Source organism: Streptomyces griseus (genome assembly GCF_001715295.1).
In the GTDB taxonomy this organism is placed as follows: Bacteria; Actinomycetota; Actinomycetes; order Streptomycetales; family Streptomycetaceae; genus Streptomyces; species Streptomyces griseus_G.
The window spans coordinates 57,672-173,014 of the sequence record NZ_MDKB01000004.1 but is presented as its reverse complement, the minus strand read 5'-3'; the positions used below and the strand labels follow the sequence as shown (position 1 = coordinate 173,014).

The window sequence follows — 115,343 nt, the reverse complement described above, 5'->3', positions numbered from 1 at the left end:
GATCCGGCCGCAGACCCGGGTCATCTCCTCGAACGACGTGCGCGCGGTGTCGAGGTGGGTGACGACGACGGCGCGTGGCATGCCCACGGCCGCGCACTCCTCCCAGACGGCGCGCGTGGTGGCCGCCACGGTGTCGGCCTCCTGCGCCGCCGACACGACGAAGAGGGCCGCGTCCGCCGCCCGCAGACCGGCCCTGAGTTCCCCGACGAAGTCCGCGTACCCCGGGGTGTCCAACAGATTGATCTTGTAGCCGCCCCATGCGACGGGGACGAGCGAGAGCTGTACGGAACGGTGGCGGCGCCGCTCGATCTCCTCGTGGTCCGAGACGGTCGCCCCGTCCTCGACCCGGCCGGCCCGGTTGAGCGCTCCGGCCGTCAGCGCGAGTGCTTCGACCAGGGTGGTCTTGCCCGAGCCGCTGTGGCCGACCAGCGCCACGTTCCGTACGGAAGCGGGCCCGTCGGCCGTCACCGCCCTGCCGGCGGCTCCGCTGTGCGTATGTGTCCTGTCGCCCATGATGCGTGCCTCCCGGTGGGTGGCCCGGTGCCGGGTGGGCACCGGCGCGGTGAGGGGGAGAAGCCGCACGGGCGAGGGGAGCCGTCGCGGCGGCTTCGGCGACGCCCGCGGTACTTCGAGCTTTCCACCGACACCGTGCCGCGTCCATACGGGCCGGGCCCGCCGTCCGCCGGGCCCGGGAGATCGGCCGGGACGGGGTGCCCCGCCGTGGGCCGGCCCGGCTCGTGACTACGATGGGCCCGCCGGCGGCCGAACGGGCCGCACGGCCCGCCGAACCTCGGGAAGGCCATGCTGAACAAGTACGCGCGTGCATTCTTCACGCGTGTCCTCACGCCGTTCGCCGCTCTGCTGCTCCGCCTCGGGGTCAGCCCCGACGCGGTCACACTCGTCGGCACGGCCGGAGTGATGGCGGGTGCGCTGGTCTTCTTCCCGATGGGGGAGTTCTTCTGGGGCACGATCGTCATCACCGCCTTCGTCTTCTCGGACCTGGTCGACGGCAACATGGCCCGCCAGGCCGGGATCTCCAGCCGGTGGGGCGCGTTCCTCGACTCGACCCTGGACCGGGTCGCGGACGGGGCGATCTTCGCCGGGTTCGCGCTCTGGTACGCGGGCAGCGGTGACGACAACACGCTGTGCGCGGTCGCGATCTTCTGTCTGGCCAGCGGCCAGGTGGTCTCGTACACGAAGGCGCGCGGCGAGTCGATCGGCCTTCCGGTCGCCGTGAACGGGCTGGTGGAGCGTGCCGAGCGGCTGGTGATCTCCCTGGTCGCGGCCGGGCTCGCCGGGCTCCACGGCTTCGGCGTACCCGGGATCCAGGTCCTGCTGCCGATCGCGCTGTGGATCGTCGCCGCGGGCAGCCTGGTCACCCTGGTCCAGCGGGTGGTGACCGTGCGCAGGGAGTCCGCCGAGGCCGACGCCGCAGCCGCGGTCGCCGGCGGGTCCTCGGAGCAGGGGAGCGAGGCCGCGCGGTGAGCGGCACGGGACCCGATCTGAGGGGGCGGCTGACCGACGGGCTGTACGGGCTCGGCTGGGGCGCCGTCAAGAAGCTCCCCGAGCCGGTGGCCGCGGCGCTCTTCCGCACCCTCGCCGACCAGGTGTGGAAGCGGCGGGGCACGTCCGTCCTGCGCCTGGAGTCCAACCTCGCCCGCGTGGTGCCCGGAGCGGACGCGGCCCGCCTCGCCGAACTGTCCAGGGCGGGCATGCGCTCGTACATGCGTTACTGGATGGAGTCCTTCCGGCTGCCCACCTGGAGCGACCGGCGGATCAAGGACAGCATCCACGTCCGCGACGCCCGCCGGCTCACGGAGGGGCTGGACGCCGGCCGCGGAGTCGTCCTCGCGCTGCCGCACCTGGGGAACTGGGACCTCGCGGGCGCCTGGGTCACCACGGACCTCAAGGTGCCGTTCACGACCGTGGCCGAGCGGCTCGACCCGGAGAGCCTCTACGACCGGTTCGTCGCCTACCGCCAGGGACTCGGCATGGAGGTGCTGCCGCACAGCGGCGGATCCGCCTTCGGCACCCTGGCACGGCGGCTGCGCAGCGGCGGGCTGGTCTGCCTGGTCGCGGATCGCGACCTGTCGGCCTCCGGCGTCGAGGTCAGCTTCTTCGGCGACACCGCGCGGATGCCCGCGGGACCGGCGTTGCTGGCCCAGCAGACCGGGGCGCTGCTGCTGCCCGTCACCCTCTGGTACGACGGCACGCCCGTGATGCAGGCGCGTGTCCATCCGCCGGTCGCCGAACCGGAGACAGGTACCCGCGCCGAGAAGACGTCCGCCATGACACAGGCGCTGGCCGACGCCTTCGCCACCGGGATCGCCGAGCACCCGGAGGACTGGCACATGCTGCAGCGGCTCTGGCTCTCCGACCTGGAACCCCGGGGAGGGACCGCGTGAAGATCGGCATCGTCTGCCCGTACTCCTGGGACGTCCCGGGCGGGGTGCAGTTCCACATCCGCGACCTGGCCGACCACCTGATCCGCCAGGGCCACCACGTCTCCGTACTGGCTCCCGCCGACGACGAGACGCCGCTGCCCCCGTACGTGGTGTCCGCGGGCCGTGCGGTGCCCGTCCCGTACAACGGCTCCGTCGCCCGTCTGAACTTCGGCTTCCTGTCCGCCGCGCGGGTGCGACGCTGGCTGCACGACGGCACCTTCGACGTCATCCACATCCACGAGCCGACCTCACCGTCGCTGGGGCTGCTCACCTGCTGGGCGGCGCGGGGGCCGATCGTCGCCACCTTCCACACCTCCAACCCGCGCTCCCGGGCCATGATCGCGGCCTACCCCATCCTCCAGCCGGCGCTGGAGAAGATCAGCGCGCGCGTCGCGGTCAGCGAGTACGCGCGCCGCACCCTGGTCGAGCACCTCGGCGGGGACGCCGTGGTCATCCCCAACGGGGTGGACGTCGGCTTCTTCGCCCGGGCCGAGCCGAATGCCGAGTGGCAGGGCGGCACGATCGGGTTCATCGGGCGCATCGACGAACCGCGCAAGGGGCTGCCCGTCCTGATGAAGGCGCTCCCCGCGATCCTCGCGGCCCGTCCGGAGACCCGGCTGCTCGTCGCCGGCCGCGGTGACGAGGAGGAGGCGGTCGCCTCGCTCCCGGAGGGGATGCGCGGACGGGTCGAGTTCCTGGGCATGGTGAGCGACGAGGACAAGGCACGGCTGCTGCGCAGCGTCGACGTGTACATCGCGCCGAACACCGGCGGTGAGAGCTTCGGCATCATCCTGGTCGAGGCGCTGTCGGCGGGCGCGCCCGTCCTCGCCAGCGACCTGGACGCGTTCGCGCAGGTACTCGACCAGGGGGCCGCCGGAGACCTCTTCGCCAACGAGGACGCGGACGCCCTGGCCGCGGCGGCGGTCCGGCTCCTCGCCGACCCGGACCGGCGGGCGGGGCTGCGGGAGCGCGGCAGCGCACACGTACGCCGCTTCGACTGGTCGACCGTCGGGGCGGACATCCTCGCGGTGTACGAGACGGTGACGGACGGGGCGGCGGCCGTGGACGCGGACGAGCGCACGGGGCTGCGCGCACGGTTCGGGCTGGCCGCCCGGGACTGAGGGGCCCCGGCGGCCGGACGGGTGGGGCCCTGCGGCCGCCCCGGACGCCGCCGGTAGCCTCGGGCCGTGATCGAAACCCTCATCTGGATCGCCGTCGCGCTCTTCGCGGTCGGCCTGTACCTCAGCTGGACCGCCGGGCGGCTCGACCGGCTCCACTCCCGTATGGACGCGGCCCGCGCCGCCCTGGACGCCCAGTTGCTGCGCCGGGCCTCGGTCACCCAGGAACTGGCCACCTCCGGTGTCCTGGACCCCGCGGCGTCGATCGTGCTGTACGAGTCGGCGCACGCGGCCCGGCAGGCCGAGGAGGAGCAGCGCGAGGTCGCAGAGAGCGAGCTGAGCGCCGCCCTGCGGGCCGTGTTCGGCGAGACGGCGCAGGTCGAGGCGGTGAAGGAGATCCCCGGCGGGCAGGAGGCCACGCGGGAGCTGGCCGCCGCCGTGCGCCGCGTGCCGATGGCACGGCGCTTCCACAACGACGCTGTGCGGGCCGCCCGTGCCCTGCGCACCCACCGCACGGTGCGGCTCTTCCGGCTCGCCGGGCACGCGCCCTTCCCCCTGGCGTTCGAGATGGACGACGAGCCGCCGGTCGCCCTCGCGGACCGGCCCGGCACCTGAGAGCTCGCCGGGTGACCTCCGACCCGGGGCCACGCCCCGGCACGCACGCTCCGGCGTCGCCGGCCTGCCCCGGCAGCTCCGCCGCAGGGGCACCCCGGCGCCTCGCAACCGCACGCACGTGGCCGCGTCCGCTGTCCGTCCGGCAGCCCTCCGGCAGGCTCCGAGGCACGCGTCGGCGCGGGGAAGAGCCGCAGCGGGCTCGGCGCGGGAAGTGCCGCATCGGGCGAAAACGGTCCACGGGGTGTCCATTGGCCCTTGCAGTGGACTGGTCGCGGGGCGTTTGCTCAGGGCAGCAGTCAGCCCTTTCACCCCAGTGAGGTCGATCCGTGTCCACGCTTCCCCGTACCCCGCAGTCCGCCGAGACCCCGGCCACCGGCACCGCCCGCGTCAAGCGCGGCATGGCCGAGCAGCTCAAGGGCGGCGTGATCATGGACGTCGTCGACGCCGAGCAGGCGAAGATCGCCGAGGACGCGGGCGCCGTGGCCGTCATGGCCCTGGAGCGGGTCCCGGCCGACATCCGCAAGGACGGCGGCGTGGCCCGGATGTCCGACCCCAACATGATCGAAGAGATCATCGAGGCCGTCTCCATCCCCGTCATGGCCAAGTCCCGCATCGGGCACTTCGTCGAGGCCCAGGTGCTGCAGTCCCTCGGTGTCGACTACATCGACGAGTCCGAGGTCCTCACCCCGGCCGACGAGGTCAACCACAGCGACAAGTTCGCCTTCACCACGCCGTTCGTCTGCGGCGCCACCAACCTGGGCGAGGCGCTGCGCCGCATCGCCGAGGGGGCCGCGATGATCCGCTCGAAGGGTGAGGCCGGTACCGGCAACGTGGTCGAGGCCGTCCGCCACCTGCGCCAGATCAAGAACGAGATCGCCCGGCTGCGCGGCTACGACAACAACGAGCTGTACGCCGCCGCCAAGGACCTGCGCGCCCCCTACGAGCTGGTCAAGGAGGTCGCCGAGCTGGGCAAGCTGCCCGTCGTCCTCTTCTCGGCCGGCGGCGTCGCCACGCCGGCGGACGCGGCGCTGATGCGCCAGCTCGGCGCCGAGGGCGTCTTCGTGGGCTCCGGCATCTTCAAGTCCGGCGACCCCGCCAAGCGTGCCGCCGCCATCGTGAAGGCCACCACCTTCTACGACGACCCGAAGATCATCGCGGACGCCTCGCGCAACCTCGGTGAGGCCATGGTCGGCATCAACTGCGACACGCTGCCCGAGGCCGAGCGCTACGCCAACCGCGGCTGGTAAGCACCGATGACCGACACCCCTGTCATCGGCGTCCTGGCGCTCCAGGGCGACGTGCGGGAACACCTGATCGCCCTGGCCTCGGCGGACGCCCTGGCCAGGCCGGTCCGGCGTCCCGAGGAGCTCGCCGAGGTCGACGGACTGGTCATACCCGGCGGCGAGTCCACCACGATGTCCAAGCTGGCCGTCCTCTTCGGCATGATGGAACCGCTGCGCGAGAGGGTCGCCGCCGGCCTGCCCGTCTACGGCACCTGCGCCGGGATGATCCTGCTCGCCGACAAGATCCTGGACCCGCGTGCGGGCCAGGAGACCGTCGGCGGCATCGACATGATCGTGCGGCGCAACGCCTTCGGCCGGCAGAACGAGTCCTTCGAGGCGGCTGTCGACGTCGACGGCGTACCCGGCGGACCCGTGGAGGGCGTCTTCATCCGGGCGCCCTGGGTGGAGTCCGTCGGCGCCCGCGCGGAGGTCCTGGCGGTGCACGGCGGCCATATCGTGGCCGTACGCCAGGGAAACGTCATGGCGACGTCGTTCCACCCGGAACTGACCGGCGATCACCGCGTGCACGCGTTCTTCACCGACATGGTGCGCGCCGTGGGCTGATCCGATCCCGGTAGGATCTCTCGGGTTCGGATCGATTTTGGTGACGCGAAGGAGAAGGCAGATGTCCGGCCACTCTAAATGGGCTACGACGAAGCACAAGAAGGCCGTGATCGACGCCAAGCGCGGCAAGCTCTTCGCGAAGATGATCAAGAACATCGAGGTCGCGGCCCGCACGGGCGGCGCCGACGTGTCCGGTAACCCGACCCTTTTCGACGCCATCCAGAAGGCCAAGAAGAGCTCGGTCCCGAACAAGAACATCGATTCGGCGGTCAAGCGCGGTGCCGGTCTCGAGGCCGGTGGCGCCGACTACGAGACGATCATGTACGAGGGCTACGGCCCGAACGGCGTCGCGGTGCTCATCGAGTGCCTCACCGACAACCGCAACCGCGCCGCGTCCGACGTCCGGGTCGCCATGACCCGTAACGGCGGCTCGATGGCGGACCCGGGCTCGGTCTCGTACCTGTTCAACCGCAAGGGCGTCGTGATCGTGCCCAAGGGTGAGCTGTCCGAGGACGACGTGCTCGGAGCGGTGCTCGACGCGGGCGCCGAGGAGGTCAACGACCTCGGGGACACCTTCGAGGTGCTCAGCGAGGCCACCGACATGGTCGCGGTCCGCACCGCCCTGCAGGAGGCCGGCATCGACTACGACTCGGCCGAGGCGAACTTCGTCCCGACCATGCAGGTCGAGCTCGACGAGGAGGGCGCGCGCAAGATCTTCAAGCTGATCGACGCGCTGGAGGACAGCGACGACGTGCAGAACGTCTTCGCCAACTTCGACGTCTCCGACGAGGTCATGGAGAAGGTCGACGCCTGAGAGCCTGCCGGGTATGACCTGCGGCCGAAAAGCCGACGCGGTCCGGTGCGTGGCCGCTCGGCCGGAGACCGGAGACCACCCGACAGGCTCCGAGGGCGGCAGTCACCTTGCGACGGGCCGACGGGACACACCCGTCGGCCCGTCGCATTGTCAGTGGCAGCCGATAGCCTGCGGGAACAGATGACCGAGCGGCGGAGGGGGCTCCTACATGCGGGTGCTGGGCGTGGACCCGGGGCTGACCCGGTGCGGCGTCGGGGTGGTCGACGGCGTGGCTGGCCGTCCGCTGACGATGACCGGCGTCGGGGTGGTGCGCACCCCGGCGGACGCGGAGCTCGGCCACCGGCTGGTCGCCATCGAACAGGGCATCGAGCAGTGGCTCGACGAGTACCGCCCCCAGTTCGTCGCCGTGGAGCGCGTGTTCAGCCAGCACAACGTCCGTACGGTGATGGGCACCGCCCAGGCGAGCGCCGTCGCCATGCTGTGCGCGTCCCGCCGGGGCATCCCCGTCGCCCTGCACACCCCCAGCGAGGTCAAGGCGGCCGTCACGGGATCGGGCCGCGCGGACAAGGCGCAGGTCGGGGCCATGGTGACCAGGCTGCTGCGGCTCGACGCGCCCCCCAGGCCCGCCGACGCCGCCGACGCACTGGCCCTCGCCATCTGCCATATCTGGCGCGCACCCGCGCAGAACCGACTGCAACAGGCCGTCGCCGCCCACCGCACGCTGAAAGGCCGTACCGCATGATCGCCTTCGTCTCCGGCCCGGTGGCCGCCCTCACCCCCTCGACAGCCGTGGTCGAGGTCGGCGGCATCGGCATGGCCGTCCAGTGCGCGCCCGGCACACTCGCCGGCCTGCGCATCGGCCAGGAGGCCAGGCTGGCCACCTCCCTCGTCGTCCGGGAGGACTCGCTCACCCTCTACGGCTTCGCCGACGACGACGAGCGGCAGGTCTTCGAACTCCTCCAGACCGCCAGCGGCGTCGGCCCCCGGCTCGCCCAGGCCATGCTCGCCACCCACAGCCCGGACGCCCTGCGCACCGCCGTCGCCACGGGCGACGAGAAGGCGCTCACCGCCGTGTCCGGGATCGGCAAGAAGGGCGCCCAGAAGCTCCTGCTGGAGCTGAAGGACCGGCTCGGCGAGCCCGTCGGGACACCTGCCGGACGGCAGGGCGTCGGCGCCGCCGTCAGCTCCTCCTGGCGCGACCAGCTGCAGGCCGCCCTCATCGGCCTGGGCTACGCCACCCGCGAGGCCGACGAGGCCGTGACCGCCGTGGCCCCGCAGGCCGAGGCGGCGATCGCCGGGGGCGGCCAGGCCCCCGTGCCCCAGCTGCTGCGCGCCGCCCTGCAGACGCTCAACCGCGCACGCTGACCGCAGGGGCTCGACGCCCCGCAGGCCGGCCGGGACACCGCACGGCCCGGCACCGAACCACCCGAGGCGGGACTCACGATGAACTGGGACGAGACCGGGCCCGACACCGGCGAGATGACGGACGAGCGGCTGGAGGACCGGCTGGTCGCCGCCGGAGCGGACGGCGAGGACACCGCGGTCGAGGCTGCCCTGCGCCCGAAGGACCTCGACGAGTTCGTCGGCCAGGAGAAGGTGCGCGAACAGCTCGACCTGGTCCTCAAGGCCGCCCGGGCCCGCGGTGCCACGGCCGACCACGTGCTGCTCTCCGGCGCCCCCGGCCTCGGCAAGACCACCCTCTCCATGATCATCGCGGCCGAGATGAACGCCCCGATCAGGATCACCTCCGGCCCCGCCATCCAGCACGCCGGTGACCTCGCGGCGATCCTCTCCTCCCTCCAGGAGGGTGAGGTCCTCTTCCTCGACGAGATCCACCGCATGTCCAGGCCCGCCGAGGAGATGCTGTACATGGCGATGGAGGACTTCCGCGTCGACGTCATCGTCGGCAAGGGCCCCGGCGCCACGGCCATCCCGCTCGAGCTGCCGCCCTTCACCCTCGTGGGCGCCACCACCAGGGCAGGACTCCTGCCTCCGCCGCTGCGCGACCGCTTCGGCTTCACCGGCCACATGGAGTTCTACGAGCCGACGGAACTGGAGCGCGTCCTCCACCGCTCCGCCGGCCTCCTGGACGTGGCCATAGACACCGCGGGGGCCGCGGAGATCGCCGGACGCTCCCGCGGAACGCCCCGCATCGCCAACCGGCTGCTGCGCCGCGTCCGGGACTACGCCCAGGTCAAGGCCGAGGGGCGGATCGACCGCGACATCGCCGCCGCGGCCCTGCGGGTCTACGAGGTAGACGCCCGCGGCCTCGACCGGCTGGACCGCGCCGTGCTCGGCGCCCTGCTGAAACTCTTCGGCGGAGGACCCGTCGGGCTGTCCACCCTCGCGGTCGCGGTGGGGGAGGAGCGCGAGACGGTCGAGGAGGTCGCCGAGCCCTTTCTCGTACGCGAGGGGCTGCTCGCCAGGACGCCGCGCGGCCGGGTCGCCACGCCCGCCGCCTGGGCCCACCTCGGACTCGTACCGCCGCAGCACGGCGCAAAGGGACAACAGGGCCTGTTCGGGGCGTGATGCGTCACAGGTTTTCGCGGAGGGGAACCACGGTGCCATGCTGGGCGTTGTTCCAATGATGCGGACTCGCTTAGACTCCGCCGATGCCGCCCGTACAGGTCGGTGTACCCACCCCCGTAGACCAGGCCGCCTCGCAGCGCGGTCGTGCGAAGGAAGTTCCGTCCCGTGAGTCTCGTGACCCTCCTCCCCTTCATCGTGCTCATCGGGGCCATGTTCCTGATGACCCGGTCCGCCAAGAAGAAGCAGCAGGCGGCTGCGCAGATGCGCGACGACATGCAGCCCGGTACCGGCGTCCGGACGATCGGGGGCATGTACGCCACCGTCAAGGAGATCCTGGACGACACGGTCCTCCTCGAGGTCGCCCCCGGCGTCCACGCCGTCTACGCGAAGAACGCCATCGGCGCCGTCCTGGACGACGCGGAGTACAACCGCATCGTCCACGGTGACGACGACGACCTGAAGGTCGACGGCGCCGTCGTCCCGGACGACGCCTCCTCGCTCACCGCCGGGCAGGCGGACACGGAGGACGAGACGGCCGGCGCGAAGACTGACCTGACCAAGAAGGCCGACGGCGCCACCGCCGCGCCGAAGGGCTCCGACGAGGACTCCGAGGTCAAGGACGCGAAGACCGACGGCGAGGGCGGCGCGAAGTAGCTTCACGATCCCGGGACGCCGGACACCTGCGGGTGTCCGGCGTCCCGCGGGCCGTGGGGCCTTCTGCGGGGCCGGGTCCCCACATCACTCAGTGGCCGCTCGGGCGCGTACCCGGCGCGGGGCGGTTGGACAGGGAGAAACGAAAAGGTGGCAGCACCGAAGAAGGGCCGGGGATCAACCGGTGGACAGGGCAAGCCGGGCCGTGCCCTGGCTCTGATCCTCATCGCCATGGTCGCGCTCACCGGCGGGATGTTCCTGTCCGGTCACACCACGCCCCGGCTTGGTATCGACCTGGCGGGTGGCACCTCGATCACGCTCAAGGCGAAGAGCCAGCCGGGCAAGCCGGACGCGATCAACGAGACCAACATGAACACCGCGGTCAGCATCATCGAACGCCGTGTCAATGGTCTGGGTGTCTCCGAGGCCGAGGTTCAGACCCAGGGCAAGTCGAACATCATCGTCAACATCCCCAAGGGGACGAATTCGAAGCAGGCCCGGGAACAGGTCGGGACGACCGCCCAGCTCTACTTCCGCCCCGTGCTCACCGTCGCCGGGGGCGCGCCGACGCCCACGGGCTCGGCGAGCCCGTCCGGGAGCGGTTCCGGGAAGCCGAGCGCCACGCCCAGTGCGAAGGCGAGCGACCCGGAGACCGCGTCCGACGGCAAGGGCACGCCCTCGGCGACCGCCACCACCCAGGGCCGCGCGGTCACCGGCGCCCTGAAGCAGGACGCGACACCGAACGCCGGCCCCTCGGGCAGCGGCAAGCCCAGTGAGACCCCGGCCGGGACCGAGAAGCCCGACGCGGCCACCGCGGCCCTGCAGAAGAAGTTCACCGAGCTCGACTGCGGCAACGCCGCGGCCCGCGCCAAGGCCGGCGACGGCGTCAAGCCCGAGGACCCCACGGTCGCGTGCAGCTCCGAGGGGGACGCCAAGTACCTCCTCGGCCCGGCCGAGGTCTCCGGTACGGACGTCGACGACGCCAAGGCGCAGTTCGACCAGCAGCGCGGCATCTGGCTCGTCTCGATGGAGTTCACCGACAAGGGCTCCAAGAAGTTCCAGACGATCACCAAGAAGCTCTCCGCCCAGCAGTCCCCGCAGAACCAGTTCGCGATCTCCCTCGACGGCGAGGTCGTCTCGGCGCCCCAGGTGAACGAGACGCTCAGCGGCAGCGCCGAGATCTCCGGCAGCTTCACCCAGCAGTCGGCCGAGGACCTCGCCAACGTCCTGTCCTACGGTGCGCTCCCGCTGTCCTTCAGCGAGGACACGGTCACCACCGTCACCGCCGCCCTCGGCGGCGAACAGCTCGAGGCCGGCCTCATCGCGGGTGCCATCGGGCTCGCCCTGGTCATCATCTATCTGGTGGCCTACTACCGCGGCCTGGCGTTCATCGCGCTCCTCAGCCTCCTGGCCTCCGGCATCCTGACCTACACGATCATGGCGCTGCTCGGCCCGGCCATCGGCTTCGCGCTGAACCTCCCCGCCGTCTGCGGTGCCATCGTGGCGATCGGGATCACGGCGGACTCGTTCATCGTCTACTTCGAACGCATCCGGGACGAGATCCGCGAAGGCCGTACACTCCGTCCGGCCGTCGAGCGCGCCTGGCCCCGGGCCCGGCGCACCATCCTCGTCTCCGACTTCGTGTCGTTCCTCGCCGCCGCGGTGCTCTTCCTCGTCACGGTCGGCAAGGTCCAGGGCTTCGCGTTCACGCTGGGTCTCACGACCCTCCTCGACGTCGTCGTGGTGTTCCTCTTCACCAAGCCGGTCATGACGCTCATGGCCCGCACGAAGTTCTTCGCCGGCGGCAACTCGTGGTCCGGTCTGGACCCGAAGCGGCTGGGCGCCAAGCCGCCGCTACGCCGCACACGCCGTGTCAACGCCCGCACCGACCACCCGAAGGAGGCGTGAGATGTCGCGACTCGGCACTCTCGGCGCCCGGCTCTACCGAGGCGAGGTCGGCTACGACTTCATCGGCAAGCGCAAGATCTGGTACGGCGTCTCGATCCTGATCACCATCACGGCCATCGTCGGCCTGGCGGTCAGCGGCCTGAACATGGGCATCGAGTTCAAGGGCGGCGCGGTCTTCACGACCGACACCAAGGCGAAGGTCTCGGTCAGCCAGGCCCACGAGGACGCGGTGGCGGCCTCCGGTCACGAGGCGATCGTCCAGGAACTCGGCAACGGCGGCCTCCGGATCCAGATCACCGAGGTCGACACCGCCAAGGCCGACCAGATCAAGGCCCAGCTCTCCGACGACCTCGGCATCCCCGAGTCGAAGATCAACGCGGACCTCGTCGGCCCCAGCTGGGGTGAGCAGATCGCCAACAAGGCCTGGACCGGCCTCGGCATCTTCATGGTCCTCGTGGTGGTCTACCTCGCCATCGCCTTCGAGTGGCGGATGGCCATCGCGGCCCTCGTGGCACTGATCCACGACATCACCATCACGGTCGGCGTCTACGCCCTGGTCGGCTTCGAGGTCACCCCGGGCACCGTGATCGGTCTGTTGACCATCCTCGGTTACTCCCTCTACGACACGGTGGTCGTCTTCGACAGCCTCAAGGAGGGCACGCACGGGATCACCAAGCAGACCCGCTGGACCTACAGCGAGATCGCCAACCGTTCGATCAACGGCACGCTCGTGCGCTCCATCAACACCACCGTCGTCGCGCTGCTGCCGGTCGCCGGTCTGCTCTTCATCGGTGGTGGTGTCCTCGGCGCCGGCATGCTGAACGACATCTCCCTGTCGCTCTTCGTCGGCCTCGCCGCCGGCGCGTACTCCTCGATCTTCATCGCCACGCCGCTGGTCGCGGACCTCAAGGAACGCGAGCCGCAGATGAAGGCCCTGAAGAAGCGGATCCTCGCCAAGCGGGCCGCCGCCTTGGCCAAGGGCGAGTCGCCGGAGGACGACGGTGACGACCGGGCGCAGGACCTCGGCCCGGAGACCGAGACCGCGGGGGCCGTCGTCGGTCAGCGCCGCCAGCACGGCGGCCACGGCCGGACGCCGGGGAACCGCCGATGACCAGCACCGCCGCACCCATCCGCGACCTGCTGCTCAGCCGGATCCGTGATGTGCCGGACTACCCGAAGCCGGGAGTGCTGTTCAAGGACATCACCCCGCTCCTGGCGGACCCGGTCGCCTTCACCGCGCTCACCGAGCACCTCGCGGAGCTCTGCGTGCGCCACGGCGCCACCAAGGTCGTGGGCCTGGAGGCACGCGGGTTCATCCTGGCCGCACCGGTCGCCGTCCGGGCCGGGCTCGGCTTCGTCCCCGTGCGCAAGGCAGGGAAGCTGCCCGGGGCGACGCTCACGCGGGCCTACGAGCTCGAGTACGGCACGGCCGAGATCGAGGTCCACGCCGAGGACCTGTCCGTCGACGACCGGATCATGGTCATCGACGACGTCCTGGCCACCGGCGGGACCGCGGAGGCCTCGCTGGAGCTGATTCGGCAGGCCGGCGCCGACGTGGCGGGGGTGTCCGTCCTCATGGAACTCGGCTTCCTCGGCGGCCGCGCCAGGCTCGGGACGGGGCTGCGGGGCGCCCCGGTCGAGGCATTGATCACGCTCTGAGAGCCTGGCGGGTGACCTGGGATCGACAAGCGGGCGCGGTCCGGTGCGTGCGGTTCCAAGGCGCCGGGAGGCCCTCGTGGCGGAGCTACGTGGGCGTTTCGGCAAGACGGGAAGCGTGCGTGCCGGGGCGTGGGCGCTCGGTCGGAGGTCACCCGCCAGGCTCCGGGCCGGGCGCCTGAGGGCGTCGGCACAGCACCGCACAGGACGGGCACCCGGGAACACCCGGGTGCCCGTCCGCGTTGTGAGGGTTCCGCCTCCCCGGGCGAGGTCCGGCCGGGGGGTCGATACCATGGGGTTTCCGGGGAGCCCGGATCCGCACGAGGAGCGCTCTTGCCAGACGAGGTCCGTCCAGTCGCCGCCGCGCAGCCCGACAAGCCCGCGACGGCCCCCGCCACGCCTGCGAAGGCGCAGCCCGCCTCGGCGGGCGACCCCGGGGCGCGCGAACCCGCGGACGGCCGGGACCGGAGCGACGGGGCGGCGGCCGGGCCCGCGAAGCAGGCTCCTGCCACCGGTCCGGAGCCGTCACCGGCGGCCCCCGCCTCCGGCGGCGCGGCACCGAAGCCTCCGGCACCCGACCCCGCCGTGCAGCCCGCGGCCCCCGCCCCCGCCGCCCAGCCCGCGGTGCCGGCGGCCGCGCCTTCCAAGCCGCCCGCCCCGAAGCCCCCGGCTCCCGCGCCGCACGTGCGCTCCGGCGGTTCCTCCAACCGGGTCAGGGCCCGCCTCGCCCGTCTGGGCGTCCAGCGCTCCAGCCCGTACAACCCGGTCCTCGAACCCCTCCTGCGTACCGTCCGCGGCAACGACCCCAAGATCGAGTCCGCGACCCTGCGTCAGATCGAGCGTGCCTATCAGGTCGCCGAACGCTGGCACCGCGGGCAGAAACGCAAGAGCGGCGACCCCTACATCACCCATCCGCTCGCCGTCACCACGATCCTCGCCGAGCTGGGCATGGACCCGGCGACGCTCATGGCCGGGCTGCTGCACGACACGGTCGAGGACACCGAGTACGGCCTGGACACGCTGCGCAAGGACTTCGGCGACCAGGTCGCGCTGCTGGTCGACGGCGTCACCAAGCTCGACAAGGTCAAGTTCGGCGAGGCCGCCCAGGCGGAGACCGTGCGCAAGATGGTCGTCGCCATGGCCAAGGACCCCCGGGTCCTGGTCATCAAGCTGGCCGACCGGCTGCACAACATGCGCACCATGCGCTACCTCAAGCGGGAGAAGCAGGAGAAGAAGGCCCGCGAGACCCTGGAGATCTACGCGCCGCTGGCCCACCGCCTGGGCATGAACACCATCAAGTGGGAGCTGGAGGACCTCGCCTTCGCGATCCTCTACCCCAAGATGTACGACGAGATCGTCCGCCTCGTCGCCGAGCGTGCCCCCAAGCGCGACGAGTACCTCGCCATAGTGACCGACGAGGTCCAGTCCGACCTGCGTGCGGCCCGCATCAAGGCCACCGTCACCGGGAGGCCCAAGCACTACTACAGCGTCTACCAGAAGATGATCGTGCGGGGCCGGGACTTCGCCGAGATCTACGACCTGGTGGGAATCCGGGTACTTGTCGACACGGTCCGCGACTGCTACGCGGCGCTCGGGACCGTCCACGCCCGGTGGAATCCGGTGCCCGGGCGGTTCAAGGACTACATCGCGATGCCCAAGTTCAACATGTACCAGTCGCTGCACACCACGGTGATCGGCCCCAGCGGCAAGCCCGTCGAGCTGCAGATCCGCACGTTCGACATGCACCGCCGCGCCGAGTACGGCATCGCGGCGCACTGGAAGTACAAGCAGGAGGCCGTGGCGGGCGCCTCCAAGGTGCGCACCGACGTCCCCAAGAACACCGGTGGCCGTGGCCAGGACACGGTCAACGACATGGCGTGGCTGCGCCAGCTCCTGGACTGGCAGAAGGAGACGGAGGACCCCAGCGAGTTCCTGGAGTCGCTGCGCTTCGACCTGTCACGCAACGAGGTCTTCGTCTTCACGCCGAAGGGCGACGTCATAGCGCTGCCCGCCGGGGCCACGCCGGTCGACTTCGCCTACGCCGTCCACACGGAGGTCGGCCACCGGACCATAGGGGCACGGGTCAACGGACGGCTCGTACCGCTGGAGTCGACGCTCGACAACGGCGACCTCGTGGAGGTGTTCACGTCCAAGGCGGCCGGCGCCGGACCCTCCCGGGACTGGCTGCAGTTCGTCAAGTCGCCCCGGGCCCGCAACAAGATCCGTGCCTGGTTCTCCAAGGAGCGGCGCGACGAGGCGATCGAACAGGGCAAGGACGCCATCGCGCGGGCCATGCGCAAGCAGAACCTGCCGATCCAGCGGATCCTGACCGGTGACTCCCTGGTCACCCTCGCCCACGAGATGCGCTACCCCGACATCTCGTCGCTGTACGCGGCGATCGGTGAGGGCCATGTCGCCGCGGCGGGCGTCGTCCAGAAGCTCGTCCAGGCGCTCGGCGGCGAGGACGCCGCCAACGAGGATTTGGCCGAGAGCTCGCCGCCCTCGCACGGCCGCAGCAAGCGCCGGGCCAAGGCGGACCCGGGCGTCGTCGTCAAGGGCGTCGAGGACGTGTGGGTCAAGCTGGCCCGCTGCTGCACGCCCGTTCCCGGCGACCCGATCATCGGCTTCGTGACCCGGGGCAGCGGCGTCTCCGTACACCGCGCCGACTGCGTCAACGTCGACTCGCTCTCGCAGCAGCCGGAGCGGATCCTCGACGTCGAATGGGCGCCCACCCAGTCGTCGGTCTTCCTCGTGGCCATCCAGGTCGAGGCGCTGGACCGCTCCAGGCTGCTCTCCGACGTCACCCGCGTCCTGTCCGACCAGCACGTCAACATCCTGTCGGCGGCCGTACAGACGTCCCGCGACCGGGTGGCCACCTCACGCTTCACCTTCGAGATGGGCGACCCCAAGCACCTGGGCCACGTCCTGAAGGCCGTGCGGGGTGTGGAGGGCGTCTACGACGTCTACCGGGTCACCTCGGCGCGCAGGCCGTAGCCGGCGGACGCACGGAAGGGGCTCCCGTACGCGGCGCGTACGGGAGCCCCTTCCACAGCACGGAAACGCCTCAGCCGCCGAACTCCTCCAGGCCCTTCAGAGCCTGGTCCAGCAGCGCCTGGCGGCCTTCGAGCTCACGCGAGAGCTTGTCGGCCCGCGCGTTGTTGCCCGATGCGCGCGCCGTGTCGATCTGCGTGCGCAGCTTGTCGACGGCGGCCTGGAGCTGACCGGTCAGGCCCTCGGCACGGGCCCGCGCCTCCGGGTTCGTCCGGCGCCACTCGGACTCCTCGGCCTCCTGGAGCGCCCGTTCCACCGCGTGCATCCGCCCCTCGACCTTCGGGCGGGCGTCCCGCGGCACGTGGCCGACGGCTTCCCAGCGCTCGTTCAGGGCGCGGAACGCGGCCCTGGCGGCCTTCAGGTCCGTCACGGGCACCAGCTTCTCGGCCTCGGCCGCGAGCTCCTCCTTGACCTTGAGGTTCTCGCCCTGCTCCGCGTCCCGTTCGGCGAAGACACCGCTGCGGGCCGCGAAGAACACGTCCTGCGCACCGCGGAAGCGGTTCCACAGCTCGTCCTCGGCCTCGCGCTGGGCGCGTCCCGCCGCCTTCCACTCGGTCATCAGGTCGCGGTAGCGGGCGGCCGTGGCACCCCAGTCGGTCGAGCCGGAGAGCGACTCCGCCTCGGCGACCAGCTTCTCCTTGACCTTGCGTGCCTCCTCGCGCTGGGCGTCCAGCGCGGCGAAGTGCGCCTTGCGCCGCTTGGAGAACACGGACCGGGCGTGCGAGAAGCGGTGCCACAGCTCGTCGTCGGACTTGCGGTCGAGCCGCGGCAGCCCCTTCCACGTGTCCACGAGCGCCCGCAGCCGCTCACCGGCGGACCGCCACTGCTCGCTCTGCGCCAGCTCCTCGGCCTCGACGACGAGCGCCTCCTTGGCGCCGCGCGCCTCGTCGGTCTGCTTCGCCTTCTGGACCCTGCGCTCCTCGCGCCGGGAGTCGACCGTCGCGACGAGCGCGTCCAGCCGCTTGCCCAGCGCGGCGAGGTCACCGACGGCGTGGTGCTCGTCGACCTGCTGACGCAGGTGCTCGATCGCAGCGGTAGCGTCCTTCGCCGACAGGTCGGTGGTCTTCACCCGCCGCTCGAGGAGGCCGATCTCGACCACCAGGCCCTCGTACTTGCGCTCGAAATAGGCCAGGGCCTCCTCGGGGGAACCGGCCTGCCACGATCCGACGACCTGCTCGCCGTCGGCTGTACGCACGTACACGGTGCCCGTCTCGTCGACACGGCCCCACGGGTCGCTGCTCACAGCGCCTCCTCCACCTGATGCCAGCGAGGGGGTTCGCCCCCCGTGCATCGTCCACAGTTTCCTGGGGCGGGCCGCGCCCGCCCTGCACAACGCCAATCTAGGCGACGGGCCGCCCGGCTGTCCGCACTCCGCGCGGCCGAGATTATCCCGTCCGCGCCGGTCCGCCGGGGCCGCCCGGCCGCCCGGCCGTTCAGGCCTTCTCGACAGCCGCCTTCTCGACCGTGACGGTCTTCTTCGGAGCGCCGTCGGCCGCCCCACCGGTGACTCCGGCCTCGGCGATCTTCTTGACGGCCTTCAGGCCGGCTTCGTCCATCGTGCCGAACGGCGTGTAGGTGGGCGGCAGTTGGGTGTCCTTGTAGACCAGGAAGAACTGGCTGCCGCCGGTGCCCGGCTGGCCGGTGTTCGCCATCGCGACCGTGCCCGCCGGATACGTCACCGAGCCGTCGCCGCCGGGCTTGCCCAGCGCCGTGAGGTTCTCGTCGGGGATCGTGTAGCCGGGACCGCCCGTCCCGTCGCCCTTCGGGTCGCCGCACTGCAGGACGTAGATGCCCTGCGTGGTGAGCCGGTGGCACTTCGTGCCGTCGAAGTACCCCTTGTCCGCGAGCGACTTGAACGAGTTCGTGGTGTGCGGGGTCTTCGCCGCGTCCATCTCGATCGCGATGTCGCCCTGGCTGGTCTTCAGCGACATCGCGTACGCCGCCTTCTTGTCGATCTTCATCGCCGGCTCGGGCACCTCGCTCTCGCTCGGCGACGGCGACGCGGAGGGGCTCGCCGCCGCGTCGGCGGTCTTCTTGTCGCCGCCGTCGTCACCGTCGAGGGAGACGTACGCGCCCGCGCCGATGACCGCCACCACGGCCACCGAGGACGCGATGATCACCGCGAGGCGCCTGGTCCTCCGGCGCGCCTCCTCCCGGCGCTGCTGCTGCCGCTCGAACTTCTCCCGGGCGAGCTGCCGCCGCCGCTGATCGCTGCTGACCACCGGTTGTTCTCCTTGTACGTCGTGTGATCGGGCCTCGGTTGCCCCGTACGGTATATGGGTTAGCTGTGGAATGAGGAGCGCCGGTAGGCTCTGATCTGCCGCATTCCTCTCCGCGGCCCTCCCGCTACGGACGAACACTAAGGACGAACGTGCTCATTGCCGGGTTCCCCGCCGGGGCCTGGGGGACCAACTGCTACCTGGTCGCCCCCGCCGCAGGCGAGGAGTGCGTGATCATCGATCCCGGCCACCAGGCCGCCCAGGGCGTCGAGGAAGCGCTGAAGAAGCATCGGCTCAAGCCCGTCGCCGTCGTGCTCACCCACGGCCACATCGACCATGTCGCCTCGGTCGTCCCCGTCTGCGGCGCCCACGACGTCCCCGCGTGGATCCACCCCGAGGACCGGTACATGATGAGCGACCCGGAGAAGGCCCTCGGCCGCTCCATCGGGATGCCGCTCATGGGAGAGCTGACCGTGGGCGAGCCCGACGACGTCAGGGAACTGGCCGACGGGTCCCGGCTGAAGCTGGCCGGCATGGACTTCGGCGTCGCGCACGCACCCGGGCATACCAAGGGGTCGGTGACGTTCAGGATGCCCGAGGCCGCGGACGTGCCGCAGGTCCTCTTCTCGGGCGACCTGCTCTTCGCCGGCTCCGTCGGACGCACCGACCTGCCCGGCGGCGACCACGCCGAGCTGCTCGAGTCGCTGGCCCGCGTGTGCCTTCCGCTCGACGACTCGACCGTGGTGCTGTCCGGCCACGGACCCCAGACGACCATCGGCCGCGAGCGCGCCTCCAATCCGTATCTGCACGGCCTGGACGCGCCCCGCCGAGGAATGTGACGAGAGAAACGACGTGAGCACCTTCCAGGCCCCCAAGGGCACGTACGACCTGATCCCGCCGGACTCCGCGACATACCTGGCGGTGCGGGACGCCATCGCAGCCCCCCTGCGCACCTCCGGCTACGGCTACATCGAGACGCCGGGCTTCGAGGACGTGAACCTCTTCGCCCGCGGGGTCGGCGAGTCCACCGACATCGTCACCAAGGAGATGTACACCCTCACCACCAAGGGCGGCTCCGAGCTCGCCCTGCGGCCCGAGGGCACCGCCTCGGTGCTGCGCGCCGCGCTGGAGGCCAACCTGCACAAGGCGGGCAACCTCCCCGTCAAACTCTGGTACTCCGGCTCCTACTACCGCTACGAGCGCCCGCAGAAGGGCCGTTACCGCCACTTCTCGCAGGTCGGTGCCGAGGCCATCGGCACCGAGGACCCGGCGCTCGACGCCGAGTTGATCATCCTCGCCGACCAGGCCTACCGTTCGCTGGGCCTCGCGCGGTTCCGCATCCTGCTGAACTCGCTGGGCGACAAGGAGTGCCGCCCCGTCTACCGCGAGGCGCTCCAGGCCTTCCTGCGCGATCTCGACCTCGACGAGGAGACCCGCCGCCGCATCGAGATCAACCCGCTGCGGGTGCTCGACGACAAGCGGGCGGAGGTCCAGAAGCAGCTGACGGGCGCGCCGCTGCTGCGCGACTTCCTCTGCGACGCCTGCAAGGCGTACCACGAGGAGGTCCGCGAGCTGCTGACGGAGGCCGGAGTGGTGTACGAGGACGACGAGAAGCTGGTCCGGGGCCTCGACTACTACACCCGCACCACCTTCGAGTTCGTCCACGACGGTCTGGGCTCGCAGTCCGCGGTGGGCGGCGGCGGCCGCTACGACGGCCTCTCCGAGATGATCGGCGGGCCCGCGCTGCCGTCCGTCGGCTGGGCGCTCGGGGTGGACCGCACCGTGCTCGCGCTGGAGGCCGAGGGCATCGGACTCGACGTCCCCGCCCCCACCAGCGTCTACGCGGTCCCGCTCGGCGAGGAGGCCCGGCGGGTGCTCTTCGGACTGGTCACGGAGTTGCGGAAGGCCGGGGTCGCCACGGACTTCGCCTTCGGCGGCCGTGGGCTCAAGGGCGCGATGAAGAGCGCCAACCGCTCCGGGGCCCGCTACACCGTGGTGGCCGGCGAGCGTGACCTCGCCGAGGGCGGCGTCCAGCTCAAGGACATGGAGTCCGGGGAGCAGGAGGCGGTCGCGCTCGGCGACCTGGTGGCCGTCGTCCAGGCCCGGCTCGCCTGACGCCGGGCGCCGTCCGTCCGGCGCCCGCGCACGACCGCCTGTGCCCGTCCGGTCCGTCCGGGCGGGCACAGCGCGTTGCGGCCCGGACCGTCGTGTGCGTGAAGGACCCCGGGAAAAGGCCCGGGCTCCGGCCGGACGCCGTCAATGCGGTGCCCGATCCGTTCACCCTGGGGGAGGGTTTCCGGGGAAGCGGCCGCCCGCACCGACGGCGCGTGGCCCGGACGAATCCCGGCTCCGGCCCTTCCCGTGCGTACGCCTTTATCTCCATCGAACGGATGGGCGCATCGGTGGTGCGGCAGAATGACCCTGCCCGGCCGGCTACTCAGTGATGGAACGGCGATATGACGATGGCAGCGGTAGACCACTCCTCCTCCGAGCGTGACCCGGAGCAGGGTGAGGACAGCGGGAAGAGGACCATCGGGGGCAGCCGCGCGCTCGCGCTGCTGCTGGTGATCACGGGAGCGGCCGGACTCCTCGCCGCCTGGGTGATCACCATCGACAAGTTCAAGCTGCTCGAGGACCCGAGCTTCACCCCCGGGTGCAGCCTCAACCCCGTGGTCGCGTGCGGCAACATCATGAAGAGCGAGCAGGCGTCCGCCTTCGGGTTCCCCAATCCGATGCTCGGCATCGCGACCTACTCGGTGGTCATCGGCATCGGCATGGCGCTCCTGGCGGGAGCGCGCTTCCGCTCCTGGTACTGGCTCGGCCTCAACGCGGGCACGCTGTTCGGCGTCGGCTTCTGCACCTGGCTCCAGTACCAGTCGCTGTACAACATCAACTCGCTCTGCCTGTGGTGCTGCCTGGCCTGGGTCGCCACGATCGTCATGTTCTGCTACGTCACCACGCACAACATCAAGCACCGCATCCTCCCCGCCCCCGCCTGGCTCAGGAACGGCCTCACCGAGTTCCACTGGGTGCCGCCCGTGCTCTGGATCGGCATCATCGGCATGCTGATCCTCACGCGCTGGTGGGACTTCTGGACCAGCTGACGCCGGTGGTCCTGTCGGTGGGGTGACATAGGCTTCCAGGCGTGGAGCCCGACCTCTTTACCGCAGCCGCCGAAGACCGCCAGGAGAAGGACCCGTCCAGCAGCCCCCTGGCTGTCCGGATGCGTCCTCGCACGCTGGACGAGGTCGTCGGCCAGCAGCATCTGCTCAAGCCGGGCTCGCCGCTGCGCCGGCTCGTCGGTGAGGCCGGCGGAGGCCCTGCGGGGCCCTCGTCCGTCATCCTCTGGGGACCGCCCGGCACCGGCAAGACGACTCTGGCGTACGTGGTCAGCAAGGCCACCAACAAGCGCTTCGTGGAACTCTCCGCGATCACCGCGGGTGTCAAGGAGGTCCGGGCCGTCATCGAGGGCGCACGCCGCGCCACCGGGGGCTTCGGCAAGGAGACGGTCCTCTTCCTCGACGAGATCCACCGCTTCTCCAAGGCGCAGCAGGACTCCCTGCTGCCCGCCGTGGAGAACCGCTGGGTGACCCTCATCGCGGCGACCACGGAGAATCCGTACTTCTCCATCATCTCGCCGCTGCTCTCGCGCTCCCTGCTCCTCACGCTGGAGCCCCTCACCGACGAGGACCTGAGGGCCCTGCTGCGCCGCGCCCTGACCGACGAGCGCGGCCTGGGCGGCGCGGTCACGCTGCCCGAGGCCGCCGAGGCGCACCTGCTGCGGATCGCGGGCGGCGACGCCCGGCGTGCGCTGACCGCGCTGGAGGCGGCGGCCGGAGCGGCCCTCGCCAAGCGCGAGCCGGAGATCACGCTGGAGACGCTCGAGGAGACCGTCGACCGTGCCGCGGTGAAGTACGACCGTGACGGCGACCAGCACTACGACGTGGCGAGCGCCCTCATCAAGTCGATCCGCGGATCGGACGTGGACGCCGCCCTGCACTATCTGGCCCGGATGATCGAGGCGGGGGAGGACCCGCGCTTCATCGCCCGGCGGCTGATGATCTCCGCCAGCGAGGACATCGGCCTCGCCGACCCGACGGCGCTGCCCACGGCGGTGGCGGCGGCCCAGGCCGTGGCCATGATCGGCTTCCCGGAGGCGGCGCTCACCCTCAGCCACGCCACCATCGCGCTGGCCCTGGCCCCGAAGTCCAACGCCGCGACCCTGGCCATCTCGGCCGCGCTGGACGATGTGCGCAGAGGGCTCGCGGGCCCGGTCCCGGCGCATCTGCGCGACGGCCACTACAAGGGCGCCGCCAAGCTGGGTCACGCCCAGGGCTACATCTACCCGCACGACGTGCCCGGCGGCATCGCGGCCCAGGAGTACGCCCCGGAGACGGTCCGCGGCAGGCGTTACTACGAACCCACGCGCTACGGCGCGGAGGCGCGGTACGCCGATGTGGCGGACCGGGTGCGTGAGCGGCTCGGCCGCGGCGAGGCGAGCGGCACGGCTCCCTCCTGACCGTCCGCGCTCAGCGTGACGCGGTTCCGCCGGGCGGGTCCACGGCAGGGCGCGGGTCGCCGAACAGCCCGCCCCGGGGCCCGCACTCCGGGTGTCCGGCACCGGCCGGTGCCCGGGTGACCAGGCCCGGGTACGAGCAGTACGGCGGAGCAGGTACTCTGTACGAGAGTTCGTGTGCGTTCGGCTGCTGACGGCAACCGGATGTTTTCAAGCCCGCTGGGACGCGGCTGACCACGATCAGATCGGCCTTCCGTCGTAGCGGCGCTTCCAAGACGCGCCGCCGCTGTCTGTGCTGTCCGTGACGTGTGTGGTGTTCCCAGGGCGAGACATGCGATCTCCTTGAGTAAGGTAAACCTAACCTACAACGGAGGTCTGGAGAACGTGCCTAACCAGTCGCGTCCCAAGGTCAAGAAGTCGCGTGCCCTCGGCATCGCCCTGACGCCGAAGGCTGTCAAGTACTTCGAAGCCCGCCCCTACCCGCCGGGCGAGCACGGCCGTGGCCGCAAGCAGAACTCGGACTACAAGGTCCGTCTGCTCGAGAAGCAGCGTCTGCGTGCGCAGTACGACATCAGCGAGCGCCAGATGGCGCGCGCCTACGACCGCGCCCGCAAGGCCGAGGGCAAGACGGGCGAGGCGCTGGTCGTCGAGCTCGAGCGCCGTCTCGACGCCCTGGTCCTGCGTTCGGGCATCGCCCGGACCATCTACCAGGCCCGCCAGATGGTCGTCCACGGCCACATCGAGGTCAACGGTGGCAAGGTCGACAAGCCGTCCTTCCGCGTGCGCCCCGACGACATCGTCCAGGTCCGCGAGCGCAGCCGCTCCAAGGTCCCCTTCCAGGTGGCCCGCGAGGGTGGTTACGACACCGACGGTGAGACCCCGCGCTACCTCCAGGTGAACCTGAAGGCCCTGGCCTTCCGCCTGGACCGGGACCCGAACCGCAAGGAAATCCCCGTCATCTGCGACGAGCAGCTCGTCGTCGAGTACTACGCCCGCTGATCCAGGCGTAGCGGCTCTCCGAGCTCGGGCCCGCCCCTCCCTGTCATCCGGGAGGCGGCGGGCCTTCGTCCGTCCCCGCCCGTCCGGCCGCGTACACCCTTCGGGGCCGGTCCGCCGGGCTCCCGGCCGCCCTCGCGGCCCGCACGTCCGGCCGGGCGCCCCTCCGCTCCGTCGTTCGCCCTCGATCCCGCCCGGGCGCGCCGGTCGGCGCCGCATCCGGGAGCCCGCCGGAGTGGGGGTCCCGGGTGGGCCCGCCGCGGGCCGCACCCCTCCGCCGCCCCCAGGACCCGGTCCCCGCCGGGTCCTTCGCATCCGAGGGTGCCGGCGCCGGCAGCCTCCGCGTGCTCGGCAGGTCGGGGAAGGTGTACGCGCGGGGCACGGCCTCGCCGGGCCTCCGGCGTGCCCGGCCGGTCCGCGCGTGCCCCGGCGCCGCGTGCGCCAGGATGTGCGTCCGGCTCCGCGCCGCCCCGGCGGGGCAGAATGCGGTACGGCGGGTGACGCCCGGCGCGATAGGCTCGAGGGACGACGATCGGCCCGGTCGGCAGGACGCGGACGGCCGGTCGGGCAGGCCGGGACAGGCCCCGGCCGGAGCGGGCGACGAGAAGAGAGCGGTGCACTGTGTCCGGTGGAGAGGTGGCCGGGATCCTGGTGGCCGTCTTCTGGGCGATCCTGGTCTCCTTCCTGGCCGTGGTGCTGGTGAGGCTGGCCCAGACGCTCAGGGCGACCACCGCGCTGGTGGCGGACGTGACCGAGCAGGCCGTGCCGCTGCTCGCCGACGCCTCCGCGACCCTGCGGTCCGCGCAGACGCAGCTCGACAAGGTCGACGCCATCGCGAGTGACGTGCAGGAGGTCACCTCCAACGCCTCCGCGCTCTCGACCACCGTCGCCTCCACCTTCGGCGGCCCCCTCGTGAAGGTCGCCGCGTTCGGCTACGGAGTGCGCCAGGCGCTCGGCCGCCGGACCGCGCCCGAGCCGGAGCCGGACCCCCGCCCCCGCCGCACGGTGATCGTCGGCCGTACCGTGCCGTCCGCCCGCAGGAAGCGGAACGGCCGTAGCTCCCGCGGACAGAAGGACTGACGCAGCGATGTTCCGCCGTACGTTCTGGTTCACCGCCGGCGCCGCCGCCGGTGTCTGGGCCACCACCAAGGTCAACCGCAAGATCAGGCAGCTGACCCCCGAGAGCCTCGCCGCGCAGGCCGCCGACAAGGCACTCGAAGCGGGCCACCGGCTCAAGGACTTCGCGCTCGACGTGCGCGAGGGCATGGTCAGGCGGGAGGCCGAACTGGGCGGCGCGCTGGGCCTGCAGGCTCCGGTCGATCCCGAACTCCCGGCCCCCTCACGGGCGGCCGTCGAAGCGGCCGAGGCGCGCCGCGCCCCCACCTACCGCACACTTCCCTACAACTCGGACAACCGGAATGAGGACCACTAATGGAGTCGGCTGAAATTCGCCGCCGCTGGCTGAGCTTCTTCGAGGAGCGCGGCCACACCGTCGTGCCTTCGGCGTCGCTCATCGCGGACGACCCGACTCTGCTGCTGGTCCCCGCGGGCATGGTGCCCTTCAAGCCGTACTTCCTCGGCGAGGTCAAGCCGCCCGCCCCGCGCGTCACCAGCGTGCAGAAGTGCGTGCGCACGCCGGACATCGAAGAGGTCGGCAAGACCACCCGGCACGGCACGTTCTTCCAGATGTGCGGCAACTTCTCCTTCGGCGACTACTTCAAGGAAGGCGCCATCCGCTACGCCTGGGAGGCTCTCACGGCTCCCGTGGCGGAGGGCGGCTTCGGCCTCGACCCCGAGCGCCTGTGGATCACCGTCTACCTCGACGACGACGAAGCCGAGACCATCTGGCGCGAGAAGATCGGCGTGCCGGCCGAGCGCATCCAGCGCCTGGGCAAGAAGGACAACTTCTGGTCCATGGGCGTTCCCGGCCCGTGCGGCCCGTGCTCGGAGATCAACTACGACCGCGGCCCCGAGTTCGGCGTCGAGGGCGGCCCCGCCGTCAACGACGAGCGGTACGTGGAGATCTGGAACCTGGTCTTCATGCAGTACGAGCGCGGCGCCGGCGACGGCAAGGAGGACTTCCCGATCCTGGGGGACCTCCCGTCGAAGAACATCGACACCGGTCTCGGCCTCGAACGCCTCGCCATGATCCTGCAGGACGTACAGAACATGTACGAGACCGACACCCTGCGCGTCGTGATGGACAAGGCCACCGAGCTCACCGGGGTGCGCTACGGCGCCGAGCACGGTTCCGACGTCTCCCTGCGCGTCGTCGCCGACCACATCCGTACGTCGGTGATGCTCATCGGCGACGGCGTCACCCCCGGCAACGAGGGCCGCGGCTACGTCCTGCGCCGCATCATGCGCCGTGCCATCCGCAACATGCGGCTGCTGGGCGCCACCGGACCGGTCGTCCGGGACCTGGTCGAGGTCGTCGTCGAGACGATGGGGCAGCAGTACCCCGAGCTGATCACCGACCGCAAGCGCATCGAGACCGTCGCCCTCGCCGAGGAAGCCGCCTTCCTGAAGGCACTCAAGGGCGGCACGAACATCCTCGACACCGCCGTGAGCGAGACCAAGGCCGCCGGTGGCAAGGTCCTGGCCGGCGACAAGGCGTTCCTGCTCCACGACACCTGGGGCTTCCCGATCGACCTCACGCTGGAGATGGCCGCCGAACAGGGCCTCTCGGTCGACGAGGACGGCTTCCGCCGTCTGATGAAGGAGCAGCGGGAGCGCGCCAAGGCCGACGCCAAGGCCAAGAAGACCGGTCACGCCGACCTGTCCGCCTACCGCGAGGTCGCCGACAGCTCGGGCGTCACCGAATTCACCGGCTACACCAGCAACGAGGGCGAGTCGAAGATCGTCGGCCTGCTCGTCGACGGCGTCCCCTCACCCGCCGCCACCGAGGGCGACGAGGTCGAGGTCGTCCTGGACCGCACCCCGTTCTACGCCGAGGGCGGCGGTCAGCTCGCCGACCAGGGCCGGATCAAGCTCGACACCGGCGCCGTCATCCAGGTCCGCGACGTCCAGCAGCCGGTCCCCGGCGTCTCGGTCCACAAGGGTTCGGTGCAGGTCGGCGAGGTGACCGTCGGCGCCTCGGCCTACGCCGCCATCGACGGCACCCGTCGCCGTGCCATCGCCCGCGCCCACAGCGCCACCCACCTCACCCACCAGGCACTGCGCGACGCGCTCGGCCCGACGGCCGCCCAGGCCGGCTCGGAGAACTCGCCCGGCCGCTTCCGCTTCGACTTCGGCTCGCCCGCCGCCGTACCCGGCACGGTCCTCACCGACGTCGAGCAGAAGATCAACGAGGTCCTCGCCCGGGAGCTCGACGTCCAGGCCGAGGTCATGTCCATCGACGAGGCCAAGAAGCAGGGCGCCATCGCCGAGTTCGGCGAGAAGTACGGCGAGCGCGTCCGGGTCGTGACCATCGGTGACTTCTCCAAGGAGCTGTGCGGCGGTACGCACGTCCACAACACCGCTCAGCTGGGTCTGGTGAAACTGCTCGGCGAGTCGTCCATCGGGTCGGGTGTACGCCGTATCGAGGCCCTGGTCGGTGTCGACGCGTACAACTTCCTCGCCAAGGAGCACACGGTCGTCGCCCAGCTCCAGGAACTGCTCAAGGGCCGTCCCGAGGAGCTCCCCGAGAAGATCTCCGGCATGCTCGGCAAGCTGAAGGACGCCGAGAAGGAGATCGAGAAGTTCCGCGCGGAGAAGGTCCTGCAGGCCGCCGGAGGGCTGGTGGAGTCCGCCAAGGACGTCCGGGGCGTCGCCCTGGTCACCGGTCAGGTGCCCGACGGCACGTCGGCCGACGACCTGCGCAAGCTGGTTCTCGACGTGCGCGGACGCATCCAGGGCGGCCGGCCGGCCGTCGTGGCCCTGTTCACCACGGCCAACGGACGCCCGCTGACCGTCATCGCCACCAACGAGGCCGCCCGCGAGCGCGGCCTCAAGGCCGGCGACCTGGTCCGCACGGCCGCCAAGACCCTCGGCGGCGGTGGCGGCGGCAAGCCGGACGTCGCCCAGGGCGGCGGTCAGAACCCGGACGCCATCGGCGATGCCGTCGCCGCTGTCGAACGCCTCGTCACCGAGACGGCGTGACGCCGCAGATGCGCCGTGGACGCCGACTCGCCATCGACGTCGGGGACGCCCGTATCGGGGTCGCCTCGTGCGACCCCGACGGGATCCTCGCCACGCCGGTGGAGACCGTGCCGGGACGTGACGTCCCGGCCGCCCACCGGCGGCTCGGCATGATCGTCGAGGAGTACGAGCCGATCGAGGTCATCGTCGGCCTGCCCCGCTCCCTCGGCGGCGGCGAAGGTCCCGCCGCCGCCAAGGTCCGGGCCTTCGCCCAGGTCTTCGCACGGGCGATCGCGCCGGTGCCCGTGCGCCTGGTGGACGAGAGGATGACCACAGTGACGGCCACCCACGGGCTGCGGGCCTCGGGCGTGAAGTCCAGGAAGGGCCGTTCTGTCATCGACCAGGCTGCCGCTGTGGTGATCCTCCAGAACGCTCTGGAGTCCGAACGGGCGTCAGGTAGCGCGCCGGGCGAGGGCGTCGAAGTGGTTGTCTGATCGCGATACGGTAACGTTCCGCGCGATGCGCCGGTGTTCGAACAGACACCGCACAGCCAAGCGAAGAGACGGAACGCGTCTCGCGGCTCTAGGGGATCGATGACTGAGTATGGCCGGGGCCCCGGCTCCGAACCGTGGCATCCCGAGGACCCGCTCTACGGGGACCAGGGATGGGCCGCCCACGGCCAGGGCCCGGGCCAGTACGAAGGCCAGCAGCAGCAGTCCTACGCGCAGGACCCGTACGCCCAGCAGGGCTACCAGCAGGACCCGTACGCGCAGCATCAGCAGCAGGACCCGTACGCGCAGCAGCACCAGCAGCAGGACGCCTACGCCCAGCAGTACCAGCAGGACCCGTACACCGTCCAGCAGTCCCAGCACCAGCAGCAGTACGGCACCCCGCACGACCCGTACGCGCAGCAGCCGCCCGAGCAGCCGCAGCAGTACAACGGCGGCTGGGACACGGGCCCGCAGCAGACCGTGCCGTACGATCCGCAGCTCCCCTACGGCGACACCCAGGGCGGCTACGGCGAGCAGGCCGACTACTACGGCACGTCCGAGGCCTACCCCCCGCCCCAGCCCCCCGGCCACCGCGAGCAGGCCCACCGGAGTCAGCAGCACCAGGGCCGGCAGCCGCAAGAGCCGCAGCAGCCCCAAGAGCCGCAGCAGCCCCAGCAGCAGAACCCCGACTGGGATCCGGACGCGCCGCAGGAGGAGACACACCCCTTCTTCACGGGCGCGGACGAACCGGCGGCCGGCCGGGACACGCGCCGCGACACGAGCCGTGACGAAGAGGACGCGTACGACGACGACCCGCGTGCATCCCGCCGGGGCAGCGGCGAGCGCCGGGGCAAGGGCAAGAAGAAGAGCCGGAACGGCTGCGCCTGCCTGGGCGTCGCCGCGGTCCTGGTCGGCGGCCTCGGCGGGGTGGTCTACGTGGGCTACTCCTATTACCAGAACCAGTTCGGCGCGGCGCCCGACTACGCGGGTGACGGCACGGGCTCGGTCGAGGTCGAAATTCCCGAGGGCGCCTTGGGGAACGAGATCGCGAACATCCTGAAGAAGGCCGGCGTCGTGAAGTCCGTCGATGCCTTCGTCTCGGCGCAGAACGGGAACCCCAAGGGAGGTTCCCTGCAGGCCGGTGTCTATCTCCTCAGGGAGAAGATGTCTGCCGACAGTGCCATCGAATTGATGCTGGACCCGAAGAGCCAGAACGCACTGATCATTCCCGAGGGTACGAGTACCACCGGCATCTACGCGGCGATCGACAAACGGCTCAAGCTCAAGTCCGGCACCACGGCCGGCGTCGCGAAGACCAAGGCCGAGAGCCTCGGCCTGCCCGCATGGGCCGACGACGACCCCGAGATCAAGGACCCGCTGGAAGGGTTCCTCTTCCCGGCGGCATACGCGATCCCAGCCGGGTCGAAACCTGAGGACGCGCTCAAGAAGATGGTCGCGCGGGCCAACAAGGAATACGCCAAGCTCGACATCGAGGAAAATGCGAAGAAGCTGCATCTGGCCTCCCCGCTCGACCTGATCACCGTGGCGAGCCTTGTCCAGAAGGAGGGCAAGTACAAGCGCGACTTCGACAAGGTCGCCACGGTCGTCTACAACCGCCTGAAGCCGGACAACCTGGAGACGGTCGGAAGGCTGGAATTCGACTCGACGGTCAACTACATCCGCGACGAGAGCACGCTGGACGTCGGAGCCGTGGACGCTCTGCGGAAGATAGACGATCCGTACAACACGTACCGCGTCAAGGGTCTCCCGGCCGGCCCGATCTCCAACCCGGGCGCGGAAGCGCTGCACTCGGCGATCAGCCCGGCGTCCGGCCCCTGGTACTACTTCGTGTCCGTGACCGAGGACGAGACGCTGTTCGCGGTGACGAACGAGGAGCACGAACGTAACCGTCGGAAGTACGAGGAGCAGAAGGCCGGCCAATGAGTGTCTCCAGACGGGCGGCCGTCCTCGGCTCTCCGATCGCCCACTCCCTCTCACCGGCCCTCCACCGTGCCGCCTACGCGGAGCTCGGTCTGGAGGAGTGGTCGTACGACCGCTTCGAGGTGGACGAGGCGGCGCTCCCCGGCTTCCTCGAGCGGCTGGACTCCTCCTGGGCGGGCCTCTCCCTCACCATGCCGCTCAAGCGGGCGGTCATCCCCCTGCTCGACGGGATCAGCGAGGCGGCGGCCTCCGTCGAGGCCGTCAACACCGTGGTGTTCACGGAGGACGGCCGCCGGACCGGCGACAACACCGACATCCCCGGCATGGTCGCGGCCCTGCGTGAACGCGGGGTCGAGAAGGTCGACTCCGCCGCCGTCCTCGGCGCCGGTGCCACGGCCTCCTCCGCGCTCGCCGCCCTCGCCCAGGTCTGCACCGGGCCCGTGACCGCGTACGTGCGCAGCCAGGAGCGCGCCGACGAGATGCGCGGCTGGGGCGAACGCCTCGGCGTGGACGTCGTGACCGCCGACTGGGCGACGGCGGACCGGGCGCTGCGTGCTCCCCTGGTGATCGCGACGACTCCGGCCGGTGCGACGGACGCCTTGGCGGACGCGGTACCGGGGTCTCCCGGCACACTGTTCGACGTGCTGTACGAGCCCTGGCCGACGGTTCTCGCCTCGCGCTGGTCGGCGACCGGCGCGAGCGTCGTCGGGGGACTCGACCTCCTGGTCCACCAGGCCGTCTTCCAGGTGGAACAGATGACCGGGCGCCACGCACCGCTCGCCGCGATGCGCGCCGCGGGCGAGCGCGCCCTTTCCGCACGGGCCCGCTGAGGCCGTCCACCGGGTCCGGGCGCACGCCGAACCGTCCGTCTGCTGGACCGTCGGCCGATTCGTCCCCCCGGGCGTGGGAGGATCGGAGGTGGCGGGCCAGGGCCGCGCACCCGGTCGCGCCGTTGGATTTTCAGGCGCGAGCATGAGGAGCACCGTTGAGCAGGTTGCGCTGGCTGACCGCGGGGGAGTCGCACGGCCCCGCACTGGTGGCGACGCTGGAGGGTCTTCCCGCCGGTATCCCCGTCACCACGGAGATGGTGGCGGACGCGCTCGCCCGGCGACGGCTCGGTTACGGGCGCGGCGCCCGGATGAAGTTCGAGCGGGACGAGGTCACCTTCCTCGGCGGTGTCCGGCACGGGCGCACCATGGGCTCGCCCGTCGCCGTCATGGTGGGCAACACCGAGTGGCCCAAGTGGGAGCAGGTCATGTCGGCCGACCCGGTCGACCCCGAGGTCCTGGCCGCCCAGGCCCGGAACGCCCCGCTGACCCGCCCCCGGCCCGGTCACGCCGACCTCGCCGGGATGCAGAAGTACGGCTTCGACGAGGCCCGGCCCGTCCTGGAGCGCGCCAGCGCCCGGGAGACCGCGGCCCGCGTCGCCCTCGGTGCCGTCGCCCGCTCCTACCTCAAGGAGACCGCGGGCATCGAGATCGTCTCCCACGTGGTCGAGCTGGCCGCGGCCAAGGCGCCCTACGGCGTCCACCCCAAGCCCTCCGACGTCGAGCGGCTCGACGCCGACCCCGTGCGCTGCCTGGACGCCGACGCGTCCAAGGCGATGGTCGCGGAGATCGACAAGGCCCACAAGGACGGCGACACCCTCGGCGGGGTCGTCGAGGTCCTCGCCTACGGCGTGCCCGTCGGCCTCGGTTCGCACGTGCACTGGGACCGCCGGCTCGACGCCCGCCTCGCCGCCGCCCTGATGGGCATCCAGGCCATCAAGGGCGTCGAGGTCGGGGACGGCTTCGACCTGGCCCGTGTGCCGGGGTCCCGGGCGCACGACGAGATCGTGGCCACCGAGAACGGCATCAGGCGCACCTCGGGCCGTTCCGGCGGCACCGAGGGCGGGCTGACCACCGGTGAACTGCTCCGTGTCCGCGCCGCGATGAAGCCCATCGCCACGGTGCCGCGTGCGCTCGCCACGGTCGACGTCGTCACCGGTGAGGCGGCCAAGGCGCACCACCAGCGCTCCGACGTGTGCGCCGTCCCGGCCGCCGGGATCGTCGCGGAGGCGATGGTCGCCCTGGTGCTGGCCGACGCGGTCGCGGAGAAGTTCGGCGGCGACAGCGTCGCCGAGACCCACCGCAACGTGCAGTCCTACCTCTCCCACCTCCAGATCCGGTGAGCGGCCCGCTGATCGTCCTCGTCGGCCCCATGGGGGTCGGCAAGTCCACCGTGGGCGAGCTGCTCGCCGAGCGGCTCGGCACCACGTACCGCGACACCGACGCGGACGTCGTGGCCGTGGCGGGCAAGCCGATCGCGGACATCTTCTTCGACGAGGGGGAGGACCACTTCCGGGCCCTGGAACGGCAGGCGGTACGGGACGCGGTCGCCCGGCACACCGGCGTCCTCGCGCTCGGGGGCGGCGCCGTGCTCGACGGGGAGACCCGTGCCCTGCTGGCGGGCCGCCCGGTCGTCTATCTGTCCATGGACGTGGACGAGGCCGTCCGCAGGGTCGGCCTGAACACCGCCCGACCGCTGCTCGCCGTCAACCCGCGACGGCAGTGGCGCGAACTCATGGACGCCCGGCGCCCTCTCTACGAAGAAGTGGCCGCCGTCACCGTCGCCACCGACACACGCACTCCCGAAGAGGTCGCCGTCGCGATCACCGAGGCACTGGACCTTCCGGAGCGTACCGACGGGCCCGTACCGTCCGACCAGGAGAACCCACGCATGACCGAGCAGGGCACCACGCGCATCCAGATCGCCGGCACGGCGGGCACCGACCCGTACGAGGTGCTCGTCGGCCGCAGGCTCCTGGGCGAGCTGCCGCACCTCATCGGCGACCGCGCCAAGCGGGTCGCCGTCCTGCACCCGGAGGCGCTCGCCGAGACCGGTGAGGCGGTCCGCCAGGACCTCGCCGACCAGGGGTACGAGGCCATCGCGATCCAGCTACCCAACGCGGAGGAGGCCAAGACCGTCGAGGTCGCCGCCTACTGCTGGAAGGCCCTCGGCCAGACCGGTTTCACCCGCACCGACGTCATCGTCGGTGTGGGCGGTGGCGCCACCACCGACGTCGCCGGCTTCGTCGCCGCGTCCTGGCTGCGTGGGGTGCGCTGGATCGCCGTACCGACGACCGTGCTCGCCATGGTCGACGCGGCGGTCGGCGGCAAGACCGGCATCAACACCGCCGAGGGCAAGAACCTCGTCGGCGCCTTCCACCCGCCCGCCGGGGTGCTCTGCGACCTTGCCGCGCTCGACTCGCTGCCGGTCCACGACTACGTCTCGGGCATGGCGGAGATCATCAAGGCCGGCTTCATCGCCGACCCGGTCATCCTCGACCTCGTCGAGGCCGACCCGCAGGGCGCCCGTACGCCCGACGGACCGCACACCGCGGAGCTGATCGAGCGTTCCATCCGGGTCAAGGCCGAGGTCGTCTCCAGCGACCTCAAGGAGTCCGGACTCCGGGAGATCCTCAACTACGGGCACACCCTGGCCCACGCCATCGAGAAGAACGAGCGCTACAAGTGGCGCCACGGCGCCGCCGTCTCGGTCGGCATGGTCTTCGCCGCCGAGCTCGGCCGGCTCGCCGGACGCCTCGACGACGCCACCGCCGACCGGCACCGCGCCGTCCTGGAGTCCGTCGGCCTGCCGCTCACCTACCGCGGCGACCAGTGGCCCAAGCTGCTGGAGAACATGAAGGTCGACAAGAAGTCCCGCGGCGACCTGCTGCGCTTCATCGTCCTGGACGGCATCGGGAAGCCCACCGTGCTCGAGGGCCCCGACCCGGCCGTCCTGCTCGCGGCCTTCGGGGAGGTCTCCGCGTGAGCACCCGCAGGGTCCTCGTGCTCAACGGGCCCAACCTCGGACGGCTCGGCTCCCGCGAGCCCGACGTGTACGGGGCGACGTCCTACGCAGGTCTCGTCGACACCTGCCGGACCCTCGGCGAGGAACTCGGCTTCGACGTCGACGTCCGGGAGACCAACGACGAGGGGGAGCTGATCCGCTGGCTCCACGAGGCCGCGGACGGCGCGATTCCGGTCGTCCTCAACCCCGGCGCGTTCACCCACTACTCGTACGGCATGCGGGACGCCGCCGCCCAGCGCACCGCCCCGCTGATCGAGGTGCACATCTCGAACCCGCACGCACGGGAGGAATTCCGCCACACTTCCGTCGTCGCCCCCGTGGCCACCGGCACCGTGGCAGGATTCGGCATCGGCTCCTACCGGCTCGCCCTGAGGGCGCTCGCCGGTGAACTGACGGACTGAAACCAGGCACTTCGTGCCCTCCCCGGCCGTTCACCGCACGGCGGCCGGGGAAGGTACGGTTGCCGTCGACCAGCGCCAGTTGCCTGTACGAGACGGAGTGGCACCGGATGCAGCACGCAGTGGGGGCCCCGCTGCCGCCACCCCACGGTCCCGGTAACGGGCCGTGGACGCACCAGGCCCAGCACCCCGGCCACCCCGGTCCGCCGGGGCCGCCGCCCCCGATACCTCCCGCGCCCCAGGACCGGCCCCCGTCCGGCCCGCCGCCGGTCCCGCCCGGACCGCAGGGTCCCGTCCCGGGAGCGCCCCTGCACGCGCCCGTCCCGCCGTCGCGGGAGACGACCGGGCACATCCAGCTCCCGCCCGGCGGTCCCGTACCGCTGCCCGCGCCGCCCGCCGAGGCGGGCACCGGCGCGGCGACCCTCGCCGTGCTCCTGATCGGCCCCGCCGGAGCGGGCAAGACGACGGTCGCCAAGCTCTGGGCGGGCCGCCGCCGCGTCCCCACCGCGCACGTCTCGCTCGACGACGTCCGCGAATGGGTCTGCTCCGGCTTCGCCGACCCGCAGGCCGGGTGGAACGACCACTCCGAGGCCCAGTACCGCCTGGCCCGCCGCACCTGCGGATTCGCCGCCCGCAACTTCCTGGCCAACGGCATCTCCTGCATCCTCGACGACGCGGTCTTCCCGGACCGTCCCGTCGTCGGTCTCGGCGGCTGGAAACGCCATGTGGGCCCCGGCCTGCTGCCCGTCGTCCTGCTGCCCGGCCTGGAGGTCGTCCTGGAGCGCAACGCCGCCCGCAGCGGCAACCGCCGCCTCTCCGACGAGGAGGTCGCCCGGATCCACGGCCGGATGGCCGGCTGGTACGGCTCCGGGCTCCCCATCATCGACAACTCCTCCTTCGACGTGGAGACGACCGCCCGGGTCCTGGACGACGTCCTGGCCCGTTCCCTGGCCAGCCCCCCGGCCTGGTAGCGGCGGGCGCGGGGGTGCGGGCCCCCGGTCGGATGCGCTGACCGGGCAAGCCGCCGCCCCCGCTCGTAGGCTCGAGAACATGTCAGAGGTGTTCGCCGTACGACGCGGGCTGCTGCGTGACCGGTACGCCGCCGCCGGTTCCGCGGCCGCCCTGGTCTCCCGCCCCGCCAATGTCCGCTATCTCGCGGGCGGGGCCCCGCCCGGCGCCGTGCTGCTGCTCGGCCCCGGCGAGGACGTCCTGCTCTGCCCCCGGGTGCCGGGCGGCGACCCCGCCTCCGGGCACCCCGACGAGCGGCTCCGGCTGACGGTCCTGCCTGAACCCGGCGGCGACCCCGTCGTCGCCGCCGCCGGCCTGGCGGCCTCGCTGGACGCGGGCTCCCTCGCCGTCGAGGAGCACGACCTGACGGTCTCCCGCCACCGCGCCATGTGCTCCGTCGCGCCCCACCTGCGCCTGGCCGACCTCGGATCCACGGTGGAGCAGCTGCGGGTCGTCAAGGACGAGGAGGAGATCGCCTGTCTGCGGATCGCCGCCGAGATCACCGACCATGCCCTCGGCGAACTCCTGGAATCGATCCTCGTGGGCCGTACCGAACGCCATCTCGCCCTGGAGCTGGAGCGCCGCCTCGTGGACCACGGTGCCGACGGCCCCGCCTTCCCCACCTCCGTGGGGACCGGCCCGAATTCGGGCCAGGGCCGTCACAGGCCCTCGGACCGGAGGGTGGAGGAGGGGGATTTCCTCTCCGTCTGCCTGGGTGCGAACTACCGCGGCTACCGGTGCGAGATCGGCCGGACGTTCGTCATCGGCACCGCTCCCGCCGACTGGCAGATCGAGCTGTACGACCTCGTTTTCGCCGCTCAGCGGGCCGGACGGGAAGCTCTCGTGCCGGGCGCGGCCTACCGTCAGGTGGACCGCGCGGTCCGTCACCTCCTCGACTCCGCGGGCCACGCGGACGGCCTCCAGCTCTGCACCGGGCACGGTGTCGGACTGGAAATCGACGAGGACCCGCAGTTGGCACCGACAGCCATGGGTAAACTGGACGCTTGCGTGCCGGTCACCGTCGAACCGGGGGTCCACCTCCCGGGCCGGGGCGGTGTCCGGATCGATGACACGCTCGTCGTACGCCCCGAGGCGGACGGCGGCCCCGAGCTACTCACCATTACGACCAAGGAGCTGCTCGCGCTCTAGGAGAACCCCTTCGCGGAGACTCCGGCGCGCATCCTCGGTCGTCCACCAGCTTCAGTCCAGGAGATTCCGCAACCGTGGCTTCCACGAACGACCTCAAGAACGGCCTGGTGCTCAAGCTCGACGGAGGCCAGCTCTGGTCCGTCGTCGAGTTCCAGCACGTCAAGCCCGGCAAGGGCCCCGCCTTCGTGCGCACCAAGCTCAAGAACGTGCTCTCCGGCAAGGTCGTCGACAAGACGTTCAACGCCGGCGTGAAGGTCGAAACGGCCACCATCGACCGCCGGGACATGCAGTTCTCGTACATGGACGGCGAGTACTTCGTCTTCATGGACATGGACACGTACGACCAGCTCATGGTCGACCGCAAGGCCGTCGGCGACGCTGCCAACTTCCTGATCGAGGGCTTCACCGCCTCCGTCGCCCAGCACGAGGGCGAGGTGCTCTACGTCGAGCTGCCCGCGGCTGTCGAGCTGACGGTCCAGCACACGGACCCGGGCGTCCAGGGCGACCGCTCCACCGGTGGCACCAAGCCCGCCACCCTGGAGACCGGCTACGAGATCGGTGTCCCGCTCTTCATCACCACCGGCGAGAAGATCAAGGTCGACACCCGTACGGGCGACTACCTCGGCCGGGTGAACAGCTAACCGTGGCTGCCCGGAACAAGGCCCGCAAACGCGCCTTCCAGATCCTCTTCGAGGCCGACCAGCGCGGTGAGTCCGTGCAGACGGTCCTCGCGGACTGGGTACGGCTCTCGCGGACCGACGACCGCCAGCCCCCGGTCGGCGAATTCACCATGGAGCTCGTCGAGGGGTACGCGCAGTACGCGGACCGCATCGACGACCTCATCGTCACCTACGCCGTGGACTGGGAGATCGACCGCATGCCGGTCGTCGACCGGAGCATCCTGCGGCTCGGGGCCTACGAGCTGATCTGGGTGGACTCCACGCCGGACGCCGTGGTGATCGACGAGGCGGTCCAGCTCGCCAAGGAGTTCTCCACGGACGACTCCCCGTCCTTCGTGAACGGCCTGCTGGCCCGCTTCAAGGACCTCAAGCCGAATCTCCGCCGGGAGCAGTAGCGGCGGCGCGTTCAGCCGAAGGAAGGGCCCACGGTCGCCAGGACCGTGGGCCCTTCGGCGTGCCGGCGCGGACATGGTGCCCGGCGGAGGAAGCGCGGCCGGGCCCGGAGAAGCGAAACGCCGGGTGGGCGGGGTCCCAGGGACCCCGCCCACCCGGCGGTACGTTTCTGCGGGGGCGGATCAGCCCTCGTCGTGGGCCACCGCGCGACGCGCGTCGGCGTCCAGCACGCCCCAGCTGATCAGCTGCTCGGTGAGGACGGACGGCGACTGGTCGTAGATCACGGCCAGGGTGCGCAGGTCGTCCTGGCGGATCGACAGCACCTTGCCGTTGTAGTCACCGCGCTGGCTCTGGATCGTCGCCGCGTAACGCTGCAGCGGTCCGGCCTTCTCCGGCGGGACGTGGGCGAGGCGCTCCAGGTCCAGGACGAGCTTCGGCGGGGGCTCGGCGGCACCGCCGGGCGTCGTGCCGGGCAGGAGCTCCTGCACCGGGACGCCGTAGAAGTCCGCCAGCTCGGCGAGGCGCTGCACGGTCACGGCGCGGTCGCCGCGCTCGTACGAACCGACCACGACGGCCTTCCAGCGGCCCTGGGACTTCTCCTCCACGCCGTGGAGGGAAAGGCCCTGCTGGGTGCGGATGGCGCGGAGCTTGGCCCCGAGCTGCTTTGCGTATTCGCTGGACATAAGGCTCCCCGGACGCTGGAACATTTCTTGCGGCTCAGCCGCGTGGCTGGTAACTCACTGTGAGGTTACGCAGCGTTACCTGTCTGCGTCAAGCGGAAAGGTCCGGACTGCACCTTCCCCGGGGCGCCGCCATGGGTCCGCACACGCCCTGGTACCGTGGATGACGCAAATCCGACGTCCTTTAACGTCCGTCCAGTGAGGCGGAGAAGGAGGTCCGTTTCTTATGGACGCACAGCACGACCGCACCGGCAACGCGGCACGCCCCGTACTCGAGGCTCCCGACATCGCCCGGGTCCTGACCCGTATCGCCCACGAGATCGTCGAACGCGCCAAGGGCGCCGACGACGTGGTGCTGCTCGGCATCCCCACCCGCGGGGTCCACCTCGCCCGCCGGCTGGCCGGGAAGCTCGAGGACATCACCGGCCGCGGCACGCCGGTCGGCTCGCTCGACATCACCATGTACCGCGACGACCTGCGGATGCGCCCGGCGCGTGCCCTGGCCCGCACGGAGATCCCCGGTGAGGGGATCGAAGGCCGGCTCGTCGTCCTGGTCGACGACGTGCTCTTCTCCGGCCGCACGATCCGCGCCGCGCTCGACGCGCTCGGCGACATCGGCCGGCCCCGTGCCGTGCAGCTCGCGGTCCTCGTCGACCGCGGCCACCGCGAACTCCCGATCCGCGCCGACTACGTCGGCAAGAACCTCCCCACGTCGCTGCGCGAGACGGTCAAGGTCCAGCTCGCCGAGGAGGACGGCCGCGACGCCGTGCTGCTCGGGGTCGAGCAGACCGTCCCGGTGGGCGAGCAGTAGCTGCCGCCCCGTACGCCGCACCGGCCGTACGGCGGCTTCCGCACGCCCGTATGCCTGATTCCTCCACCATCCACGGAGACCCCAGATGCTGTGTCCTCCCGGGGGTAACCCCCGGACCCCCCGTCACCTCATCTCGGCCGCAGACCTCACCCGCGACGACGCCGTCCTGATCCTCGACACCGCCGAGGAGATGGCCCGGGTCGCGGACCGGCCGATCAAGAAGCTTCCCACCCTGCGCGGCCGTACCGTCGTCAACCTCTTCTTCGAGGACTCGACCCGGACCCGTATCTCCTTCGAGGCCGCCGCCAAGCGCCTCTCCGCCGACGTCATCAACTTCTCGGCGAAGGGCTCCTCCGTCTCCAAGGGCGAGTCGCTCAAGGACACCGCCCTCACCCTGGAGGCGATGGGCGCCGACGCCGTCGTCATCCGGCACGGCGCTTCCGGAGCCCCCTACCGCCTGGCGACCTCGGGCTGGATCGACAGCGCGGTCGTCAACGCCGGTGACGGCACGCACGAGCACCCGACCCAGGCCCTGCTGGACGCCTTCACCATGCGCCGCAGGCTCGTCGGGGCCGACGCCGGGCTCGGCCGGGACCTCGAGGGCCGCCGCATCACGATCGTCGGCGACATCCTGCACAGCCGGGTGGCCCGCTCCAACGTCCACCTGCTGGCCACGCTCGGCGCGCACGTCACCCTGGTGGCCCCGCCGACCCTCGTGCCCGTCGGCGTCGACCGGTGGCCCTGTGAGGTCAGCTACAGCCTGGACGCCGTGCTGCCGAAGTCCGACGCCGTGATGATGCTCCGGGTGCAGCGCGAACGGATGAACGCCGCCTACTTCCCGACCGAGCGCGAGTACTCCCGCCGCTACGGGCTGGACGGCGAGCGCATGGCGAAGATGCCCGGGCACGCCATCGTGATGCACCCCGGGCCCATGGTCCGCGGCATGGAGATCACCGCCCAGGTCGCCGACTCCGACCGCTGCACCGCCGTCGAGCAGGTGGCGAACGGCGTCTCCACCCGCATGGCCGTCCTGTACCTGCTGCTGGGCGGCTCCGAGACCGCCCTGCCGTCCGCCGCCGCCCGTACCGAGGAGAACAACGCATGAGCAAGACCCTGATCCGCGGCGCGAAGGTCCTCGGCGGCGAGCCGCAGGACGTCCTCATCGACGGGGAGACCATCGCGCGCGTCGCGCCGTCCCTCGACGCCGGCGACGCCACCGTGATCGAGGCGGAGGGCCGGATCCTGCTGCCCGGTCTCGTCGACCTCCACACCCACCTGCGCGAGCCCGGCCGCGAGGACTCCGAGACCGTCCTCACCGGCACCAGGGCCGCGGCGGTCGGCGGCTTCACCGCCGTGCACGCCATGGCCAACACCTTCCCCGTCGCCGACACCGCCGGCGTCGTCGAGCAGGTCTGGCGGCTCGGCAGGGAGTCCGGCTACTGCGACGTGCAGCCCGTCGGCGCCGTGACCGTCGGTCTGGAGGGCAAGCAGCTCGCCGAGCTCGGCGCCATGCACGACTCCGCCGCCGGGGTGAAGGTCTTCTCCGACGACGGCAAGTGCGTCGACGACGCCGTGATCATGCGCCGGGCGCTGGAGTACGTGAAGGCCTTCGACGGCGTCGTCGCCCAGCACGCCCAGGAGCCCCGGCTCACCGAGGGCGCCCAGATGAACGAGGGCGTCGTCTCGGCCGAACTCGGTCTCGGAGGCTGGCCCGCCGTCGCCGAGGAGTCGATCATCGCCCGCGATGTGCTGCTCGCCGCCCACGTGGGCTCGCGGGTGCACATCTGCCACCTGTCGACCGCCGGCTCCGTGGAGATCGTCCGCTGGGCGAAGTCCAAGGGCTGGAACGTCACCGCCGAGGTCACCCCGCACCACCTGCTGCTCACGGACGAGCTCGTGCGGTCCTACAACCCCGTCTACAAGGTGAACCCGCCGCTGCGCACCGAGGCCGACGTCATGGCCCTGCGCGAGGCGCTCGCCGACGGCACGATCGACTGCGTCGCCACCGACCACGCCCCGCACCCGCACGAGGACAAGGACTGCGAGTGGGCCGCCGCCGCCATGGGCATGGTGGGCCTGGAGACCGCGCTCTCCGTGGTCCAGCAGACGATGGTGGACACCGGTCTCCTCGACTGGGCCGGGGTCGCCGACCGGATGTCGGCACGCCCCGCGGCCATCGGCAGGCTCGACGGACACGGCCGGCCCGTCTCGGCGGGCGAGCCCGCCAACCTCACCCTGGTCGATCCGGCATACCGTGGGACGGTGGACCCCGCGGGCTTCGCCTCGCGCAGCCGCAACTCTCCCTACGAGGGCCGCGAGCTGCCGGGCCGAGTGACCCACACCTTCCTGCGGGGCCGTGCCACGGTCGTCGACGGGAAGCTCGCGTGACAACACTCATCCCCAGCCATCAGCTGTACCAGCTGGCCGCCGAACAGAAGTCGGCCGACGTGACCGACTGGTCGGCCCGCATCAGCTGGGTCGTCGGACTGCTCGTTCTCATCGCCTTCGTCTACTGGCTGATGCGCCAGGGATGGAAGTGGCGGGCGCGTCTCCAGTCCGATCTGCCGGAGCTCGCAGCCACTCCGCCCGGCTACGCGGACGGCACGCCGCTGCTGACCCTCACCGGCCGCTACCACGCCTCGACCACCGCGGGGCAGTGGCTCGACCGCATCGTCGCCCACGGCCTCGGCACCCGCAGCCGGGTCGAGCTGACCCTCACCGAGCAGGGCCTGGACGTCGTACGCCCCGGAGCCGCCGACTTCTTCGTGCCGGCCGCCGCCCTGCGCGAGGCCCGGCTCGACACCGCGCTCGCCGGGAAGGTCCTCCCCGAGGGCGGCCTTTTGGTCATCACCTGGGCCCACGGCGACCAGCTGATCGACTCCGGTTTCCGCTCCGACCACGCGGCCGAGCACCCGGCCTGGGTCGACGCCGTCAACCACCTCACCAGCACTACGGAAGGCACCGCACGATGACGATCTCCACCCGGGGAGCCGGCAAAGCTCCCGCCGTACTCGTCCTGGAGGACGGCCGCTCCTTCCGCGGCCGCGCCTACGGGGCCGTGGGGGAGACCTTCGGCGAGGCGGTGTTCTCCACCGGCATGACCGGCTACCAGGAGACGCTGACCGATCCCTCCTACCACCGCCAGGTCGTCGTGATGACCGCCCCGCACGTCGGCAACACCGGCGTGAACGACGAGGACCCCGAGTCGAAGCGCATCTGGGTCTCCGGATACGTCGTACGCGACCCCGCCCGCACCCCTTCCAACTGGCGCTCCCGGCGCTCGCTGGACGAGGAGCTCACCGCACAGGGCGTCGTCGGCATCAGCGGCATCGACACCCGCGCGCTCACCCGGCACCTGCGCGAGCGCGGCGCCATGCGCGTCGGCATCTTCTCCGGCGACGCCGTCCAGGACGAGGGTGTGCTGCTCGCCAAGGTGCGCCAGGCCCCCGAGATGAGCGGCGCCGACCTGGCGGCCGAGGTAGCCACCGAGGAGGCGTACGTCGTCCCCGCGGCCGGCACCAAGAAGTTCACCGTCGCCGCGATCGACCTCGGCATCAAGGGCATGACCCCGCACCGCATGGCCGAGCGCGGCATCGAGGTACACGTCCTGCCCGCCACCGCCACACTCGACGAGGTGTACGCGGTCGCGCCCGACGGGGTCTTCTTCTCCAACGGCCCCGGCGACCCCTCCACCGCCGACCACCCGGTCTCCCTGATGCGCGGAGTCCTGGAGCGCGGAACGCCGCTCTTCGGCATCTGCTTCGGCAACCAGATCCTCGGCCGGGCCCTCGGATTCGGCACGTACAAGCTGAAGTACGGCCACCGCGGCATCAACCAGCCCGTGCAGGACCGCACGACCGGCAAGGTCGAGATCACCGCGCACAACCACGGCTTCGCCGTCGACGCCCCCCTCGACCGGATCTCCGACACCGAGTACGGCCGCGCCGAGGTCTCCCACGTCTGCCTGAACGACCAGGTCGTCGAGGGCCTCCAGCTCCTCGACCGGCCCGCCTTCAGTGTCCAGTACCACCCCGAAGCGGCCGCCGGCCCGCACGACGCCGCCTACCTCTTCGACCGCTTCGTTTCCCTGATGGAGGGCCCGCGTGCCTAAGCGCTCCGATATCCAGTCCGTCCTGGTCATCGGCTCCGGCCCGATCGTCATCGGGCAGGCCGCCGAGTTCGACTACTCCGGCACCCAGGCCTGCCGCGTGCTCAAGGCCGAGGGCCTGCGCGTCATCCTGGTGAACTCCAACCCGGCGACGATCATGACCGACCCGGAGATCGCCGACGCCACGTACGTCGAGCCGATCACCCCCGAGTTCGTCGAGAAGATCATCGCCAAGGAGCGCCCCGACGCGCTGCTGCCCACCCTGGGCGGCCAGACCGCGCTCAACACGGCGATCTCCATGCACGAGAACGGTGTGCTGGAGAAGTACGGCGTCGAGCTCATCGGCGCCAACGTCGAGGCCATCAACAAGGGTGAGGACCGCGACCTCTTCAAGGGTGTCGTCGAGGCCGTCAAGGCGAAGATCGGGTACGGCGAGTCCGCCCGCTCGGTCATCTGCCACACCATGGACGACGTCATCAAGGGCGTCGACACGCTCGGCGGCTACCCCGTCGTCGTCCGCCCCTCCTTCACCATGGGCGGCGCCGGCTCCGGCTTCGCGCACGACGAGGAGGAGCTGCGCCGCATCGCCGGACAGGGGCTCACCCTCTCGCCGACCACCGAGGTGCTCCTGGAGGAGTCCATCCTCGGCTGGAAGGAGTACGAGCTGGAGCTGATGCGCGACCGCAACGACAACGTCGTGGTCGTCTGCTCCATCGAGAACTTCGACCCGATGGGCGTCCACACCGGTGACTCCATCACCGTCGCCCCGGCGATGACGCTCACCGACCGCGAGTACCAGCGGCTGCGCGACATCGGCATCGCCATCATCCGCGAGGTCGGCGTCGACACCGGCGGCTGCAACATCCAGTTCGCCATCGACCCCGCCGACGGCCGGATCATCGTCATCGAGATGAACCCGCGCGTCTCGCGCTCCTCGGCGCTGGCCTCCAAGGCGACCGGCTTCCCGATCGCCAAGATCGCCGCCAAGCTGGCCGTCGGGTACACGCTCGACGAGATCCCCAACGACATCACCGAGAAGACCCCGGCCTCCTTCGAGCCGACCCTCGACTACGTCGTCGTCAAGGCCCCGCGCTTCGCCTTCGAGAAGTTCCCGTCCGCCGACTCCACCCTCACCACCACCATGAAGTCGGTGGGCGAGGCCATGGCGATCGGCCGCAACTTCACCGAGGCGCTGCAGAAGGCCCTGCGCTCCCTCGAGAAGAAGGGCTCGCAGTTCGCCTTCACCGGCGAGCCCGGCGACAAGGCGGCCCTGCTGGCCGAGGCGGTCCGTCCGACCGACGGCCGGATCAACACCGTGATGCAGGCGATCCGGGCCGGCGCCACCCAGGAAGAGGTCTTCGACGCCACGAAGATCGACCCCTGGTTCGTCGACCAGCTCTTCCTGATCAAGGAGATCGCCGACGACCTCGCCGCCGCCGAGCGCCTGGACACCGAGCTGCTCGCCGAGGCCAAGCGGCACGGCTTCTCCGACGCCCAGATCGGCGAGATCCGCGGTCTGCGCGAGGACGTGGTCCGCGAGGTCCGGCACGCCCTCGGCATCCGCCCGGTCTACAAGACGGTCGACACCTGCGCCGCGGAGTTCGCCGCGAAGACGCCGTACTTCTACTCCAGTTACGACGAGGAGAGCGAGGTCGCGCCCCGCACCAGGCCCGCGGTGATCATCCTCGGGTCGGGCCCGAACCGCATCGGCCAGGGCATCGAGTTCGACTACTCCTGCGTCCACGCCTCCTTCGCCCTGCACGACGCGGGCTACGAGACCGTGATGGTCAACTGCAACCCGGAGACCGTCTCCACGGACTACGACACCTCCGACCGCCTGTACTTCGAGCCGCTCACGCTCGAGGACGTGCTGGAGATCGTGCACGCCGAGTCGCTGGCCGGCCCGATCGCCGGTGTCATCGTCCAGCTCGGCGGCCAGACCCCGCTCGGCCTCTCGCAGGCGCTCAAGGACAACGGCGTGCCGGTCGTCGGCACCTCGCCGGAGGCCATCCACGCCGCCGAGGACCGCGGCGCCTTCGGCCGGGTCCTCGCCGAGGCCGGCCTGCCGGCCCCGAAGCACGGCACCGCCACCACCTTCTCCGAGGCCAAGGCCATCGCCGACGAGATCGGTTACCCCGTCCTCGTCCGCCCGTCCTACGTGCTCGGCGGCCGCGGCATGGAGATCGTCTACGACGAGACCCGCCTCTCCTCGTACATCGCGGAGTCCACCGAGATCAGCCCCACCCGGCCGGTCCTGGTCGACCGCTTCCTCGACGACGCGATCGAGATCGACGTCGACGCGCTCTACGACGGTACCGAGCTCTACCTCGGCGGCGTCATGGAGCACATCGAGGAGGCCGGTATCCACTCCGGCGACTCCGCCTGCGCACTGCCCCCCATCACGCTGGGCGGCTTCGACGTCAAGCGGCTGCGGGCCTCCACCGAGGGCATCGCCAAGGGCGTCGGCGTACGCGGGCTGATCAACATCCAGTTCGCGCTCTCCGGCGACATCCTCTACGTCCTGGAGGCCAACCCGCGCGCCTCGCGGACCGTCCCCTTCACCTCCAAGGCGACCGCCGTCCCGCTCGCCAAGGCCGCGGCCCGCATCTCGCTGGGCGCGACCATCGCCGAGCTGCGCGCCGAGGGACTGCTGCCGAAGCACGGCGACGGCGGGACCCTGCCGCTCGACGCGCCGATCTCCGTCAAGGAGGCCGTCATGCCGTGGTCGCGCTTCCGCGACATCCACGGCCGCGGCGTCGACACGGTCCTCGGCCCGGAGATGCGCTCCACCGGCGAGGTCATGGGCATCGACTCGGTCTTCGGCACGGCGTACGCCAAGTCGCAGGCCGGTGCCTACGGCCCGCTGCCCACCAAGGGCCGCGCCTTCATCTCCGTCGCCAACCGCGACAAGCGCTCGATGATCTTCCCGGCCCGTGAGCTCGTGGCCCACGGCTTCGACCTCCTCGCCACCTCCGGCACGGCCGAGGTGCTCAAGCGCAACGGCATCAACGCCACCGTCGTGCGCAAGCAGTCCGAGGGCGAGGGCCCCGACGGCGAGAAGACGATCGTCCAGCTGATCCACGAGGGCGGGGTCGACCTCATCGTCAACACCCCCTACGGGACGGGCGGCCGGCTCGACGGCTACGAGATCCGCACCGCGGCCGTGGCCCGGTCCGTGCCCTGCCTCACCACGGTCCAGGCGCTCGCCGCCGCCGTCCAGGGCATCGACGCGCTCAACCACGGGGACGTCGGCGTGCGTTCCCTCCAGGAACACGCGGAACACCTGACCGCGGCCCGCGACTGAGGGCCTCCCGTCCGGATCAGCGCCGCCCCCAGGGGGACACCCGAAACGGTGTCCCCCTCTCCATGAGGACACCTGTGATGTACAAACTCTTCTTCCGGCTGGTCTTCACGCGGATGGACCCGGAGCAGGCCCACCACCTGGCCTTCCGCTGGATCCGGCTCGCCGCCCGGATCCCGGTCCTGCGCACCTTCGCCGCCGCCGCGCTCGCCCCCCGCTTCGAGGAACTGCGCACCGAGGCCCTCGGCCTGCGGATGCACGGGCCCTTCGGGCTCGCCGCCGGCTTCGACAAGAACGCCGTCGCCATCGACGGCATGGCCATGCTCGGCTTCGACCACGTCGAGATCGGCACGGTCACCGGTGAGCCCCAGCCCGGTAACCCGAAGAAGCGGCTGTTCCGCCTCGTCGCGGACCGGGCGCTGATCAACCGCATGGGCTTCAACAACGAGGGCTCCGCGGCCGTCGCCGAGCGCCTGGCCGCCCGGACCCCGGTCTTCCGCACGACCGTCGGCGTCAACATCGGCAAGACCAAGGCCGTGCCCGAGGCCGAGGCGGTGGGGGACTACGTGAAGTCCACCGAGCGGCTCGCCGCCCACGCCGACTACCTGGTGGTGAACGTCTCCTCGCCCAACACACCGGGGCTGCGCGACCTCCAGGCCACCGAGGCGCTCCGCCCGCTGCTCACCGCGGTACGCGAGGCCGCCGACCGCACCGTGACGGACCGGCGGGTCCCGCTGCTCGTCAAGATCGCCCCGGACCTCGCGGACGAGGACGTCGACGCCGTCGCCGACCTCGCCGTCGAGCTCGGTCTGGACGGCATCATCGCCACCAACACCACCATCGCCCGCGACGCCCTGGGCCTGAAGTCGGCGGAGTCCCTGGTGAAGGAGGGCGGCGGGCTCTCCGGCGCCCCCCTCAAGGAACGCTCCCTGGAGGTCCTGAGCCGCCTGTACGCCCGCGTGGGCACCCGGATGACCCTGGTGGGTGTCGGAGGCGTCGAGAACGCCGAGGACGCCTGGCAGCGCATCCTGGCGGGTGCCACCCTCGTCCAGGGCTACAGCGCCTTCGTCTACGAGGGCCCGTTCTACGCCCGGGCGATCCACAAGGGTCTGGCCGCCCGCCTGGCCGCCTCCCCGTACGCCACCCTCGCCGAGGCCGTCGGCGCCGAGACCCGGAAGGCCATGCCGTGACCCCCGCACCCTTCGGCGCCCGCCTGCGCCACGCCATGGACACCCGGGGACCGCTCTGCGTCGGCATCGATCCCCACGCCTCCCTGCTCACGTCCTGGGGCCTGGGCGACGACATCGCGGGCCTGGAGCGCTTCACCCGTACCGTCGTCGAGGCGCTGGCCGACCGGGTCGCCGTGCTCAAGCCGCAGTCCGCCTTCTTCGAGCGGTTCGGCTCGCGCGGTGTCGCGGTCCTGGAGAAGGCGGTCGAGGAGGCCCGCGCGGCCGGGGCGCTGGTGCTCATGGACGCGAAGCGCGGAGACATCGGCTCCACGATGGGCGCGTACGCCGCCACGTACCTCGACCAGGACTCGCCGCTCTTCTCCGACGCGGTCACCCTCTCGCCGTACCTCGGCTTCGGCTCGCTGCGTCCCGCGCTCGACGCGGCCGCGGCCTCCGGCGCGGGGGTCTTCGTGCTCGCCCTCACCTCGAATCCGGAGGGCGCCGAGGTCCAGCGGGCCACGGCCGCCGACGGCCGGTCGCTGGCCCAGGTGATGCTCGACCACATGGCGGCCGAGAACGCGGGGGCCACGCCGCTCGGCTCCGTGGGCGCGGTGGTCGGTGCCACGCTCGGGGACGCCGGCGTGGACCTGGCCGTCAACGGGCCGCTCCTGGCGCCGGGCATCGGTGCCCAGGGAGCGACGGCGGCGGACCTGCCGCGCGTGTTCGGCGCCTCGGTCCGCAACGTCGTACCGAGCGTGAGCCGGGGTGTCCTGCGTCACGGACCCGGCGTTTCCGGGCTGCGCCAAGCCGCCGGACGGCTCGCGGAGGAGATCCGCGCGGCCGTCCCGGGAAGCTGACGATGCCACGTAACAGCGTGTTCACGGAATCCTGACCGGAAAACAGGGTTCTTTTGTCCGGAATGTCCTGGTCGGCTCATGCTGACCAGGACTTTTCGTCTGTTCTCGCTGACTCAGGCGGCCATGGCCGCTAGTCTCCGTCGAGAGCCAACGAGTACACCGTGTTCGTTGCTCACCAGGTGTGGGGCTACCAGTTCCTCACCGGTCCGTATCCGACAGATCGACATCCGAGGTGACGTAGGCGTGGCTCTTCCGCCCCTTACCCCTGAACAGCGCGCAGCCGCGCTCGAAAAGGCCGCCGCGGCTCGCCGGGAGCGGGCCGAGGTCAAGAATCGACTCAAGCACTCCGGCGCCTCGCTCCATGAGGTCATCAAGCAGGGCCAGGAGAACGACGTCATCGGCAAGATGAAGGTCTCCGCTCTTCTCGAGTCCCTGCCGGGCGTGGGCAAGGTCCGCGCCAAGCAGATCATGGAGCGGCTCGGCATTTCCGAGAGCCGCCGGGTCCGGGGTCTCGGCTCCAACCAGATCGCATCCCTGGAGCGTGAGTTCGGCGGCAGCGCCGCCTGACGTTCCCAGGCACTCCTGGGAACCTGGATAATCGCCCCATGGCTGCAACATCCCGGGGGACGTCCCCCGTACCCCCGGACGTACGTCCGCGGCTGACCGTGCTCTCCGGCCCCTCAGGGGTCGGCAAGAGCACGGTCGTCGCTCATATGCGCAAGGTCCACCCCGAGGTGTGGCTGTCGGTGTCGGCCACGACCCGCAAGCCGCGCCCCGGTGAACGCAACGGTGTCCACTACTTCTTCGTGGACGACGAGGAGTTCGACAAGCTGATCGCCAACGGCGAGCTGCTGGAGTGGGCCGAGTTCGCGGGCAACCGGTACGGCACCCCGCGCCGGGCCGTGCTCGACCGCCTGGAGGCGGGCGAGCCGGTGCTGCTGGAGATCGATCTGCAGGGTGCCCGGCTGGTCCGCCAGTCGATGCCCGAGGCGCAGCTGGTCTTCCTGGCGCCGCCCAGCTGGGACGAGCTCGTGCGCAGGCTCACCGGCCGAGGGACGGAGTCGGCGGAGGTGATCGAGCGCAGGCTCGCCGCGGCGAGGACGGAACTGGCCGCCGAGGCCGAGTTCGACACGACGCTCGTCAACACCTCCGTCGAGGACGTCGCCCGTGAGCTGCTAACGTTGATGCTGCAGGCTTCCGGCCTCCACGGCTCCGACTGACCTCAGGTCCGGTCACCGCCCGCGGACGCAGCGCAGCACCACTGCGGAACCAGCACGGTCAAAGATCTCTTTGATCTCTATCCCCTTCGGAAGGCAGAGAGTGTCCTCTTCCATCACCACGCCCGAGGGCATCATCAACCCGCCGATTGATGAGCTCCTCGAGGCCACCGACTCGAAGTACAGCCTCGTGATCTACGCCGCCAAGCGCGCGCGCCAGATCAACGCGTACTACTCGCAGCTCGGTGAAGGCCTCCTCGAGTACGTCGGTCCGCTCGTCGACACCCACGTGCACGAGAAGCCGCTCTCGATCGCGCTCCGCGAGATCAACGCGGGCCTGCTGACCTCCGAGGCCATCGAGGGCCCCGCGCAGTAAGCAGGAGAACGCATCTTCACCACAGGCCCGGCGGTCCGTACCGCCGGGCCTGTGGTGTGCCCGGCACCTGAGGGCTGTCCGGTGAGCCCCGGTGGACCGGCCCGCGGCTTCGGAGCGGTGCAGCGCACGGCGAGGCACGCAACCGCGTACGGGCGGTGTCCGGGCGTTCCGGCAACGCGGCGAGGTGCCGTAGCCGGCCTCGTGCGGCCGCCGGGGACCACCGGACGGGCTCTGACCCGCCGGAGCCCGCGCCGCGCGGTGAGGCAGCATGGAGTCCGTACGTCGCGAGGCCGTACGGGGCCGAGTGCGCAGAGACACGAGTGCGGGGAGACGCAGTGGACAAGCCCAAGGTCGTCCTGGGGGTCAGCGGCGGCATCGCCGCCTACAAGGCCTGCGAGCTGCTGCGCCGGCTGACCGAGTCGGGCCACGACGTGCGGGTCGTCCCGACCGAGGCGTCGCTGAACTTCGTCGGCGCGGCCACCTGGTCCGCGCTCTCCGGGAACCCCGTCCAGACCGAGGTCTGGGAGAGCGTCCACGAGGTGCCGCACGTCCGGATCGGCCAGTCGGCCGACCTCGTCGTCGTCGCGCCGGCCACCGCGGACATGCTGGCCAAGGCCGCCCACGGGCTGGCCGACGACCTCCTCACCAACACCCTGCTGACCGCCCGCTGCCCGGTCGTCTTCGCGCCGGCGATGCACACCGAGATGTGGGAGCACCCCGCCACCCAGGAGAACGTCGCCACGCTGCGCCGCCGCGGCGCCGTCGTCATCGAACCCGCCGTCGGCCGGCTCACCGGGGTGGACACCGGCAAGGGGCGGCTCCCCGATCCGGGGGAGATCTTCGAGGTCTGCCGCCGTGTCCTGACCCGCGGACCCGCCGTGCCCGACCTGGCCGGCCGCCATGTGGTGATCAGCGCCGGCGGCACCCGCGAACCCCTCGACCCCGTCCGCTACCTGGGCAACCGCTCCTCCGGCAAGCAGGGCTACGCGCTGGCCCGCACCGCCGTCGCCCGCGGCGCCCGGGTCACGCTGATCGAGGCGAACACCGGGCTGCCCGACCCGGCGGGCGCCGACGTCCTGCGCGCCGGGAGCGCCGTGCAGCTGCGGGAGGCCGTGCTGAAGGCGGCCGCCGACGCCGATGTGGTGGTGATGGCGGCGGCCGTCGCCGACTTCCGTCCCGCCCGGTACGTCACGGGGAAGATCAAGAAGAAGGACGGGCAGGAACCTGCACCCCTGACCCTGGTCCGCAACCCCGACATCCTCGCCGAGGTCGCCGCGGACCGCGCCCGGCCCGGGCAGATCGTCGTCGGCTTCGCCGCCGAGACCGACGACGTCCTCGCCAACGGCCGGGAGAAGCTGCGCCGCAAGGCCTGTGACCTCCTTGTCGTCAACGAGGTCGGGGAGCGCAAGACCTTCGGCTCCGAGGAGAACGAAGCGGTCGTGCTCGGCGCCGACGGCAGCGAGACCGCTGTGCCGTTCGGGCCCAAGGAAGTACTCGCCGACACCGTTTGGGACCTCGTGGCGGCACGGTTCCGCTAGATTGCGTAATTACCGCTCCGGCGGGAAAGAAATGCCAGAACGGTCCGCCGCGCACTCCGGAGGAGGGATTGTCGTACCGCAGCCAACCGTGCCGCAGCTCACAGGCCTCCCAAGGGGCGAGACGCGGCGCCCAACCGCCGGAAGCGACCGATAAACTGGTCGACGGAATGTTCCGGGCGCAGCTCCCGGACGTCCACCCATGATCAGCCAGCAGCCGCTGCAACCCCAGGGAGCGATGTGTCCCGCCGTCTCTTCACCTCGGAGTCCGTCACCGAGGGTCACCCCGACAAGATCGCTGACCAGATCAGCGACACGATTCTCGACGCCCTCCTGCGTGAGGACCCCTCCTCCCGCGTCGCCGTCGAGACCCTGATCACCACCGGTCTGGTGCATGTCGCGGGTGAGGTCACGACCAAGGCCTACGCCGACATCCCCAACCTCGTGCGCAACAAGGTGCTGGAGATCGGCTACGACTCGTCCAAGAAGGGCTTCGACGGCGCTTCCTGCGGCGTTTCGGTCTCCATCGGCGCGCAGTCCCCGGACATCGCCCAGGGTGTCGACACGGCGTACGAGCAGCGTGTCGAGGGTGACGAGGACGAGCTCGACAAGCAGGGCGCCGGCGACCAGGGGCTGATGTTCGGCTACGCCTGCGACGAGACGCCCGAGCTGATGCCGCTCCCGATCTACCTGGCGCACCGGCTCTCGCGCCGGCTGTCCGAGGTCCGCAAGAACGGCACCATCCCGTACCTGCGCCCGGACGGCAAGACCCAGGTCACCATCGAGTACGACAGTGACAAGGCCGTCCGCCTCGACACCGTCGTCGTCTCCTCGCAGCACGCCTCCGACATCGACCTGGACTCGCTGCTCGCTCCCGACATCCGTGAGTTCGTCGTCGAGCACGTCCTCGGCCAGCTCGTCGAGGACGGCATCAAGCTCGACACCGAGGGCTACCGCCTCCTGGTCAACCCGACCGGACGCTTCGAGATCGGCGGCCCCATGGGTGACGCCGGTCTCACCGGCCGCAAGATCATCATCGACACCTACGGCGGCATGGCCCGTCACGGTGGTGGTGCCTTCTCCGGCAAGGACCCGTCCAAGGTCGACCGCTCGGCCGCGTACGCGATGCGCTGGGTGGCCAAGAACGTCGTCGCGGCCGGACTCGCGACGCGCTGCGAGGTCCAGGTCGCCTACGCGATCGGCAAGGCCGAGCCGGTGGGCCTGTTCGTCGAGACCTTCGGCACCGCCGCGGTCGAGACGGAGAAGATCGAGCACGCCATCGGCGAGGTCTTCGACCTCCGCCCGGCCGCGATCATCCGCGACCTCGACCTGCTCCGTCCGATCTACGCCCAGACCGCGGCGTACGGCCACTTCGGCCGTGAGCTCCCCGACTTCACCTGGGAGCGCACCGACCGCGTGGACGCGCTGCGCACCGCCGCAGGTCTCTGAGGGCTGTCCCGCACTTCACGGCGGGCGCGCGAGACGGCTACGGCACCTCGCCGCGTTGGCGGGACGTCCGCATACATCCCGTATGCGGACGTCCCGCCGCCGTGCGATGCACCGCATCCGACGCCGCACGCTGATCCACCGGGAAGTGCGGGAACCCCTGAGGGCGTAGTTTCGAACGTCCCGTCTGCCCGGCGGCGCCTGGTACGCACACGCGCCGCATTGTCGGGTTCGTCCGGGTGTATCTAATATCGGGACGCCCCTCCGCCGTGCGATCGCACGCACCGGACGCCCCTGGACCTGCCCTTGGGGCAGACGACGCTCCTTTCGGAACAGGGCCCAGCACGCTTCCGGCGGTGTGGCCCGCCACGCACACCGCCGCTCGCGTACGGGAGTCGTACGCCGGCCCAGGGATCGCCGGGCCGCCCCTCGCTCCGCACCGGGGCCCGGACACCGCACGAGGTGTCCGGGCCCCGGTGCGTGGGGCGGGGCCTCCGGCCGGGGGGCCCGCCGGGAGCCGCCCGGCGCCGCTGTCGGTGCCGTCTGGTAGGTATGAGGCTGTGAGCGGCGACGACGAGCGGCACGACGAGCCCGGGGCAGGGGCTCCGGAGCAGCTTGCGCTCATCCGGGAGACCGTGCGCAGGGCCAAGGTGCCGCGCGCCAAGCCCCGGACCTGGCGGGGCGCCGCACTGGCTCCGGAGCTGCCCGTCGCCCGGGTCCTGGTCAACAAGGGCGCACTCCACCTCGATCAGTACTTCGACTACGCGGTCCCCGAGGAGCTCGACGCCCAGGCGCAGCCGGGCGTGCGGGTGCGGGTGCGGTTCGGCGCGGGGGGACGGCAGGTCCGTGGCGGCCGGCGCGAGGGCGGCGGGCTGATCGACGGGTTCCTCATCGAGCGCCGGGCCGATTCGGACTACCAGGGCGCCCTGGCGGCCCTCGCCTACGTCGTCTCACCCGAGCCGGTGCTCGGGCCCGAACTGCTCGCGCTGTCCCGTGCCGTCGCCGACCGCTACGCGGGCAGCCTCGCCGACGTCCTGCAGCTCGCCGTGCCGCCCAGGAACGGCCGGGCCGAGTCCAAGCCGTCCCCCGCGCCCCTGCCGCCGCCCGCAGCCCCGCCGGCCGGGACGTGGGAGCGGTACGCCCAGGGGCCGGCCTTCCTGAAGGCGCTCGCCGAGGGTGGTGCGCCCAGAGCCGTCTGGACGGCGCTGCCCGGACCGCACTGGCCCGCCGAACTGGCGGCGGCCGTCGTCGCGACCCTGGCCTCCGGGCGGGGCGCCCTCGTCGTCCTGCCGGACGGGCGCAGCGCGGCGAGGGTCGACGCCGCGCTCACCGCGCTCGTCGGCTCCGGCCACCACGCCCTGCTGACCGCCGAATCCGGGCCCGAGAAGCGTTACCGGCAGTGGCTCGCCGTTCGCCGTGGTTCCGTGCGGGCGGTGGTCGGCACCAGGGCGGCGATGTTCGCGCCCGTCGCCGATCCGGGTCTGGTGGCCGTCTGGGACGACGGGGACTCCAGCCACAGCGACGACAACGCTCCGTTCCCGCACGTCCGCGAGGTGCTGGAGCTGCGCGCGGCCCACGGCCGGTGCGCCTTCCTGCTCGGCGGGACGAGCTGCACGGTGGAGGCGGCCCAGCTGGTCGAGAGCGGCTGGGCGCTGCCCCTGCGGGCCGATCGCGAGCAGCTGCGCGCCGCGGCGCCCCTGGTGCGCACGGTGGGTGACAGCGAGCTCGCCCGGGACGGCGCGGCCCGCTCGGCGCGGCTGCCCAGCCTGGCCTGGCAGACCGTGCGGGACGGGCTGCGCGCCGGCCCGGTCCTGGTCCAGGTGCCACGCCGTGGGTACGCGCCCCGGCTGTCCTGCGAGCGGTGCCGCGAGCCCGCCCGGTGCCGGCACTGCGCGGGCCCCCTGCAGGCCCCGGACCAGCAGGACCTCGACTGCGCGTGGTGCGGGCGGGCCGAGACCGCCTGGCACTGCCTCGCCTGCGGCGGACGGCGGCTGCGCGCGCGGGTCGTGGGCGCGCGCCGGACCGCCGAGGAGCTGGGGAGGGCGTTCCCCGCCGTCCCGGTGCGTACCTCCGGCCGGGACCACGTGCTCGATTCCGTACCGGACCAGCCCGCACTGGTGGTCAGCACCCCCGGGGCGGAGCCCGTCGCCGAGGGGGGCTACGCGGCCGCGCTGCTGCTGGACGGCTGGGCGATGGTGGGCCGGCCCGACCTGCGGGCGGGCGAGGAGGCGCTGCGGCGCTGGACGGCGGCGGCGGCACTGGTGCGCGGGCAGCCGGAGGGCGGCACGGTCGTGGTCGTGGCCGAGCCGACACTGCGTCCCGTCCAGGCGCTGGTGCGCTGGGACCCGGTGGGCCATGCCCGGCGCGAGCTGGCGGAACGGGCCGAGCTCGGCTTCCCCCCGGTGTCCCGGATGGCCTCGGTGACGGGGCCGCCGGAGGCGGTCGCCGCGTATCTCGCCGCCGCCGGGCTGCCGCCCGAGGCGGAGGTACTCGGACCCGTCCCGGTAGGGGGAGCGGTGGCGGGCAGACCCAGGCGCCCGGGGGACCCCCCGCCGGGGGAGACCTGGGACCGGGCCCTGGTCAGGGTGCCGCCGGGTCGCGGCGCGGCGCTCGCCGCCGCCCTGAAGACGGCGCAGGCGGCGCGGACGGCGCGGGGGACCGGCGAGCCGGTGCGGATCAGGATCGATCCACCGGACATCGGCTGACGGGTCCCGGACCTCGGCTGCCGCCGCCCGGGCCGCCGGGACCGGCGGCCCGGACCGCATGCGCCCGCGCAGGGCCGGTGCAGCAGGTCAGCCGTTGCGCGGGCCGGGGAAGGCGCTGGGGCGCAGCTCCTCGCGGGCCTGGGCGGGGCGGTCCGCCGACGGCTGCGGAGGCATGGAGCGGGCCGCGGGCACGGTCGGCGCGGGGGAGGCGGGTGCGGCCGGCGGGCGGGCCGCCGTCTCGCCGGTGGCGTCGGCCGTTCCCGGCTGCGGGGTGGTGCGCCGGGCGCCGTAACGGCGGTGCACCGCCTGCTTGGTGACCCCGAGGGCCGAGCCCACGGCGTCCCACGAGAATCCCAGCGAGCGGTCGAAATCCACCGCCGCGGTGACCAGCGTCTCGACGCTGTCCCGGAGTTCCTGCGCCAGCCGGACCGTGGGGGCCGGCGCCCTGCCGTAGACGACGAAGCCGGCGGAAGGCCCGGAGCGGCGCGGACGGTAGACGTTGCCCAGCTGCGCGGTGAGGGTGCGCAGCGCGTCCACCTGCCGCCGGACCCGCTCGATGTCCCGCACCAACAGGTGCAGGCTGGCACGCGCTTGGGCGTCGTGGGTTGCGTGGTCGGCCATGAAGAAGCCTCTCGAACCGGCGTTGAAAGGGATCGGGACCGCACGGCGGCGGCCCACTTCGGTCAATCTCACTTGACCAACGCCTCACCCGCCGAAGTGGTCACGCTGTCGGGGCGTATGTGTCGATGTGCGGGGCGCGCGGACGTGCGCACGCCCCCGGGGGCCGGCTCCCGTCGGCACCAGAGGAACCGTTTGTCCTGATCAGCCCGGATGCCGCGGCGTCGGGGGCGCGGGCCCGGCACCGTCCCGACGAGCGCCTCGAGGAGAGGCCCGAGGGCTGTTCCGCGCTCCCCGGTGGCCGGCGCGCGGCGTCGGACGCGGCCTCTCACCGCACGGGTGTCCGGGTGCCGCACGGGTGCGGGCGTGCCGGGAGCGCGGCGAGGAGCCGTAGCCGTCGTCGCGGGCCCGCAGGGAGGTGCGGGACAGCCTCTACACTGGTGTGCTGCTCGACACGTACGTTCCGGCCCGAGAGGCAGTCCGCCACCCATGAAGCTCGTCTTCGCAGGCACCCCCGAGGTCGCCGTCCCCGCCCTGGACGCCCTGATCGCCTCCGGCCGCCATGAGGTGGCAGCCGTGGTGACCCGTCCCGACGCCCCGGCCGGGCGAGGGCGCAGGCTGGTCGCCAGCCCGGTGGCCGAGCGTGCCGAGGAGGCGGGCATCGAGGTGCTGAAGCCGGCGAGGCCGCGGGACGAGGGGTTCCTGGCCCGGCTGCGCGAGATCGGGCCGGACTGCTGCCCCGTCGTCGCCTACGGCGCGCTGCTGCCCAAGGTCGCGCTCGACGTACCCCGCCGGGGCTGGGTCAACCTGCACTTCTCCCTGCTGCCCGCCTGGCGCGGCGCCGCCCCCGTCCAGCACGCGGTGATGGCCGGGGACGAGGTCACCGGTGCCTCGACCTTCCTCATCGAGGAGGGCCTGGACTCCGGCCCGGTCTACGGCGTCCTGACGGAGGAGGTGCGGCCCACCGACACCAGCGGCGACCTGCTCACGCGGCTGGCCTTCGCCGGCGCCGGGCTGCTCGCCGCCACCATGGACGGCATCGAGGACGGCACCCTGCACGCCGTCCCGCAGCCCGCCGAGGGCGTCACCCTCGCCCCCAAGATCACCGTCGAGGACGCCCAGGTGCGGTGGGCGGAGCCCGCGCTGCGGGTCGACCGCGTGGTGCGCGGCTGCACCCCCGCACCCGGGGCGTGGACCGTGTTCCGCGGGGAGCGCCTCAAGCTGGTCCAGGCCGCACCCGTCGTCGACCGTACGGATCTGGCGCCGGGCGAACTGTCCGCCGGGAAGAACCACGTGCACGTGGGCACCGGCTCGCACGCCGTGGAACTCCTCTGGGTCCAGCCGCAGGGCAAGAAGCCGATGCGGGCCGCCGACTGGGCCCGTGGTGTCCGCATCGCCCCCGGTGAGGTGCTGGGCTGAGCCGTCCCCGGGGACGGCCGGGCGGCCGGCACGGGACGCCCGCTTCGCCGACGTACGCTGGAGAGGTTCGCCCTCTCACCATCAGCGGAGCACCTTTCACGTGAACGACCAGCAGCGCCGCCGTCCCGCCAAGCAGCACCGCCGCCCGCAGAAGGACCCCGTCCGGTTCCTCGCCTTCGAGGCCCTCAGGGCGGTCGACGAACGGGACGCCTACGCCAACCTCGTCCTGCCGCCGCTGCTGAAGAAGGCACGCGCGAAGGGGGACTTCGACGGCCGGGACGCGGCACTGGCGACCGAGCTGGTCTACGGGACCCTGCGCCGCCAGGGCACCTACGACGCCATCGTCGCCTCCTGCATCGACCGGCCGCTGCGCGAGGTCGACCCGCCCGTGCTCGACGTGCTGAACATGGGCGTGCACCAGCTGCTCGGCACCCGCATCCCCACCCACGCGGCCGTCTCCGCCAGCGTGGAGCTGGCCCGCGTCGTCCTCGGCGAGGGCCGTGCCAAGTTCGTCAACGCGGTGCTGCGCAAGGTCGCCGCCCACGACCTGGACAGCTGGCTGGAGCGCGTCGCCCCGCCCTACGACGAGGACGCCGAGGAACACCTCTCCCTCGTCCACTCCCACCCGCGGTGGGTCGTCTCGGCCCTCTGGGACGCCCTCGGCGGCGGCCGCGCCGGCATCGAGGACCTGCTGGAGGCCGACAACGAACGGCCCGAGGTGACGCTGGTCGCCCGCCCCGGCCGCTCCACCACCGAGGAGCTGCTGGACGCCCTCGGCGAGGAGAGCGGCCTGCCGGGCCGCTGGTCGCCCTACGCCGTGCGGATGGCCGAGGGCGGCGAGCCCGGAGCCCTGGCCGCCGTCCGGGACGGCAGGGCCGGGGTGCAGGACGAGGGCAGTCAGCTCGTCGCCGCCGCCCTCGCGGCCGCGCCCGTCGACGGCCGCGACACCCGCTGGCTCGACGGCTGCGCCGGACCGGGCGGCAAGGCCGCACTGCTCGCCGCCCTCGCCGCCGGACGCGGCGCGACCCTCCTCGCCGCCGAGAAGCAGCCGCACCGGGCCCGGCTCGTCGAGCGCGCCCTGGCCGGCAACCCCGGCCCGTACCAGGTGATCACCGCGGACGGCACCCGGCCGCCGTGGCAGCCCGGCTCCTTCGACCGGGTCCTGATGGACGTGCCCTGCTCGGGCCTCGGCGCGCTGCGCCGGCGGCCCGAGTCCCGCTGGCGGCGCCGACCCGAAGACCTGGAGGGCTTCGCCCCTCTGCAACGCGGCCTGCTCCGCGAGGCGTTGAAGGCCGTACGGATCGGCGGGGTGGTCGGCTACGCCACCTGTTCGCCCCATCTCGCGGAGACCCGGGTCGTCGTCGAGGACGTGCTGAAGGGGCGCGGGGGAGCGCCCGCGGAGGCGGAGTGGGTCGACGCCCGCCCGCTGCTCCCCGGAGTGCCCGCCCTGGGCGACGGGCCCGACATCCAGCTGTGGCCGCACCTGCACGGCACGGACGCGATGTACCTGGCCCTGCTGCGCCGCACGGCCTGACCCGCCGGGGCGGCGGCACGCGGCCGCCACGGGGGACACCTCCGTGGACCTATGACAGCGGCCGGTGCGGCGCCTACCGCCCGGGCTGCGCCGCCCGGGCGGGCGAAAAGCCGGGAATGCGCGAACCGTAATGATCCCGTGAGGCTTTGGGGCGCACCGAGGCGGGGAAGTGGCGCGGAACATGGCAGGCTTGGTGCATGGCCCAGATCAACCCCAGCATCCTGTCCGCCGACTTCGCGCGCCTCGCCGAGGAGGCGAAGGCCGTCGAAGGCGCCGACTGGCTCCACGTCGATGTCATGGACAACCACTTCGTGCCCAACCTGACGCTGGGTGTGCCCATCGTGGAGGCGCTGAGCAAGGCCACGGCCACCCCGCTGGACTGCCACCTGATGATCGAGGACGCCGACCGCTGGGCCCCCCTGTACGTCGAGGCCGGTGCCGGCTCCGTCACCTTCCACGCCGAGGCGGCGGCGGCGCCCGTACGCCTGGCGCGGGAGATCAGGGCCAAGGGCGCCCGGGCGTCCATGGCGCTCAAGCCCGCGACGCCCATCGAGCCGTACGAGGACCTGCTCCCGGAGCTCGACATGCTGCTGATCATGACGGTGGAGCCCGGCTTCGGCGGTCAGGCCTTCCTGGACATCATGCTGCCGAAGATCCGCCGCACCCGGGAGCTGATCTCCAAGCACGGTCTCGAACTGTGGCTCCAGGTCGACGGCGGAGTCTCGGCCACCACCATCGAGCGGTGCGCGGAGGCGGGCGCGGACGTGTTCGTCGCGGGTTCGGCGGTGTACGGGGCGAAGGACCCGGCCGAGGCGGTGCGGGCGCTGCGTGACCAGGCGGTCACGGCCACCGAGACGGCGCCCTGGGCATGCGGACACTGAACGAAGGGCAGATGAACGCGGCCCGTCGGGACGGACCGAAGATCGCAGGATCTGACAGGATGAACGGCGTATCGAGCGCGTGAACAGCAGTGAGGAGATCGCGGTGTCTGGCATCTCGGCGGGTCGGTCAGCCATGCGGATGGGACCCGCGGAGCTGGTGCAGGCGGCGGCCATGGCCCGCCGGTTCTACCTCGAGGGAAAGTCGAAGATCCAGATCGCCGAGGAGTTCGGCGTGAGCCGCTTCAAGGTGGCCCGGGTCCTGGAGACGGCTCTCGAACGTGATCTCGTACGGATCGAGATCCGGGTTCCGGCGGAGCTGGACGCGGAGCGTTCCGACGCACTCCGCGCGCGTTACGGCCTGCGGCACGCGGTCGTGGTGGAGTCTCCCGCGGAGGAGCAGGACGACGCCGCCGATCCGGAGAACCTCGGTGAGGTGGCGGCCGAGCTCCTGGGTGAACTGGTGAACGAGGGCGACGTCCTGGGCCTCGCCTGGGGCCGCTCCACCATCCACATGGCGGCGGCCCTCGACCGGCTGCCGCCGTGCACGGTGGTCCAGCTCACGGGCGTCTACGACGCCGGGACGGCCGAGCGCGGCTCGGTCGAGGCGGTCCGCCGCGCGGCCCAGGTCTCGGGCGGCGAGGCCCACCCCATCTACGCCCCCATGCTGCTGCCCGACCCGGCCACGGCGGCCGCCCTGCGCCACCAGACGGGGATCGCCCGCGCCTTCGAGTACTTCGACAAGGTGACGGTCGCGGCGGTCTCCATCGGCTCCTGGGAGCCCGGCATCTCCACCGTCCACGACATGCTCTCGGACGAGGAGCGCGCGCACTACGCCTCGCTGGGCGTGGCCGCGGAGATGTCCGCGCACCTCTTCGACTCCGAGGGCCGCCGGGTGGGCCGGGACCTGGGGGAGCGGTGCATCACCGTGGAGGCGGACCGGCTGCGCCGGATCCCCGAGGTGGTCGCCATCGCGGGCGGGCAGCGCAAGGCGGCGGCGATCGGCGCCGTGCTGCGCTCCGGTCTGGTCACCAGCCTCGTCACGGACACGGCGGCCGCCGACTACCTGCTGACGGAGTCCGCGGCCGGTCAGCGCCCCGCGCTGGAGCGCGCCGACCCCGACGACTGACACCCGGCACCGGTCCGGCGGGCGCGGGACGACACCTGCGGTGTCCCACCGTGTCCGTCGGGCGGCGCCGAACGGTCCCCGGGGGTGACGGACGTGCCGGGTACGGCAGAGGCCGGGCACCGCGGGGGTGCCCGGCCCCGCACGAACCGCCGTGCTCAGCTCCGGGCACCGCCGTGACCCGCGCGGTCCACGGCCACGCCGAGGACGGTCTCCTCCAGATACGCGCCGGGCTCCTCGTACTGGCTGACGTCCGCCGGGTTGTAGCGGGGGGTCTGCCGGGACCAGTCGAGATTGCCGCGCATCCAGCTCCGCATCCCGTCGAGGTACGGGACGAGCATGTCCGACAGCTGCGGGTACATCTCGATGAGCTCGTCCTCGGCCGTGAAGAAGCGCTCGGTCTCGGCCGCTATCTCCGCGCACACGTGGTCCAGTGCCTGCTGCTCGCCGTAGCCGCGGTGGTGGCGTACCAGGTGCACGAGGTTGTGGATCTCCCCGAGCACCTGCTCCTTCTCGTAGGAGTAGACGTCGTTGGCCCAGCACACGACGTTGCAGGAGGCCTCGAGGGCCGTGATGAACCGGGGGTCGTTGTGGATCGACTCGGGTGCCTCTATGCCCGCCACGATCTCGATCAGATCCATGCACACGTGGATCGCGCCGGTGTGCCGGCGGTTGGTTATGTACGCCGCCTCGGACGGCACCACGCCGTCGGCCCGGTTTCCGGCCTCCCACGTCGTGGCCGTCGTCAGGTAGGTCATCAGGTGCCAGGCGAAGCGGGTGCGCCAGTGCGGGGCGGCCCGTACGACCGTACGTTCCCACAGGTCCAGGAGGGCGACGACGGCGGCGGGGAGCTCCTCGCCCGGGAGGGGGGTGGGGGCGCCACCCTCGACCACCGCCCGCATCCGGGCCACCACGTCGCGTACCCGTTCCGGACTGCGGCCGAGGTGCCCGTCGTCCAGCTGGTCGTCGACGAGGAAGAGCCAGACGAACCAGTCGGCGACCAGGTCCAGGTCCTCACTGTCCGCCGTCGGGTAGACCATGCCGACGAACGCGCCGAAGTCCGCTTCCTCGAAGCGCTTCCTGGCGGACTCGCGGTGTACGAGGCCGGTGCGGCGCGTCCAGGCCGCGAGATGCTCACGGGTGTGCCCCACGTGCGGATTGCTCCGCTGGGGGAAAGGGCAGTAGATGTCCGGCAGTTCGCTCTCCACGGGCGGATCCGAGTCCTTTCCGGTCATGCGCGGTGCAGGGGCGTCCGGGCACTCCCGCACAGCGCTGCGGTCACCCGGGACCTGCGGATGCGAAGCTACCTGACCCCTCGTCACCCGGTCCAGGGATCGTGATCACGAAGGGGCGAATCCTGTTCGGGTAAGGTCCCCGGGTAAGGCAGGTTCCACTTGCCCGGCGCCCCCGGGGCCCTCTTCGGAGGAATCTATGAACACGGGGGTGCGTTGCTGTGTCTTCGTGGAAACGACCTGCACCGTTTCATATGAAAAAATGAGTGTTATGCGTTTTCTTGAGCCCGGCACCGGTCGCCACGCGGCCGCCCCCTCGGTCCCCTACGACCTGACGTACGACGACGTCTTCATGGTCCCCGGCCGTTCCGCGGTCGGTTCCCGGCAGGCCGTGGACCTCTCCTCGCCCGACGGGACCGGTACGACCATCCCCCTCGTCGTCGCCAACATGACCGCGATCGCGGGTCGCCGGATGGCCGAGACCGTCGCCCGCCGCGGTGGTCTCGTCGTCATCCCGCAGGACATCCCCATCGAGGTCGTCACCGAGGTCATCGGCTGGGTCAAGACGCGCCACCTCGTCCTCGACACGCCGATCGTGCTGGCCCCGGGCCAGACCGTCGCCGACGCCCTCTCCCTGCTGCACAAGCGGGCCCACGGCGCGGGTGTCGTCGTCGACGCCGACCACCGCCCCGTGGGTGTCGTCACCGACCACGACCTCGCCGGCGTGGACCGCTTCACCCAGCTCTCCGAGGTCATGTCCCGGGACCTGGTCGTCCTGGACGCCGGAATCGACCCCCGTGACGCCTTCAACACGCTCGACGGCGCCAACCGCAAGCTCGCCCCCGCGGTCGACGCGGACGGCAGGCTCGTCGGCATCCTGACCCGCAAGGCGGCGCTGCGCGCGACGCTCTACACCCCGGCCACCGACGCGGAGGGCAAGCTGCGCATCGCCGCTGCCGTCGGCATCAACGGCGACGTCGCCGGCAAGGCCCGTCAGCTCCTGGATGCGGGGGTCGACACCCTTGTCGTCGACACCGCGCACGGCCACCAGGAATCCATGATCAGCGCGGTCGCCGCGGTCCGGGCGCTCGACCCGCGCGTACCGGTCGTCGCGGGCAACGTCGTCGCCGCCGAGGGTGTCCGCGACCTGATCGAGGCGGGCGCCGACATCGTCAAGGTGGGTGTCGGGCCGGGCGCGATGTGCACCACCCGGATGATGACCGGCGTGGGCAGGCCGCAGTTCTCCGCCGTGCTGGAGTGCGCCGCCGAGGCGCGCAAGCACGGCAAGCACGTCTGGGCCGACGGCGGCGTCCGGCACCCGCGGGACGTCGCCATGGCGCTCGCCGCCGGGGCGTCCAACGTCATGATCGGCTCCTGGTTCGCGGGGACGTACGAGTCGCCCGGCGACCTCCAGCAGTCCGCCGACGGCCGTTACTACAAGGAGTCCTTCGGCATGGCCTCGGCGCGCGCGGTGAAGAACCGCACCTCCGAGGAGTCCGCCTACGACCGGGCCCGCAAGGGCCTGTTCGAGGAGGGCATCTCCACGTCGCGGATGTTCCTCGACCCGGCCCGCCCCGGTGTGGAGGACCTGATCGACTCGATCATCGCCGGGGTCCGCTCCTCCTGCACGTACGCGGGCGCCGCCTCGCTCGAGGAGTTCAGCGAGAAGGCGATCGTCGGGGTGCAGAGCGCCGCCGGCTACGCGGAGGGCAAGCCGCTGCACGCCAGCTGGAGCTGACCCTTCCGCGCCCCGGTCATCGGTGCCCCTCCCGGACGTCCGCTCCGGGAGGGGCACCGGCATGTGTGTCCGGACGACCGGCCCGTGGTCGTCCGCTTTCGACCACCGGTCTTTTCCGTTCGCTTCAACTCAGTTGCCGTGTCAGTAATATGAGTAGCAGTCAGCTGCCCGCCCCTCTGCGGTAAGGGATCTCATGTCCTCGTTCTTCACCGACCTGGCCCAGCAGTACATCGACGGCGAGTGGAGGCCGGGGAAGGGGTCCTGGGACATCATCGACTTCAACCCGTACGACGGGGAGAAGCTGGCGTCGATCACCGTGGCCACGGCCGGCGAGGTCGACCAGGCCTACCGGGCGGCCGAGCGCGCGCAGCAGGAGTGGGCGGACACCAACCCCTACGCCCGCCGCGCCGTACTGGAGAAGGCCCTGCGGATCGTGGAGGAGCGCGAGCCCGAGATCGGCGAGGCGATCGTCGCGGAGCTCGGCGGCACCCGGTTGAAGGCCGGCTTCGAACTGCACCTGGCCAAGGAGTTCCTGCGTGAGGCGGTCCACCTCGCGCTGCGGCCGGCCGGTCAGATCCTCCCGTCGCCGACCGAGGGCAAGGAGAACCGGGTCTACCGGGTCCCCGTCGGCGTCGTCGGCGTCATCAGCCCCTTCAACTTCCCCTTCCTGCTGTCCCTCAAGTCGGTCGCACCTGCGCTCGCCCTCGGCAACGCCGTGGTCCTCAAGCCGCACCAGAACACGCCGGTCTGCGGCGGCACGCTGCTGGCGAAGGTGTTCGAGGAGGCCGGGCTGCCCGCCGGGCTGCTGAACGTCGTGGTCACCGACATCGCGGAGATCGGCGACATGCTGCTGGAGCACCCGGTCCCGCAGGTCATCTCCTTCACCGGGTCCGACAAGGTGGGCCGCCACGTCGCGACCGTCTGCGCGGCCAACTTCAAGCACGCCGTCCTCGAACTGGGCGGCAACAGCGCGCTGATCGTCCTCGACGACGCCGACGTCGACTACGCAGTCGACGCCGCCGTCTTCAGCCGTTACATCCACCAGGGCCAGGTCTGCATGGCGGCCAACCGGATTCTGGTCGACCGGGCGGTGGAGCGGGAGTTCACCGACAAGTTCGTCGCCAAGGTGGCCTCCCTGCGGGTCGGGGACCCGGCCGACCCCGCGACGCACATCGGCCCGCTGATCAACTCCTCGCAGGCCGAGGCCGTGTCCGCCCTCGTGGACCGGACCGTGGAGGCCGGCGCCACGGCGCTGCTGCACGGCACGGCCGAGGGCAATCTCGTCAGCCCGTCCGTCCTGACCGGCATCGCCGCCGGCTCGCCCGTCCTGCACCAGGAGATCTTCGGACCCGTCGCCCTCCTCGTGCCCTTCGACGGCGAGGACGAGGCCGTCCGCATCGCCAACGACACCCCGTACGGGCTGAGCGGCGCGGTCCACACCGCCGACATCGAGCGCGGTGTACGGGTGGGCAAGCGCATCCGCACCGGCATGATCCACATCAACGACGGCACGGTCCACGACGAGCCGGTCGTCCCCTTCGGCGGGGAGAAGAACTCCGGTCTCGGGCGATTGAACGGCGACGCGATGATCGAGGCCTTCACCACCCGGAAGTGGATATCGGTCCAGCACGGACGCTCGCGCTTCCCCTTCTGACCGGGCGTCCTCCGCGAGGCGCCCTGCCGTACCTCGCGGCAGGCGCGTCCGGCGTTCTGTGCGGCGGGCACGCTCCTGGGAGCGCTCGTGGTCTACTTCGGGGGCGGCCCGTGCCGCCCCCGACCGGCCTCCCGCAGAGAAGTGATCCACCTGACGTGCGCCTGAACGACCTCGACGAACGCATCGTCCACGCCCTCGCCGAAGACGCCCGCCGCTCCTACGCCGACATCGGCGCGCTCATCGGCCTGTCCGCTCCCGCCGTGAAACGCCGGGTGGACCGGCTGCGCGCCGAGGGCGCCATCACGGGATTCACCGTGCGCGTGGACCCGGCGGCGCTCGGCTGGGAGACCGAGGGGTACATCGAGATCTACTGCAGCCGCAACACCGCCCCCGAGGCCATCCGGAAGGGCCTGTCCCACTACCCGGAGATCGCGTCCGCGTCCACCGTCACGGGTGACGCCGACGCCATCGTGCAGGTCTTCGCCGCGGACATGCGCCACTTCGAGCAGGTGCTGGAGCGGATCGCGGGCGAACCGTACGTCGAGCGGACCAAGTCGGTGCTCGTCCTGTCCCCCCTGCTGCGGCGGTACACCTCGGGCCCGCCCGCCTGAGACCCAGATCACGCGCCTGACCTGCGTGAAGAGGGTGCGCAACGAATCGCCGATCCGCCCGGGAAAGGCGCAACGGATCGACGGTGCACGCGCAACGGTCGAGCCTTGCCGCGCCTGATCGCCGCCCCGTACCGTCGATACGTCTCCCCACCCCGCCCGCACCGCCCGAGGTCAGCCATGCCGCCGTTGCGTACCGCCCTGCTCCAGAGCTCCGGACGACCCGGCTCCGTGGCGCGTAACACCGCGGTGCTCGACGAGGCCGCGGGACGGGCGGCCGAGGCCGGTGCCCGGCTCCTGGTCTGCCCGGAGCTGTTCCTCACCGGATACGCCATCGGCGACGCCCTCCCCGAACTCGCCGAACCCTGTGACGGCCCCGGCGCCCGCGCGGTCGCCGACATCTGCGCGCGGCACGGGCTGGCCGTCCTGTACGGCTACCCGGAGCGCGCGGACGGCCTGCTCTTCAACTCGGCCCAGCTCATCGGCCCGGACGGCACCGCGCTCGCCCACTACCGCAAGACCCACCTTTTCGGTGACTTCGAACAGAAGTGGTTCACCCCCGGGGAGCAGCCCGTGGTCCAGGCCGAACTGGACGGCGTCCGGATCGGGTTGCTGATCTGCTACGACGTCGAGTTCCCGGAGAACGTCCGGGCGCACGCCCTGGCCGGGACCGACCTGCTGGTGGTGCCGACCGCGCTGATGCACCCCTTCGGCTTCGTCGCCGAATCCGTCGTCCCCGTACGCGCCTTCGAGAGCCAGATGTACGTCGCCTACGTCAACAGGACCGGCCCCGAGGGGGAGTTCGACTTCACCGGGCTCAGCTGCCTGGCCGGCCCCGACGGCACCGTCCGGGCCCGCGCCGGGCGCGAGGAGGAACTCGTCGTCGGCGCCGTCGACCCCGACCTCCTCCGAGGGTCCCGCGCGGCCAACCCCTATCTCGACGGCCGCCGCCCCGCGCTGTACCGCTCCCTCGTCTGATCCTCCCGGCCCGCCCCGCGCCGGATCCGCCCTCCCGCTCCGCCCTTCTGTGCCCCCGCGTTCCCCGCGTTCCCCCGCAAGGAGTCCGTACCCCATGACGTCCACGGTCCCCAACGCCGTCCAGCACACCGACGCGCAGCCGCCGATCACCATGTTCGGGCCGGACTTCCCCTACGCCTACGACGACTTCCTCGCCCACCCGGCGGGCATCGGTCAGATACCGGCGACCGAACACGGGACCGAGGTCGCCGTCATCGGCGGCGGGCTCTCGGGCATGATCGCCGCCTACGAGCTGATGAAGATGGGCCTGAAGCCGGTCGTCCACGAGGCGGACCGGATCGGCGGCCGGCTGCGGACGGTCGGTTTCGAAGGATGCGACCCCTCGCTGACCGCCGAGATGGGGGCCATGCGCTTCCCGCCCTCCTCCACGGCGCTCCAGCACTACATCGACCTCGTGGGCCTGCGAACCGAGCCGTTCCCCAACCCCCTCTCCCCGGCGACCCCGTCGACCGTCGTCGACCTCAAGGGCGAGTCCCACTACGCGAGGACGATCGACGACCTCCCGCAGGTCTACCGCGACGTCGCCGACGCGTGGAGCGCCTGCCTGGAGGAGGGGGCCGACTTCTCGGACATGAACCGTGCGATGCGCGAGCGCGACGTGCCCCGCATCCGGGAGATCTGGGCGAAGCTCGTCGAGAAGCTCGACAACCAGACCTTCTACGGCTTCCTCTGCGACTCCGAGGCGTTCACGTCCTTCCGGCACCGTGAGATCTTCGGCCAGGTCGGGTTCGGTACCGGCGGCTGGGACACCGACTTCCCCAACTCCATCCTGGAGATCCTCCGGGTCGTCTACACCGAGGCCGACGACCACCACCGCGGGATCGTGGGCGGAAGCCAGCAACTCCCGCTGCGGCTGTGGGACCGCGAGCCGGAGAAGATCGTGCACTGGCCGCTGGGTACGTCGCTGGCCTCGCTGCACGGCGGAGAGCCGCGCCCCGCCGTGACCCGGCTCGACCGAACCGCCGGGAACCGGATCACGGTCACCGACGCCACCGGCGACATCCGCACCTACCGGGCCGCGGTCTTCACCGGCCAGTCCTGGCTGCTGCTGTCCAAGATCGCCTGCGACGACGCGCTCTTCCCGATCGACCACTGGACGGCGATGGAGCGCACCCACTACATGGAGTCCTCCAAGCTGTTCGTCCCCGTGGACCGGCCCTTCTGGCTGGACAAGGACGAGGTGACGGGCCGCGACCGGATGTCCATGACGCTCACGGACCGGATGACGCGGGGCACGTACCTGCTGGACGACGGCCCGGACAAGCCGGCCGTCATCTGCCTCTCGTACACCTGGTGCGACGACAGCCTGAAGTGGCTGCCGCTGTCACCGAACGAGCGCATGGAGGTCATGCTCAAGTCGCTGGGCGAGATCTATCCGGGCGTCGACATCCGGAAGCACATCATCGGCAACCCCGTCACCGTCTCCTGGGAGAACGAGCCCTGGTTCATGGGGGCGTTCAAGGCCAACCTGCCCGGCCACTACCGTTACCAGCGGCGGCTGTTCACCCACTTCATGCAGGACCGGCTGCCCGCCGACAAGCGGGGTCTGTTCCTGGCCGGCGACGACATCTCGTGGACGGCAGGCTGGGCGGAGGGCGCCGTGCAGACCGCGCTGAACGCCGTCTGGGGCGTCATGACCCAGTTCGGCGGCGCGACGGACCCGACGAACCCCGGCCCCGGCGACGTCTACGACGAGATCGCCCCGGTCGAGCTGCCGGAGGACTGAGACGGCGGGCGGGGGCCCGGACGCCTTCGGGCCCCCGCGCCGTACGGGGAGGGGAGTCAGCGGCAGGGAGTGAGCAGGAAGCGCCCCACCAGGCCGACCCCCGCGTCCGTACGGGCCCGGAACTCCTCGGCCAGCAGCGGCAGGCCACGCAGCCGCCACAGCACCCCTGCGGCGGTCCACGCCGCCTCGCGGGCCCGCTCCAGGCTCCAGACCCCTGCCAGGTGGGTGAGGGGGTCGGCGACCTCGAGCAGATCGGGTCCCGGCATCAGACCGTCGCGGATCTGCTCCTCCAGCACCGCGAGGAGGTCACCCACCCGCTCGAACTCCTCCTCCAGGTCCCGGGGAGCGCAGTCGAGCGCGCGGCAGGTGTCCACGACGGCCAGGGCGAGGTCGTGGCCGATGTGGGCGTTGATCCCGGCCAGCGCGAACTGGAGGGGGCGGAGCCCCGGGTGGCCCCGGAACTGGAACAGGGGACGCCAGCACGCGGGCGGGTCCCCGCCCGCCTCGGCCGTGTCGACCGCCGCCAGGTAGCGCTCCGCGAACCGGACGTCCAGCGCGGACACGGCCGCCCGGTCGGCGAAGGCGCCCTGCCCGATCCGCGCGCCGAGGGCCACGGTGACCCTCAGGTAGACCTCGTTGAAGACCGCGACACCGTCCCCCGGCGGCCAGCCGGAGCGGAGGCCGCGCATCCGTTCGATCACCGTGTCGACATCGGCCACTCTGCTGCCATCGGCCACCGTGCCGGCCGGATCCGCGAACTGCTCGAACCGCTTCATCCGCGCAGCGTCCCAGCCGCGGCCCCGCCACGGGGCCGACGGGCCGGGCGTTCATCGGAACGGGCGAACGCGGGGCGCCGGGGGAGGGAACGCCGTGCCGGTCACGCACTCCCCGTGCGGCCGTCGGACCGCTCAGGCCGGCGGCTTCTCGTCGTACGTGGAGGTCCCCGAGTCGAGCAGGGGCTCCTGCGTCTTGAGGTGCGCGGGGGCGAAGGCCCGCAGGGTGTGGTAGCCCGTGATCACGACGAGGGTGCCGAGGGCGATGCCGCCCAGCTCGAAGTTGTCGGTGATCTTCAGGCTGACGCCGCCGACGCCGATGATGATGCCCGCGGCGGCCGGTACGAGGTTGAGCGGGTTGCGCAGGTCGACCTTGGCGTTCAGCCAGATCTGGGCGCCCAGCAGGCCGATCATCCCGTACAGGATGACGGTGATGCCGCCCAGCACACCGCCGGGGATCGCGGCGACGACCGCACCGAACTTGGGGCAGAGGCCGAACAGCAGCGCGAAGAAGGCGGCTGCCCAGTAGGCGGCGGTGGAGTAGACACGGGTCGCCGCCATCACGCCGATGTTCTCGGAGTACGTCGTGTTGGGCGGACCGCCCACGGCGGTGGACAGCATCGAGGCGGCGCCGTCCGCCGCGATGGCGGTGCCCAGTTCGTCGTCGAGCGGGTCGCCGGTCATCTCACCGACGGCCTTCACGTGTCCGGCGTTCTCCGCGACCAGGGCGATCACGACCGGCAGCGCCACCAGGATCGCCGACCACTCGAAGCTCGGCGCGTGGAAGGACGGCAGCCCGATCCAGTCGGCGTGCGCCACGGCGGACAGGTCGAGGCGCCAGTGGTCGACGGCCTCGGCCCCGCCCGCCGGCGAGTGGATCTTGCCGAAGACGCGGTCGAGCACCCAGGACAGCGCGTACCCGAAGACGAGCCCCAGGAAGATCGCGATACGGGAGAAGAACCCCCGCAGGCAGACCACGGCGAGCCCGGTGAACAGCATGACCAGCAGAGCCGTCCACTGGTCCTGGGGCCAGTACGTCGACGCGGTGACCGGTGCCAGGTTGAAACCGATCAGCATGACGACGGCGCCGGTCACCACCGGCGGCATCGCCGCGTGGATGATCCGCGCACCGAACCGCTGCACGGTGAGCCCCACCAGGAACAGCACCGCACCGACCACCAGCACCGCGCCCGTCACGGTGGCACTCGTGCCGCCGCTCGCCCGGATCGTGGCGGCGACGCCCACGAAGGACAGGGAGCACCCGAGGTAACTGGGCACCCGGCCCCGTGTGGACAACAGGAAGATGGCGGTCGCGACGCCGGACATCATGATGGCGAGGTTGGGGTCCAGGCCCATCAGGACCGGCGCCACGAAGGACGCGCCGAACATGGCGACCACGTGCTGGGCGCCGAGTCCGAAAGTACGGGGCCAGGAGAGCCGCTCGTCGGGGCGCACCACGGCCCCCGGCGCGGGGGTCTTCCCGTCGCCGTGCAAGGTCCAGCGCACGCCGAGGCCGCCCATGGTCACTCCTGTCGATGTGTGCGGTGTGCCCGTCGTGGTCCCCACCGCGAGAAAAATCAGAGCCATGGTAGTGCCGCGACCCCGTGACCTCGCGCTCGGCCCCCGCCCCCCGCTCCCGGCGGGGTGCGCTCTCCGGGTCCCGATGCGCTCTTCCGGTCCCGAGGCCGCGGGACGCGGCGGCTCCGGGGCTCCGGGGCGGGCCCGCCGCAGGGTCCCGGCCTCGGGACCGGACCGTGCCGCCACCGGGTCCCGGTCGGGACCCGCACGGGAACGGTGGCCGTGCCCCGCTGCCGGCGGGAGCACGTGTGCTCCGGTACCGGCCGCCGCTCAGTCCCCGGTCGTGCTCGCGGCCGGGGCGGCAGCCCGTACGCCCCCCTCGGCGACCTTCCGGTCGCCCCCGCGCAGCACCCCGGCGCCCAGCACCAGTCCGAAGGCCAGCACCGTCACGAGGCCGAAGGACACGAGCAGGGACGTCGCCTCGGCCAGCGACCCGATCGCGGACGGGGCGATCAGACCGGAGGTGTACGTGATGGTGGCCACACCTGCGATGGCCCGGCTCGGGTTCGGCCCGCTGCGCCCGGCGGCCGCGAACGCCAGCGGCACGACGACCGCGACACCCAGGCCGAGCAGCCCGAAGCCGCAGAGCGCGAGCGCCGTGTTCGGCGACAGGACCACCAGCAGCCCGCCCGCCGTGGCCAGGACCCCGCCGATACGTACGGTCCGCACGGCCCCGAAACGGTCGACGACCTTGTCGCCGGCGATGCGGGCCACGGCCATCGTCAGGGCGAACGCCGTGGTCGAGGCCGCCGCGAGCCCGGCCGAACTGTCCATGACGTCCCTCAGGTAGACCGCCGACCAGTCCATGCTGGCACCCTCGGCGAACACCGCGCAGAAGCCGACCGCACCGATGAGCAGGGCCGACTTCGGCGGCAGGGTGAAGCGCGGCGGCGGCTCCTCGTCCGGTTCGCTGCGCAGGTCCAGTACGCCGCCGCAGGCGGCCAGTCCGAGCACGGTGAGCACCCCTGCGGCCACCGCGTGATGCAGCCGGGCGTCCGCCCCGACGTGGGCGGCGACGGTACCGGCCGCCGAACCGATCAGGGCGCCCACGCTCCACATGCCGTGGAGCCCGGACATGATCGACCTGTCGAGCCGGTTCTCCACCTCGACCCCGAGCGCGTTCATCACCACGTCGGACATCCCGGCACTCGCCCCGTACACGAAGAGCGCGACGCAGAGCGTCAGGAGGTTCGGGGCGACAGCCGGCAGGACCAGCGACAACGTCCAGAGAGCCAGCAGCCCGCGCAGGGCCGTCCGGGCCCCGAAGCGGTGACTGACGCGGCCGGCCAGCGGCATCGCGAGGGTCGCGCCGATGGCGGGGAAGGCGAGGGCGAGCCCCAGCTGGCCCGCGCTGACCGAGGCGTGGTCCTGGATCCACGGCACGCGGGTCGCGAAGCTGCCGGTCACCGCCCCGTGCACGGCGAAGACCGCGGCCACCGCGTACCTCGCCCGCCTGACCTGCTCCGAACCGAAGACCGGAGCCGTTGAATCCGTCGTCATACGCCGTACTCTCCCCTGGATTGGTCGACCGCCGGCGCCTTGGGCGTCCGCTCTGCGGTGCGGGCCGTAAACTATCAGGAACCCTGCCTGATAAATAGCCCGTGAGGGCGGACCCGCAGTGATCTGGAAGGATCCCCGCATGCCCGCATCCCCGAGCACCGCCCGGGCCATCAACGACCGGCTCGCCCTGCGACTGCTCCAGCAGGACGGCCCGCTGACGGCCACGCAGCTGAAGACCCTGACCGGACTGTCCCGCCCCACCGTCGCCGACCTGGTGGACCGGCTGCAGGAGGCCGGCCTGGTCCGGGTGGTGGGGGAGAGCGGCTCCCAGCGGCGCGGCCCCAACGCGCGGCTGTACGGGATCGTCGCCGACCGGGCACACCTGGCCGCACTCGACGTACGGACCGACAGCGTCACCGTGGTCGTCGCCGACCTGCTCGGCGCCACCCTGGCGGAGGCCACCTCGCCCATCGGCGGCGACGCCGGGATCCGGCCGGCCGTCGAGCAGGCCGTGGCCATGGTGGAGCGCACCGCCCGCGCGGCCGGAACGGCGCCGCTGCACAGCGTCGCCATCGGCGCGCCGGGGCTGATCGACCCGGCCTCCGGCGAACTCCGGGACACCGCCGGCCTGCCGGCCTGGCACCGGGGCCTGGTCAAGGAGCTCCAGCGGCGGCTGCCCGCGACGGTCGTGGTGGAGAACGAGACCAACCTGGCCGCCGTGGCCGAACACCGTACCGGGGCGGCCCTGGACCGGGACACCTTCGCCCTGCTCTGGCTGGGGCACGGCATCGGCGCCGCGGTGATGCTGGACGGGGTACTGCGGCGGGGCGCGTCCGGGGGCGCGGGCGAGATCGGATTCCTGCCGGTACCCGGCACGCGGGGCGTGCCCTCGGCCGTCAACTGCGAGGGCGGCTTCCATTCCCTGGCCGGCTCGGTAGCCGTCTGCGAACTGGCGGCGGTCCACGGGATCGGCGTACGGGTCCCGGCCGGGGCGGCGGACGGGGAACGGGAGCAGCACCCGGCCGCCGCGTTCGCGGTGCAGGCGGCGGTCGCCGACGGTGGGCCCCGGGGCGAGGCGTTCCTGTCGGCGCTCGCCGACCGGATCGCCCTCGGCGCGGCCTCCGTCGTCGCGGTGCTCGACCCGGGCTGTGTGGTCCTGGCGGGCGAGGTCGGCCGGGCGGGCGGCGAGGCCCTGGCGTCCCGGGTCGAGGAGCGTCTCGCCCGGCTGTCCCCGCTGCCGACCGAGGTGAGGGCCGGACGCCTGGGCGGTGGCGCGGTCCTGAGCGGCGCGGTCCTCGCGGCCCGCGAGGCGGCGCAGGACGCGCTGTTCGCGCCGGGGGGCTGAGGGGTGCTCTTCACCTCGGACGAACCCGGGGGCCCTCACGGACTTCCGGGGCCCTCGCAGAGGTGCAGGCACGCAGGGAAGGGGTCATCCCTCTCTGCCACCCTTCCGACATGGGCATGTCGCGTTTCTGGGCAACCTTTCAGCTGAATCACGGGTCATGAGTACGCGTCACCGATCTGGGGCGCATGATGTCCGAGTCGCGGAAGGTCTCATGAATCCTCTCGTCGTCGCGCGGCGTACCCTCTCCGCGTTCGTGCTGGCCGCCCTGGCCGGTACGGCGCTGGCCGGTCCTGTCCATGCCCAGGAGGAACCGCTGCCGGTCTCGATCACCGGCCCTGACAGTGTCAACCTCTCGCTGCACCCGGAGGCCGGCGAGCCGGGTGAGCCGGGTGAGCCGCAGATCGAGCTGGGTCTCCGCGCGCCCGGAGAGCCGGTACCGGACGACGACGGCATCACCTGGCCGATCCACACCGGCGACTACACGGTCACGGTGGACGCGAGCTCCCTGGCCGGCGTCGCCGCAGTGGACTTCTCCCGGCTCGGCGGGTGGCAGGGGTGCTCCGTCGACGGGCTCGTCGCCACCTGCAGCGACTACGAGATCTACGCGGGCCAGGACTACAACGACCTGGGCGGCATCCGCCTCGATGTGACCGACGAAAGCGCCGCGGGCGATTTCGGCGCCATCGAGATATCGGCCGTGGGCGAGGGGCTGGCCTTCACCGGGCACACGGTGGACGTACTGGTGGGAGGCCCGGAGCTGGTGATGCATCAGCTGACCGAGCCCGCGGGCTTCCAGGCCGGTGATACCTTCCAGGCACCGCTGGGCTTCCGCAATGTCGGCGGGCTGGGCGGTGACGGCGTCGTCCTGCGGATCACCGGCAGCCGGGGCCTGTCCTTCCCCAGCACCTTCAGCAACTGCTGGTACGAGCCGCGCGACCCCGACGATGTGCTCGGACGCTCCACGGCGCTCTGCATCTTCGACAGCGAGTTCACCGGGGAGACGGCATACGGGCTGAGCGAGCCCTTCCCGATCGAGACGGCCGGCTTCGCGCTCTACGACACGATGTCCTACAGCTTCAGCGCGGTGCCCGCAGACCAGGCGCGGCAGCTGCTGACCGAAGGCGACTACCGGGCGGGAGACGGATCGTCGCTGGAGCTGGTCCGCGTGCCGGACACGGACCCGACCGGTTACACCCGCTACGCGGAGATGGATTTCCCGACGGCGAACACCTTCGACCTCGACCTGACCGGTGAGCGGCTGCGGGCCCGCAAGGGCAGCACCGTGTCGGTGGACATCGGTTTCGCCAACCACGGCCCCGCCTGGCTGGCCCTGCTCCGCTCCGGCGGCGAACCGGTCACCTTCTGGGTCGACCTCCCCCCGGGGACCACGGTCACCACCGTTCCCGAGGACTGCCGCCCGGGCTGGGAAGGCGCCGAGGGCGATTACCTCTGTTACCTCGACACGCCGATCCTGGAGGACGCCTCCCGCACCTCCACCTTCGGCCTCCACGTCGACGAGGTGATCAAGAACGCCACCGGCCGGGCGTACTTCGCGTACACGATGCCCAACGAGGGCCGGCCGGCGAACGACTCCGGGACGATCGTGCTGAACCCGGCGGACGAGGACTGAGCGCCGGCAGCCCGGCAGAACGGCGGGATCATCGCACGCTCAGGATCTGTCCGGGTTGATCACTTGAGGCGAGCCTCAGGGGAGGATCCGTGGGCGATCTTGTCGAACCAGCTTGTCAATCGGTTCGGACGGAATGGGGCTGTGGTGGATGTCGTCGGAGCGCATGCTGCGAGTCGGCTTCCTGTAGGGCGTTGGTCGCCGCGTCCAGCGCGTCACCGTCCACACGCTGCAGCAGTCGCCGCACGGCTACGGCGTGCGGCACCGGTCTCAGACCGGTGAGTGGATCGGCAGCGAAGCAGGGGAAGTCCAGCACGTGCTGCGGGGCATCCATGATCCACTCGCTGACCGCGATGAGCGAGTGCGCCCGGTCAGCACCGCCGAGACGGCCCTGCACAGCAACACGAGGGTCGGATACCGCAGTCTTCGCGCATAGCGTGAAGTGCCATGTAGTCATGCCGCTATCCGGCGGACGACGATCCAGTACTCGTTGTCTTCCTCGGAAACCGCGAACAGGGTTCTTCCGTCCGCTGACAAGCTGACGAACTCGTGTGAACCAGTTGCTGCGGCAATGCGGGAGGGGAGGCCGTCTCCGCCATTGTCTTTCACCCGGACCCAGCCGATAGAGGCGCCCCCGCCTCCGGGCGGCAGAATACTAAATTCTCCGCATTCTGGGGGAGTGAGTCGTTCGGCAGTGTGCAATTTCCACTGGTGGTCGACCTCGCCAAGTGCGGACGGGTGCCGTGCGATAGTTGTTGTCGGCTCTACATCTACTCCTGTAACTAAACGAATGGCTGCCACGGGAGAGGGTGCTGAAGCGGGCGCTGCTCCCTCGATTACTGTCAAACTGCAAGAACGCAAAGTTTCTCGCCAATTACGGACCGCATCTTCGGGCATTCCCACGCCCTCTTCCTCGAATAATGGGACACTCAGTTTCGTTACTTCACGTCCGGGCCCCGGAGACGCAGACTCGGCCGAGACGGGGCAGTACGGGCAGTGACGACTGGCGAGTTCGACAGCACCTCCGGTACCCGCCAACTCTGGTCCGGATTAACATAGGCCTCGATGAGACTGGGCGCATCTTCCGTTTTCCTGCCGATTACTCCACGGCCCTTTTGGGGCAGTGCGAGGCTTGGAGTACCTCATGGACCGGCCCATCATTTACCGGTTTTCCGTCCGGCCCCACCGTCTACATGAAAACCCAACGCATTGCCTGCGGCGATGGAAATTGCCAGGAGTTTTTGGCGGCTCACAGAGGGTACGGAGAATTCATTTTCTATGGCGAAGGAGAGAAAACGTGACGGCAGGTCGATATTGTAAGCTTCTATGTATGCTGCCAGGTCCAAACGCCACACAAACTGACCGTCTGACATCAGTGACGAACCGCCAGGAACTTGGAAGGAATTCTCGATGACGTCCGATGTTGTCTCCATGATGTCAAAAATCGGATATCCGGATTGCAGATAACCCACTATTTTTGACTTAGGGTAGGAAGTCTGGCTCCGCACCTTACCTTTGATTGATTCGCAAAACACATCCGAATCGCCGGAATGCATCTCCTGAAAAAATCCGATCATTTCCACTCGATCACCCACTTGAAATCGGGAGGAAAATCCTCCAATATCCGTCTTTGTCGATCTGCGGAATTTGGCCGGTACCCATAATCGGATTCGTTCCGACCTTCTCGGTCGGCGCCCGCACGGTTATTCCGAGCTCGTTGGCGACCTGCTGAGCGATTCCGGAACCATCCGCCCCTGAGTGGCATACCATGAGTCTCACAGGCCCGCCATTGTAGCTCGGATTGTTCGTGATCGCGTCGACGATCTGCCCTCCGTTCACCCTACCCCCGGGCATGTCCAGGAAGCCGTCCCGGCTCCCGTGGGCCACGACGTCGTGCTCGCCAGCATTCAGCACATTATCGAAATTGCGCATGCTCGGCCCATCGGATCCGATCAGGGTCCCCGTTGGTCCGTAGGTTACGGGTGCACCAGCGGGAATCGCGTTGTCTTCCATGTAGTCGATCGAGCCGGGGCAAGGGGATAGCCCCAGCGGATCTATCATCTTGTGCGGATTGCTGACGTACGTAACGGGGTTGGGTGCCGGAGTAAGGCCCGAAGGGTCAGGGGAAATGTAACGACCTGAGGTCGGGTCATAGTAGCGAAAGTAGTTGTAGTTAAGTCCCGTCTCCGGGTCGAAGTATTGCCCAGGGAAGCGAATTGGTGTGTAAGCAGTACTGGATGCTGTCCACGAGGTTGTACCCCATAGAGTGCTGCGCGCCCGCCAAGCCAGATTCCCTGATTCGTCAATAAGTTCTCTGGGAGATCCGACGAGATCGGCGACTATGGAAAAGAAGCGTTGGTCAATTGTTTCGTCAGGTGTCTCCGCCTTGAACCGGCGTTCCACCTGTGTGAGAGGAAGCAGACCGAGGTGGTCCCAAGTGATGGCAATACAGTCAGAAATTGCATCCTCTCTGGTGGTCTGTTCAGAAAGAACAGTGCCGTCCCATGAGAACGTGCTGTGTTGCCCATCGGTCGTTCCGTCGTCGGCCACTCGCCGTTTGGCAATGCGGCGACCGAGAGGGTCATAGTGGTAGTGCCAGCGTGTACCGTCAGGGGTTATGACGTCAGTCAGGCGATTGTCTGCGTCCCACGTGTAATGCCACGTGTCGGGCTTGCGTGAGAGCCTGGTTTTCTGACGCAGAGTGACGCGTCCCAGCGAGTCGTGTTCGTATCGAACGCTGCCTGCGTTCCTGATTTTCGTTCCTGCGTATGTGCGGGTGCCAGTGGCTTCCAGTTCTGGGTGAGGGGCTGGCCAGGATGCTTCAGTCTGGTTTCCTGCGGTGTCGTAGGCATAGCGCTCATTCCAATTCGCGCCATGGACAGCGGTCACTCGGCCTACGGTGTCGAGGTCGAAGGTAATCTTTCCAGTAGTTTGCTCTATGAGCTCAATCAAGTTCCCGTCTGCGCGATAGGAGTACTCGCGGCATTGCATGCTGCGGTCGGCTTCGATGACCCGCTGGGAAGCGAGGCGACCCATCGAGTCGAATTGAGAAGCCAGCAGCACGCTATCCCCAATGTGTCGAGCAACCTCTCGCCCCACCGCATCGTGTACAAAGCCAAGGATGCGGTCTGACGTAGTGAGTGAGGTACGCCGGCCTGCCGCGTCATGCGTCCACCGGCTGACGACTCCGCTGGGGGTTGTGCGACCCGTACGGCGTCCGAGCCGGTCATACTGGTATGTCGTCGTAAGGCCGTTGACGGTTTCGGACTGTAGGCGGCCATAGCGGTCCCGCAGGCAAGTGACAGTGGCGTCCGCGTTGACAGCCTCGGCAAGTTGGTCTGAGAGGTCGTATGCGAAGGTTGTGACGGCTCCTGCAGCGTCTTTGGAGACGATCCGGTTCAGCACGTCCTGCTTGTAGCGGATGACCTGGCCGAGGGCGTCGGTACGCGCGGTCAAGCGGCCTGCCGCATCGCGGTCGTAGGTCACCGTGCGATCGTCGAAGTCGCATTCCGATATGAGGTGCCCGGCCGCGTCGTAGACATAGTCCCAGGTAAGGCCCTGAGGGTTGCGGACCTGGGTGAGGCGAAGATCGTGGTCGTACGCGAACTCGTACCGCACACCGTCTGGGCCGGTGCGGGCGGTCATGAGGTCGAAGTGGGTGTACTCGAAGCGGGAGAGTGTGCCCATGGCGTCGGTGTGAGTCAGGCAGTTGCCCTCACCGTCGTATGTCCAGGAATGCGTGGACCCGTCCGCGTTTATACGGCGGGACAGTTTCCCTTCGACTGTCCACTCGAAGCGGGTGACGGCACCGAGGGGGTCGGTGTGGACGACGGGCCGGCCGAAGGCGTCCCGGGTGATTTCGGTGGCTGCACCGAGTGGGTCGACGATCCTCACGGGCAGACCGGCCGTGTTGCTTCGGATATGAGTCGTGTTGCCGAGTGCGTCCGTCACGGAGGCCGCGTGGCCGGCGTCGTTGTAGATGGTGCGGGTCACGGCTCCAGCCGGGTCCGTGACAGCAAGACGATTGCCGCGTTCGTCGTACTCCTGGCGCACCACGGTCCGGTCGGGGTTGGTGACACGGACCGGTAGGCCGAGGCTGTTGTACTGCGCGGACATCTCGCGGCCATCCGGGCGCACCGCTGAGGTCAGTCGGCCTGACGCGTCGTACGCGAAGCTGTGGACGCGGCCGAGCGGGTCCGTACGGGACAACAGACGGTTGTAGCGGTCGCGTTCGAAACGGGTGATGGCACCCAGCGGATCGATCTCGGCCACCACCTGGTAGCTGTCATTGATGACATAGCGGTGGACGGCTCCACTGCTGCTGGTGACGGTGGTGACACGCATCCCGGTCTCGGGATCGGTGGCGTCGTAGTCGAGGCTCAGGGCCATGTGACCTGCGGCGCCGCCCTCGGTCACGCACCGGTCCCTGTCGTCGTAGGCATAGTCGTACCGGCTGTCGTTGGTGTCGGTCCAGGAAGTGACCCGACCGCGGTCGTCATAGGCGAACCGGAGCGGCAAGCCAGAAGAATTGACGACCTCGGTGAGATGACCGTCGGTGTAGCGGTAGCGGAGGATCTCCTGGTCGGTACCGTCCTGCGCGGCCCTGGCGAGGTGGAGGGCGGTGATCCGGCCCTCTCTCGTGGTGAACTTGAGGTGGTAGCCGGCACAGTGAACGATCCCCGTCGGAGCTCCGGCTTCGTCGTATTCGAATTGGACCCAGTTGCGGTTGCGGTCGTCGATCTGCAGCAGGGGGGCGACATCCCCGGACCGCGAACCGAAGTGCCGTACTCGGCCGCTGTCCGGATCGGTGACCGTGTAGTCCCCGTTGCTGTCCAGTTCAAGGGGCCAGCGCGCGCCGTGGCTCGGCATGACCGGTACGCCGGGCGCGGGGTGCGGGTAGGACAGCAGCAGGCCGTCCTCACACACGAAGACGATGCCCTGGGAATCGATTTCGAGTCGCTGGTCGGCCGTGGAGGACCATGAGGGACCGAACCACCGCCCGGCGCGGTAGTCGGAAGCGACCCGGCGGCGGAATATCAACGGGAGCGTCCCTGGCAACGCGATGTCCGTCTGCGGCAGGTACATCGTCCCGGTCGCCAGATCGACCGGGTCCGTCGGGTCCTTCTCCACTCCCTTGTCCGGCTTCGACGACTTGGCGGGATCGCTGACACCCTTGCGGGCAGCGCTCTCCGCCCCGTCTTTCAGCCCATGGCGCGCGAGGCCCTTGATCAGCCCGCCGCCCTTGGTGCCGACCAGTTCGGGGACGAGTCGGCCGAAGAATTCCGACGGGTCGCCCTTGGCCGCGTCCCAGGCGTTCTTCAGTGTCCGATCCGGGTTGGCGGCGCTGGAGACGAGACCGGCGAGCGTCATGTTGACGCCCTTGTAGTACTCGGCCGGATGCGTGATGTTGTACGGGTCCAGCGGATAGACCGAGCGGACGAAGTTCACCAGCCCCGCCGTGCCCTTGACGACACCACCACCGAAGTGGGCCAGCTCGATGCCCTGGCCCACGCCGTAGTCGTAGAACTCCTGCTTGGCCCGGTCCAGGCCTTTGGGTTCCTTCGGTGCGTGGGCCATCGCCGCGGTGATCAGGCTCTTCGCCGCTTCGGCGGCTTCGTCACGTGCCCGCCGCGCACGCTGAAGCGTCTCCTGCGCCTGCTGCCGCTTGACCAGGCCCGGATCGGAAAACTTCCCCGGGTGCGGGAGCGGATGGTCGGTGTTACGGACCGCGTTGTACGCCTCCGCCTTCTCCTTGAACGCGGCAGCAGCCGTCTCGTAGTCCTGCTTGCCCTCCTTGTAGAGAGCGATCGCCTCACCGGCCTTTGCCTGCGCGCTGGTGACGGTGTGCGCGTACGTCTCCAGCGCTGCGGCCGCGTCCTCGAAAGCCGCAGCCGCGCGCACCCAGTCGGTCGGCAGGGTCTGGAACTTCTCCCGGAAGGTGTCGGCGGCCACCCCCTTCCAGTGACCCGAGTCGAGCTTCCTCATCCCGCTGCCGACGAGGTCGAAGGCGTGTCGGAAGTCGCGCAGGTTCTTCACCGCCGCGGCGATCTTCTCCGGCCTGCCGTGGATCAGCTCGTTCGCTTCCTCACTCTGCCCGAGCTGCTGCTCGCCGACCTGCGCACCCAGGGACGACGCGGTCTCATCGCCCCAGTCCTCGACCTTGTCCGCCCACTCGTCGGCACCGACCTTCTCCAGGCCGGCGCCGAGGACATCGGTGCCCTTGTCGATCCCCTCGCCGACGATCTCCTTGCCCTTGTCGACAAGGTTCCCGGCTCCGTCGTACAGGTCCCCGGCGAACTTCTCCCAGTCCGGCATCAGTCGCCCTGCCCCCATCGCGGCTGTTCGGCCTGGTCGATCGTCTCCTGCGACGGATCGAGCTGCTCCTTGAGCCGCTCATCCGCCGCCGCCCGCACCGCCGGGTCCACCAGCCCGTTACGCTCCATGGAATCGAGCGCGGCGTCCTCCACGTCGTACGCGGTGTCCCGCCAGGTCTGCTTCACCTCGCCGTGAGCCTCACTCATCGACTCCCGGCTCCAGTCCGCCCCGTCATACGGGGACTGACCCCTGATCGCGTCCCAGCTCATGGCCTTGACCTCCTCCTCGGAGGCGTGCGGATTGCCGTTCACGGAGTTCACACCGATCTTGAACGAGTCCTTGATGTACTGCTCCTGCTCCGCGAACGAACCCGCCGACAGGCCGACCCCGAGGGCGAAGCCGTTCCCCTTCTGCGTCAAGGCCCGCACACCCCATTCCCAGCGGTTGCAGAACGTCTCGAACTCCGACGTCAGCCCGCCATGCCCCAACTCCAGCCCGGACAGTGCGAGATCGGAGAAACCCCGCCCCGTGGACGCCTGCCCGACGAATCCGAGCTCCTTCAACTCGGCATGCGCCAGATCGATCCCCTTCGCGATCTCCGCCAAGGCCGCCGGCGGCACGTGGAGATCAGGACTCTCCCCACTCATCGCGTCCCCCCGAGATCCACCGCGACCGCGTCCGGCACGATGCCCGCCACCGGCGGGAACAACATCCCGCCGTCCTCACTGCCCGCATCCAGCGCCACCCCCGCCGGACCCGGCAGCAACGGCACCATCACATCCAGCAACCTCGCACCGAGAACGGTCCGGTACGCCCACTCCCGCCCGGCATCCCCCCGAGCCCGCGCGAACCGGGCCAGCGCCTCCTCGTCCGAGAACGCGCAGATCCAGCGCACCCCGTTCTGATCGGCCGACCACAGGTCTCCATTGCCGTCCAGCGGCACCAACACCGCCGTACGCCGGAACTCACCCAGCAACACAGCGAAATCCCTGCGAGTTGTTCGCAGCCGGGCGTCCTCGGACTCCAGCGGCTGTGCTGCCCGCTCGGGCTTTGCTGTCTGCGCCGGCTTCCCGACCGGCAGACTCTCCGGCGACGGATCGACGAGAACCCACAGGTCCTCCAGTCGTGAGCGCCTCGGCTGCTGCTCCGGTATGTGATCCCCACCCGTGGTCATGCGAAGGATCATCACATGTACGAATTTCCGTCTGCAACGCTGTTCCCGGCCGCTGGCCGGAACCCGCCGCATGGGGCACGACACCTGCCCTGCCCACCAAGGCCCGGCAGATCCGGACGCCGTCGGCATCGGAATCGAACGCCAACTCCGTCCTTTCGCCGATGACATGGTCGGACACCGTCTCCAGGACCGCGGCCACATCATTCCCCTCGGCCGCCCCGACGCGTGGTGCGCGCTCCTCGCTCCCTTCCTCGCCGCCGATCTGCCGAAGCCCACGTGACCGGAGCGAGGCCGACGGCTCACCGTCGGTGGTGCAGGCGTCCGTCCCGTCGGTGAGCTCAGCTCCGGCCCGGAAGGGCTGGGTGGCTCACTGTGCCCGTCTCCACCAGGAACTCGCTCGGCTCGCCCCACCACGACACGTAGAGACTGTCCCGCGCGCGGGTACAGGCGACGAACAGCAGGCAGCGTTCAGCCAGAAGGTCCGTCTCGTGCTGCAGCCGGTCGACGTCCACCGGCGTCACGGCCCGCGGATACGGCAGGGCGCCGTTGCTCACCCCGATGACAGCGACGCACCGGAACTCCAGCCCTTTGAACGCGTGCATGGTGCCGATCTGGACGGCGGACGGGTCGGAGACGGCGTCGCCCCGCAGGCGAGCAGCACGGATCCCCGCCGCTGTGAGCCGTTCCACCGCCTTGTCGCAGCTCTTGTTGAACCGGGAACCGACACCGATCTCACCCGGTTCGATCCCTTCGTCGAGCCACCCGCGTACCCGGGTGACGAGGGCGTCGAGTTCGGCGTCTTCCGAGCTCTCGCCGAACACCTCGGGTCCGTTGCCGTGCAGAGCCGACCGGTAGCCGAGCAGTGTCTCGTTGCGGGCGTCGTCCGCCAGTTGTTCGAAGGGGCGGCCGACGAGGAGAGCGGTCGACCAGCTGAGGATCTCGTGGGTGGACCGGTAGTTCTTGCGCATCTTCGTCGACCGCCCGGCGACCCGGACGCCGACCGCCTTCAACGACACCTTGGTGTCGTAGATGCGCTGGTGCGGGTCACCCGCGATGAAGAGGTCGTCCGGCCGGGCCGGAGCCGCCGCGCGCAGCAGCCTCCACTGGGCGGGGTGCAGATCTTGGGCCTCGTCGACGACCACGTGCCGGTAGCGTGGGCCGACGCTCTTCAGCAGGTCGGCTGCCTCCGCGCACGTACCCAGGTAGGTGCGCAGTCCGTCCGTGCCGAGCCGCCGGGTGAACTCCTCGATCGTGCGCCAGACGAGTCCGCGGGACGATGCGGGCAGCGCGCTGCCCCGTCCCCGCCGCTCGCAGCCCTCGTACTCCTCCAGGGTCCGCAGGTCCTGTGCGAGAACCACGTGCTTGTACTCCTGGGCGAGGAACTGTGCGGTGCCGGCGAAGCCGGTGGTCCGGGCCGCCTCCTCCCACCGTGCCTGCTCCTCGCCGCCTCGCAGGGGCCGCCGCGACGTGGACACCACACGTCCGGCGAACGCGTCGACGGTCATGATGTCGACACGGTCACGCAGCGCCTCGTCCTCGACCAGTGCCGCGAGCCCCGCCCGCAGCGCGGCCACGAGCGTGTTGGTGTACGTCGTCAGCAGGATCCGGTCACCGTCGCGCAGGTGCCCCAGCAGGTGGCGTACCCGGTGCAGTGCGACGACCGTCTTGCCGGTGCCCGGGCCGCCCGTGACCTGTGCGGGGCCCGCGTACGAGGGGCGATAGGCGACCTTGTGCTGTGACGGGTGGAGGAAGACCCGCCAGGCGGCGAAGGGCTTGGCGAGGATGTCGCGGAGCTCCTCGGACGCGGTGACGAGCGCGATACGGGTCCGGGTGCGCCCGATGGCGGTGGCGAAGTCCTCGGTGTCCACGGGCGGTTCGCCGGCGGACGCGGTGGACATGCTGACGGACACCACGTCCCGCCACACCTCCTCGACGCCGAAACCCGCCGCCAGGTACTCCAGGACCTCTCGCTGGTCCTGCGGGAAGTACGGGGCGAAGATCTCCAACTGCTCCGCGTCGGTGAGCGCGCGTGCCTGGCGCAGGGTCGTCCCGTCGATGCCGAGCGCGGTCATGTCCCCGTCGGACACGCGCGCGAACAGGCGTCGGTCGGGAGCCGGGGCGATGCGCTCGTAGGCCGGGGTCAACTCCTCGAGTGTGTCGATGTCCCGGATCTCGACGGCCCGGGTGACGGTGTTGATGCTCGCCTTCTGCTTGACCGCCCATGCGATCGCCTTGTCGTGCGGCATCACCCGTAGCAGTACGTAGGTGTCCCCGCTGTCCGGTGCGAGGACGACACCCCGCGTTCCCTGGTCGATGCGGATGGTCCTGATGTGCGGATCGCGGGCCCGTCTGAGGGACTCCAGCTTCAGTCCCTGGTCCTTGAACAGCTGGTCCAGAGTGAGACGTTCGAACTTCTCCCAGGCGTCGAACACGCCCTGTTTGACGCTGCCCTGGAGCTTGCCGAGCTGGGCGCAGAAGTCGATGGCGAAGGCGAGGTGGGGCATGGGAGGGCTCTCCGGGAAGCAGCGGGTCTCAGTGGTGGTGTCAACTCAGGCGGCCGGGCCGTCGAGATCGAGCTCGATCAGGGTCAGTGCCTCGGCGACCTCTTCGGACATCTCGTCCTGGGGGCCGTAGACCAGGCACAGATCGTCGTGGAGTGGTGCGAGGACCAGACGCGCCTCGGTCGCCCGCCCCTGGGCGAGCAGCAGCATGCCGATGTCCCGGCGCAGCTCGACCGCTTCCTCGCTCACATCGCCGTCGACCGCCCGGACGACGTCCAGGACGTTCCGGAGCGTGGCCAGGGCCTCGGTGACCTGGCCCAGCTCGCCACGGCATCGAGCCGCCTGGGCGCGACAGGCGCGGGCCTGCCTACTGCCGGGGCCGCCGGTACGCGCGTAGGCGTCGGCCAGGGCGTCGAACTCTGGCAACGCGGCCCGGTAGTCCCCACCGAGCAGCCGGATCGCCGCCCGCTGCGTCCGCAACTCCAGCACCTTCCCGTTCTCCGGTCCGAGGGCACGCGCGGCCGGATCGATGATCCCGCCCAGCACCTCCGCGGCCTGGGTGAACCGCTCCTCGTCCAGCAGCGCGTCGGAGTGCGCGTACGCCTCGGCGATCTCCTCCCGCAGCTGGTCGGGTACGGGCACGGCGGCGGGCGGCACTGCGGCCGGATCCACCGTCGTGGGGGTGGGCCGGGCGGCGTCGGCGCGGGCGCGGGGCGCGTAGGGGCGGCGGAACAGCGCCGTCGGGTCCGGTGCCCCTGCCGGCCCGGCCTCACCGGGCGCGGGCCTTTCGCCGGGCGGCGGGAGGAACGGCCGCAGCCGTTCGTACACCTCCTGGACGTCGGCGGGCCGGGCCTCCGCCGCCTTACGCAGCAGGTGCAGGACGAGTTCCTCCAGTGCGGTCGGCACGTCGGGCCGAAGTGCGCGCAGGGGAGTGGGTGCGGCATTGACGTGCTGGTACATGACCAGGTACTCGCTGTCGGCCGTGAACAGCGTCCGGCCGCTGAGCAGTTCGTGCAGCACGCAGCCCAGGGCGTACAGGTCGGTCTGCGGGCTGGTCCGCCCGCCCCGCACCTGCTCCGGCGCCATGTACTGGTACGTGCCGATCAGGCTGCCGGTCGCCGTGAGCTTGGTGACGTCCGTACGGAGGATGGCGGCGATCCCGAAGTCCAGGACCTTCACCGTGCCGTCCCGTGCGACGAGGATGTTGGACGGCTTGAGGTCGCGGTGGCTGACGGGCACGTCGTGCGCGTACGACAGTACGGTGGCGACCTGCGCGGCGACCGCCACCGCCCAGCTGACGGGCAGTGGGTTCGCGGGGTGGATGTACGCGGACAGCGGCATCCCGTCGACCAGCTCCATGACGAGGAACAGCCGCTCGTACGTCGTGTCCGTGTCGTCGAGCACCGCGTCGTACACCTGCGGTACGCCGGGGTGCTGGATCCGGGCGGTGATGCGGGCCTCGCGCTTGAACCGCTTGGCGAACTCCTCCGCCAGCTGCGGCGATCCGGCGACGGCCTGGTGGCGGACCACCTTCACCGCGACGGGCCGGTCCAGTACGGCGTCGTAGCCGCGCCACACGTCCCCCATGCCACCGCTGTTGAGCTCCTCGAGGAGCTCGTACCGCCCGGCGATCGGCTGCTGTAACACCTTGCCCCCGTGTGTACGTGCGCGTGCCGGCCGACGCGTGTGTACGCGCCGGCCCGACGTGGTGGGGCAAGTCTCTCCGGCGCGGCGATGTCGGTCCAGCGGAGTCGGAGGAGTGGGGGTAGAGACCTCGTTTTCCGGTCACCGGAGGGCGTTCAGGGCTGCCGGCGCGGGGGCCTCGTCATCGGGTGGGTCCGGGCCGGCGAAGGGGGACGGAACAGAGGGGTGGTCGGCAAGGGCGTCACCAGCGCGCTCGGAAGCTACCGCTGCGGGGTGGCGCGGGTCGCGTATCTCGCCCTCGCCGGGGTACCGCTCGGCGTCACGGGGAGATCTCCAGGACCGCCCACACCGTCTTGCCCGGCCCGTCCGGGCTGGGGTACCAGCCCCAGCGGTCGGTGAGGGCGGCGACGAGGAGCAGGCCGTGGCCGCCGTCCCGGTCGGGCGGGGCCGTTTCGGCGGCGGGGCTGGGGAGGTGTTCGCCCCGGGTGTCGGTGACCTCGATGCGGATCGCCGTGCCCTCGGCCGTGAGGCGGAGGCGGAAGTCGCGGCCGGACACGTGCCCGTGGCGCACCGCGTTGCTGCTCAGTTCGGCGACGGCCAGCGTCAGCGCGTCGTGCGGATCGCTTCCGTACGGGATGCCCCACGCGTCGAGGCGTTCGCCGGCCAGGCGCCGGGCGAGGCGGGCGCCGCGCGGGGTCGAACTGAAGCGCATCGAGAACTGGTGCCAGGGGAAACGGGCGTGGGTGGTGCGAGCGGAAGGCGCAGGGCGCACGGGAAGGGGCGGCTTCTTGCTGGTCATGCCACGAAGCTGACGCATCATGGCTCTCTGTGACCAGGGGTGACGCGCTGTCGCCGCGCCGTTGTACGCGGTAGGGGCAGGGCGTGTACGCAGAAGGGACAGGCGGCGGGCACGGCCAGGTGCGGTCCGGCGGGCGGGCCACCAGCATCGGCGTGGACGCGGAGAGGAAGGAGACGGTGGGCCGGGACGCGGTCGGCGGGCAGGAACGGCACCGGGCGGAGGCCCCGTGCGGCGTCCACGACGCTGTTGCGAAGGCCCGGCACTGACCCGACCGGCCTGCCCGATTGGCGGGGCTGCGGCAGTGGCGTTTGAGTGGAAGACGTGGTGTTTGCGTAGACCACAGCCCGGATCCCTTCCCGTCGAAGAATGCGAGTACCGCTGTGATCGTCAAGAAGCTGCACGATTCCGGAATCCACTCCGAGCACGCCTACGCTGCCGGATTCATCTCCATCGGCCTGAGCGTCATCTCCTGGAGCGCGTCGATGCGCGTGGAGAAGAAGGGTGAGGAACGCGCGGACCGCTGGGGCATCTTTGTCGGGGAGTGGGCGCCCACGTTCTTCGCCCTGGGCCTCGCGTTGGCCAACTACGAGAAGTAGCGCAGAGCCCTGATGGGCTCGCAACCAGGCCTGTCGGTGCCAGTGCGCGGCCCGGCACCGCCGGGCGGGACAGGCTTGTCGGGCCTCTGGAGCCTCGGGCTCCAGAGCCTTCGACGGTGGCGCGGTGGTCAGGGCAGTCGAGTGAGGTCGCGGAGTTGTCCGACCACTGCGTGGACGTTGCGTACGGCAGGTGGCTCGGTGGGGGCCGCCGAAGGGCAGTCCGGGGTGGTGGGGCGGCAGGTGTGGCAGAGGCCGTCGGGGAGCGCTTCGGGTGAGCCGGGGCGGCCGCACTCGGTGCATTCGGCCAGGAGACGGCGTACCGGAGCGGAGGCCGTGGTCCGGGCGGGGCTGCCGGGCTGGTGCGGGGGGAGCTTGTCGGTGAGGCGGCGGCGTACGAAGCCGACGGGCGAGCCGACCTGCGCGGGGAGCCCCGCCGTGAGGGCCTGGGTGAGGTAGTCGGCGTCTACGCCGCGTGCGAACCATGTGGCGGCCAGGGGTTCCAGGACGCGGCAGTCTGCTGCGGAGAGGGCCAGGCGCGTGTCCGCGCGGCCGAGTCGCGCCAGGGCGAGGTAGGCCGGGGAGGGCGGGGCCGGGACCTGCGCGGGGTTGAGCTGCTGTGGCACGGCGTAAGTTGCGGGCGCGTGGTGCGCCAACCCTGCGGGGGCGGGCCCGGGGGCAGGCACGGGAGTGGTCCCGGTCGGCTGCGGTGCGGGCTCGGACGGGGTGGCCGGTGGGGCCGGAGTCACGGGCATGGAGCTGACCGGGACGTGGGGAGCGGCGTCTGCGTCGGCCGACGGGGGAGCCGGCGTCGCATCCGGCAGGGCGGGCCTGCCGCCCTCGGTGGTCAGGAACGCGTCCCACCACTCGTTGTCGCGGGCGGTGCGGGACCAGTAGGTGCGGGACACCCAGCGGACCTGGTCCCGCTCACCGGCCAGGCAGCGTACGCGCCGCAGGTGCCCGGCCACGCCGAGGGCCTTCAGGGCGCTGGAGACGGCCATCTGCCCGTACAGGGGCAGGTGTTTGGCCAGCGACTTGATGTCCATCGCGGCGCCTTCGGGGAGCCGGTCGACGTATCCGGCGATGTATCGCTCGCGCTCCGGCATCAGGGCGAAGTCGTCCGGGCGGGCCGGGCGTTGGTCTGATGCGGTGCGTTTGCCGTAGCCGGGGCGGGCTTTCGCGTACGGGCGTGAGGATGCGGGTGCGCGAAGGGCAGGGCTAAGGTGCTCGGTAGCCACGAGATCGTCCGTTTCGATCTTGGGGTGAGACCCCGGCCCGGTGCTTGCTACACCGCGTCGGGGTCGTTTCGTCGGGGGCACCGTAAGCAGTCGTGACGCTGCGCGGCAACTTGAACACCTTTAGTCATATCACCTGGCCGCGACGGGTCAGGGAGGGTGGGGAGGTTTCCCGAAACCCTTCTTCTCCGTACCGGGTGAACACCATCGCTCGAATCCCGGCGCTCGCCTCCCGACCCCCGAATCCCGAAGCTCAAGCGTCGGGCTCGGCCCCCGGATGACGTCCCCCCAACGGGTGACCGATCCGCCCTCGACACTCGAAGCTCGACGCCTGAGCCCTGAGCGCCGGGCCCGTCCGGAGAGTCACTCGCCGCGATCCCGCCCCGAAGGGCTTCAAGGTGATTCCGCGGCGTTGGGTGGTCGAGCCGACCCAACCGGCTGGCTCATGCATCACCGCCGCCTGGCCCGCGACTACGAGGCCCTCCCTCACCGCTCCGAAGCCGTGGTCCACCTCGCCATGATCGACCTCAGGAGCCGTGGGCTCACTCGCGAAATCGACCCCGAACTGGCGCCACGCGTGACCACGGTGTGCAGCACTGTCATGAGCTCGCCGGCCTATGCCGCACTACGCTGAATCGCTGCTCCACTACATCGACGCAATCGTGCAGATGCGGCGTCGGTAGGCCGGCATGCTCACGCATCAGGGCAATGGCCTGCACGTTTCGACCGGCCGAAACGAGGTTGTCCACCTCCCGGCGGACCTCCGCGGACAGCCGGTCCCACAAGGCGTTCTCCGTAACTGCGTTGAATCCCACGTGCCACCCTCTCGAGCGAGCGTGACCTACTCACATTCGCCGCCTCATCACACGCCCCTGGCGGAAAAGGACGCTCTTTGACTCCCGCTACTCACGTCTCGTCAAAGGCCTCGAGCAAGCGCTCGTACGCCGGCTTCGGCTGCAGGGACGCGTCCCACGGCAGGGAATCGGCCGTGCGCGGAGGATAGATCTTGGTGTCGGCGGTGGAACCGTACCGGTCGGTGAATCCCCATGTGGAGAACGAGGTGCAGTTCGGCTCCTCCAGGCAGACCCGCAGCTTGCCCGCCATCTCGTCAGCCTGGGTGAGCTGCCCGTCCTCCTCGTCCTCACCTACGGGGACGTCCATCTCCGACACCCGCGCCTGAACCCCGAGCTCCGCCAGATCCCGCACATGGCTGCGGAAGGTCTCCGGGTCGGTGCGGTCGCCGGGTGCGTACTCATGGTTCTGGAAACCCACGCCGTCGATCGGTACGCCGCGTTCCTTGAGCCGCTCGACCAGATCGTAAAGGGCGTCCCACCGCTCGCCTTCCTCCTCGACCCCGTACTCGTTGAGGAACAGACGTGCCTTCGGATCGGCCCGGTGGGCGGCCCTGAACGCCTCGTCGATGTACTCCTCGCCCATGGCCTCGAACCACGGGCTCTGCTCGGAGCGCAGACCGAGATCCCCGTCGGTGTAGCTCTTCTCGTCGTCGGACATGGGCTCGTTGACCACATCCCATTCCGCGACCTTTCCCTTGAAGTGCCCGGCGACCATGGCGATGTGCCGGAGCATGGTCCGGCGCACCTCCTCGGGGTCGTCGTTCTCCCGCATCCAGTCGGGCAGAGCCTCGTGCCAGACGAGAGTGTGCGCGTGCACCTTCATGTTGTTCGCGCTGGCGAAGCGTACGAGTAGGTCCGCGTCGCGGAAGTCGTAGACGCCCCGGCGTGGGTGGAGGAACTGTGGCTTGAACGCGTTCTCCGGAGTGAGCATGGAGAACTGGCTTCCCGCGAGCGCCCGGTAGCGTGAGTCGGTGAGCAGCGGGTTCTCGGCCAGGGCGGTGCCGACGTCGAACGGCCGCCCCACGTCCGCGGCCCGCGCACGCAGCGAGTCGTCGGACTGCTCCTGGCGTAGCTGCGGCGCCTTGATCACGCGGAGCGAGTCACCGCTCTCCGCCCGCGCGATCAGCTGCGTCAGACGCCATCCCTCGCGGCGCTCGTCCTCGCCCGCGTCCGACTCCAGACCGAACCAGACAGTGCCCTCGGCGAACACCCCCGGGTCCTGCACGGTTCCCAGCTGCCGCCCGTCGGCTTTCACGCGGAAGGTGTCACCGATGCTCGACACGGCGAGCGTCACCGTCCCGGAGCAGCCGCAGTCGAAATCCTTCGAGGTGGCCGGCTCATCGCCCTCGCCGTCCCATATCTGTACCTTCACGTGTCCGTCAGCGGTCACGCCGACGCGGAGTGAGGGCCGCTCCTGCCGCCACTCGTCGTAGATGACCGGTACACGTCCGTACAGCCGCAGCCATGAGTCGCCGTCATCGTCACCCACACCGGACATGCGCGCGGTGACGGTGAAGTCGCCGTCCGTCCTGAGATGCGGGCCGGCCAGGTTCAGCGGGGGGTTGGGCCGGCCGCCGGAGGCGTCCTGCTCCACGATGTGCCGATCCAGTGCGCTGACCCGCAGGACGTCGTTCCGCGCGGTGGTGCCCGGCATCTGCGTCCAGTCGTGGTTCCCCAGCAGGTCTTCGTCGTTTCCGCCGCCCGCGCCTTCACCCTGCCCCGTACACCCGGCCGCCACCGCCATGACGAACACCACGGCGGTCAGTCGCCGCCACGTCCCCCCACCGAGGCCCACGGTCACTCCCACTCTCCTGTTCGAGACGCAACGCCTCGAAACCGGGCCACAGTTCATCACACGTGAGGTGGGCGGCCCGGACGGGTCTTCCGGGCCCTCGGCGAGGACCGACGACGACGGCACGTGCTGCCCCTGGCCGGCGCGTCATCGGTACGTCGCCTCAGTACCACTCCTCCACCGTCCGCTCCTCGGTGCTGACGAGGTAATCGTCCGGATCGAGGTCCATCGACGTGCGAGCGGGCGAGTCCCCGTACATCGCGTCGCGCTCGGCGAAGGTCTCCGGGCCCTCGTAGGAGATCAGCCAGACGAACCGGTTGAGCGTTCGGTGTAACTCCCGATCATGGAAGATGCATCGATGACCAGTAACAATGCGGCCGAGGCCGAGGCCGAGGCCGAGACCGTCGAGCCGTCTGCGGCCGTGGTGCCGAAGTCTGTGGACGACCGGCTGATCGATGAACTGGTGGGTCGGGCCGAGGCCGAGGGCCTGCAGCTGACCGGCGAGGGCGGCCTGCTCCAGCAGCTGACCAAGCGGCTCCTGGAGTCCGCTCTCGAGGGGGTATCCCTGGAGGTCGCCGACCGTGCCGGAAGCGCAATGGTCACCGCCCACACCCACCCCTAAGCTGTGCTTAGTTGATTCGAGACGTCTCGGGGGGCGGACTGCGTGATTACTGCTTTAGGTACGAGCACCATCACTCTCGCACTCGTCGCGGGGTATGCCGGGTCGGGTAAGTCCGAGGCCGGCAAGCTTCTGGCGGCGGCGACGGGTTGGGCCATGCTCGACAAGGACACCATCAGCCGTCCGATGACCGAGCGACTGCTGACGGCCCTGAACGGCGATCCGAACGACCGCCACAGCGCCACATACCTCGAGCACGCCAGGCCCCTGGAGTACGAGTGCCTGATGAAGGCGGTCTGGGAAAACCTCGAGTGCGGCACGTCCGTGGTCGCGGTTGCACCCTTTCTCGCCGAGAGCGCCGATGAGCAGTGGACATCACGTGTCGCACGCCGGTGTCGTAGGGTCGGCGCCCGTTTCGAGACTCTCTGGGTGGACAGCGACCTGGAATCGATGCGGGACCGGTTGATCTCGCGTAACGCCACACGCGACACGTGGAAGCTGACGCACTGGCCCGCGTACACGGACGGCATCGACATCGGACTCCGGCCGGTGGCGCCCCACCACGTCATCGACAACCGGATCAGCGCGTCGCGTCCGCTTGCCGAGCAGGTCGAGGCCATCGCCCAGCGGCTGCTGGAGGACTCGTGAGTGCCATCGTCCTGTACGGGCCACCGGCCGCCGGGAAGGACACGGTGACGGCCGCCCTGCGCACAGCCGATCAGCGCTTCGAACCCGTCACCAAGCTCAAGCAAGGGACGGGCCGGTCTGCCGGGTATCGGTTCGTCACAGCCGAGGAACTCGAAGCCCTGCGTCACCAGGGCAGGATCGTCGTGGAGACCCGGCGCTACGGCAACGTGTACGCGGTCGACGACCTCTCTCTTACGGAACCTCAGCGTCGGGGTCGGGTTCCGGTCACCCACATCGGCAACGTCACGGACATGCGCACGTTGCTGAACCGGAGTGCGTCCCTTTCGTGGCTGCGCGTCCTCCTCTGGGTTCCGCGCGAGGAGTGCGAGCGGCGGTCTCTCGCGCGGGGAGATACCGACACCGAGAAGCGGCTTGCCGCCTGGGACGAGACGGCACGAGACCTGCGCTCCTCCGATGTGCGAGACCTGTTCGACCTCGTGATCCGTACGGACCACACCGATCCGGTGACCGCTGCCAAGCAGATCGTCTACGCGCTCCACAGCGCACCGGACATCAAGAGCGGGGATGAGCTGTTCACCACGCTCGGACTCGGCACGGACACAGCCGTGGCCCGCCGGAACACGACACCGTGTCGCGGGTGAGCACGCCCAGGCGTGCCCACTGTGAGACCTACGGCAACGAACAGCAGGGGGAATACCGGTGGGAGTCATCCGGACGTTGGAGGACTTGGCGCGAATCGGCCGTCAACGCACCGTGAGTGACCGCAGTGTGCATCTGCGCCAGGACGAGGTCACGACGGACCTCCTGCTGGACACGGTGTCGGCCGACCGCGTGTCGCTCGACCGGATGAGCATCGATGGCGCCCTGACCGTACGGTCCTGCCACATCGACGAACTGGTCATCGATCACGTGGAGGCGGACGCACTGATGGTGGTGAACTCCCGCATCGGTCGGCTGACCATCCGGAACGCCTCGATGGGATGCGAGGTCACGGTCATCGACTCAGCCCTGGACTTCCTCGCCCTGCACTCGTGCGGCACCACCCGGCTGGAGCGCCTGCGGGTGGAGGAGCTCGTACAGGTCAATGCCTTACGCGGAACGCTCCACATCAGCAACACGCGGGTTTCTTCGCTGACGATCCGCAGCCAGGCCACAGGCGGTCGCCTCGGCCGACCGCGGGTGAACGTACGGGGGTTGAAGGCCCGCGAGGACATCACGTTCGACGATCTCTGGCTGTCCGCGATCGGACTCGAGGACGTAGAGACCTGCGAGCTCTCTTTGCAGCGCGTGCGACTGGACGAACCACTGCGGGCGAGTGACCTTCGTTGCAGTGAGGCCGTGCGCGTCAACGGGCTCGTCATCCCCGCCGAAGAAAGCACGATCACGAACAGCACCGTCAGAGGCTCTGTGGACGTACGCAACCTCGGACTCTGTGAAAGCTCGGACGGCGCCGGAGCGGCATCGACCGCGCGGCTCGCTCTTCACAACACGTCGGTCACGTCCCTCACGTTGGCCTCCGTGGCATCTTCGGTGATCAGCCTGCACGGTTCCTCGGTCACGGGCACCCTGGGCCTGCCGTCCGGACGTTCCCGTTACAGCCTTGACAGTTCCTCCAGCGTTGGCGACATGGAGCTGGCCGGCCAGGTCTTTCGCAACGGCGCACAGGCTCTGTCGTTCCTGGAACGCTCCTTCACCGAAGTCACGGCCGCTGCCCTGGAGTCCGTGCGGTCGGCGCTGGCCAAGAGAAACCGGAACCGTGAGGTCGACGAGCTCTACTACCTCGCGCGCCAGCGCGAGGCGGCAGAGATGCCGCCCCTGCGGCGTGCCGTCGGACGTGGCCTTCTCGGTGGCGTCCTCGGCTGGGGAGTCCGAGCCCGCAACCCGGCGCGTGTGCTGGGCGCCGGGGTCGTACTGACCGGCGTGGTTCTCCACTTGGCGGGCGCGGTGCGCGACCCGGGCCGAGGGTTGACCGATGTGACGGTGGCGGGCAAAAGCTTCGTTCTGGCCATGGCTCTGTGGCTCAACGTCGGAACCGGCACGCCGTCGGAGCTCAAGACGGCTGAGTGGACCGCACTCGCGGTCTCGTTCACAGCGGCCGGCATGCTGCTCACCACCCTCATCGTGGGCATAGTCATCCGCAAGCTGGTGCGTTGAGCAACGACGGTCGGTCGGGTGAGAGAGTGCCGTCCATGGAACAACGGGAAGAGGCTGAAGACAGCGCGGGGGCAGCACCGGCTGTCAGGTACGGACTGCGCGGCAAGTCGTTTCTGCTGACCGGTGGCAGCAGAGGACTTGGATATGCGGTGGCCCGCATCCTCGCGGCAGAGGGGGCTTCCCTTGCAATCTGCGGCCGCAATCGCGAAACCCTGGCCGAGGCCTCGTCCGCATTGCGTCAGGACTTCGACGCCCAGGTGGTGACGGAGCCTGTGGACGTCCTGGCACCGGACGAACTGGAGGACTTCACCCAGCAGGCCGGAAGGGAACTCGGTGGACTCGACGGCCTGGTCGCCAACATCGGCGGCAAGCGCGGAGGCGGGCTCCTCGACTCCACACGGGAGGACTGGCAGGACACCTGGGAACTGAACGGCGGCCACGCGGTGCGTGCCGTCCGGGCGGCGCTGGACAGTCTGCGTCCGGGCAGTTCCGTGGTGATGGTCGCCTCGATCTCCGGTTGGAAGCCCCGTTTCCCGGCACAGTACGGAGCCGCCAAGGCCTCGGAGATCTACCTCGCAGGTGCCCTGTGCCACGAACTCGCCCCGTACGGGGTCCGGATCAACACCGTGAGCCCTGGGTCGATCCTCCTGCCGGGCAAGAGCTGGGATCGCCTCCGCCTTCGTGACCCGGAGACGTACGAGGCGTACGCGGCACGCAACCCCAGCGGCCGACTGCTGCACGCCGAGGAGGTCGCTCAGGTCATCGCGTTCCTCCTCTCGCCCGTCTCCTCGGCAGTGAACGGCGCGCATATCCCCGTCGACGGCGGTCAGCCGCAAGCGGGGCTGGGGACGGTGCCGGGCCGGTAGGCCGGGGCGCGTCGTCTCGTGTGGTGCCGGAGCTGGACGGCCGCATCGCAAGGTCGTCCGGCGGGCGTTCCTCGTCCTTCGACGGCCGGATCGAGGTCCATCGACTTGCGGGCCGGTGAGTCCCAGTACATCGCGTTGCGCTCCGCGAACGTCTCCGGGCCCTCGTAGGAGATCAGCCAGACGAACTGGTTGTGCTCACGGTCGACCCACGCGCCGCCGATCGCGAACCCCCACTCAAGACGCAGCGGCAGGATCTCGGCCTTCCACCGCTGCGCCCACTCGTCCAGCAGGCCCTCGCGGACGGTGTAGGTGCGGACCTGGGTGGTCCTGGCCATGGGGGTGTCCTCTCACGGGTCGACACGGTGTGCCACCGCAGAGGCTGAGTAATCCACGAGTGGCTGGGATGGATGAGCGTCGGCCCCGCTTGTACCCACTCTTTGGAGGGACCTGCCTGCGAACGCTGTGCAGGCGTGCGAGCGGGTGATTACGGTGCCCGAGCGGGACGAGACAAGGCGGGCGCGGTGGTTCGGGGGCCCCGGACGTGGGTGATGTCGTCCCGTCGGTTGAGCTGTGAAGTGCTGTGTGTTGTGTGACGGTTGGGCGCGACTGACGTGGTGCGTATGCGTACGGGGACAGGCGGTGGCGGATGACACAGGACGAGATGGATGCGGGCGTGGGTACGGAGGAGGGCGCGGAGCGCTCGTCGGGTGCCTCCGCCCAGCCGGAGGGCAAGGCGGAGAACGGCGTAGCGGTCGCGTTCGGGCGGCAGTTGAAGCTGCTGCGGGTGCGGGCGGGGCTGGACCGGGTGGAGTTCGGCAAGCGGGTGGGGTACGCGGCGCAGTCAGTGGCCTCGTTCGAGCAGGGGCGGCGGATTCCCCAGCCGGAGTTCATCGACAAGGCGGACCGGGTGCTGGACGCCGGGGGACTGCTGGTGGCGTTGAAGGAGGAGCTGGCTCGGTCGCAGTATCCGGCGTTCTTCCGGGACATGGCGCGGCTTGAGTCACGTGCGGCGGCCATGAGCGTGTACGCAGTGAGCGCAGTGTCGGGGTTGCTTCAGACGGAGGAATACGCTCGGGCTGTCTTCCAGATGCAGCGCCCGCTTCTTGAAGACGACGTGATTGAGCAACGCCTGGAAGCACGGATGGTGCGGCAGGACATCTTCAAGCGCGCCCCAGCCCCCTTGCTCAGCTTTGTGATCGAAGAAGCTGTTCTTCGCAGGCCGATCGGTGGTCGGCAGGTGATGCGAAACACTCTGGAGCAAGTACTGCTAGCTGCTCAGTTGCGCAATGTGGAGGTGCAAGTCATGCCCACTGACCGCGAGGACAGCGCCGGACTTGGGGGGCCGTTCACGCTGATCGACACCGACAAGGGGCAGCGCGTTGCGTACACAGAGGTACAGGACGACAGCCGCCTTTACACCGGCACCCGAAAGGTTCGCGAGCTCGAAGCCCGCTATGGCATTCTCCGATCGCAGGCGCTGACGCCCGCAGAGTCGTCAGCGATGATCGTGAAGCTGATTGGGGAGTCATGAGCGCACACACCACCGAGCCTGTCGTTCCGGAGAGTGCTTGGTTCAAGAGCAGTTACAGCAGCGGCGGCGGTGGCGAGTGTGTCGAGGTGGCTGCCACGGTTGCCGGGGTGTTCGTCCGGGACTCGAAGCAGGCCAGCGGCCCCGTGATGACCGTCGGGCCGGAAGCGTGGGCCGGGTTCGTCGGGCTTGTCGCTGGCTAAGTAACGTACGCAGGAGGGGCCCGCCACAATGCCTAACCGGCACTGCGGCGGGCCCCGTCCGTCCGAGGACTACTCGTCCACGTTCTCCTCGCGGCGGATCATCCGCCACGCCGCTCGGCGTGCGCTGCGGTCCAGGTTGGACCGGAAGCTCTTGTCCGGGCCGAAGTACTGACGCCCTATGCCTGCGGTCGTCTCGATGTGGTCGGCCATGTTGTCGGCGAAGGCCCGGTCGAAGACCTTGCCGAAGTTGGCCTCGTCGTTGACGACGGCCGCCGCTCGGACCTTGGGGTCTTCCGTGGTCTTGTTGAACGGCTTGCGGACGTCTTCCTCGGTGAAGTCTGTGCCGAACTTGGCGTTGAACGCCTCGATCAGTTCCGACAGCAGCGACTTCTCCGCCTCTGCCGCGCCGCCCGTGCCGTCACCGAAGCCGGGGAGCTGGGCGGAGCCCTCGGGGGCCAGGGAGACGTCGTACTCTCCCGTCTTCTCCACCCGCAGGTGACTGAGGTCGATCTCGCCTATGTCCACGCCACCGTCCGCACGGCGGGGGAGCCGGTTGAGGAGGTAGCGGCCGTAGAGGTGGAGTCGTTCCAACTCGGCGTCGCGGTACGGAACGATCTGGGCGAGGAAGCCGTACTTGCGCACGTAGTCGTTCAGGTCCGCGCGGAAGTCCTCTGCCGTCTCCACGTCGTCCTCCTCCTCGCTCTCCATGAGCGGGGTGAAGCGGGCGACAGCAGGGGAGAGGAGCCGGTACAGCTCCGCGTGCAGTTTCTCCCACTTCGCTTGCGAGCCGGCCGCCTTCTCCTTCGCCGCGAAGTACGCCGCGGCGAACTCGTCCATCTCGGACTCCGAGATGATCGGCGCCGACATCACCCGGCTCTGCGCGGTGTAGAGCAGATTCGGGTCGGAGGGGAGGGTGTTGGCCTCCTCGAAGTACGGGCGGAACGCGTCCCGGATGTCCTCGGCGTCGTTCGCGAAGTCCAGGACCGCCAGGTCTGCCTGGTTCTTGCGGTCGGCGGTGCGGTTGAGCCGGGAGAGGGTCTGCACGGCGGAGATGCCGGTCAGCTTCTTGTTGACGTACATGGTCGTCAGCAGCGGCTGGTCGAAGCCCGTCTGGTACTTCTCCGCGACCACCAGGATCTTGTACTCCTGCTGGCCCCGGCCGCCCGCGGCGACCGCCTTGTCGTCGGCCCGCGTGTATGCGAAGGCCTTCGGCAGCGCGCTCTCCGCGATGCCGCCGTTCTCCTTCGGCTCGGTCGTCTCGTCGTCGTCGATCGTGAGCGAGCCGGAGAACGCCACCAGGACACCCAGGTCCGGGAACTTGGTGTCGTAGTCCCGGTCCTTGATGTAGCTCTTGATGGCCCGCGCCATCTCCACGGCGGACTGTCGCGAGGACGTGACCACCATGGACTTGGCACGCCCACCCATCCGACCGCGGGAGTGCGTCAGGAAGTGCTCGACGATCACCTGAGCGTGCTGGGAGACGGTGTACTCGTGAGTGAGCGCGTACCGGGCGAGCAGGCTGTTGGCCTTCGAGGGGTCCACCTCGCGCTCGTCCGGATTCTGGTTCACCAGCTTCCAGTACGTGTTGTACGTGACGTAGTTCCGCAGCGGGTCGAGGATGAAGCCTTCCTCGATGGCCTGGCGCATGGAGTACGTGTGGAAGGGGCGGTAGGCCGCCTTGCCGTCCACGGTGTCCTCCGTGCCGAAGAGTTCGAGCGTCTTCGCCTTCGGGGTGGCGGTGAACGCGAAGTAGGAGAGGTTCGCGGCCTGGGACCGCTCCGCGGCCTTCTTCTTCAGCTTCTCGTCGAGGGTGACGGCCGTGGCGCCCTGATCCTCCGAGTCGGAGTCCAAGCCGAGATCGCGCAGGGCCGCGCGGACGGCTGTGGCGGCGTCACCGGACTGGGAGGAGTGCGCCTCGTCCACGATGATGGCGAAGCTGGTGCCCTCGATCTTGGTCGGGTTGCGCTGGATGTAGTCCAGGAGCGCGGGGAACGAGTGCAGGGTGACCGTGACGATCTTGCCCGTGTCCCGGGAGAGCGCGCGGGCGAGCTGCTCGCTCTTCGAGCCGTGCTTCTCGTCCACCTTCACGACCAGGCCCTCGGTCTGCGAGAAGCTGCCGACCGTCTCGCGGAGCTGGGCGTCGAGGTTGCGGCGGTCCGTGATGACGATGACCTTGTCGAATACCGGCGCGCCCGGCTTGATCCGGCCGGCCGACAAAGCCTCGGGATCAATCGTGCGGGGGTCGGTGTCGGCGTGGAGGTCGCTCAGGCGGTGGGCGAGCCAGCCGATGGTGTTCGACTTGCCGGAACCGGCGGAGGCCATGACGAGGTAGTTCTGGCCCACGCCGTACGTCGCCGCATGGGTGGTGAGCTTCTTGACCACGTCCCACTGGTGGAAGCGCGGGAAGATCGTCGACTTGGTGGTCCCGCCACCGGGCGTCCTGGTCTTCTGCTGGTGCACGTACCGCTGAAGCAGGTCCAGCCAGTTGTCCCGCGCCCAGACCTGCTCCCACAGGTAGGAGGTGGCGTACGTGCCGTACGCGGTGGGGGCCGGGTTTCCGGCACCGCCGGACAGGCCGGCGCCGTTGGAGCCGGTGTTGAAGGGCAGGAAGCGGGTGTTCTTGCCCCGGAGCTGGGTGGCGACGAAGACGAGGTCCGGGTCGACGGCGAAGTTGGCGATGACGCGGCGGGTGAAGATCAGCTCGGTGGGGTCGCGGTCGGTGCGGTACTGCTCCTTGGCGTGCTCGACGCCCTGCCGAGTGAGCGGGTTCTTCAGCTCGGCGGTGGCGACGGGGACGCCGTTCAGGAACAGGGTCAGGTCGAGCTTGTTGCCCCAGTCGGCCTGCTTGGTGGCGTAGCCGAGTTCGCGTACGACGGTGAGGCGGTTGGCGCGGTAGCCGTCGAGGACGGAGTCATCGGCAACGAGGTTCGGCTTGAAGTAGGCCACGCGGAGGCGGACGCCCCGGTCCTTGACGCCGTTGCGGAGGACGTGGAGGAGGCCGTCGTCGCTGATGGCCTTGTCGAGGCGCTGGGCGAAGCCGCGCTGGGCGGCGTTGGGGTCGTTGCCGTAGACGGCGAGGAGTTCGTCCCACTCGCGGGGCTGGCTCTCGCCGAGGAAGGTGAACAGCTCGTTGGTGTCCAGGCCGAGATCGGCCTGGTAGTCCTCGGGGCGGGCCTCGCGCCAGCCGTGCTCGATCATGGCGGCGACTATGGCGGTGCCGAAGGCGGACTCGTCGTGGATCGGGCTCACGATGTCGGGACTCCGTCCGTTACGTTGCGGCCGCTGGCGGTGGAGACGTCGAACTGGCCGGTTACGGCGGCGGTGATGAGGGCTTGGCGGCGCTCGGCGAGTAGATTGCTTTGTCGTGTAAGTTCGCCCTTGCAGCGCTCGACCTGGGATACATGCGAACGGAGGTCTGACAGTCGCTCTTGTATATCTTTGGTGTCCAGGAGTGGAATTGGGACGCTTCGGAGCCTGTCCGCCTTAATACCCACGGCGGTCGATCCCGTCGCCCGCAATGCGAGCTCTGCTTGTCCCTGCGGTGAACGTAGGTACCAGTAAAGCCATTCTGTAGAGCATTGCTCTGGATCTGGCCGCAGCAGAATGATGCGTTGAGCCAATGCCACGCCTGAGTCAAAGATCCTGGCCACCTGGCCGAGAGGTGCTTCAGTCGTGAGAAGTACATCGCCGTGCATCGGTAGGCCTCGACGCATCCAGACTTTGTATGCGTCCTCAGCGATGTACTCGCGGCTTGCAGCCAGATCGATCTTTCCCTCGCGAATGTTCCTCGCTGTCACAAGTGGAATCCCGGATGCTGTTTTCTCAGGCGTGGCGCCGCGGTAGTCAATCCAGCGTTCAATAATTCGTCGCAGCGGGACGGTCACGGCTCGCTTTGTGTGATGATCGTCATCTGCTGTGAAGCAGCGAGCAAGCAGGGAGGCCTGTCGTTCGTTGAGGAGTTCGGAAAAACGCGCAACTCGTGCGTGGAGATGGTCGGTACGTGCCGTCTCGCCGTCGAGGAAGTCGGCGATGCGACGCTGCACGTCTGCGGCTGGCGCGCGCATCGGGACGTTTGCGTAGCGCTCAGCGTTAAAGTTTTGAATAGTAGATGATACTGCTTCCGAATGTACGATCCCCTGAAACATTTTGGATTGCGTGGCGTAGTGCAGGAATCGGGGGTTTGTGTAGTGAGCCGGTCGGAAGCGAATAAGGAAACCGGCGAATGTCTGCCCGTTCGCCTCTGCTGGCACCAGGAATGAGCGCCCTAGCGTTCCACTGCGTGACAATAGGATGTCACCCCGGTGCAATTGGTGGCGAGGTCCGGGCTGAGCGTCGATGTAGACTCCGGTATCCGCTGCCTTGAGTGCGCCGCTCGCAGCGATGTCGGAAGTGCGAATAAGTCTGGTTCCAGAGGTGGTGTACTCGTCGGCGGAGATGTTCAGTCCGTACTGTCCCGAGTCAACGCAAAGGAACTTCATGCGCGTTTCTTGCCAAGTCATCCGGTAACCTCCCTAAGGATCATCTGAATTCTGACCTCAAGCGCCTTGAGTTCCTCATCGATCTCCGTCAACGGCCGCGGCGGCTTGTACACATAGAAGTGCCGCGTGAACGGGATCTCGTACCCCACCTTCGTCTTCGTGTGGTCAATCCACGCGTCCGGCACGTGCGGGTGCACCTCCCGCCTCAGGTAGGCCTCCACGTCCTCGCTCAACGGCACGTTCTCGTAGTCACGCAGCTCACTGTCCGGCTCCGGCTCCCCGCCCTTGAGGAGCTGCTTCTCGCCCTCCGGGTCCCGGACCCCCACCGTGTCCCGCAGCGCCTTCGTGAACGGCGCGCCCGTCGGGCCCTGGACGCCGGCTTCCGCCATGGCGTTCCGTACCGCGACCTGCGCTTCTGACTTGGTGGGCCACTCGCTCCCCAGCAGCGGGCTCAACGCGTCCCTGAGCACCTGCGCCTCGGCGTCGGCCAGTTTTTGGAACTGCGCCTGCTCCTCGTCCGTCAGCTTCCGGCGGGCCTTCGCCTTCGCCGCGAGCTCCGGTTCGCGCGGCAGGAAGCGCTCCTCCGCCCACTTCTGCACAGGCTTCGACGCGAGCAGTGCCGCCAGCGTCTCCTCCGTCATCTCGAACCGCAGCTTCAACGGCCGCTCCACCGTGATCCGCTGGTAGCCGAACGCCGTGTTGTCGAAAACCTTCACCTTGGCGTGCATCGGGTGCTCCGCGTCCGCCGCGGCTGCCACCGCTTCCCCGTACAGGCGGGTGATGTCGCCGATGTGGTTCGGCTTGCCGCCCGAGCCGTCGCCCAGCTCCTTTCGCTTGTCGCCCAGCGACTTTCGCATCTTCACCCACTGGTCGCGCGCGTCCAGCAGGACGACCTTGCCCTTGTGCTGGGCGTCCTTGCGGTTCGTCAGGATCCAGAAGTAGGTGGAGATGCCCGTGTTGTAGAAGAGCTGGTCCGGCAGGGCGACGATCGCCTCCAGCCAGTCGTTCTCCAGGATCCAGCGGCGGATCTCCGACTCGCCCGAGCCGGCCGCACCCGTGAAGAGGGGGGAACCGTTGAAGACGATGGCGATCCGCGAGCCGCCCCCGCCGTGCACGTCCACCGGCTTCATCTTCGAGATCATGTGCTGGAGGAAGAGGAGCGAGCCGTCGTTGATGCGGGGCAGGCCCGCGCCGAAGCGGCCGGAGTCGCCGAGGTTCCTGTGCTCGTACTCGACGTCCTCCTTGACCTTCTTCCACTCCACGCCGAACGGCGGGTTGGCGAGCAGGTAGTCGAACTTCTCCCGCTTGTGGCCGTCGTCCGAGAAGGAGTTGCCGAAGGCGATGTTCTCCGGGTCCTGCTCCTTGATCATCAGGTCGGACCGGCAGATCGCCCAGGACTCCGGGTTGAGCTCCTGGCCGTACACCTCGACCGTGGCGTCCTCGTTGTGCGCCTTGATGTGCTCCTCGGCCGCGCTGAGCATGCCGCCCGTGCCGCAGGCCGGGTCCATCACCGTACGCACGACGCCCGGGATGCTGAGCGCGTCGCCGTCCGGGGCGATCAGCAGGTTGACCATGAGCTTGATGACTTCGCGCGGGGTGAAGTGCTCACCCGCGGTCTCGTTGGACTGCTCCGCGAAGCGCCGGATCAGTTCCTCGAAGATGTAGCCCATGTTGTGGTTGGGCACGATCTCCGGGCGCAGGTCCAGGTCCGTGAACTTCCCCATGACCTGGTAGAGCAGGTTCGCGCTGTCGAGCTTGCGGATCTGCTGGGCGAACTCGTACTTCTCCAGGACCTCGCGGGCGTTGGGGGAGAAGGCGCCGACGTACACCTGAAGGTTCGCGGCGGCGTTGCCCGCGTCCCCGGCGATCTTCTTCAGGGTCAGGCTGCTCGTGTTGTAGAACGAGTGCCCCGATGCTCGGCGCAGGAAGTGGTCCGTGTCCAGCTCCTGGCCCTCGAAGCGGGCGACCGTCTCCGCGACCTTGTCGCGCGTCGGCTCCAACACGCACTCCAGGCGGCGCAGCACCGTGAACGGAAGGATGACCTTTCCGTAGTCGGACTGCTTGTAGTCGCCGCGCAGAAGGTCGGCGACGGACCAGGCGTGGTTCGCCAGCTCCGTGTGCTTGCTGCTGTTCAAGGGATTCCCCGGTTTCCTTTTCCTCTAGCCCCCCGCCCTGCCGGGGCGGGTCCTGACAAGTGTGGTGGTGACGTGAAGGCCGTGGTGCTGCTTCAGGCCGATTCCGCGGATGCCCCGCCGCCGCTGGCGGCCGCTGCCGGGGCGGACGGCACCAGACCGCCCCCCGTCAGCCCGCCGACCAGCAGCCGGGCCGTCTCCTCGGCCAGCTCCGTGGCGCGCGCGGCCTCGGCTCTCAGGGCGTGCACGCGGCGGAACGCCTCGCCGTAGCGTCTCTGCTCCTCCAGTGGCAGCAGCGGTACGCGCAGCCGGCCCGGGCTGACGTGAAGCACCGTGCTGCCCGTCGACGCGCCCGCGACGTTCTCCTCCGCCCCCAGGAAACCCGCCAGGAACCACGGGTCCAGGCGGGCCGGATCCGGCCGGAACAGGTGGACCTGAGGGCCGAGCAGTGCCCCGGCGTCCGCGTCGTCCGCGACCCGGGCCATCGCGCCGCCCCCGCCCGCGACCGCACGTACGAGCACGTCGCCCGCCGCGATCACCGGCGCCGCGTCCGCCCGCAGGCTTCCCGGGTCGCCGGAAGGGGCCGTGCCCCGCGCGATGTCCGTGCCGGTGAGTACCGCCGTCGCCGGCACGCCGTCCGCAGAACCCTGGGACTCCCGGGCGTCCGGCGCCGTCCGCAGCAACGTGAGCGCGCCGCCCCGCGCCAGGTCCGACGCCGTGGCCGTGCGCCACTCGCGCGGGGCCGGGCCGGCCGGGCTCCAGTCGGTGTAACCGGCCGCCTTGCCCAGGGACGTGGCGCCGGTGACGAGCCGGCGGCGGACCTCGTCGGCCTCCCTGGCCAGCTCCGTCGGGGCGATGTCCTTGCGCGAGGCGCGTACATGACGGGCGGGGGAGAGGTCCACCACGTCGTCCAGGAGGTCGACCACGGGGACCGCGCGTGCGGTGCCCGGCTCGTCGGCGTACGCGTCCGGGTCCTTCGCGAAGGCCGACCACTGGGTGAGGGCCGTCTCCGTCAGAGCTGTCCAGTTCAGCGGGGTGCGGCCGCCGCGTGTGCCGGAGGCCGTGCCGCCCGTCCGGGTGCCCGTGTCGGCCGCCGCCTCCGACGTGTCGACGAACAGGACCGACGTATGCGCGGGGCCGGCCGGTTCGGGGCGGCGCAGCACCCAGATCTGCAGCCCCACGTGGAAGGGAGTCGCCGCCCCGGGAGGCAGTGCCACCACCGCGCGCAGGGCGCCGCTGCGGACCAGCTCCATGCGGACCCGGCGGCCGGAGGCGCGGGAGGCGGTGGCCGGAGGGAGGAGCAGGACCGCGTGGCCGCCGGGCACCAGGTGGGCCAGGGCGTGCTGGACCCAGGCCAGCTCGGACTCGGCGCGCGGCGGAACGCCGTAGGCCCAGCGGGCGTCGTACGCCAGCTCGTCGTGGCCCCACTCGCGGTCGCCGTAGGGCGGGTTGGACAGGACCGCGTCGACGGTGACCCCGCCGAACGCGTCGGAGCGGAGGCTGTCGCCCGTACGGACAGCGATCTCCGCGTCCGGGGCGGCCAGCAGCAGGCTCACCGCGCTGCGCTGCGCCTGCACGGGGACGCTGTCCTGGCCGTACAGCACGGTCGCACCCCGCCGGGCGGCGGCCGCGAGCAGGGAGCCGCTGCCGCACGCGGGGTCCAGGACCCGCTCGCACGGACCGGGGACCAGGCGGGCGACGAGGTCGGCCAGCTGCACCGGGGTGCGGTAGGTGCCGCTCGCGGCACTGTCCTCCAGCTCCCGTTCCGCCAGCACGGCCAGCGCCGCCTCGCCGCTCGCGTCGTCCTGTACGCAGCGCAGCAGCGCCCGCAGGACATCGGCGTCAGGGGCCGCGAAGCGGACGGCCTCCGCGCCGGGCACCAGCTCCGCGAGGTCGGCCACCGCGCTGCCGGCGCGGGCGGTGAGTTCGGCGTCGGACAGGCCGGCCAGCGCGGTGCGCTCCTCGGGAGTGCGCCGGGCCGTTGCCAGCACCAGGGGGAGCAGGGCGCCGGTCACTGCACCACCCCCGGGATGCAGGCGCAGCGTGGTGCGCAGCTCCTCCGCGGGGTCGGCGGTCGAGGCGTGGCCCCGGGCACCGAGCCACCTCCGCACGTGCACCAGGTCGTACAGCGGGCTGGAGTCGGTGCCCCCGGAGGGCGCCGGGAAGTCGTCGTGCCGTCGGCGCCAGTTGCTGACGGTGGCGCGCGTGACCCCGGCGATGCGTGAGATCTCGGCGGCGGTCACCTGGGCGGGTGGCTGGGGCATGGCGGGAGTCCTGGGCCTCTCGGTAGCTGACAGCTCACAACTTACACCGTCGGTCAAACGCGTCAAGGTGTTTGACAATGCTTTCACGGCGATGCTTCTCTGGTGTTGCTTCCAAGTGAAGCGGCTCGGCCCGAGGGGGGTCCGGGTAACTCGCCGATCCCGTGGGGGGAATCGCCATGCGCATCACCATGCCTACCGCTGTCGTCGAAGGCACCCAGCTCACCGTCATGCCGTTCCGGGCGGACGCCGTGATCGGGACCATGTCCGTCCCGACGCTCGTCCAGCTCGTCCCCTCTCCGCGCCGCGAGGAGGACACGAAGACGCTCAAGGCCGCCTCCGGCGCCGTACGCCGCCACGCCGAACTGCGCTCGCTCGTGCAGCGGGCGCTGAAGTCCACGCAGAAGGGGAAGAACGTCGGCTCGTACGCCGAGTACATCGCCGACGGGGTCAAGGGTGAGCTGGGCGCCGGCTGGTCCACGCCGCCGATCACCTTCTGGCACGCCGGACCGCTCGCCGCGCTCAGCGACGAACTGCTGCCCGGCACCGGACTGCGGACCCTGACCATCACGCCCGGCACCGCGGTCGTCGCCATCGACGGGGAGACCCAGACGACCGCCTGGCACGAGCTGTACGACGACCCCGAGCACTTCGGGCTCAGCTACACCGAACTCGCGTCGATCCGTGTGCCGTTCGAGCTGTACGTGGATCTCAGCGTGGCCGACGCGCGGCAGATCTTCTACGACCGCAACGTCCAGGGCGTCGCCGTCGCGAAGAACCTGGCCATGTCCATGGACCAGCGGGACTTCGCCACCCGCCTCGCCCACCGGGTCGCCGAGGCCGTCAAGGTGGACGTGGACGGCAAGCTCGTACCGTTCACCAAGCTCGTCAATGCCACCAAGCGCCAGGTCGGCAAGTCCGACCCCGAGGTCATCACGCTCTCCGCTCTCCGGGCCCTCGTCATCACGGCCGTCTACGGCCGCACCGGGCTGTCCCGTTCCGCGGAGACCGTCCAGGAGGACGAGCTGCCCGCCGGGGCCGACGCCGATCGGGTCGAGGGGTACGTCGTGCCGTTGCTCGCCCGGCTCATCTCCGAGCACAGCTCCCACTTCGTCTCGCGCAGCGCCCTCACCGCACCCGCCGTGCTCGCCGGGCTCGGGATCGCCGTCCACCACACGACCCCGTGGGCCGACCCCGCGAGCGCACTGAGCACCGAGGCGCTGCAACGGCTCCTCGCCGAGGTCCGGTGGGAGCGCGAAGCGCGCTACTGGGACGGCGTGGCGGCCAAGGCCGGGGCGACCGGGCGGCTCAACTTCAGCGGCGGCGTGAAGGACTCCGGCGGCCGGGTCGCCGACGCCCTCCTCTACCCGGGCACGGAGGCAGGGCGGCGCATCCGGGGACAGTGACCGCTCCCGCCCCGACCCGCCGACGGCGGATCACCGGCACCCGACCACTGACGCCCGATCACGACGACCAGGAGCCCGCACGATGCATTCCGACAGCCCGCAGCAGCCCGGCACGCCCCGTCCCGCCGACGCCCCCTCCTCCGGCGCGTACCCGACCCGGCCCGTCCCGCCGCCGCACGGTCCGTACCCGGGCGGGTTCACGCCCCCGCCTGCGAAGCCGTCTCAGGGCACGAGGTGGCTCACCCACGGGGCGGTCGGCCTCGTCGCCCTCTTCCTCGGCGTCGGGATCGGCGTCTCGGACGACCAGGCCCAGGCCACGGACTCCGCGGGCCCCGCTCCGAAGGTGACCGTCACCAAGGAGGTCGAAGTGCCGGGGCCGAAGGTCACCGTGACGAAGACCGCGACGGTCACGGCTCCGCCGCCCAAGCAGCCGAAGCCCAAGGGGCCGCCCACCACCGTCGAAGGGGACGGCGAGTACCTGGTGGGTGAGGACATGAAGGCGGGAACCTACAGGACGTCCGGGCCCGAGGGGAGCTTCGGCTGCTACTGGGAGCGGGCGAGAAACGCCAGCGGCGAGTTCGACGCGATCATCGCCAACGACAACCTGGACGGCAGCGGCCGGGTGACCGTCGACAAGGGCGAGGTCTTCAAGTCCACCCGCTGCCAGGAGTGGAAGCGTGTCGGCTGAGCGGCCGATCCCGGCCGAGGCGGACAGGTGGGAAGCACCGCCCACGACCGATGTCTGGCGGAACTCGACCCGTGCGGCTCGGCGATCCGCTCCGACGTCCGGCGGCGGACGCAGGTCCGCCGCCGGACGGCGGGAAGGCCGTGCGTCGGCCGGACGTCACCGGACTCCACATCGCGCCCCCGGCGTGCATCGCTCACGCACACCTGGTCACGGCAACGCACGTGTGAGCCAGACCACTTCACCGTTGTCCTCCGTGGAAACGTGATCCCGCTCGAACCCGAGCTTCTCGAGGACACGGAGCGACGGTGTGTTCCACGCGCCGACGGTCGACCAGAGCCGTCTACGCCCGGTTGCGACAGCAGCATCGAGCACCGCGCCGGCGGCCTCGGTGGCGTAGCCACGCCCATGCGCGCGCTGGAACAACTCGTACGCGATTTCCGGCTCTTCCACGGTGGAGCGGCCGATGATCAGCCCGCAGTAGCCGATGAAGTCGCCTTCGTCACGGCGCTGGACGGGCAAGAGGGCTATCCCCGTGGTCTCCGTCGCGGCGAGCAGCTCCACGATGGACGTCCGGATGTGCTCGACCGTGGGGGTCCCCTTGCCGCGTTCGGAGAGGAGGGCGCAGAACTCGGCGGCGTCCGACTCGACCCATGGCCGCAGTATCAGCCGCTCGGTCTCAAGGTGGAACGGCATCGTCTGGTACGTGGTCATGCCCTCACTGTGCCCCACTGATCGAACCCCGACCCAGGCGCCGGCCCAGGCGCCGGTCCGTCAGCCGGCCCCGCAACGGGCACCCCGGGCCGGCGGCCGTGGGTCCGGCCGGGCAGCGGTGAGCCCGGCGGCGGTGGTGCAGTTCGCCGCCGGGCGGTCGTGTGCCGGGGGGTTCAGCAGGTCCCGAGGTCCTGCCAGACGCCCCACTCACCGGTGGAACCGGGCGTCTCGCCCTTGGTCCACCACTTCGCCTTCCACGTGTGCGTGCCGTAGCTCACGGTCGCCCCCGCCCCGTACTCCGCCGACGCGCTCCAGGCCGCCGCCGCGCAGGTTCCGGGTGTCGGTGTCGGTGTCGGCGTCGGCGTCGGGGTGGGGCCGGTTCCCGTCCCGGTGCCCGGCTGGACGACGGTGGTGCCGCGTGCCAGGTCTCCGGCGAGGGAGTACGTGGCCCCGCCGAAGGTCACCGTCCAGTTGGACGGCGTCGAGGTCGGCAGGTAGTAGACGAAGTCCAGCTGTACCGAGGCGCCCGGGGCCAGCGTCTGCCAGGCCGGCAGCTTCAGCGACACCCGGTTGTAGTCACCCTTGAGGCCGCCGATGTTGTTCGCCGCCGTGTGGTCACTGCGGATGACGGTGGTGCCGAAACCCGACTGGTCCTTGGCGTTGGCCGGGGCGGAGGTCGCGTAGTCGAACCGGAACTCCGTGCCGCCCGGCAGTGTCGCCGTCGTGTTGTTGGTGATCTTCAGCTTCGGACTGATCGGGTAGTTGGAGTCGCCGAGGGGGAACTGCTCGAACGACACGTCGATGTCCAGGGCCTTGGCCGGCAGGTCGACGGTCGACCGGGTCGCACCGTACGGGGTGGCCGACCTGAACTTCTCGTACATCGCGGACGTCAGGGTGGAGCCCGGTTCGTACTGGCCCTTGGCGGCGTTCCAGCCGTAGTCGCCGGCGAGCTCCCAGATCATCGTTCCGCCGATGCCCTTGTCGACGACGTAGTCGGCCTTGGCGGCCACCGACTGCTCGTCCTCGGTGGACAGGAAGACCTTCTTCTCGGCGTTCCACAGCCAGGGCGCGACCAGCGTCGCGTCGTAGTTGCGGGTGTAGGTGCCGGTCAGCCGGGTGCCGGCCGGGAAGCCGTACCGTGTGACGTAGTCGCCGACGACCCCCTTCTCCAGGTTCTTCGCGTGCCACATCGGGTTGGAGCCGGCCGGGGACTCCTTGCCGTTCGTGTCCAGGTCGTGCCAGAGGTTGTCGATGCCGACGGCACCGTCACCGCACTTCGTCAGCCCGGCGCCCGCAGGGCAGTCGGTGGTGGCCGCCCTGCCCCACAGCCCGTTCGTGCCACCCTGCACGTTCTTGAAGCCGCGGGTGTAGTACGGCAGCCCGATGTTGATCCGGCCGGGCGGCATGGAACCGCGGAAGTAGTGGTAGGCCCAGTCGGTGTTGAGGTAGCCGGTCCCGCCGTACTGGGACGTCGAGTAGACGCCCGCCTGGGCCAGTTCGGCGTCCTTGCCGTCGTCGTGGAGCGAGGCGTTCGGGCCGACGTACTCGTTCCAGGCGCCGTGCAGGTCGTAGGACATGATGTTGACGTAGTCCAGGTACTTCTGGACCTGGAAGGTCTCCATGCCGCGCAGCAGATAGCCGGAGGAGGGGGCCGCGACGGTCAGCAGGTAGTGCCTGCCGTCGGCGGCGGACGCGCGGTCCAGCTTCTCGCGCAGCGTCTTCATCAGCGCGCCGTAGCCCTTGACGAGGCCTGCCCGGCGGGCGTTGGCCAGGGTGTGGTCGAGCGGGTTGCCGGCGTCCTTCATCGTCGTCGGGTACTCGTAGTCGATGTCGACCCCGTCGAAGCCGTACTTCTTGAGGAACGCGACGGTGGAGTCGGCGAAGGTGTCGATGCCCTTCTGGTTGACCGAGCCGTCGGCGTTCGTGGCCATCGAGTAGAAGCCGCCCGAGTCCACCCGGGTGCCCTTGTCGTCGAAGTAACCGCCGGTCTCGGCCCAGCCGCCCACCGAGACCAGGGTCTTCACGGCCGGATGCTGCTTCTTGAACTTGTTGAGCAGGTTGAAGTGGCCCTTGTAGGGGAGACCGGGGTCCATCTCGGCGCCCGTCACACCGGGCCAGGTCATTCCCGTGGAGGCGTTCTGCGGGCCGTCGCCGCCCACGGAGATCTTGTTGTCACCGTCGACGTGCGCGAACGCGTAATTCAGATGGGTGACCTTGTCCCAGGGGATGTCCGGGACGAGGTAGGACGGCGTTCCGTCCTTGCCGGTCCGCCAGTTGGTGAAGTATCCGATGACACGCCGCTGGTGGTCGGCTCCCATCTTCTCGCGGCCCTCGGAGTCGTAGACCGAGCAGTACGGCACGTCGACACCGGGGGTCCGGTAGAGCCCGTCGGGCCGGCAGGACTCCTGATCGGCGGCGGCGGCCGAGGGAGCCGCGGTGAGCGAGCCCAGCAGCAGTCCGGCGACGGCTGCGCCGGCTGCGAGCAGGGTGGCTCTCGCGCGGGTGGGGGACAGCATGTGTGGTTCCTCCTGGGGAGGTCGGCTGACACGACTGGCAAAGGGGGATCTGCGCGGGACCCGGGTGTGCGCACACCCGGCAGGCGTTCCTCGGAGGTGACGCAGAGATTAAGAGGACTAGACCAGTGAGTCAATAGGTCTGGACCATTTGCCGGCGGATGGGCCCGGACACGGTCGCGGCGCCGGCCCTGTGAGCCGCTCCACAGCAGGCACCCGTTTGGCCCAGGGGCGGCCGTGGCACAATGAGTGATGTACCAGTAGCAGCGCACTCCGGGGTCGGTGCAATTCCGAACCGGCGGTTATAGTCCGCGACCCGTCCGCATCCAGCGGCCGGTTGACCAGGTGGGATTCCTGGACCGACGGTTAAAGTCCGGATGGGAGGCAGTGCGCGGCGGGCCGTTTCGGGTACGCCGCCGTCGGCGGATGCGTTCCGGGAGATCGTCCCGGAACAGGCGCATCCGTGTCTTCGGTTTCGGCGTCCCCCGTTGCGTTCCGCTTCATCTGTCGTCATCGACAGGCCCCGGAGTCCGTGCCCGAAGAGGCAGGAGGACCCGGTGGGAACCGCAGCCGACATCACCGCCATGCGGCGAGCTGTCACGCTCGCGGCCCGCGGACTCGGCGCCACCAGCCCCAACCCGGTCGTCGGCTGTGTCGTCCTCGACGCCGCCGGGCAGCAGGCCGGCGAGGGCTACCACCGGCGCGCCGGAGGGCCGCACGCGGAGGTCCACGCGCTGCGCGAGGCGGGCGAAGCCGCCCGCGGGGGCACCGCCTACGTCACCCTCGAACCCTGCAACCACACGGGCCGCACCGGCCCCTGCGCCCAGGCGCTCCTGGACGCCGGTGTCCGCCGTGTCGTGTACGCGGTCGCCGACCCGAATCCGCAGGCCACAGGGGGCGCGGAGACGCTGCGTGCCGCAGGTGTCCAGGTCGAGCAGGGCCTCCTCGCCGACGAGGCGGAGGCCGGGAACACCGCGTGGCTCACCTCCGTACGGCTGGGCCGCCCCTACGTCCGGTGGAAGTACGCGGCCACCCTCGACGGCCGTATCGCCGCCGCCGACGCCACGAGCCGCTGGATCACCTCGCCCGAGTCCCGGGCCGACGTGCACCGGCTGCGCGCCGAGGCGGACGCCGTCGTGGTCGGCTCCGGCACCGCCCGCGCAGACGACCCGCAGCTGGGGGTACGCGGCGTCGAGGGCGCCGTACAGCCGCTGCGGGTCGTCGTCGACACCGCCGCCACCGCCGTCCGGCCCGGGGCCCGGGTCCTGGACGGC

General features: G+C 70.5%; 94 protein-coding genes, 3 pseudogenes and 1 riboswitch (2 of these 98 cut by a window edge). Of the genes and pseudogenes, 72 read left to right on the top strand and 25 right to left on the bottom strand.

Features of this window, described 5'->3' with window-relative positions:
- On the bottom strand, positions 1 to 513 hold the start of the coding sequence (locus tag BA175_RS22335; protein WP_069173708.1) for an elongation factor G-like protein EF-G2. Its footprint begins 1,707 nt before the window's first position; only the first 513 of its 2,220 coding nucleotides appear in the window; its start codon is at positions 511 to 513; its stop codon lies off the left edge, out of view.
- A 288-nt stretch (positions 514 to 801) separates the two neighbouring features.
- Between BA175_RS22335 and pgsA the strand changes: the two genes are divergently transcribed.
- From pgsA to BA175_RS22260, 15 genes are all read left to right on the top strand, one after another.
- The gene (gene pgsA / locus BA175_RS22330) at positions 802 to 1,485 is read left to right on the top strand and encodes a phosphatidylinositol phosphate synthase (RefSeq protein WP_069173284.1); all 684 of its coding nucleotides are present in this window, start codon (positions 802 to 804) and stop codon (positions 1,483 to 1,485) included.
- Positions 1,482 to 2,405 (top strand): phosphatidylinositol mannoside acyltransferase, encoded by a 924-nt coding sequence (locus BA175_RS22325; RefSeq protein WP_069173283.1) that lies wholly within the window; start codon positions 1,482 to 1,484, stop codon positions 2,403 to 2,405. Before pgsA ends, BA175_RS22325 begins: the two co-directional genes overlap by 4 nt.
- A complete protein-coding gene (locus BA175_RS22320; protein WP_069173282.1) occupies positions 2,402 to 3,565 on the top strand; it encodes a glycosyltransferase family 4 protein in 1,164 nt (387 codons plus the stop codon). The genes BA175_RS22325 and BA175_RS22320 overlap by 4 nt, the downstream gene beginning before the upstream one ends.
- A gap of 66 nt (positions 3,566 to 3,631) precedes the next feature.
- On the top strand, positions 3,632 to 4,177 hold the full coding sequence (locus BA175_RS22315) for a hypothetical protein (protein WP_069173281.1): 546 nt from the start codon (positions 3,632 to 3,634) through the stop codon (positions 4,175 to 4,177).
- Positions 4,178 to 4,503: 326 nt separating this feature from the next.
- Entirely contained in the window at positions 4,504 to 5,424 is a 921-nt protein-coding gene (gene pdxS / locus BA175_RS22310) for a pyridoxal 5'-phosphate synthase lyase subunit PdxS (RefSeq protein WP_069173280.1), read from the top strand.
- 6 nt (positions 5,425 to 5,430) lie between these two features.
- On the top strand, positions 5,431 to 6,024 hold the full coding sequence (gene pdxT, locus BA175_RS22305; protein WP_069173279.1) for a pyridoxal 5'-phosphate synthase glutaminase subunit PdxT: 594 nt from the start codon (positions 5,431 to 5,433) through the stop codon (positions 6,022 to 6,024).
- 61 nt (positions 6,025 to 6,085) lie between these two features.
- Positions 6,086 to 6,838, top strand: a complete 753-nt coding sequence (locus tag BA175_RS22300) for a YebC/PmpR family DNA-binding transcriptional regulator (RefSeq protein ID WP_031084826.1) — start codon at positions 6,086 to 6,088, stop codon at positions 6,836 to 6,838.
- Positions 6,839 to 7,046: 208 nt separating this feature from the next.
- Positions 7,047 to 7,580, top strand: coding sequence for a crossover junction endodeoxyribonuclease RuvC (gene ruvC / locus BA175_RS22295; RefSeq protein ID WP_069173278.1), 534 nt, complete (start codon positions 7,047 to 7,049; stop codon positions 7,578 to 7,580).
- Complete coding sequence (gene ruvA, locus BA175_RS22290) at positions 7,577 to 8,203, top strand: Holliday junction branch migration protein RuvA (protein ID WP_069173277.1); 627 nt, start codon at positions 7,577 to 7,579, stop codon at positions 8,201 to 8,203. The genes ruvC and ruvA overlap by 4 nt, the downstream gene beginning before the upstream one ends.
- A gap of 78 nt (positions 8,204 to 8,281) precedes the next feature.
- Positions 8,282 to 9,367, top strand: a complete 1,086-nt coding sequence (ruvB, locus tag BA175_RS22285; protein ID WP_069173276.1) for a Holliday junction branch migration DNA helicase RuvB — start codon at positions 8,282 to 8,284, stop codon at positions 9,365 to 9,367.
- A gap of 165 nt (positions 9,368 to 9,532) precedes the next feature.
- A complete protein-coding gene (yajC, locus tag BA175_RS22280) occupies positions 9,533 to 10,021 on the top strand; it encodes a preprotein translocase subunit YajC (RefSeq protein ID WP_069173275.1) in 489 nt (162 codons plus the stop codon).
- Between the two features lie 147 nt (positions 10,022 to 10,168).
- On the top strand, positions 10,169 to 11,926 hold the full coding sequence (gene secD / locus BA175_RS22275) for a protein translocase subunit SecD (protein WP_069173274.1): 1,758 nt from the start codon (positions 10,169 to 10,171) through the stop codon (positions 11,924 to 11,926).
- A 1-nt stretch (position 11,927) separates the two neighbouring features.
- Positions 11,928 to 13,037, top strand: coding sequence for a protein translocase subunit SecF (gene secF, locus BA175_RS22270; RefSeq protein ID WP_069173273.1), 1,110 nt, complete (start codon positions 11,928 to 11,930; stop codon positions 13,035 to 13,037).
- Positions 13,034 to 13,585, top strand: coding sequence for an adenine phosphoribosyltransferase (locus BA175_RS22265; RefSeq protein ID WP_069173272.1), 552 nt, complete (start codon positions 13,034 to 13,036; stop codon positions 13,583 to 13,585). The genes secF and BA175_RS22265 overlap by 4 nt, the downstream gene beginning before the upstream one ends.
- 330 nt (positions 13,586 to 13,915) lie before the next feature.
- On the top strand, positions 13,916 to 16,576 hold the full coding sequence (locus BA175_RS22260) for a RelA/SpoT family protein (protein ID WP_069173271.1): 2,661 nt from the start codon (positions 13,916 to 13,918) through the stop codon (positions 16,574 to 16,576).
- 70 nt (positions 16,577 to 16,646) lie between these two features.
- Here the strand turns inward: BA175_RS22260 and BA175_RS22255 are convergent, their stop codons facing one another.
- The gene (locus BA175_RS22255) at positions 16,647 to 17,876 is read right to left on the bottom strand and encodes a DUF349 domain-containing protein (RefSeq protein ID WP_069173270.1); all 1,230 of its coding nucleotides are present in this window, start codon (positions 17,874 to 17,876) and stop codon (positions 16,647 to 16,649) included.
- 190 nt (positions 17,877 to 18,066) lie between these two features.
- Complete coding sequence (locus tag BA175_RS22250; RefSeq protein ID WP_069173269.1) at positions 18,067 to 18,855, bottom strand: peptidylprolyl isomerase; 789 nt, start codon at positions 18,853 to 18,855, stop codon at positions 18,067 to 18,069.
- A 149-nt stretch (positions 18,856 to 19,004) separates the two neighbouring features.
- Here BA175_RS22250 and BA175_RS22245 point away from each other — a divergent pair, with 149 nt between their 5' ends.
- The 18 genes from BA175_RS22245 (at position 19,005) to nusB (ending at position 38,358) form a co-directional block, all read left to right on the top strand.
- A complete protein-coding gene (locus BA175_RS22245; RefSeq protein ID WP_069173268.1) occupies positions 19,005 to 19,691 on the top strand; it encodes an MBL fold metallo-hydrolase in 687 nt (228 codons plus the stop codon).
- Between the two features lie 13 nt (positions 19,692 to 19,704).
- Positions 19,705 to 20,967 (top strand): histidine--tRNA ligase, encoded by a 1,263-nt coding sequence (gene hisS / locus BA175_RS22240; RefSeq protein ID WP_069173267.1) that lies wholly within the window; start codon positions 19,705 to 19,707, stop codon positions 20,965 to 20,967.
- 341 nt (positions 20,968 to 21,308) lie between these two features.
- Positions 21,309 to 21,956: a vitamin K epoxide reductase family protein gene (locus BA175_RS22235; protein WP_069173266.1), complete on the top strand. Its 648-nt coding sequence runs from the start codon at positions 21,309 to 21,311 to the stop codon at positions 21,954 to 21,956.
- 41 nt (positions 21,957 to 21,997) lie between these two features.
- Complete coding sequence (locus tag BA175_RS22230) at positions 21,998 to 23,371, top strand: replication-associated recombination protein A (protein ID WP_069173265.1); 1,374 nt, start codon at positions 21,998 to 22,000, stop codon at positions 23,369 to 23,371.
- A 381-nt stretch (positions 23,372 to 23,752) separates the two neighbouring features.
- The gene (gene rpsD / locus BA175_RS22225) at positions 23,753 to 24,367 is read left to right on the top strand and encodes a 30S ribosomal protein S4 (protein ID WP_069173264.1); all 615 of its coding nucleotides are present in this window, start codon (positions 23,753 to 23,755) and stop codon (positions 24,365 to 24,367) included.
- A 633-nt stretch (positions 24,368 to 25,000) separates the two neighbouring features.
- Complete coding sequence (locus tag BA175_RS22220; RefSeq protein ID WP_069173707.1) at positions 25,001 to 25,444, top strand: DUF948 domain-containing protein; 444 nt, start codon at positions 25,001 to 25,003, stop codon at positions 25,442 to 25,444.
- 7 nt (positions 25,445 to 25,451) lie between these two features.
- On the top strand, positions 25,452 to 25,796 hold the full coding sequence (locus BA175_RS22215) for a DUF6167 family protein (RefSeq protein WP_069173263.1): 345 nt from the start codon (positions 25,452 to 25,454) through the stop codon (positions 25,794 to 25,796).
- A complete protein-coding gene (alaS, locus tag BA175_RS22210; protein WP_069173262.1) occupies positions 25,796 to 28,465 on the top strand; it encodes an alanine--tRNA ligase in 2,670 nt (889 codons plus the stop codon). Before BA175_RS22215 ends, alaS begins: the two co-directional genes overlap by 1 nt.
- 8 nt (positions 28,466 to 28,473) lie before the next feature.
- On the top strand, positions 28,474 to 28,938 hold the full coding sequence (gene ruvX, locus BA175_RS22205) for a Holliday junction resolvase RuvX (protein ID WP_079159780.1): 465 nt from the start codon (positions 28,474 to 28,476) through the stop codon (positions 28,936 to 28,938).
- A 99-nt stretch (positions 28,939 to 29,037) separates the two neighbouring features.
- Positions 29,038 to 30,879, top strand: a complete 1,842-nt coding sequence (gene mltG / locus BA175_RS22200; protein WP_069173260.1) for an endolytic transglycosylase MltG — start codon at positions 29,038 to 29,040, stop codon at positions 30,877 to 30,879.
- Complete coding sequence (locus BA175_RS22195) at positions 30,876 to 31,706, top strand: shikimate dehydrogenase (RefSeq protein WP_069173259.1); 831 nt, start codon at positions 30,876 to 30,878, stop codon at positions 31,704 to 31,706. Before mltG ends, BA175_RS22195 begins: the two co-directional genes overlap by 4 nt.
- 155 nt (positions 31,707 to 31,861) lie before the next feature.
- Positions 31,862 to 33,046 carry a chorismate synthase gene (gene aroC / locus BA175_RS22190; protein ID WP_069173258.1) on the top strand — a complete coding sequence of 395 codons (1,185 nt, stop codon included), beginning with the start codon at positions 31,862 to 31,864 and terminating at the stop codon, positions 33,044 to 33,046.
- Positions 33,043 to 34,689, top strand: a complete 1,647-nt coding sequence (gene aroB, locus BA175_RS22185; protein ID WP_079159732.1) for a 3-dehydroquinate synthase — start codon at positions 33,043 to 33,045, stop codon at positions 34,687 to 34,689. Before aroC ends, aroB begins: the two co-directional genes overlap by 4 nt.
- The gene (aroQ, locus tag BA175_RS22180; protein WP_069173257.1) at positions 34,686 to 35,129 is read left to right on the top strand and encodes a type II 3-dehydroquinate dehydratase; all 444 of its coding nucleotides are present in this window, start codon (positions 34,686 to 34,688) and stop codon (positions 35,127 to 35,129) included. Before aroB ends, aroQ begins: the two co-directional genes overlap by 4 nt.
- 107 nt (positions 35,130 to 35,236) lie before the next feature.
- The gene (locus BA175_RS22175; RefSeq protein WP_069173256.1) at positions 35,237 to 36,097 is read left to right on the top strand and encodes a Pro-rich N-terminal domain-containing protein; all 861 of its coding nucleotides are present in this window, start codon (positions 35,237 to 35,239) and stop codon (positions 36,095 to 36,097) included.
- A gap of 79 nt (positions 36,098 to 36,176) precedes the next feature.
- Positions 36,177 to 37,283: a M24 family metallopeptidase gene (locus tag BA175_RS22170; RefSeq protein ID WP_069173255.1), complete on the top strand. Its 1,107-nt coding sequence runs from the start codon at positions 36,177 to 36,179 to the stop codon at positions 37,281 to 37,283.
- Positions 37,284 to 37,357: 74 nt separating this feature from the next.
- On the top strand, positions 37,358 to 37,924 hold the full coding sequence (efp, locus tag BA175_RS22165; RefSeq protein ID WP_069173254.1) for an elongation factor P: 567 nt from the start codon (positions 37,358 to 37,360) through the stop codon (positions 37,922 to 37,924).
- A 2-nt stretch (positions 37,925 to 37,926) separates the two neighbouring features.
- Entirely contained in the window at positions 37,927 to 38,358 is a 432-nt protein-coding gene (nusB, locus tag BA175_RS22160; protein WP_069173253.1) for a transcription antitermination factor NusB, read from the top strand.
- Positions 38,359 to 38,538: 180 nt separating this feature from the next.
- On the opposite strand, the gene bldD is transcribed toward nusB, so the two are convergent.
- A complete protein-coding gene (gene bldD, locus BA175_RS22155; RefSeq protein ID WP_014157378.1) occupies positions 38,539 to 39,039 on the bottom strand; it encodes a transcriptional regulator BldD in 501 nt (166 codons plus the stop codon).
- Positions 39,040 to 39,262: 223 nt separating this feature from the next.
- Here bldD and pyrR point away from each other — a divergent pair, with 223 nt between their 5' ends.
- From pyrR to BA175_RS22085, 14 genes are all read left to right on the top strand, one after another.
- On the top strand, positions 39,263 to 39,847 hold the full coding sequence (gene pyrR, locus BA175_RS22150; protein WP_069173252.1) for a bifunctional pyr operon transcriptional regulator/uracil phosphoribosyltransferase PyrR: 585 nt from the start codon (positions 39,263 to 39,265) through the stop codon (positions 39,845 to 39,847).
- 85 nt (positions 39,848 to 39,932) lie between these two features.
- Positions 39,933 to 40,952, top strand: coding sequence for an aspartate carbamoyltransferase catalytic subunit (locus tag BA175_RS22145; RefSeq protein ID WP_069173251.1), 1,020 nt, complete (start codon positions 39,933 to 39,935; stop codon positions 40,950 to 40,952).
- On the top strand, positions 40,949 to 42,235 hold the full coding sequence (locus BA175_RS22140) for a dihydroorotase (protein ID WP_069173250.1): 1,287 nt from the start codon (positions 40,949 to 40,951) through the stop codon (positions 42,233 to 42,235). The genes BA175_RS22145 and BA175_RS22140 overlap by 4 nt, the downstream gene beginning before the upstream one ends.
- Entirely contained in the window at positions 42,232 to 42,819 is a 588-nt protein-coding gene (locus BA175_RS22135) for a PH-like domain-containing protein (protein WP_069173249.1), read from the top strand. The genes BA175_RS22140 and BA175_RS22135 overlap by 4 nt, the downstream gene beginning before the upstream one ends.
- Positions 42,816 to 43,958: a glutamine-hydrolyzing carbamoyl-phosphate synthase small subunit gene (carA, locus tag BA175_RS22130; protein ID WP_069173248.1), complete on the top strand. Its 1,143-nt coding sequence runs from the start codon at positions 42,816 to 42,818 to the stop codon at positions 43,956 to 43,958. Before BA175_RS22135 ends, carA begins: the two co-directional genes overlap by 4 nt.
- The gene (gene carB / locus BA175_RS22125) at positions 43,951 to 47,259 is read left to right on the top strand and encodes a carbamoyl-phosphate synthase large subunit (protein ID WP_069173247.1); all 3,309 of its coding nucleotides are present in this window, start codon (positions 43,951 to 43,953) and stop codon (positions 47,257 to 47,259) included. The genes carA and carB overlap by 8 nt, the downstream gene beginning before the upstream one ends.
- A 77-nt stretch (positions 47,260 to 47,336) precedes the next feature.
- Positions 47,337 to 48,446 (top strand): quinone-dependent dihydroorotate dehydrogenase, encoded by a 1,110-nt coding sequence (locus tag BA175_RS22120; RefSeq protein WP_069173246.1) that lies wholly within the window; start codon positions 47,337 to 47,339, stop codon positions 48,444 to 48,446.
- A complete protein-coding gene (pyrF, locus tag BA175_RS22115; protein WP_069173245.1) occupies positions 48,443 to 49,282 on the top strand; it encodes an orotidine-5'-phosphate decarboxylase in 840 nt (279 codons plus the stop codon). The genes BA175_RS22120 and pyrF overlap by 4 nt, the downstream gene beginning before the upstream one ends.
- A 243-nt stretch (positions 49,283 to 49,525) precedes the next feature.
- On the top strand, positions 49,526 to 49,849 hold the full coding sequence (locus tag BA175_RS22110) for an integration host factor (RefSeq protein ID WP_014157387.1): 324 nt from the start codon (positions 49,526 to 49,528) through the stop codon (positions 49,847 to 49,849).
- A 38-nt stretch (positions 49,850 to 49,887) separates the two neighbouring features.
- Positions 49,888 to 50,502, top strand: a complete 615-nt coding sequence (gene gmk, locus BA175_RS22105; protein WP_069173244.1) for a guanylate kinase — start codon at positions 49,888 to 49,890, stop codon at positions 50,500 to 50,502.
- A 100-nt stretch (positions 50,503 to 50,602) separates the two neighbouring features.
- Positions 50,603 to 50,875, top strand: a complete 273-nt coding sequence (gene rpoZ, locus BA175_RS22100; protein WP_003970369.1) for a DNA-directed RNA polymerase subunit omega — start codon at positions 50,603 to 50,605, stop codon at positions 50,873 to 50,875.
- Between the two features lie 335 nt (positions 50,876 to 51,210).
- On the top strand, positions 51,211 to 52,413 hold the full coding sequence (coaBC, locus tag BA175_RS22095; protein WP_069173243.1) for a bifunctional phosphopantothenoylcysteine decarboxylase/phosphopantothenate--cysteine ligase CoaBC: 1,203 nt from the start codon (positions 51,211 to 51,213) through the stop codon (positions 52,411 to 52,413).
- Between the two features lie 237 nt (positions 52,414 to 52,650).
- On the top strand, positions 52,651 to 53,859 hold the full coding sequence (gene metK, locus BA175_RS22090; RefSeq protein ID WP_069173242.1) for a methionine adenosyltransferase: 1,209 nt from the start codon (positions 52,651 to 52,653) through the stop codon (positions 53,857 to 53,859).
- A 557-nt stretch (positions 53,860 to 54,416) separates the two neighbouring features.
- Positions 54,417 to 56,561 (top strand): primosomal protein N', encoded by a 2,145-nt coding sequence (locus BA175_RS22085; protein ID WP_069173241.1) that lies wholly within the window; start codon positions 54,417 to 54,419, stop codon positions 56,559 to 56,561.
- An 87-nt stretch (positions 56,562 to 56,648) separates the two neighbouring features.
- Here the strand turns inward: BA175_RS22085 and BA175_RS22080 are convergent, their stop codons facing one another.
- Positions 56,649 to 57,182 carry a hypothetical protein gene (locus tag BA175_RS22080; protein ID WP_069173705.1) on the bottom strand — a complete coding sequence of 178 codons (534 nt, stop codon included), beginning with the start codon at positions 57,180 to 57,182 and terminating at the stop codon, positions 56,649 to 56,651.
- Between the two features lie 486 nt (positions 57,183 to 57,668).
- On the opposite strand from BA175_RS22080, the gene fmt reads away from it, so the two are divergent.
- From fmt to BA175_RS22060, 4 genes are all read left to right on the top strand, one after another.
- Complete coding sequence (fmt, locus tag BA175_RS22075; RefSeq protein WP_069173240.1) at positions 57,669 to 58,598, top strand: methionyl-tRNA formyltransferase; 930 nt, start codon at positions 57,669 to 57,671, stop codon at positions 58,596 to 58,598.
- 100 nt (positions 58,599 to 58,698) lie between these two features.
- Complete coding sequence (locus tag BA175_RS22070; protein ID WP_069173239.1) at positions 58,699 to 60,132, top strand: RsmB/NOP family class I SAM-dependent RNA methyltransferase; 1,434 nt, start codon at positions 58,699 to 58,701, stop codon at positions 60,130 to 60,132.
- 197 nt (positions 60,133 to 60,329) lie between these two features.
- Positions 60,330 to 61,013, top strand: coding sequence for a ribulose-phosphate 3-epimerase (gene rpe, locus BA175_RS22065; protein WP_069173238.1), 684 nt, complete (start codon positions 60,330 to 60,332; stop codon positions 61,011 to 61,013).
- 139 nt (positions 61,014 to 61,152) lie between these two features.
- Positions 61,153 to 62,139: a sugar-binding domain-containing protein gene (locus BA175_RS22060; RefSeq protein WP_175420915.1), complete on the top strand. Its 987-nt coding sequence runs from the start codon at positions 61,153 to 61,155 to the stop codon at positions 62,137 to 62,139.
- Between the two features lie 155 nt (positions 62,140 to 62,294).
- Here BA175_RS22060 and BA175_RS22055 read toward each other — a convergent pair whose 3' ends face one another.
- The gene (locus BA175_RS22055; protein ID WP_069173704.1) at positions 62,295 to 63,344 is read right to left on the bottom strand and encodes a terpene synthase family protein; all 1,050 of its coding nucleotides are present in this window, start codon (positions 63,342 to 63,344) and stop codon (positions 62,295 to 62,297) included.
- 295 nt (positions 63,345 to 63,639) lie between these two features.
- Here BA175_RS22055 and BA175_RS22050 point away from each other — a divergent pair, with 295 nt between their 5' ends.
- The 5 genes from BA175_RS22050 to BA175_RS22030 all read left to right on the top strand — a co-directional run bounded on the left by BA175_RS22050 (position 63,640) and on the right by BA175_RS22030 (position 70,132).
- Positions 63,640 to 65,106, top strand: a complete 1,467-nt coding sequence (locus BA175_RS22050; RefSeq protein ID WP_069173236.1) for a GuaB1 family IMP dehydrogenase-related protein — start codon at positions 63,640 to 63,642, stop codon at positions 65,104 to 65,106.
- A gap of 193 nt (positions 65,107 to 65,299) precedes the next feature.
- Positions 65,300 to 66,760: an aldehyde dehydrogenase family protein gene (locus BA175_RS22045; RefSeq protein WP_069173235.1), complete on the top strand. Its 1,461-nt coding sequence runs from the start codon at positions 65,300 to 65,302 to the stop codon at positions 66,758 to 66,760.
- A 155-nt stretch (positions 66,761 to 66,915) separates the two neighbouring features.
- Positions 66,916 to 67,371 (top strand): Lrp/AsnC family transcriptional regulator, encoded by a 456-nt coding sequence (locus BA175_RS22040; RefSeq protein WP_069173234.1) that lies wholly within the window; start codon positions 66,916 to 66,918, stop codon positions 67,369 to 67,371.
- Between the two features lie 177 nt (positions 67,372 to 67,548).
- Complete coding sequence (locus tag BA175_RS22035; RefSeq protein WP_069173233.1) at positions 67,549 to 68,346, top strand: carbon-nitrogen hydrolase family protein; 798 nt, start codon at positions 67,549 to 67,551, stop codon at positions 68,344 to 68,346.
- 94 nt (positions 68,347 to 68,440) lie between these two features.
- Positions 68,441 to 70,132, top strand: coding sequence for a flavin monoamine oxidase family protein (locus tag BA175_RS22030; protein WP_069173232.1), 1,692 nt, complete (start codon positions 68,441 to 68,443; stop codon positions 70,130 to 70,132).
- Between the two features lie 56 nt (positions 70,133 to 70,188).
- On the opposite strand, the gene BA175_RS22025 is transcribed toward BA175_RS22030, so the two are convergent.
- The 3 genes from BA175_RS22025 to BA175_RS22015 all read right to left on the bottom strand — a co-directional run bounded on the left by BA175_RS22025 (position 70,189) and on the right by BA175_RS22015 (position 73,983).
- Positions 70,189 to 70,908, bottom strand: coding sequence for a DUF5995 family protein (locus tag BA175_RS22025; RefSeq protein ID WP_069173231.1), 720 nt, complete (start codon positions 70,906 to 70,908; stop codon positions 70,189 to 70,191).
- Positions 70,909 to 71,040: 132 nt separating this feature from the next.
- Positions 71,041 to 72,426 carry a uracil-xanthine permease family protein gene (locus BA175_RS22020; protein ID WP_069173230.1) on the bottom strand — a complete coding sequence of 462 codons (1,386 nt, stop codon included), beginning with the start codon at positions 72,424 to 72,426 and terminating at the stop codon, positions 71,041 to 71,043.
- A 327-nt stretch (positions 72,427 to 72,753) separates the two neighbouring features.
- The gene (locus tag BA175_RS22015; RefSeq protein ID WP_069173229.1) at positions 72,754 to 73,983 is read right to left on the bottom strand and encodes an MFS transporter; all 1,230 of its coding nucleotides are present in this window, start codon (positions 73,981 to 73,983) and stop codon (positions 72,754 to 72,756) included.
- Between the two features lie 139 nt (positions 73,984 to 74,122).
- Here BA175_RS22015 and BA175_RS22010 point away from each other — a divergent pair, with 139 nt between their 5' ends.
- Positions 74,123 to 75,328 (top strand): ROK family transcriptional regulator, encoded by a 1,206-nt coding sequence (locus BA175_RS22010; protein ID WP_069173228.1) that lies wholly within the window; start codon positions 74,123 to 74,125, stop codon positions 75,326 to 75,328.
- 211 nt (positions 75,329 to 75,539) lie between these two features.
- Positions 75,540 to 76,958, top strand: coding sequence for a hypothetical protein (locus BA175_RS22005; protein ID WP_069173227.1), 1,419 nt, complete (start codon positions 75,540 to 75,542; stop codon positions 76,956 to 76,958).
- A 1,154-nt stretch (positions 76,959 to 78,112) separates the two neighbouring features.
- Here the strand turns inward: BA175_RS22005 and BA175_RS30925 are convergent.
- From BA175_RS30925 to BA175_RS21990, 4 genes are read right to left on the bottom strand one after another with little or no spacing between them, the layout of a single operon-like run.
- The gene (locus BA175_RS30925; RefSeq protein ID WP_139131408.1) at positions 78,113 to 78,538 is read right to left on the bottom strand and encodes a hypothetical protein; all 426 of its coding nucleotides are present in this window, start codon (positions 78,536 to 78,538) and stop codon (positions 78,113 to 78,115) included.
- A 4-nt stretch (positions 78,539 to 78,542) separates the two neighbouring features.
- Positions 78,543 to 83,270 carry a putative T7SS-secreted protein gene (locus BA175_RS22000; RefSeq protein ID WP_079159779.1) on the bottom strand — a complete coding sequence of 1,576 codons (4,728 nt, stop codon included), beginning with the start codon at positions 83,268 to 83,270 and terminating at the stop codon, positions 78,543 to 78,545.
- Entirely contained in the window at positions 83,270 to 83,917 is a 648-nt protein-coding gene (locus BA175_RS21995) for a hypothetical protein (RefSeq protein WP_069173226.1), read from the bottom strand. The genes BA175_RS22000 and BA175_RS21995 overlap by 1 nt, the downstream gene beginning before the upstream one ends.
- A complete protein-coding gene (locus BA175_RS21990; protein WP_254667946.1) occupies positions 83,914 to 84,444 on the bottom strand; it encodes an SseB family protein in 531 nt (176 codons plus the stop codon). Before BA175_RS21990 ends, BA175_RS21995 begins: the two co-directional genes overlap by 4 nt.
- Before the next feature lie 121 nt (positions 84,445 to 84,565).
- On the opposite strand from BA175_RS21990, the pseudogene BA175_RS21985 reads away from it, so the two are divergent.
- A pseudogene (locus BA175_RS21985) lies at positions 84,566 to 84,724 on the top strand (alpha/beta hydrolase); the annotation flags it as partial.
- A 58-nt stretch (positions 84,725 to 84,782) separates the two neighbouring features.
- Here BA175_RS21985 and BA175_RS21980 read toward each other — a convergent pair.
- The 3 genes from BA175_RS21980 to BA175_RS21970 all read right to left on the bottom strand — a co-directional run bounded on the left by BA175_RS21980 (position 84,783) and on the right by BA175_RS21970 (position 89,388).
- Positions 84,783 to 86,948, bottom strand: a complete 2,166-nt coding sequence (locus BA175_RS21980) for a UvrD-helicase domain-containing protein (RefSeq protein WP_069173224.1) — start codon at positions 86,946 to 86,948, stop codon at positions 84,783 to 84,785.
- Positions 86,949 to 86,993: 45 nt separating this feature from the next.
- The gene (locus BA175_RS21975; RefSeq protein WP_069173223.1) at positions 86,994 to 88,592 is read right to left on the bottom strand and encodes a serine/threonine-protein kinase; all 1,599 of its coding nucleotides are present in this window, start codon (positions 88,590 to 88,592) and stop codon (positions 86,994 to 86,996) included.
- 316 nt (positions 88,593 to 88,908) lie between these two features.
- The gene (locus tag BA175_RS21970; protein ID WP_069173222.1) at positions 88,909 to 89,388 is read right to left on the bottom strand and encodes an ATP-binding protein; all 480 of its coding nucleotides are present in this window, start codon (positions 89,386 to 89,388) and stop codon (positions 88,909 to 88,911) included.
- Between the two features lie 83 nt (positions 89,389 to 89,471).
- On the opposite strand from BA175_RS21970, the gene BA175_RS21965 reads away from it, so the two are divergent.
- Positions 89,472 to 89,654: a hypothetical protein gene (locus tag BA175_RS21965; RefSeq protein ID WP_069173221.1), complete on the top strand. Its 183-nt coding sequence runs from the start codon at positions 89,472 to 89,474 to the stop codon at positions 89,652 to 89,654.
- Between the two features lie 114 nt (positions 89,655 to 89,768).
- Positions 89,769 to 89,984: a hypothetical protein gene (locus tag BA175_RS21960; RefSeq protein ID WP_069173220.1), complete on the top strand. Its 216-nt coding sequence runs from the start codon at positions 89,769 to 89,771 to the stop codon at positions 89,982 to 89,984.
- Positions 89,985 to 90,112: 128 nt separating this feature from the next.
- On the opposite strand, the gene BA175_RS21955 is transcribed toward BA175_RS21960, so the two are convergent.
- Entirely contained in the window at positions 90,113 to 91,219 is a 1,107-nt protein-coding gene (locus BA175_RS21955; RefSeq protein WP_069173219.1) for a hypothetical protein, read from the bottom strand.
- 359 nt (positions 91,220 to 91,578) lie between these two features.
- Here BA175_RS21955 and BA175_RS31885 point away from each other — a divergent pair.
- A pseudogene (locus BA175_RS31885) lies at positions 91,579 to 91,797 on the top strand (IS5 family transposase); the annotation flags it as partial.
- Between the two features lie 325 nt (positions 91,798 to 92,122).
- Here the strand turns inward: BA175_RS31885 and BA175_RS21945 are convergent.
- On the bottom strand, positions 92,123 to 93,865 hold the full coding sequence (locus tag BA175_RS21945; protein WP_069173702.1) for an endo-1,4-beta-xylanase: 1,743 nt from the start codon (positions 93,863 to 93,865) through the stop codon (positions 92,123 to 92,125).
- 355 nt (positions 93,866 to 94,220) lie between these two features.
- Between BA175_RS21945 and BA175_RS21935 the strand changes: the two are divergent.
- From BA175_RS21935 to BA175_RS21915, 5 genes and pseudogenes are all read left to right on the top strand, one after another.
- A pseudogene (locus BA175_RS21935) lies at positions 94,221 to 94,451 on the top strand (IS256 family transposase); the annotation flags it as partial.
- Between the two features lie 75 nt (positions 94,452 to 94,526).
- Positions 94,527 to 95,129 (top strand): AAA family ATPase, encoded by a 603-nt coding sequence (locus tag BA175_RS21930; protein WP_069173217.1) that lies wholly within the window; start codon positions 94,527 to 94,529, stop codon positions 95,127 to 95,129.
- Complete coding sequence (locus BA175_RS21925; RefSeq protein WP_069173216.1) at positions 95,126 to 95,770, top strand: guanylate kinase; 645 nt, start codon at positions 95,126 to 95,128, stop codon at positions 95,768 to 95,770. Before BA175_RS21930 ends, BA175_RS21925 begins: the two co-directional genes overlap by 4 nt.
- An 85-nt stretch (positions 95,771 to 95,855) precedes the next feature.
- Positions 95,856 to 97,283 carry a hypothetical protein gene (locus tag BA175_RS21920; RefSeq protein WP_254667944.1) on the top strand — a complete coding sequence of 476 codons (1,428 nt, stop codon included), beginning with the start codon at positions 95,856 to 95,858 and terminating at the stop codon, positions 97,281 to 97,283.
- 35 nt (positions 97,284 to 97,318) lie between these two features.
- Entirely contained in the window at positions 97,319 to 98,149 is an 831-nt protein-coding gene (locus BA175_RS21915; RefSeq protein WP_069173214.1) for an SDR family NAD(P)-dependent oxidoreductase, read from the top strand.
- Here BA175_RS21915 and BA175_RS21910 read toward each other — a convergent pair.
- Complete coding sequence (locus tag BA175_RS21910; protein WP_254667943.1) at positions 98,110 to 98,484, bottom strand: NIPSNAP family protein; 375 nt, start codon at positions 98,482 to 98,484, stop codon at positions 98,110 to 98,112. The genes BA175_RS21915 and BA175_RS21910 overlap by 40 nt on opposite strands.
- 311 nt (positions 98,485 to 98,795) lie before the next feature.
- Between BA175_RS21910 and BA175_RS21905 the strand changes: the two genes are divergently transcribed.
- Together BA175_RS21905 and BA175_RS21900 are read left to right on the top strand one after the other, a co-directional pair.
- A complete protein-coding gene (locus tag BA175_RS21905) occupies positions 98,796 to 99,680 on the top strand; it encodes a helix-turn-helix domain-containing protein (protein ID WP_069173213.1) in 885 nt (294 codons plus the stop codon).
- Positions 99,677 to 99,880 carry a DUF397 domain-containing protein gene (locus tag BA175_RS21900; RefSeq protein WP_069173212.1) on the top strand — a complete coding sequence of 68 codons (204 nt, stop codon included), beginning with the start codon at positions 99,677 to 99,679 and terminating at the stop codon, positions 99,878 to 99,880. The genes BA175_RS21905 and BA175_RS21900 overlap by 4 nt, the downstream gene beginning before the upstream one ends.
- Positions 99,881 to 99,949: 69 nt before the next feature.
- Here BA175_RS21900 and BA175_RS21895 read toward each other — a convergent pair whose 3' ends face one another.
- From BA175_RS21895 to BA175_RS21885, 4 genes are all read right to left on the bottom strand, one after another.
- Positions 99,950 to 103,129: a type I restriction endonuclease subunit R gene (locus BA175_RS21895; RefSeq protein WP_069173211.1), complete on the bottom strand. Its 3,180-nt coding sequence runs from the start codon at positions 103,127 to 103,129 to the stop codon at positions 99,950 to 99,952.
- Positions 103,126 to 104,379 carry a restriction endonuclease subunit S gene (locus tag BA175_RS29890; RefSeq protein WP_079159729.1) on the bottom strand — a complete coding sequence of 418 codons (1,254 nt, stop codon included), beginning with the start codon at positions 104,377 to 104,379 and terminating at the stop codon, positions 103,126 to 103,128. Before BA175_RS29890 ends, BA175_RS21895 begins: the two co-directional genes overlap by 4 nt.
- Positions 104,376 to 106,493 (bottom strand): type I restriction-modification system subunit M, encoded by a 2,118-nt coding sequence (locus tag BA175_RS21890; RefSeq protein WP_069173210.1) that lies wholly within the window; start codon positions 106,491 to 106,493, stop codon positions 104,376 to 104,378. The genes BA175_RS29890 and BA175_RS21890 overlap by 4 nt, the downstream gene beginning before the upstream one ends.
- A 92-nt stretch (positions 106,494 to 106,585) precedes the next feature.
- Entirely contained in the window at positions 106,586 to 108,754 is a 2,169-nt protein-coding gene (locus BA175_RS21885; protein ID WP_175420898.1) for an N-6 DNA methylase, read from the bottom strand.
- Between the two features lie 176 nt (positions 108,755 to 108,930).
- On the opposite strand from BA175_RS21885, the gene BA175_RS21880 reads away from it, so the two are divergent.
- Together BA175_RS21880 and BA175_RS21875 are read left to right on the top strand one after the other, a co-directional pair.
- Positions 108,931 to 110,157 carry a DNA sulfur modification protein DndB gene (locus tag BA175_RS21880; RefSeq protein ID WP_079159728.1) on the top strand — a complete coding sequence of 409 codons (1,227 nt, stop codon included), beginning with the start codon at positions 108,931 to 108,933 and terminating at the stop codon, positions 110,155 to 110,157.
- 82 nt (positions 110,158 to 110,239) lie between these two features.
- Positions 110,240 to 110,845, top strand: coding sequence for a hypothetical protein (locus BA175_RS21875; protein ID WP_069173209.1), 606 nt, complete (start codon positions 110,240 to 110,242; stop codon positions 110,843 to 110,845).
- 207 nt (positions 110,846 to 111,052) lie between these two features.
- Here the strand turns inward: BA175_RS21875 and BA175_RS21870 are convergent, their stop codons facing one another.
- Together BA175_RS21870 and BA175_RS21865 are read right to left on the bottom strand one after the other, a co-directional pair.
- A complete protein-coding gene (locus BA175_RS21870; protein WP_069173208.1) occupies positions 111,053 to 111,556 on the bottom strand; it encodes a GNAT family N-acetyltransferase in 504 nt (167 codons plus the stop codon).
- A gap of 173 nt (positions 111,557 to 111,729) precedes the next feature.
- Complete coding sequence (locus BA175_RS21865) at positions 111,730 to 114,072, bottom strand: chitinase C-terminal domain-containing protein (protein WP_069173207.1); 2,343 nt, start codon at positions 114,070 to 114,072, stop codon at positions 111,730 to 111,732.
- A 261-nt stretch (positions 114,073 to 114,333) separates the two neighbouring features.
- Positions 114,334 to 114,464: riboswitch (FMN riboswitch) on the top strand.
- 162 nt (positions 114,465 to 114,626) lie between these two features.
- Between BA175_RS21865 and ribD the strand changes: the two genes are divergently transcribed.
- Positions 114,627 to 115,343 carry the 5' portion of a bifunctional diaminohydroxyphosphoribosylaminopyrimidine deaminase/5-amino-6-(5-phosphoribosylamino)uracil reductase RibD gene (ribD, locus tag BA175_RS21860; protein WP_069173206.1) on the top strand. The gene runs 384 nt beyond the window's last position, so 717 of the gene's 1,101 nt are visible here — the first part of the coding sequence; the start codon lies at positions 114,627 to 114,629; its stop codon lies off the right edge, out of view.

Excerpts from the sequence above, each read along its gene's own strand:
- pgsA (WP_069173284.1), top strand. The coding sequence starts at position 802 with ATGCTGAACAAGTACGCGCGTGCATTCTTCACGCGTGTCCTCACGCCG.
- pdxT (WP_069173279.1), top strand. The coding sequence starts at position 5,431 with ATGACCGACACCCCTGTCATCGGCGTCCTGGCGCTCCAGGGCGACGTG.
- BA175_RS22300 (WP_031084826.1), top strand. The coding sequence starts at position 6,086 with ATGTCCGGCCACTCTAAATGGGCTACGACGAAGCACAAGAAGGCCGTG.
- ruvC (WP_069173278.1), top strand. The coding sequence starts at position 7,047 with ATGCGGGTGCTGGGCGTGGACCCGGGGCTGACCCGGTGCGGCGTCGGG.
- ruvA (WP_069173277.1), top strand. The coding sequence starts at position 7,577 with ATGATCGCCTTCGTCTCCGGCCCGGTGGCCGCCCTCACCCCCTCGACA.
- ruvB (WP_069173276.1), top strand. The coding sequence starts at position 8,282 with ATGAACTGGGACGAGACCGGGCCCGACACCGGCGAGATGACGGACGAG.
- secF (WP_069173273.1), top strand. The coding sequence starts at position 11,928 with ATGTCGCGACTCGGCACTCTCGGCGCCCGGCTCTACCGAGGCGAGGTC.
- BA175_RS22265 (WP_069173272.1), top strand. The coding sequence starts at position 13,034 with ATGACCAGCACCGCCGCACCCATCCGCGACCTGCTGCTCAGCCGGATC.
- BA175_RS22235 (WP_069173266.1), top strand. The coding sequence starts at position 21,309 with ATGACGATGGCAGCGGTAGACCACTCCTCCTCCGAGCGTGACCCGGAG.
- BA175_RS22215 (WP_069173263.1), top strand. The coding sequence starts at position 25,452 with ATGTTCCGCCGTACGTTCTGGTTCACCGCCGGCGCCGCCGCCGGTGTC.
- alaS (WP_069173262.1), top strand. The coding sequence starts at position 25,796 with ATGGAGTCGGCTGAAATTCGCCGCCGCTGGCTGAGCTTCTTCGAGGAG.
- ruvX (WP_079159780.1), top strand. The coding sequence starts at position 28,474 with ATGCGCCGTGGACGCCGACTCGCCATCGACGTCGGGGACGCCCGTATC.
- mltG (WP_069173260.1), top strand. The coding sequence starts at position 29,038 with ATGACTGAGTATGGCCGGGGCCCCGGCTCCGAACCGTGGCATCCCGAG.
- BA175_RS22195 (WP_069173259.1), top strand. The coding sequence starts at position 30,876 with ATGAGTGTCTCCAGACGGGCGGCCGTCCTCGGCTCTCCGATCGCCCAC.
- BA175_RS22175 (WP_069173256.1), top strand. The coding sequence starts at position 35,237 with ATGCAGCACGCAGTGGGGGCCCCGCTGCCGCCACCCCACGGTCCCGGT.
- BA175_RS22170 (WP_069173255.1), top strand. The coding sequence starts at position 36,177 with ATGTCAGAGGTGTTCGCCGTACGACGCGGGCTGCTGCGTGACCGGTAC.
- bldD (WP_014157378.1), bottom strand. The coding sequence starts at position 39,039 with ATGTCCAGCGAATACGCAAAGCAGCTCGGGGCCAAGCTCCGCGCCATC.
- pyrR (WP_069173252.1), top strand. The coding sequence starts at position 39,263 with ATGGACGCACAGCACGACCGCACCGGCAACGCGGCACGCCCCGTACTC.
- BA175_RS22145 (WP_069173251.1), top strand. The coding sequence starts at position 39,933 with ATGCTGTGTCCTCCCGGGGGTAACCCCCGGACCCCCCGTCACCTCATC.
- BA175_RS22140 (WP_069173250.1), top strand. The coding sequence starts at position 40,949 with ATGAGCAAGACCCTGATCCGCGGCGCGAAGGTCCTCGGCGGCGAGCCG.
- carA (WP_069173248.1), top strand. The coding sequence starts at position 42,816 with ATGACGATCTCCACCCGGGGAGCCGGCAAAGCTCCCGCCGTACTCGTC.
- BA175_RS22120 (WP_069173246.1), top strand. The coding sequence starts at position 47,337 with ATGTACAAACTCTTCTTCCGGCTGGTCTTCACGCGGATGGACCCGGAG.
- gmk (WP_069173244.1), top strand. The coding sequence starts at position 49,888 with ATGGCTGCAACATCCCGGGGGACGTCCCCCGTACCCCCGGACGTACGT.
- BA175_RS22080 (WP_069173705.1), bottom strand. The coding sequence starts at position 57,182 with ATGGCCGACCACGCAACCCACGACGCCCAAGCGCGTGCCAGCCTGCAC.
- fmt (WP_069173240.1), top strand. The coding sequence starts at position 57,669 with ATGAAGCTCGTCTTCGCAGGCACCCCCGAGGTCGCCGTCCCCGCCCTG.
- rpe (WP_069173238.1), top strand. The coding sequence starts at position 60,330 with ATGGCCCAGATCAACCCCAGCATCCTGTCCGCCGACTTCGCGCGCCTC.
- BA175_RS22060 (WP_175420915.1), top strand. The coding sequence starts at position 61,153 with ATGGGACCCGCGGAGCTGGTGCAGGCGGCGGCCATGGCCCGCCGGTTC.
- BA175_RS22050 (WP_069173236.1), top strand. The coding sequence starts at position 63,640 with ATGCGTTTTCTTGAGCCCGGCACCGGTCGCCACGCGGCCGCCCCCTCG.
- BA175_RS22045 (WP_069173235.1), top strand. The coding sequence starts at position 65,300 with ATGTCCTCGTTCTTCACCGACCTGGCCCAGCAGTACATCGACGGCGAG.
- BA175_RS22035 (WP_069173233.1), top strand. The coding sequence starts at position 67,549 with ATGCCGCCGTTGCGTACCGCCCTGCTCCAGAGCTCCGGACGACCCGGC.
- BA175_RS22030 (WP_069173232.1), top strand. The coding sequence starts at position 68,441 with ATGACGTCCACGGTCCCCAACGCCGTCCAGCACACCGACGCGCAGCCG.
- BA175_RS22025 (WP_069173231.1), bottom strand. The coding sequence starts at position 70,908 with ATGAAGCGGTTCGAGCAGTTCGCGGATCCGGCCGGCACGGTGGCCGAT.
- BA175_RS22020 (WP_069173230.1), bottom strand. The coding sequence starts at position 72,426 with ATGGGCGGCCTCGGCGTGCGCTGGACCTTGCACGGCGACGGGAAGACC.
- BA175_RS22015 (WP_069173229.1), bottom strand. The coding sequence starts at position 73,983 with ATGACGACGGATTCAACGGCTCCGGTCTTCGGTTCGGAGCAGGTCAGG.
- BA175_RS22010 (WP_069173228.1), top strand. The coding sequence starts at position 74,123 with ATGCCCGCATCCCCGAGCACCGCCCGGGCCATCAACGACCGGCTCGCC.
- BA175_RS22005 (WP_069173227.1), top strand. The coding sequence starts at position 75,540 with ATGAATCCTCTCGTCGTCGCGCGGCGTACCCTCTCCGCGTTCGTGCTG.
- BA175_RS22000 (WP_079159779.1), bottom strand. The coding sequence starts at position 83,270 with ATGCCGGACTGGGAGAAGTTCGCCGGGGACCTGTACGACGGAGCCGGG.
- BA175_RS21995 (WP_069173226.1), bottom strand. The coding sequence starts at position 83,917 with ATGAGTGGGGAGAGTCCTGATCTCCACGTGCCGCCGGCGGCCTTGGCG.
- BA175_RS21990 (WP_254667946.1), bottom strand. The coding sequence starts at position 84,444 with ATGACCACGGGTGGGGATCACATACCGGAGCAGCAGCCGAGGCGCTCA.
- BA175_RS21980 (WP_069173224.1), bottom strand. The coding sequence starts at position 86,948 with ATGCCCCACCTCGCCTTCGCCATCGACTTCTGCGCCCAGCTCGGCAAG.
- BA175_RS21970 (WP_069173222.1), bottom strand. The coding sequence starts at position 89,388 with ATGACCAGCAAGAAGCCGCCCCTTCCCGTGCGCCCTGCGCCTTCCGCT.
- BA175_RS21915 (WP_069173214.1), top strand. The coding sequence starts at position 97,319 with ATGGAACAACGGGAAGAGGCTGAAGACAGCGCGGGGGCAGCACCGGCT.
- BA175_RS21910 (WP_254667943.1), bottom strand. The coding sequence starts at position 98,484 with ATGGCCAGGACCACCCAGGTCCGCACCTACACCGTCCGCGAGGGCCTG.
- BA175_RS21905 (WP_069173213.1), top strand. The coding sequence starts at position 98,796 with ATGACACAGGACGAGATGGATGCGGGCGTGGGTACGGAGGAGGGCGCG.
- BA175_RS21900 (WP_069173212.1), top strand. The coding sequence starts at position 99,677 with ATGAGCGCACACACCACCGAGCCTGTCGTTCCGGAGAGTGCTTGGTTC.
- BA175_RS29890 (WP_079159729.1), bottom strand. The coding sequence starts at position 104,379 with ATGACTTGGCAAGAAACGCGCATGAAGTTCCTTTGCGTTGACTCGGGA.
- BA175_RS21885 (WP_175420898.1), bottom strand. The coding sequence starts at position 108,754 with ATGCCCCAGCCACCCGCCCAGGTGACCGCCGCCGAGATCTCACGCATC.
- BA175_RS21880 (WP_079159728.1), top strand. The coding sequence starts at position 108,931 with ATGCGCATCACCATGCCTACCGCTGTCGTCGAAGGCACCCAGCTCACC.
- BA175_RS21875 (WP_069173209.1), top strand. The coding sequence starts at position 110,240 with ATGCATTCCGACAGCCCGCAGCAGCCCGGCACGCCCCGTCCCGCCGAC.
- BA175_RS21870 (WP_069173208.1), bottom strand. The coding sequence starts at position 111,556 with ATGACCACGTACCAGACGATGCCGTTCCACCTTGAGACCGAGCGGCTG.
- BA175_RS21865 (WP_069173207.1), bottom strand. The coding sequence starts at position 114,072 with ATGCTGTCCCCCACCCGCGCGAGAGCCACCCTGCTCGCAGCCGGCGCA.